Here is a 115343-nt window from a genome sequence, read left to right on the forward strand (position 1 = left end):
AGCCATCCATATGCACGGCAGCAGCAACACCGCCAGCGCAACGAGCCGCAACAGTCCTCGCACCGCGGCACCGGACGAGCGTCGCGCGAAACCCTGCAAGCGGGCGAGCGGCATCAACGCTCGCGCTTGACTGCCGATTTCCATATGTATCCCGAGACCAGCACCGCGCACGTGAGCAGCATCAATACCGAAGCCGCGCTGGCGGGTCCAACGTTGAAGAAGCGGAAACCCGTGTCGTAGATGTACGTTGACAGCGTCTGCGTGGCATTGCCCGGACCGCCGCCCGTCAACGCGTAGACCTTGTCGAACAGCTTGAAGGTATCGATCGAGCGCAGCAGCATCGCGAGTGCGACGTGCGGTGCAACGAGCGGCAGCGTGATGTAGCGCAGGCACTGCCATTCGTTCGCGCCGTCGGTGCGTGCCGCCTCGGCGATTTCAGGCGGAATCGACTGTAGCCCCGCGAGAATGATCAGGAATGCCATCGGCGTCCATTGCCAGACATCGACCAGCATCAGCGACCACAACGCGAGGTGCGGATCGGATAGCCAGGGCACCGCCGGTAGATCTATCGCCTTGAGCAACGCATTCAGAAAGCCTCGGTAGTTGAGCCAGTTGCGCCAGATCGCGGAGCACACGAGCGTCGAGAGCATCATCGGCAGCACGGCGAGCGGCAACGCGATGCGCCGGCCCGCAAACGCGCGGACGAATAGCAGCGCGAGCGCAAGTCCGAACAGCACTTCAGCGAGCGAGGCCACGATCATGAACTGGATCGTATTGACGAAGCTCGTGCCGAACTCGCCGTCGGCAATGACCGATCGATAGTTGACGAGCCCGATGAACGAGCGATGCCCCGACGCGTAATCCACCGAGAAAAACGAATCGATCAGCACGCGCGCGACCGGGTAGAGCGCCAGCGCGCCGAGCACGGCCGCGGCCGGGCTCATCAGGACGAGCAGCGGCAGATAAGGTCGCAAGCGGCTCATCGATCGGTTTCCACGCTTGCCTGCGCTGTCACTGCCGCTATCACTGCACTGCGGCGTTGGCCTGGGCGATCTTCTGTGCAGCCTGATGCAACGCTGCGTCGGGCGTGGCCTGCCCCGTCAGCGCAAGTTGCAACGCGTCGCCGAGAATCGCCTCGATCTGCTGCCAATCTTTCACGCGAGGCCGCGCACGGCCCGCTTCGAGCGCCTTCAGTTGGTCCGGATACCAGCGATATTGCTTGACGAGTGTCGGATTGACGAAGACGCTCTTGCGCGTCGGCGGAATGCCGAGTAAAGCCAGTTGTGTTTGCGTCGCCGACGAAGTCAGGTAGGCGAGAAAATCCGCCGCCACCTTCGCATGCGCGGCGTCTTTCGCAATGCCCATTTGCCAGATGCCTAGCATCGGCGCCGGTCCCTTGACCTGGCCGGGCGGCGGTTGCAGCGCGACCTGGCCGACGACGCGCGACTTCGCCGGATCGTCGAGCGCTGGCAGCCAGGCGGGCCACACTTCGATCGCTTGCGCGGCCGTGCCGCCTTGCAATGCGTCGCGCACTTCACCGGCGCCATACACGTCGACATCTTTCGGGGCCCACTTCTTCAGCGCGAGCAGCATCTTCAGCGCGGCCAGCGCTTCGGGTGAATCGATCGTGACCTTGCCGTTCGTGTCGACGACTTCTCCGCCATAGGCCCAAAGGATCGGCAGGAAACCGGTGACGACGGGGTTGCCCTTCACGCCGCGAAACACGACAGCCGAAACGTCCTTGTCGGCGGTCCCGATGGTCTGTGCGATCTTCAGCACGTCGTCCCAGCTGCGCGGCGGCTGCAGGCCGCGACTCGCGAGCAGATCCTTGCGATAGGCGAACATCTCGACATTGCCGACGATCGGCATCGCATACAAGGTTCCGGTCGACGCGCGTCCGAGGGAGATCGTCGAGGTCACCATGTCGGCATCCGCGAGCGTGGCGGGCAGCGGCTGAAGCCATCCGTTGGCGATGAATTCGGGGGACCAGGTGTCGTCCATCATCACCAGGTCATAAGCGCGCGTGTTTTCGCGTAACGACAGCTTCAGTTTCTGATACAGGTCGTTATTCGGCAGCTTCAGCAACTCGATATCGACGCCTGGGTGCTGCTTCTTGTAGCCGTCCACCGCCTGCGCGAGTCCGCGGCCGTAGATGTCGTCCCGTCCTGCGATCACGAGATCGGCGGCGTGCGCGCCAAGTGCGGCGATCGACAGGGAAGCCGCGACAGAAGCCGCGCGAAGACAGGCGAACAGGGTCGTTCGCTGGATCATTGAAGCCATGGCTCTTGAATTCCTCTCGGGGAAAGGCGTATGCGTACGATGAGTCCAGATCAACCCATCCCGCTTTTTTTATCGCGCGCGTAGCGTTGCGAAAAGAGATGCCAGATGCGGCAGCGGGAATTGCAGCAACCTATCATGACGTACATATGTCAGCAAGCAGGGTTGCCGCGTAATGTTCGGACCCGCACGGAGGCACGCTTGCAGAGTGTTCCGGTCCCGCGCCGCGGCCGCCTTCCAACCGACCATGGCGCGGGTTGATGCGCTGCGTCATGCAGCTACTTGAGCTTCCAGCTCACCTTGTGATCGATCTCGACCGCAAACGTGCCGGGTGCGGGCGGGCGCAGCGGACTGGCAGAAAACGTCGCGCTACCGGTGATGCCCTGGTACTTTCCGGTGCCCCCGATCAACGTGTGGGCGCCCGCCACGAACGTGGTGAATACCTTGTCGCCATCGGCATCCATCTCGGTGCAGGCGCCTTGTGCTGTCTCCTTGCCGCCACGTACCCCGTAGTAGAAGACGCAGTGCACCGACATGCCGTCGAAGGTTTTCTGCCCGCTCGTGTTACGCGTGATACCAAAGCCCTCGATCACCGAATCGGAGCCCTCGTCGCCCATGTCGATGTTCGCCAATAGATGGTTAAGGTAGTAGGTTACATACGTCGTATTGCCCTGATGAGGAGGGGTTTCGACCTTTTGCGCCAACGTTGCGTCGGCACAGATCGAAAACGAAACTCCCACAATCACCGCTTTGAAGATTGAGTTCATATTCAATACTCCGTTTCGTTATTCCATACGGACGGATCTCACTTGCATGGATTCGGTTTATCGCTGTCGCCATAAGAGTCCTCCTTGAAAGCAGGGAAGCCAGGTCGCGTGATCGGGACGAATCTGGGCCGGACGAAAAGTCGCCGTAAAACTGCGGGAGTGGGGCGCTGACGCGATTGCTTCGGCGGAGTTGGTGCGGGGTCAGTCAGATGCGCCCAGTTCGGTGTGGCCGGGGCGGGAAGCGAGAGAGATGTGACTCGCGGACCGTTGCTGCGATCAAATATAGGTCAGATGTTGGCAAATCGGCTGTCCTTCTAAGGCGCTTTAAGCCGGGTACGTTCGAGAGCGTTGCGAGGCGACGGCACGTTGGTCATTGAAGCGCACGAACCCACCAAAACGAGGCGAACACAATGCTTCGGATGACGAATGAGGGAGAAAGAATACCGCGAATCTTGCAGCCCATAGCCATCGATCCCACTAAGAAAAAACGGCATCCGGCGGTGCGAGCGGCAAGATTTTTCCGCTCTGCACCATGAAGTCCGTAGGGACCCGGTCATCGTTTGTACCGATTGAGCGCGGCAAAACGGGTGAATATTGTTGTGTGCGCATTCTTAAGTTGCTGCAATGTGGCGGGCAATTGTTGCTCAACGATCCATTCGAATCGGAGATGCATGATGTCCAGTAACAATGTGTGGCGAAACCTTCATTGCGTCGTCGCGACGGGGATGGTAGCGGCGGGGCTAGGTCTGGCGGCAGGCGCTCATGCGGCGGCCGAGCCGATCAAGATCGGCGTGATCAGCGAAGAATCCTCGGTGGCGGGCGCTTCGATCAGCAAGGCGGCGCAGCTCGCCGCGGACCAGATCAACGCGAGCGGCGGCGTCGATGGCCGGCCCATCCAGATCGTCGCATACGACGACCATTCATCGGCCTCCGACGGCGTGCGCGCCTTCCAGCGCGCGGCGACCCAGGATAAGGTGGTCGCTGTGATCGGCAGCTACATCAGCGAAGTGGCGCTCGCGATGGAACCGTGGTCGGGGCGCCTGAAGGTGCCCTTCATCACTCCCGGCGCGGCTAGCAACGACATCTCGAAGCACGTTCACGACGACTACGACCACTACAAGTACACGTTCCACGGCTGGATGACGTCCGCATTCATCGCGCAGTCTATCTGCGACTTCTCGCACGACGTTCTGGTTGGCCAGTTCAAGATGAAAACGACCGTCGTCATGAGCGAAGATGCGGCGTGGACCAAGCCGCTCGACGAACGCTACCTCGAATGCCTGCCCAAAGCGGGACTTCAGGTGCTCGATCACATCCGCTTCAATCCCGATACCTCCGACTTCACGCCGATCTTCAATCAGATCGAGGCGAAGCACCCCGATACGATCACCACCGGCATCAGCCACGTGGGCGTGCAGCCGACCGTGCAATGGCACGACCAGCAAGTGCCGATCCCGATGTCGGGGCAAAGCTCGCAGGCCACGACCACGAGCTTCTGGAAGGACACGAACGGCGCGACTGAAGGCGTGATCACGGCCTCGGCCGCCGCGCCGGGCGTGGCGATCACGCCGAAAACGGTGCCCTTCACGGATGAGTACCAGAAGAAGTTCGGCGTTTCTCCGGCGTATTGCGGCTTCACGAGCTACGACCTCGTCTACATCATCGCGGACGCGATCAAGCGCAACAAGGGCTCGACCGATCCGGACCAGATGGTCGACGCGCTCGAAAAAACCGACTACGTGGGCACGATCGGTCGCTGGCAGTTCTATGGCAAGAGCGATCAGTTCACGCACGCGCTGAAGTACGGGCCCGGCTATATCACGGGCATCAACCTGCAATGGCAGAACGGCAAGCAGGTCGCGATCTGGCCCAAGTCGATCGCCAACGGCGCGGTGAAATTCCCGACCTTCATCAAGGTGCAGCAGGCAAGCGCGAACTAGCCGCGCGATGATCGCGACTGTCCGGACCTGCGCATAGCGAAGGCCCGGACAGCGCACGAATCGACAACCTAACCAACATGAAAGGCCGGGCATGTTGCTACTGCAGATTCTCGTCGACGGCTTTGCAATCAGCTCCCTCTATGCGCTGGGCGCGATCGGTTTCACGTTGATCTTCGGCGTCTCCGGCATCCTGAATCTCGCGCACGGCGGCGTGATGCTGGTCGCGGCGCTGATGGGCTGGATGCTCGCGGGCGAGGCGGGGCTTGGCACCTATCTCGGCACGCTGCTCGGCGTGATCGCGGGTCTTGTGACGGCCTTCGTCACCTACCTGATGGTGGTGCGGCCCATTCAACGCTCCGCTGCGATTCCCGGCGAAGAGAAGGAAATCTTCGTGCTCACCGGCACGTTGCTGTGGGGCATCATGATCCAGCAGGGCATGGCGTGGCTCTTCACCGACAACCCGGTGACGATGCGCCCGCTGATCAGCGGCGTGGCGATGGTGGGCCGCGTGCGCGTGCCGTACAACGAAATCATGATCGCGGTGGTCTGCTGGGCCGTGATCGGCATGCTGTGGCTGTTCGTGAACCGCACGCGTGCAGGCAAGGCGCTGCTCGCGGCTTCGATGAATCCGCGCGGTCTCACGCTGCTCGGTTTCGAACTCTCCCGGATCTATCTTCTCGCGTGGAGCATCTACGGCGTGCTGGCCGGCATAGCGGGCGTGCTGCTCGCTTCGTTCCTTGGCGTGAGCACGAACAATGCGGGGCAGCTGACGGCCAGCGCGTTCTCGATCGTCGTGCTGGGCGGGCTCGGCAGTGTATCGGGCTCGTTGATGGCCGCGTACGTGGTGGGTTATCTGGAGACCGTCACGGCCTATCTGATCGCGCCGACGCTGCGCCCGCTGCCCGCGTTGCTGCTGCTGGTGCTGGTCGTGTACGTGCGGCCCCAGGGCTTCCTGGGACGCCGCTAACAGTGCGAATGGAGCGTACCCCTATGTCCGTTCTTCTCCGTTCGCGTGGCGCATGGATCGCCGTTGCGCTCGCCGTGATCGCCGCGACGTTGCCGTGGTGGCTTTCCGGCTACGTCCTCGGCGTGCTCACGGTGGCGTTCTACTTCGGCGTGTTCGCGATGTCGTGGGACCTGTTGTTCGGCTTTGCCGGCGAGGTCAACTTCGGGCCGACGTTCCTGATCGGACTCGGCGCCTATTCGGCTGCGATCCTCAACGCCAGATGGGGCCTGCCCATACCCGTTTGCGTGCTTTCGGGCGGCGGCGTCGCGCTGGTGGGCGGCTTGCTGCTGGCGGTGCCCGCGCTTCGGCTGCGCGGTCCTTACTTCGGGCTGGTTACGCTCGTGGCCGTGCTGCTGCTGCAGAACGCCATCGTGATCTTCGCGGGCATAACGGGCGGCGAGATCGGCATGATGGTGCCGGACGTGATGTCGGTCGATGCGAACCATAACTACTGGATCGCGCTCGCGTTCCTGATCGTTTGCGCGATCCTGCTGTTCGGCCTGTCGCGTTCGGCAGTCGGTCTGATCCTGCAGGCCAGCGGCCAGGACGCAACCGGCGCGCAGGCGCTGGGTTTCAATGTCACGCGGCACAAGCTCGTGGCCTTCTGCATCAGCGCCGTTTTCTCGGGCGTGGCAGGCGCGATGCTGGTGTTCTACCAGGGCACGGCTTCCGTGAGCACGGTGGTGGATCTCAGCGTGGGCGTGCAGATCATCATCGCGGCCGTGCTGGGCGGACGCCGCACGATACTCGGCGCGGTGCTCGGCTCGATCTTCCTGATCGTCGCCGGCGAGTTCCTGCGACCGCTCGGCCAGCTCAACACGTTCGTCGTCGCGGCGGTCGCGCTCGCTGCGCTGCTGTTCTTTCCAGACGGTCTGCTCGGCAATCTGCTACGCGCGAGGGAGCGCCAATGAACGACACGCCGCTGCTCTCCGTACGCGGACTGACCAAGCGCTTCGGCGGTCTCGTCGCCGTCAAGGATATCGGGTTCGACATCCGGCCCGGCGAGATCCTCGGTCTGATTGGACCGAACGGCTCGGGCAAGTCCACGGTCATGAAGCTGATCATGGGCATCGAGCGGCCCAATGCGGGGTCGGTCAAAGTGAACGGCGTGGAGATGGCCGGCTGGGCGCCGCACCGGATCGCGCGCGCGGGCGTGGGCATCGTGTTTCAGCATTCGCGGCCGCTGCATCGGCAAACGGTGCTGGAACACATCAAGCTCGCGCTGCTGCCTGATTCGCTCGTCAAACTCGCTGCCGAACCCCACGTGCACCAGCGCGCGCAGGAAATCGCCGAGCGGGTGGGCCTTGCCGGCGTCATGCATCGGCATCCCGCGACGCTGCCGTTTGCGGATCTGCGCCGCATGGAGATGGCCAAGGCGATTGCGCGCGACCCGCAGGTCGTGCTGGTGGACGAGCCGTTCGCGGGACTGACGGTGGCGGAATCGCACGCGTTTTCCGAGCTGATTTGCGGCTTTCGCGCCGAAGGGCGCGCGGTGCTGCTGGTCGATCACAACGTCAAAAGTCTGTCCGCGCTCGCCGACCGCGTGCTCGCGATGTACCTCGGCGAGCGTGTCGCCGAAGGCACCGCCGAACAGGTGATGCAGAACGAGACGGTGCGCCGCGTCTATCTGGGCGGCAAGCTGGAGTTGCGCCAGCGCACCGGCGCCGCGGGCAATGCGAAGCCCACGATCCTCGAGGTGAACGGTGTGCGCGTGCTCTACGACAAGGCTTGCGCACTCGACGACGTCAGTCTGCAAGTGCGCGAGGGCGAGTTCGTCTCGGTCGTTGGGCTCAACGGCGCGGGCAAGACGACGCTGTTCAACGCGCTCTCCGGCCTCGTGCCGTACAAGGGGACGATTCGCTTCGACGGGCGCGATCTGCGCGGAATCAGCGGTGCGGCGATCTCGCGCGCCGGCCTCGTGCAATGCCCGGAAACGCGCGAGCTATTCGGCGACATGACGGTACGCGAGAATCTCGAACTCGGAGGATATCATCTCGCCGACACGGCGCGCGCGAAACAGCTGTCGTGGCTGTTCGATCTGTTTCCGATCCTGAAGTCGCGCCAGGGACAAACCGCGCGTACGCTGTCCGGCGGCGAGCAGCAAATGCTCGCGATCGCGCGCGCATTAATGACCCAGCCGAAGCTGCTGATTCTCGACGAGCCGACTCTCGGCCTCGCGCCCGTGATTCTCGAGCAATTGTCGAAAGCGCTGGATTCGCTGCAGAAATCCACGCCTATCACCGTGTTGCTGGGCGAGCAGAACGTCAGGTTTGCGCTGCCGCATGCCGATCGCGTCTACGTTCTCGAACATGCGCGCATCATCTGGGAGGGCAGCGCTGCGCGCTTCGAGGCGGAGATGGGGCGCGGCTTTCTCGAGGCGGTGCCTGCCAATGACGCCGACACCACGGCCTCCGGCGTCTCGCGGACCTGAAGCGCGGAGCGGCACGCGAGCCTATAGCGTGGCATCAGGCCATGGAGGCAAAGCGGAAGCGGCCAGCCGCCTGCGTCAGCAGGCCAGTCTGCTCGGTTAGCGACGCGGCCGCGGCGGCTGCCTGCTCGACGAGCGCGGCATTTTGCTGCGACATCTGATCCATCTGCGTAATCGCGCGATTGACTTCCTCGATGCCATCGCTCTGTTCGGCCGAAGCCGTCGCGATGTCGCTCATGATCGACGTGACGCGACCGACGGCCGTCTGTACTTCGCCCATCGTCTCACCGGCCCGGCCGACGAGGCGCGAGCCGTCGGCGACGCGCGCGGTCGACGCGTCGATCAGCTCCTTGATTTCCTTCGCCGCGGTCGCCGAACGCTGGGCGAGATTGCGTACCTCGCCGGCGACGACCGCAAAGCCGCGTCCTTCCTCCCCGGCGCGAGCGGCCTCGACAGCCGCATTCAACGCGAGGATGTTGGTCTGAAAGGCGATGCCTTCGATCACGCCAATGATCTCGCCCATTCTCTTCGCGCCGTCGTGAATGTCGCTCATCGCGTCGATGACCTGACGGACGACGTCCGCGCCCGCGCCGGCCGTCGCCTTCGTCGCGTCGGCCAACTCGCGCGCCTCACGCGCGTGCGCCGCGTTCTCCGTGACGGCATTGGTCAGTTGTTCCATGCTCGCCGCCGTTTCCTCGATGGACGCCGCCTGCGCCTCGGTGCGCGCCGACAGGTCCGCGTTGCCGGCCGAAATTTGCTGGGTCGCGGACGCGATCGACTCGCTGCCGCGCGCGATCTGTTCGATCATCGTGCCGATGTCCTTCTGCATCTGCCCAACGCTTCGGATGAGGCGACCCATTTCGTCATTACTGTCGAAGCGCAATTGCTGCGACATGTCACCCTGAGCGAGTCGCTCGACATGGCGCACCGTCATGTCGATCGGGCGCGCGATTGCGCGCAGCAGCGTGAAGCCGCAGGTGACACAGGTCAGAAGACCGACGGCGATCGCAATCGCGGTAATGGTCACGAGGGTGTCGTAGCGGTCCTGCGCTGTCATGTAGCGGTTATTGCCTTGCGCGTTGCGAAACTTGTCCAGCTCCGCGGATTTCTGCGTTAGAGCCGCCGCAAACGGCGGCATAACGACCATCGCGATATGGTCGGCATCATCGTGATCGCCGCGGCTCATTGCGTCGATCATCGGCTCGAGTGCGCCACGCAGCATCGCTTCGCGGGCGTCGGCGACGGCCTTCGACAAGGCCGCCTCCGCGTCGGAAACGGGCAGTGCGCGGTACTCTTTCCAGGCCTTGTCGGAGACCGCAAGGTAGTTGCGCGCCTTATCGATGAGAGCGGCTCGATCCGCCGCCTCCGGGTGCAGCAGCACGCGATCGAGCGTGGTGCGCACTACGGTCAGGTTCAGGTTGGACTTGCCGAGCGCGGTTGCGGCGGCCACGTCGTTGGTGTACGCCTGCGCAACGGCATGGTTCGAACCACGCATGCCGGCGATACCCAGTACGCCAGTCACCGTCAGCAGGAACCCGAGCAAGGTGAGGGTGGCGAGAAGACGGAACTTGATGGTCAGTTTCATGCTGAATTCGGAAGAGTGAGATACCGCTGGGTTAACGGCACCCATTCCGAAAAGTTCAGTTCTATTGATGGTTCGGTGAGCCATCGAGGAGCGCCTCCGCTTCGGTCGGCGATGCCGAACTGACCGCGGGTTGCGCGGCAGGACCCGATGTTTGGACGTGAGCCGTGTTGTCGCGATTCAGCACCGCGCGCGCCAGCTTCCAATCGAGTTGCCTTTCCCAACGAGCGACGACGACAGTGGCAACGCCATTGCCGATCAGGTTCGTGACCGCACGCGCCTCGTTCAGAAAGCGGTCCACGCCGAGCAGCAGCACGAGGCCTTCGACGGGAATCTTGTGCATCGAGGCCAGCGTCGCGGCCAGTGCGACGAATCCGGCCCCGGCCACGCCCGCTGAGCCTTTCGATGTGAGCAGCAGCACGCCGAGCACGAGCAACTGGTCCCAGATACTGAGGTGGACGTTCATCGCCTGGGCGATGAACAGCGCCGCCATCGTCAGATAAATCGCCGTTCCGTCGGCATTGAACGTGTAGCCGGTGGGCAGGACCATGCCGACGACGGGGCGAGGGCAGCCCATCGCCTCCATCTTGATCAGCATTTGCGGCAACACCGCTTCTGTCGACGCCGTGCCGAGCGTAATCAGAATCTCGTCCCTGATGTAGCGGAGAAACTTCCATAGCGAGAGCCCGCACATCTTCATGACAAGGCCAAGTACGACGAACACGAAGAAGAACGAGGTCAGGTAGAGACAAAGCATCAGCTCGCCGAACGATGCCAACGTGCCGATGCCGTATTTGCCGATCGTGAAGGCCATGCCGCCGAATGCGCCGATCGGCGCCACGTACATGACGATCCGCACCACGCCGAACATGCCTTGAAGGAACATGTCGAGCATGTCGACGAATGGCGCGGTACGGGCTCCCAGCTTCGCCAGCGAGATAGCGAGCAGCACTGAAAAGAAAATGACCGGAAGCATCTCGCCCTTGGCGAATGCCCCGACGATGCTATTCGGAACGATGCTCATGAAGAAGTCGAGCATGCCGTGTTGCTGCGCCGCGTGCGTATAGGTCGAAATCGCGGCGGCATCGATTTGCGACGGATCGATGTTCATGCCGCTGCCGGGTCTGACGACATTGACGACCACCATCCCCGCAATCAGCGCGACCGTCGATGCCAGTTCGAAATAGAGAAGGGCTTTCACGCCTACCCGGCCCGCCTGATGGAGGTCGTTCATGCGCGCGATCCCGACCACGACCGACGCGAAGATGATCGGCGCAAGCAGCATCCGGATCAGCTTGATGAACAGGTCGCCCAGCGGCTTCATCTGCGACGCGAGATCGGGGTAGAAGTGACCCAGCAGGACACCGGCCACGATCCCGATGAGGACCTGAACGTACAGCTTGGAACGTGCTCTTCTTACTTTCGATACTGGCATTTCTGTCTCCTGTGCGTGGCGTCTTCAAAGGGAAAATGCGGCCCTGCCACGCGAAAAGCGTGGGAGGGCCGCATTGAGCCGGCTTCGTTCCGTCTTTTATGAACCATTCGAGCGGGAATGTTGGTCGATGCCGTTGCGAGCGCGCGTTATTCAGCCAGCTTGCGCATCTCGGCGATCAGGTCGGATTTGCCTTCGAAGCCGATGCCGGGCAGCTCCGGCATCGTGATATATCCGTTCTCGACGCGAACGCCGTCCGGGAAACCGCCGTATGGCTGAAACAGGTCCGGGTACGATTCGTTGCCGCCAAGTCCGAGGCCCGCCGCGATGTTCAGCGACATCTGGTGGCCGCCGTGCGGAATGCAACGGCTTCTCGACCAGCCATGCTGATGCAGCATGTCGAGCGTTCGCAGATATTCGACGAGACCGTAGCTCAGCGCGCAATCGAATTGCAGCCAGTCGCGATCGGGGCGCATTCCGCCGTAGCGGATCAGGTTGCGCGCATCCTGCATCGAGAACAGGTTTTCGCCGGTCGCCATCGGCTTGTCATAGTAGTTGCGCAGCGTGGCCTGCAACTCGAAGTCGAGCGGGTCGCCCGCCTCTTCGTACCAGAACAGGTCGTACTGGGACAGCGCCTTCGCATAGCTGATCGCGGTATCGAGATCGAAGCGGCCGTTGGCATCGACCGCGAGCTTCTGTCCGTCCTGCAGCACGCTGAGGATCGAGTCGATGCGTCGCAGGTCTTCGTCGAGCGACGCGCCGCCGATTTTCTTCTTCACGACCGTGTAGCCGCGGTCGATGTAGCTGCGCATCTCATCCTTGAGCTTTTCGTGGTCCTGGCCCGGATAGTAATAGCCGCCCGCCGCATAGACGAAGATCTTGCGGTTGGCCTCGCCGTTGCCGTACCGCTCGGCGAGCAACTGGAACAGCGGTTTGCCGGCGATTTTCGCCACCGCGTCCCAGACCGCCATATCGATCGTGCCGATCGCGACGGAGCGCTCACCGTGGCCACCGGGCTTCTCGTTGATGAACATCGTCGCCCAGATCTTGTGGGGATCGAGGTTGTCGCCGGAGTCGTCGACGAGCGAGGCCGGGTCGGCCTCGAGCAGGCGCGGGATGAAGCGCTCGCGCATCAGCTTGCCCTGGCCATAGCGGCCGTTCGAGTTGAAGCCGTAGCCGATCACCGGCTTGCCGTCGCGGATCACGTCGGTGACGACCGCGACGAGACTCAAGGTCATTTTGCTGAAGTCGATGTAGGCGTTCCGGATCGGGGAACTGATCGGAACGGTCTTTTCGCGGATTTCAACGATTCTCACGCCACTGTCTCCAGAGATTTGAACAGTTATTGAGCCGCACGGGCTGCAATGTGGTGCGTAGCTTAGCCGCGAAAGAGCTTGCTAAAATTCACTTGCGTTCACTACATATTTCACCAAAAGTGAGTACTGCACCCGCATCCGACTTCGAGTTCTTCATTCTCCTTGCGAAACTCAGGAGCATGTCCGGCGCCGCCCGCGCGCTCGATCTCAGTCCGCCGGCGGCGACCAAGCGGCTGGGGATCATCGAGCAGCGGCTCGGCGCGCGTCTGGTCAACCGGACCACGCGCAGCGTCAGCCTGACGCCCGAGGGAGAGACCTATCTGCGCTACGCGTCCCAGATCGTCGGGCAGGTCCGCGAGATGGAGGAGGCCATCTCCGGTGCCCGGCGCGATCCGCATGGGCCGTTGCGCATCAACGCGACGCTAGGTTTCGGCAGGACGACCATCGCACCGCTCGTCTCCGACTTCGCCAAACGTTTTCCGAACGTCGAAGTGCAGTTCGAGGTGACGGACCGGCCGGTCGATCTCGTCGAAGGCGCGTTCGACATGGCGATACGGTTCGGCGAGCTGCAGGACAGTCGGCTGAGCGCAAGGCGCATCATGAGCAATCGCCGTTTTCTTTGCGCGTCGCCAAAGTATCTGGAGCGTTTTGGAACGCCCGAGCGCGTGGAGGATCTGCATCAGCATCGCTGCATCATCCACCGGCAGAACGATGATGCTTATGGCGTGTGGCGCTACATCGTGAACGACCACATCGAGGCGATCAAGGTCAAAGGCGTGCTATCGAGCAATGACGGCGACATTGCGCTTCGGTGGGCGCTCGACGGTCACGGGATTCTGATTCGCTCCGAATGGGATCTGGCCAAGTACGTACAGAGCGGGCGCCTCAAGCTGGTGCTGCCGAATACCGTGCTGCCGTCGGCGGACCTGTTCGTCTATTACCCGAGGCAGCGCAATCAGACAGCGCGAGCGCGAGCCTTCATCGATTTCCTCGTCGATCATTTTCAGGCACCGTTCACGCCGGTCGACCCCACCGTCGAAGCTCCGGAAAGGAAGAAGAGGGGCTCGCGCAAGTGACGTTCATGTCGCCTGGCGTCGCCGCCACAGGTTCATAGCACTTGGTGGGGCGATGCTTTCGATTACCCGACTAAGCTAGTCAGATAACCCTCAATATTTTGAGGGTATTGCCGTTAGAACGTCCATTGACCGACATTCCGGCGCCTTCAGCAGAGCGCGGTGCCTCGCTAACGACTTTCATGCGCAATAACCAGCCTGTAACACAACGCGAATTCGATTTTCCCGCCTCGGAAATGCTTGTCTCGGCAACCGACCTGAAAGGAAGGATTCAGTACTGCAACCCCGCGTTCATTGCGATCTCAGGCTTCACGCGAGAAGAGTTGCTCGGCGCGCCACATAACATCGTCCGGCATCCCGACATGCCGCGCGAGGCCTACGCCGACATGTGGGAGACGATCCGCGCGGGTCAGCCGTGGACGGCGCTGGTGAAAAACCGCCGCAAGAATGGCGACCATTACTGGGTATGCGCGAACGTCACGCCAGTGATCGAGAGCGGTCAGATCGTCGGCTATCTGAGCGTTCGTACCAAGCCATCCCGCAACGAAGTGAGGCTTGCCGAGTCAACCTATGCGCGGATGCGCGAAGGCACGTTGCGTTCGCACAAGTTGCGCCGCGGGAAGCTCGTGCGTACCGGGATAGCCGGCAAGCTTCAGGCACTGACACGCATGTCGGTCGTGGCGCGCATCGGGATCGGCTACGCGATCGCGCCGCTGGTCTTTCCGCTCGTCGGCGCGGTGCAGTACGGCGGGCTGCCGCCGTTGCCGTACTGGACTGCGACGGCCGTCTCCGCAGTGCTGGCCGGCCTCGCCTGGTTCGCGCTGAGTAAGCAGTTGGGTGCGCCGCTCGCGGGGCTCTCCAGTTTCGCCACCCGTATGGCTGCCGGTGACCTGACTGCCGAAATGAGGATCTCGAGGAACGGCGATTTCGGCGACGTACTGAGCGCGCTGAACCAACTGAAGGCGAACCTCGGCGCGATCGTGCTGGACGTGCGTGGCCAGATCGGCGGTGTGGTCGACTCCGCTCGGGAAATGTCGAGCGGTAATGAGGATCTCGCGCGCCGCACTGAATCGCAAGCGGCGTCGCTCGAGGAAACGGCTGCGACCATGGAGCAATTCACCACCAGCGTGAAGGCCAATGCAGACGCCGCCGCATCCGCGCTCGGACTTGCCCGGGAAGCGCAGGATGCCGCGGCGCTTGGCGGCGAGATCGTCGGTCACGTTGAGCGCACCATGTCCGGCATTACGTCGGCGTCGCAGCGTATCGCCGATATCACAGGCGTGATCGATGGGATCGCCTTTCAGACCAACATCATTGCACTGAACGCGGCGGTCGAAGCCGCCCGTGCCGGCGACGCCGGCCGATCGTTCGCGGTCGTCGCCACCGAAGTGCGCATGCTGGCGCAACGTTGCGCGGAGTCTGCAAGGCAAATCAAGTCCGTGGTGGATCTGACCGTCGCGGAAGTCTCGCAAGGAACGGAACTGATCGACCGCACCGCGTCGCAGATGAAAGTGATCGACGAGACGGTCAGACGCGTACTGACCATCATCGACGATGTGTCAAACGCAAGCGACGAGCAGGCCAAAGGCATCATGCAGGTGAATCAGGCAATCACGCACCTCGACAGCGCGACCCAGCAAAATGCCGCGCTGGTGGAGCAAGCGACGGCCACCGCGCAACGGCTGATCGACTCCGCTCAAGTGCTGGATGAGACCGTGCGCCTTTTCACCATTTCCGGTCAGCGTGAGCCGTCGCTGACGGCCGCTCGATGATCGTTCCGTTGCATTGCCGTCAACCCAGTTCGAACGTACTCACCCCGAACACGCGTTGCACCGGAATGGCCGGCGCGGCGCGCGTGTACATGCGCGCCGTTTCGAACGCGCTCACCATGCCGTAGCGTTGCGCGAGCGCGACGGCAGCCGCGTTGACTTCCGGGACATCGAGCGCGATGACTTCGCCCGCGACGCTCGCGACCAGGCCGTCGAATAGCTCGCTGGCAATCCGTGCGTCGTCGGCAAAGAGCGGCCCGATCTTGTAGCCGCTCCTGCAACGGCGCAGCACGCCGTACCCTCTGATCTGGGCGTTGCGCACATTTGCCAGGGCCACCGCCTGTGGTTGCGCGATCCAGTCCGCGAGGAAGCGGGAACGGGCGGTCGAAAAACAGGCGCTGTCGTAGGCAAGCAGTTGCGCGAACGGTACCTCCCGCGCGTTCGTCAGCTTGGGCGTCGACGCGGCTCGCACGACGCCCTGAAAGCGGATGTTGCGATACGCGAGCTGGAAGCCGGATTTCCTATAGTTCTGCTGCTGGGCAACGACACCATCGAGGCCGATCGTACGATCTCCCAGATAGCGCATCGCGTGCTGCCAGGTGCGCAGACCGAAACCCCTGGCGCGAAATGCCGGCTTGACGATGTAGAGGCCAATGAAACCGAAACGCTCGTCGTAGGCGACTGCCGAGATGCATGCCACCGGCTCGCCGCGCCAGATACCAACGAAAAAGCCGTTGGGGTCTGCATTCCAGAAGCATCGCGCGTCGTCGAGGCCCGGATTCCATCCCTCTGCCGCAGCCCATTCGATCGCGAGATCGACCTCGCTGGACGACATGTTGCGCACGACGAAATCGCTATGATCATCCATGCTCAAAGGCGGCAACGTGATTGGCTACGACGTCTACGCGGGCGTGAAGACGACAGCGCCATGCCCGGCAACTTGCGCGAAGGTCCGGGCGAAGCGGTAGGCCTGTCCTTCGATGACCAACTGGTTGAACCCTGACCGGGTGGTCTCCAGAAGCGCGTGGACGACCGTGTTCGGAATGGCCGCGCAGCTTGTCCAGTCCGCGTCTGGCTCGCCGGGGTCCCCAAGATAGACTTCGCTATTTTCGCCGTGAGAGAGCACGAAAATCAGGCTCTGTCCTTTGTCTAGCGACAGCTCCAGGTACTCCGAAAGCGTGGATGCCGCCTCGGTCGCTGCATCGAGCGGGGCGCGTGAGGAAGAATTCATAAGTGGCCTTTGGTCGGTCGGGCGTGGCATCCACGGGTAACAAGACACCGCACACCAGCAAGATGATCAGTCCGGCAACTGCCCGGGCGCACCATCCAGAATGCGAAGCTTGTCGTCGATATCGGGAAGCTGATGGCCGGCCGCGCGAAGCTCGTTGACGAGCCGATGCGCAGTTGCACGACACTGCGCCAGCGTCTCATGCAGTCGCGGTTCGCCCCGCAGACCCGTCACCACCTTTTCCAGCTCGGAGGGGGGCTCGCTCAGCAGCGCGGGCACCACCTCTTCTGGCGGAATCAGCGACCCGTGGCTCAAAAGCTGAGCCGTCCAGTCGCATCCATACAGCAGCGCGCGCCGCTCGGTCCGTTTCGCTTCGTCCTGCTCCAGGGTCGCGAGACTGTGCCGGTTCTTGTGAATCGAAGCGCGCCAGGTTGCAAGTATGTCCGCGCGCAACTCCGCAATTGCATTGCCGACGGACGTGCTCTGTCCGCCAACCACGAGCCGGCGTTCATCGAGCCTGTCGACATGGTCCCGGTATCGTTCGAGGAAGGGCTGCCAGTTCAACGGCAATTCGGTCGTCCCGGAGAACGACCGGCTGATCTCGTTGAGCTCGCTCCTGACCTCCTCGATGGCCCGGGCATCGGCAAGCCGTGCCTCATAGACTTCGTGAGCGGTCACCATCTGGCGATGAAGCGCGAACAGCGGATTCTTGTGGCGGCGTTGCAGGTGTCGCTCGGCCGCGCCGGGATGAGCGCTCCATTTCCAGTCGGGCAGCGATTTCGCGTCGAACTCGACCGCGTCTACCATGGGCCGGAATACCGCCAGCCCCTCTTCGGTCGCATGGCGAAAACAGTCGGCCAGCTTGAAGTCATTGCCTTGCAGGTGGATACCTTCGGTCCCCGCATACGGAGAATCCGGCGCGAGCCGCAGGAATGCGGTAGCGAGGAAAAACTCCATCGGCAGCTCGACGGACATACCCTCCAGACGGAAGCTGCGCTGTTGGGCGGAAAGGTCTTCGACAGAATGCGCGAGGCGGTTTTCGAGGTCGAGCAGCGTGTCGATCCTGTCGCCGGCAGACGGTTGCATCGCGTCGGCGAGCAGGCAAAAAGATTCGCGCACCATTTTTGCCGCGATGGTGCCGTGCTTCTCGGCGAAAAGCCACAGCCAAAGGGCAAGCTGATAACCCCGCACCCCGTTTCGGGCGAGCGTTTCGACTTCGGGCGTGAAGGTGATCCCGGGCGCGGCCCAGTTCGCAAACGGTGGCGCGTCGCTGACCAGGTACATGTCCAGAAGCTGCTTCAACGACTCATGGGTCCCGCTCGGCCAGCTTCGCGTCTCGTCGTTCTGCTTCTCGGTCTTCCAAAGTTTCCAGGCCATCGTGGACCTCGCAAGAGTGTGCGGGATGCGGCTTGGTGAAGATACTTGCACACTCGGTCGGGGGCGTAAACCGGCGCTTGACCTTGTTGACTCGGACGGGCTGTTGCGGCGCGATGGGGTATAAAGCGGGTCAAAACGCTCTGACGGAGCCCTCCGTAGCACGATGCCGCGATCACTTGGTTCTAGACGCAAACGTCGTTTCCGGGTAGGCCCGCAACGTCGCTCGCCAGACGCCCGGATTTCGTACTAGGCTAGAAGCCGGATCGACGAAGACAGGCTGACGCGCGAACCATCCGCAGTCGGGTTGGCCGGCGTTCGACGTGTTTTCATCGGCGTATTGCCGCAATGCAGCGAGGTCCACCATGCAATTGTCCGCCGTCAAGGTCGTCAAGCCCGAAGCGACCAACTTCATCCTCGGGCAAAGCCACTTCATCAAATCCGTCGAGGATATTCACGAAGCGATGGTCGGCACGGTGCCCGGCATCAAGTTCGGCCTCGCGTTTTGCGAGGCCTCCGGCAAGCGCCTCGTGCGGCGCTCCGGCACCGACGACAGCCTCGTCGAGATCGCATGCCAGAACGCGACCAACGTCGGCGCGGGCCATAGCTTCTTCGTGTTTCTGGGCGACGGCTTTTTCCCCGTCAACGTGCTGAACACGATCAAGGCCGTGCCCGAGGTCTGCCGCATCTTCTGCGCAACGGCGAATCCCGTCGAAGTGCTGATCGCTGAAACGGATCAGGGGCGCGGGATCGTCGGCGTGATCGATGGCTTTCCGCCCGTCGGCACCGAAAGCGCGGAAGACGTTCAATGGCGCAAGGATCTTTTGCGCACGATAGGCTACAAGCTGTAGCGGCTGCGCTTTCACTTGCTTCACACGCACCGCCATACCTGCCGACATGCTATGGAACGACAACGACGCCTGATTCCGGGCACGTTGTGGCCCGCCATTCTGCGACAGACCGACCATGCGCTCGGTTGCGGCGCGCTGCGGCCGATCGGCACCCAACAGTGCATGATCGACAGTGGCGGCATCCGTTTTCTCGTGCGTCAGGTGTCGAGCCTGACGCACAAGGAACAACAGCGCGAGCAAGCGCACAAACTGCAGACCGCAAGGCGCCCCGAAGCGAACCCGTTTCTTCCGCCCGACCCGGATCTGTTCGTCGCCGATATCTCGGATACGCATCTCGCGTTGCTCAACAAATTCAACGTGATCGATCATCACCTGCTGATCGTCACGCGCGCATTCGAACCGCAGGAAGCGCTGCTCGATCTTGCCGATTTCGAAGCGCTGCTCGCGTGCATGGCCGAGTTCGATGGCATCGGCTTTTACAACGCCGGCACGGAGTCGGGCGCGAGCCAGCCCCACAAGCATCTGCAGATCGTGCCGCTGCCGCTCGGGGACACCGGTCCGGCGGTGCCTATCGAGCCCTTGCTGGGTGCGCAGGACCGCTTGCCGGAGCTGCCGTTCTGGCATGCGTTCGCGCACTACGACGCGGATGATCTGACGCGCGCGGATGCGCCGAAGCTGGCGCTGTCCCGCTATCGCACGCTGCTCGAAGCGGCGGGTGTCGGCGCGCTCGAAATCGATCGCGTGTGGTGTCATGCGGCACCCTACAACCTGCTGGTCACACGGCGCTGGATGCTGCTCGTGCCGAGATCACAAGAGCGTGTCGAAGGCGTGTCGATCAACGCGCTCGGGTTTGCGGGTTCGCTGTTCGTGCGTGACGCGGCTCAACTGGACGTGATCGAAAGGCTCGGCCCGATGACGGTATTGGAACGCGCCGCGCTGCCTGCGAATACATAGCGACCGTCAACGAGCTCACGCACCGTCCGACTGCAAGTACCTGTGCGCGAAAGCAATCGCCATGCTGCCTTCGCCGACGGCCGAAGCGACGCGCTTCACGGGGCTCAGCCTCACATCCCCGCACGCAAACACGCCAGGCACACTCGATTCGAGCAGATAAGGATCGCGGTGATGATGCGGCCAGCGTGCGGCCTTGACGACGTCGTCGCCGGTCAGAACATAGCCGCGTGCGTCGCGCGCGATTTCGGACGGTAGCCACTCCGTCTGCGCATCCGCTCCGATGAAGACGAACAGGCCGCCGCAATCGTGCCGGCTTACTGCGTCCGTCGTCGAATCGCGAATGTCGATGGCCGTCAGATGCGTATCGCCATGCGCGCCGACGACTTCCGAGCGCAAGCGCACCGCGACATTCGATTTGCCCGCAAGCTGTTCGACCAGATAGCGCGACATGCCCTTTTCGAGCGAATCGCCGCGCACGACGAGCGTCACGCTGCGCGCATGATTGGCGAAGAACAACGCCGCCTGGCCGGCCGAATTGCCGCCGCCGATCAGATGGACGTCGAGCCCGTGGGTCGCGCCCGCCTCGCTGCGCGCCGCGCCGTAGTAGATCCCCTTGCCGATGAAGCGGTCGAAGCCGTCGATCGCAAGCCGCCGCCACGTGACGCCCGTCGCGAGAATGATGGTCCGCGCGTGCACGGCGTCGCCGCCATCGAGATGAATCCGCCGCGTCTTTACATCGATGCGCTCGACCGAGCGCGTCACGAGGATTTCCGCGCCGAGCCGCCGTGCCTGTTGCAGCGCGCGGCTCGCGAGTTCGTCGCCGGAAACGCCATTGGGAAAGCCGAGATAGTTCTCGATGCGCGAGGACGTGCCCGCCTGTCCGCCCGGCGCCTCGCGCTCCAGCACCAGCGTGCGCAGACCTTCGGACGCGCCGTACACCGCGGCAGCCAGCCCCGCGGGGCCGCCGCCGATGATCGCCGTGTCGTATCCGTCCAGACGCGGCTGCGTCTGAAGGCCGAGCAGTCCCGCCAGTTCGCGGGTCGCGGGCCGGCTCAGCACCGTGCCGTCGGCGAGGCGCAACGCGGGGCACTCGCTTTCCGTTGGACAGGTGCCGGGCCAACGCGCGGCCAGTTCGGGCGCATCCGGCGAAAGCCAGTCGGCGCTGATCTGATTGCGCGCGAGAAACTGGCGCAGCAGCGTGCACGCATCGTCCCAGCGGTTGCCGACGATCGTCACACGCGCTTTCGGCGGCTCGGCGGAAAGGCTTTGCAGCCCGCCGATGCGTTCGCGCGCGAGCGCGCCCATCTTGAACGCCACCTCCGGCGACGCCGCCGCGAGCGCATAGTATTGCGGCGCGTCGACGCGCATCACGCGCGAAGGCTCGGCGGCTCGATAGGCGCCCGGAAACGGCGAACTCAGCGCAAGCGGCACTTCGCCGAAGATCGTGCCGGGCAGACGCCAGCCCAAGGTCCGCTCGATACCGTCGAACGTCTTGATGACTTCCATCTTGCCCGACAGCACCGCGTATAACGCGCGCTCGCCGCCTTCATGAACCGCGAACTCGCCCGCGCACAGATGCAGGTCGGCGGCCGCGTGCGCGAGGTTTTCCAGTTCGCTGTCGGGGAGGGTCGAGAACAGCGGCACGGCGCGAATGTCGTCGATCGTCAGCATGGCTTTGTTTTCCGTTTGTCGGACTCGCGCCAAGGCATACGCGGACAACGCGCGTAGCCACCAACCGCATCGACCCAGTATAGGATTTTCGGATCGCGATGCAGACGATCGAAAGTCCTAAGATGGGTAAAGAGCCTGGATGTGAGTGCCGTAATTCGTCGTTGCCATGCGGCCAGTACCAGGCGATCAGCGCGGAGGTGCGCAATGATGTTTCGATGGCTGCGAATGGTCTGTCTGGCGACGTATGTGTGTGCCAGTGCGGAAGGATGTCTGGCGGCGGATGCATCGGCAGCGCTTGCGGCGCCTGTCGCGCCGGCGGTCGTCTATGTCGCCGATTTCGATCTCGATGCCGCGAATATCGCCCCTGACAGCGGGCCGGGTCACCGCGCGCGAGGCATCGTGGGCAATCTGGTGCCTGCGGGTCCGCTGCGCCAGCAGCAGGACCCGCAGGCGCGGGCGCGCGAGATCGTTGCGCTGATGGCGCAATCCTTGACGGACGATCTGAAGAAGGCCGGAGTCGACGCGCGCCGCGTCGCGCCGGGGGAGACGCTGCCGCACGACGGCTGGCAGGTGCGCGGCGTTTTTCTCAGCGTCGATGAGGGCAACCGGCTGCGTCGCGCGATGGTGGGCATGGGGGCGGGCCAAAGCCAGTTTCAGGTCGCGGTTTCCTGCGATAACCTGGCTGCGCCGGAGTTGCCGCCGCTTTATGAAAGTGTTGAAGAGGGGAAGAGCAGGGATATGCCGGGCGCGGTGATCAAGCTCAATCCGTACGTGATCGCGGCGAAGGTGGTTCTGTCCGGCCGCGATGAAAAGACGGCGGTCAGGAACAGCGCGGCGCAGATAGCCGACCAGATCGCGCAACGGCTTCAGACGGGCGCCAGGTAGAAGACTCGACTTGGTTCAGACGACTTTGGAACTGCGCGGGCGGGGCGCAAGCGCAGCCCTCGCCCGATATGCGGCCGAAGCCGCCCGATCAGCAGCCCGTCTGCTTGACCCGTTCTACCGGCAGGCCGAACAGCGGACGCAGCTTCGTGCCGACCACGTTGCCGAAAAATGCCGCGACGAGCCACAGCCAGCCGTGCAGGCTGCCCGACACGATGCCGCTGAAGTACGCGCCGATGTTGCAGCCGTACGCGAGACGCGCGCCGTAGCCGAGAATCAGACCGCCGACGATCGCCGCGATCAGCGAGCGCAGCGGCAGACGCCACACCGGCGCATAGCGGCCGGCCAGCGAAGCGGCGAGCATCGCGCCGATCACGATGCCGATGTCCATCACCGACTTCATGTCGTGGCTGATCGGCGCGGCGAGGGCGGCCGCGTTCGGACCGGTGCTCCACACCGGCCAGCTCGCGACGTCGACGCCCAATGCGGAAAACGCCTTGGCGCCCCACAGCGCGAACGCCGACGTGATGCCCCACGGACGACCCGACAGCGCGAGCGTCACGAAGTTGAGGATCGCGAGCACGACGCCGCCGGCGAGCAGCGGCCACGGGCCATGCAGCCACGGCGATGCGTTCGGTGCGCGCTCCACTTCGCTGACGAGGCGGCCGTGACGGCGCTTCTCGATCAGCACGGTCAGCGCGGCGATCGCCGCGAACACCACGAGGTTCAGCGCGATCCCCGGGACCACGCCGAGCGTCTGCACCAGCGAGATCGGCGGCAGATGCGGCATCGCGGACCAGAACGGCATATGCGCAGTGCCGATCACCGAGCCGATGATGAACGCGATCAGCGTGACCACCATCCGCGTGCTGCCGCCGCCGACCGTGTACAGCGTGCCGGACGCGCAGCCGCCGCCGAGCTGCATGCCGATGCCGAACATGAACGCGCCGACCACTACCGAGGTGCCGACGGGCGACACTTCGCCCACCACCGGATGACCGAACAGCGTGCCGGCGGAAAGCGCCGGGAAGAACAGCAGCACGCCGACCGCGAGCATCAGCATCTGTGCGCGCAGGCCGGCGCCGCGGCCGTCGGCGATGAACACGCGCCACGCGGACGTGAAGCCGAACGCGGCGTGATAGAGCGTGATGCCGAGCAGCGCGCCGAGGACGTACAGCGCGGCCTGCTTCACGCTGACGGTCTGCGCGAGATAGATCGCGCCGAGCACGACCAGCGCGAGCGCGACGGCGAGCGGCTTCGGATTGATGTTGACGGCACGGCGAGGCGCGCCGAATGGCGTGGAGAGATCGGACATGATGAATGGGGCGGACGCGCTTGTCGCGCGAGGGCGGCGCGCCGGTCGAACGGCGGTCGCTGCGCGGGAGGGCCGCGAATAATCGTTTCGGGAAAACGCGGGAGTATACCGAAATGTCCGGTCGCGGCCGCTGCCTGTCGGGGGGCGCACTGCGCGATCGCGAGTCCGGGCGCGGACGGTGCCGCGACCCCGCAATGCCCGCCGCATGGGCCTTTGCGGAAATCGACGGTGGGTGGAGGTCCGTCGTTTAATAACCCCTCGTAATAACGGTATTTCAAACTTGCATTGAAATTGTCATCAACGTGGAAGGCGATGGTAATAACCAGCGTCGCGTCCCGGTCGCGCAACAGCATTTCGGGCCGAAATATCGACCAAACTAGCCACGACATTCGAACCAGGCGGCCATCTTGCGGCGAGAGTGGTATGAAAGCCCGACAGTACGGCGCAAATCGTTGAGATTGCCGCAAGTCGCGACGAGGCGAACTGCTAGTCTTCATACGGAGCGCAGCCGTTTCGCGCAAGCCTGGAAGGGGGATGCATGAAAACTCAAAGACCACCTCTGCTGCGGCGACGTGCATCGCCACGTCGTCATTCAAGCGGGCGTATTTCATTCGCCATCGTCGTTTCGCTGACCGGACTTCTCGCGACGCACGTCGCGTGCGCGGCGGGCACTCTGCCTCAGGGCGGCCATTTCGTCGCCGGCTCGGGAAACATCGCTCAGAACGATGCCGGCATCAGCATCACGCAGGCGGGCTCGCGCGGCATCATCGAATGGAACAGTTTTTCAATCGGGTCGCGCCGCACGGTATCGATCGACAACGGCACGGGCGCGACACTCAATCGCGTGACGGGTAACGATGTGTCGGCGATCTATGGCACGCTGAAGGGCACCGGCAGCGTCTACCTGATCAATCCGCATGGCGTGCTCATCGGGCCTGGCGGCGTGGTGTCGACGGGCGGGCGCTTCGTCGCCTCGACCCTCGACGTCCCCAACGATGTCTTTCTCAACCCGCCCGTGATCGGCGGGTCGGCTTACACAGGCAGTTCCACGGCGGATGTCGTCAATCTCGGCAAGATCAGTTCGTCGGGCGGAGACGTGTTCCTGATATCGGCCAACAAGGTCACGAACGCAGGGACGATCGACGCGCCGAACGGCAATGCCGAATTCGCCACGGGCCGTCAGGTGCATCTATACGACGGCAACTACCAACAAGTCTTCGTGGACGTGGGAAGCGGCGGCACGGTGACGAACTCGGGCAAGGTGCGGGCGGCGATCGTCAACGTGCAGGCGGCCGACGGCAACATCTTCGCGCTCGCGGGTCGTTCGGGCGCGCTGCGCGCCACCGGCACTGCGACCCGCGACGGCCACGTATGGCTCGTCGCCAACACGACCACCAACGGGGTCCTCGTCAACTCCGGCAACGTCGATGCGCGCGGCGCGCGAATCAGCGCGCGCAATGCCGACGGCAGCGGCGGCACGGTCGACATGTCAGGCAAAGACGTCAAGGTCGGCGGCGCGGATGTGCGGGCGAAAGCATGGAACATCACCACTGGAGACTTCATCGCGGACGGCCCCACTGCCCACACGCTCGGCGCAAGCCTGAGCAACGGCGCGTCGATCTCCGTGATCGCGAACGGCGGGGACGGCAAGCTCGGTGCGACCGGTGAAGGAGACATCGCGATCGACGCCAGCGTGCGCTGGCACGGAGCCTCCTCGCTGACGCTCGATGCGGCGCACTCGCTGACGATCGCACCGCAGACGACCATCGCCAATGCGGGCAAAGGTTCGCTCACGCTGTCCGCCGATACCAATGGTTTCGACAACGGCGGCAGCCTGACCAATCTGGGCACGATCGACTGGTCGCGCAGCATGGGCATCGTCAGTGGGCTGTACGACATGAACGGCAGCTACACGCCCGGCACGGTGAACACCAACGCATCGTGGCGCCCTGCGCCGTTCAGTGGGCTCGTCACGCAGTTCACGGCCTATCAGCTCGTCAACTCGATGGCGGATCTGAGCGCGGTGAATAACAACCTGTCCGGCAACTATGCGCTCGGCAGCAGGGGGCTCGAATTCGCGGGTGCGCCGGACTTCGGCGGCATCGGCACCGCCGCGAATCCGTTCACCGGGCAGTTCGACGGCATGGGGCATCTGCCCGCGGACCTGCATCTGTCGACCGCGGCCGATACCGGACTCTTCGGCGTGATCGGCAAGAGCGGCGTCGTGCGCAATTTCACACTGGCGGACGGCGCCGCGACCTCATCGGGAGGAACGGCCGGCTTGCTGGCCGGCGTCAACTACGGGCACATGGTAAACGTCGGCGCAACGGGCACCATCGATGCGACGGGCAACACGAGTACGGTGGCCGGCGGCCTGGTTGGCGAGAACTTTGGACGTATCGAGCGCTCGTGGGCGGGCGTGGCCATCACCGGCGCGGATCAGGTCGGTGGGCTCGTCGGACTTAACGATGGCCGCATCGGTCAGTCTTTCGCGATCGGCCGGGCAACAGCCGGTGCGCAAAGCACAGTCGGCGGACTCGTCGGCACCAACCATGGCGCGATCGCCCAATCGTATGCAGACGAATTCCTGAGCGGCTGCGCGACTGTCGGAGGGCTTGTCGGCAGCAATACGGGCTCCATCGGCGAGTCGTATGCCGCGTCGAGGCTCACGCCGGGCGCGAACGCGACGACAGGCGGTATCGCGGGCACGAACAGCGGCCGCATCGCCGCGAACGTGTTCTGGAACCGCGAATCGTCAGGGGCGGCGGCGGGCGTCGGCGCGGGCACGGCGGTGGCCGACTCGAGCGGACTCACCGATCAACAGTTGCTCGAGCCGGCGAGCTTCGGTCCGACCTGGGATTTCGGCGCGAACGGCACGTGGGTCGCGGGCTATCCGGGGCCGCAATTGCGCTGGCTGGCAGGGCCCTGACATCGAGCGCATCGCCTACCATATAGCCATGGTCGCAACCTGAAAGGAGGCTGCCATGACTCAGTCAATGATGGGCCTGGTAGTGGCGTTGGCGGCCCTGCTGGTCATCGCGTTCGTGTTCGCGCGGCGATACAGGCACGCGCATCCGCAAGAGACTATGACCCAGTGGCTCGACGCCCATCACATGGGCTGGCTACATCACAGGCACTGACTCTGGAGCTTGGCGGGTAGGGTCGCACATGACATTCCGGCGATCGAACTCATCCCGATCGGTATCCGGTCGTGCCTGTCACAGACGCGCCGCGCTGCTCTGCGCAGCGGTATTCGCGCTCGGGGCCTGCGCGCAGCCGTGGGAAGCGTTCCATGCGGGCGAACCGGAATCGGCCGTGGTCGCCAGAATGGGGCAGCCGCGCGAGGTCTACAACCTGCCCGACGGTTCCAGGCGGCTAATGTGGCCGACGCAGCCCATGGGGGAAGTCACCGTCGCCGCGGACATCGACCCGACCGGCAAAGTGATCCGCGTCCGGCAAGTGCTGCAGCCGAACGAGTTTTACCGCGCGGAGCCTGACCAGTGGACGAAGAATGACGTTCTGATCAACTTCGGCCGCCCGGAGGAAACGACATACTTTCCAATGTTGAAACGCGAGGTCTGGAGCTATCGCTATCTGGAAGACAACCTGTGGTACCTGCTGTTTAACTTCTATTTCGACGACACCGGCGTGTTGCGCTCAACCCAGAAGAGTCCGGACCCGCTCCACTTGCAGGGTGGCGACAACAAGCCGATGTGACGGCTGCCGGCTCGATGACATCACTCGTGGCGATTTCAGCTTCGCTAGCGGTCCGGCGACTGCTCGCGCAGGAAGGCCTGCGCCTCCGCCTCCGTCTCATAGACATAAGGTGACAGCCCGCGCCGCGTCAGTGCGTCACCCAGTTTGGCGCGCATGAAAGCGCTGGTGGTAAAGCGCGTCACGCCGAGATAGTAGCGCTGCACCATATCCTCGACCATTTCGACATACGCGTCTTCCAGCGCGGGGTCCAGCACGAAACCCTCGTAGTTCACCACCGCATAAACCTTGTGGTCCAGGGGTTCGCAGATCCGGCATACCTGAGTTCGGATCGCGGCGATGTCGTCGGGACGCTTCACCTCGAGACGCGAGAAATTGAGGAACATGATGTTCTTGTCGTCGTCGTAGATGAAGCGCGCTTCCAGCGGCAGCCGCAAAACATTCGAGCGCAGGCCCATCGGTTCCGGCAGGAAGATCCGCTCGTCCATCTGCTTCGGCGAACGCAGGATCGGTGCGAAGTCCATCCTGGCCAGAATATCGCGCTCCAGATCGACACCAGGTGCGATCTCGATGAGTTCCATACCCTCGGCGCACAGTTCGAACACGCAACGCTCGGTGATGTAGAGGACCGGTTGCCCCGCCGCCGCCGCATACGGGCCAGAAAACGTGCGGTGCTCGACTTCGTCGATGAACTTCCTGGCCGTGCCGTCACGGTGAATATGCAGCTTGCCGTCGACGACTGAAATCTGGCTTTGGCCCGCCATGAACGTGCCGACAAACACGACTTTCCTGGCATTCTGGCTGATGTTGATGAAGCCTCCGGCACCGGCCAGGCGCGGCCCGAATCTCGACACGTTGAGGTTTCCCATCCGATCGGCCTGCGCGAGGCCGAGAAACGCGACGTCGAGCCCGCCGCCGTCATAGAAATCGAACTGTGCGGGCTGATCGATGATCGCCTGCGGATTGGTCGCCGCGCCGAAGTTCAAGCCTCCCGCCGGAATGCCGCCGATCACGCCGGGCTCGGTGGTCAGCGTCAGCAGGTCGAGAATTCTTTCCTCGTTGGCGACGCTGGCGATGCCCTCGGGCATGCCGATTCCGAGATTCACCACGCTGTTCGGCTGGAGTTCCATTGCCGCGCGCCGCGCGATCACCTTGCGCTCGCTCATCGACATCGGCGCCATGCTGCTCGTGGGCACCCGGATCTCGCCGGCGAACGCCGCGCTGTACGGTGTGGCAAAAGTCTGCTGATGATTCTCAGGCGGCGCCAGCACGACGCAATCGACCAGCACGCCGGGTATCTTGACCTGTCGCGGATTGAGCGAGCCGCTTTCGGCGATGCGCTCCACCTGGACGATCACCAGACCGTGGCAGTTGTGCGCGGCCATGGCGATCGCCAGCGCCTCCAGGGTCAGCGCTTCGCGCTCCATCGTCACATTGCCGTCGGGATCGGCGGTGGTGCCGCGCACGATCGCGACGTTGATCGGGAAGGACTTGTAGAACAGATATTCGTCGTTGCCGATCTGCATCAACTCGACCAGGTTTTCGGTGGTGCGTTCGTTCAGCTTGCCGCCACCGAAGCGCGGATCGACGAAGGTGCCGAGGCCGACACGTGACAGATGGCCGGGTTTTCCGGCCGCAATATCGCGAAACAGGTGACTGATCACGCCCTGCGGCAGGTTATAGGCTTCGATCTGATTATTTACCGCAAGCCGCTGCAGCTTCGGCACGAGACCCCAGTGTCCGCCGATGACGCGCTTGACGAGCCCCGGCGTCGCCAGGTGGTTCAGTCCTCGGTCCTTGCCGTCTCCTTGACCGGCAGCATAGACCAGCGTCAGGTCGCGTGGCTTTGGGAGGGTGATTAACGCATCCTCGTCACGCGTCGTACAGAGTTCCTCGATGGCAATAGCGATGTCTTCGGCGAAGCCGATGCCGACGAAGCCACCTGTGGCGACCGTATCGCCGGCGCGGATCAGGCGCACGGCATCGCGTGCGGACGCCACTTTGCCGGACGAGCGGGACAGGATGGCCGGTGCAGGCGTCCCCGCGGTTGATTGCGTGCTCACGTTTCACCTCGTCTGATTCGAGCGCGACTGTCTAATAGGCGCCGCCGGTATCGATGGTCAGATGGAGCATGTCGTCCTCGAGAACACGGATGAAATGCTCGTCCTCCTGCAGGAGTTCCTCCAGCACGTCACTGTCGGAAAGCACGCCGATGACGCGCCCGGATTCGATAACAGGCAGGTGCCGGATCCGCTTCGTGTGCATCGATGCGAGGCATTGATCGCAGGTATGTTCGGGCGTCACATAAAACACCTGAGTGGTCATGATGTCGCCAACGCGGGTGTTGGCGGCGTTGCGGCCGAGCACGTCGACTTTGCGCGCGTAGTCCCGCTGGGACAGCACGCCGACCAGATTGCTGCCCTGCAGCACCAGCACCGTCGTCACATCCTTGTCGGCCATCAGCTGGAGCGCGCTGAGCACCGTGTCGTCGGGGCCGACCGAAACCAACTCCCGCGGGTTCCCGGACAGAATTTGCCGTGCTGTCTTCCTCTCCTTTTTCATGAGCGCCTCCACAGAAAGGGGAGCATGTACGGACTCCGCCTGATCAAAGCGAAATCGGAACACGATCGTTCGGGTCCAGCCAGATCTGGCGATCTTTTTTGTCTTCGTTGAATTGCAGTGTAGGTCGCTTGATCTGTGTCGAACGAACATTTTCTGTTCCGGCTTATGTGGAAGAGTGCGGTTGACAAGAACGAGCGGTGCTGCGTGCCACACGCGAGCCTGCGGCGCAGCGGATTGCGCTCGGGCGTCCATGACGATCGGCTGAATTGAGCCGGTGCCCTCTTGCATGGCTCGTGGCGTCTAACCGAAGTCTTATCCCGGCTGATTTATCGCCTTGTAGTAGTTTTCACCGCTGCTATAACGACGTCATGCAATGCAAATCTTATTGGCGTTGCATGACTCATGAAGTCACCACGAGCAGACTTCCGTGCAAAACTTCTGCACGCATCTGCCACCACTCAGCTCATTGCGTTGGCTCAGTGACCAGGTAGTCCTCCCTATATGTTGGTTCCGGTCGCCGATGATTTGCGTCACAGCAAATACGTGACTCCGCGCGATCAACGTGCGCCCATTTTTCACATTCGCCCGCTCAGGTGAATGTCGATGCGACCTCTATTGCCTTTCGGTTTATGCGAATGATCGACCGCAAATAGCTTCGCAGACTTTCGCTCGATATTGCGATTAGAGAAGTTGTCTTTCGTGGCTGATCAGGTTTGCAAATCCGAGTGGCTTTTCAACGTTGCCATCGACCGAGTCGATGGTTCCCAGTTAAGAAGCACAAATACGGTTGGAGAGCGTCATGAATGATCTACCTGCCGGCTCACATAAGATTCACTACGGCGGCACGTTTCATTTGCCGGCGGGTGTGGCCGGGCCGGACCCGGTGGACATGCCGCAAGACGTCACGCTGCTCATAACGGTCGGCTCCGCCCGATGATAGTCCGACCAATTCGGTCGTCACCGCTGTGACACGGATTCGCCCCGATCCGTCCGCCGCCTGCTACCGCGAACGGTCGGCCGTGAGCCCACCTCGTGGTCCGCGCGCGGTTCGTCAAATACAGTGGCGACGGCCCGCAGCCCCTGCCGGACCCGGTCGATAACGTTGCCTTCCTGGCGTCTCGCGTACACCACGTAGGCGGACCATGAGAATTCCGGCGCGCCCGTGACGAGGCGCAGACGGCCGTCCCGCAAGAACGGCTCGGCGGTGCCGATGCGAAAGTAGCCCGATCCGCCAACTGACAGCAGATAAGTCAGCGCCAACGGTCCGAGCGAAATGGACACAGGTGGACTACCGAGTTCAGGGAAGGCCGCCTGATGGTTTGCCTGAAAGCTCGGCCCCCAGTCGACATAGACATACTGGGCGGGGTCCATCGCGCCATCTGGCGCGCTCGTCACCATCACCAGCTTTTCTTCGACGAGCAGTTCCGAAACCAGGTCGGGACGTTGCGGAGGGTTGTAAAGAACGGCAATGTCGAGCGAGCCTTCATGCACGCGGTCGAGCAAGCGCATCGGGCTGTCCACCTCCGCGCGCAGTGCGATCTGCGGGCATTCGCGATGCATCCAGATGAGCCAGTCGGCGAGCAGCGGATGCCACAGGCTGAGTTCGCCGCCCAGACTGACACCCTCTTCGCGTCCGGGCGGGAGCGCCACATGCTGACGAGCTTGTTCCCACACCTGCACGAGGGTCGTTGCATGCCGGACGAAGCGTTCCCCCTGCCGTCGTCAGACGGGCGCCAGCCTTGTTGCGCACGAACAGGCGGCGTCCCAGCTGTTCCTCCAGGGTGCGGATGCGCGCGCTCACCGCCGTCTGCGTCAGGTGCAAACGCTCCGCGGCCGATATGAAGCTGCCACTTGCCGAGACTTCGAGAAAGGTGCGGGCCAGTGTGATATCCATCGTTTCATATCAAAATTTTTGCATTCAATTGCAATGATAATCCATTTGCGTGCGGATAACCGGTGGCGGAAAATGACTGTTGGTTCATCACCAAGCTGACCTGTCGAGGTCCGCGCGACACGCTCACGCGGACACCCGGGGGCAGCGTACGTCTGGAGTCGATAGAGAGATGGCTGTTGCGGAATTTCGGGACCCGGGGCTGACCGAGGTCCAGTGGGAACACATCAAGGCCCTCACGACCTCGCTCGACTCCCGGCAACTCGTCTGGGTCAGCGGATATCTCGCGGGGTTCGACCAAGCCAACACACTCCGAGCCGAAGCGAGTGCACCGGCTGCTGAAGCCCGCCTCGGCGGCACTTCGGCACGCCGGCTCACCGTGCTCTACGGCAGCGAAACCGGCAACAGCGCGGCGCTCGCCCGCACGCTCGCGGAGCAGGCGGCGCAACGCGGTCTCGTCGCGTCGCTGCATGACATGGCGAGCTACAAGGTTCGTCAGTTGAAGGACGAGCAGGATGTCCTCGTCGTCGCGAGCACTTATGGCGAGGGCGATCCGCCGCAATCGGCCACCGACTTCTTCGAGTTCGTCGAAGGACGCAAGGCGCCGAAGCTGAACGGCGTGCGTTTTGCCGTGCTTGCGTTGGGCGACTCGACGTATGAACACTATTGCGAGGCGGGCAAGCGGCTCGACCGCCGTTTCGAGGACCTCGGCGCCGAGCGCCTCGCGCAGAGAGTCGATTGTGACGTCGATTACGAACAACCGGCGAACGCCTGGATCGAGCAGACCCTTGCGCTTCTGGGCAGTAATTTATCCGCAGGCGGTCATCCGCTCAGCGCCGAACCGCGCGCGCCCGCAGGCGCTGTGGCGCAACGGCGGGCGGCCATCGACAGGCAACATCCGTTTCACGCCCGCGTCATTGAAAACATCGCGCTGACGGGGCGTGGATCATCGAAGGAAACCCGGCATATCGAACTGTCGCTCGAAGGCTCGGGGCTCAGCTTCGAACCGGGCGACGCATTGGGCGTGGTGCCGACGAATGATCCTTCCGTGGTACGCGCGGTACTGCAGGAACTCGATCTCGATGCCTCGCAAGCGGTCGATGTGAAGGGCAACGACACCACACTCGGCGATGCGCTCGGCGCGGGCTTCGAAGTCACTGCACTCACGCCGCGCTTTCTCGAGCATTGGGCACGGCTTTCCGGCGCGGCAGAACTCGAACGTCTCGTCGACAACGCGCATGCTGGCGAGCGAACCGCGTACATGCGCGGCCACCACATCATCGACGTGTTACGGCGGTTTCCCGTCAAGGGTATCGACGCGCAGCACTTCCTCGCCGCGCTAAGACCGTTGCAGCCGCGGCTCTATTCGATTGCATCGAGCCTCGCCGCGGCACCCGATGAAGTGCACCTGACCGTTTCGGCGCTGCGCTACGAACTGCACGGCGAACCGCGCGCAGGCGTAGCGTCGGGTCAATTGTCCGAGCGCATCGAGCTCGATGCTCAATTGCCTGTGTACGTACACCGGAATTCGAACTTCCGGCTGCCCGGAGGCGACGTGCCGATCATCATGATCGGCGCCGGCACCGGCATTGCGCCGTTTCGCGCCTTCATGCAGGAACGCGAAGCTCGCGGGGCCCACGGACGGTCGTGGCTTTTCTTCGGCGAACGCAATTTCCGCACCGACTTTCTCTACCAGACAGAGTGGCAACGGCTGCTGAAAGACAACGCGCTGACCCGGATGGACGTTGCCTTCTCGCGCGACCGGCGCATCAACGGCGAAGGGAAGACCTACGTGCAGCACCGGATGCAGGCGCAGGGCCACGACCTCTTCGCGTGGCTGGAAGAAGGCGCGCACCTATACGTCTGCGGCGATGCAAGCCGCCTCGCGCCCGATGTCCATCACACGCTTATCGAGATCATCGGCAGCGAGGGCGCGCTCGATACCGAATGCGCGCAAGCGTACCTTCAACAGCTTCAACGCGACGGGCGCTACCAGCGCGACGTCTACTGAGCGAGATGATGACCACCCCACATACCGAACCGGATCGCAGCCGCGACCTGTCACAGCCCGTCGAACGCTTGAGCGCGGACGAACGTCTGAAGGCCGCGAGCGACCAGTTGCGCGGCACGATCGGCGCAAGCCTGGCCGATCCGTTGACGGGCGCCGTAGCCGATACCGACACGAAGCTGATGAAATTCCACGGCATTTATCAGCAGGACGACCGCGATCTGCGCGACGAGCGCCGGCGGCAAAAGCTGGAACCGGCGTTTCAGTTCATGATTCGCGTGCGAATGCCAGGCGGCGTCTGCACGCCTGCGCAATGGCTCAAACTCGACCAACTCGCGCGCGAGAACGGCGGCGAAACACTGCGGCTGACGACGCGGCAAACGGTCCAATTCCATTGGGTGCTCAAAGACGACCTGCGACCTCTCATTCAGGGCCTGCGCGAAGTGCAGCTCGATACGATCTCTGCCTGCGGCGACGACGCCCGCGGTGTGATGTGCTCGATCAATCCGCATCTGTCGTCACTCCATGCCGCTGTCTATGATCTCGCACGCCGCGCCAGCGACCAGGCGATTCCACGCATGCGCGCTTATCACGAGACCTGGTATGGCGAGACACGCATCGAGGGCCCGGAGCCCGAGGAGCCGTTCTACGGCAAGACCTATATGCCGCGCAAGTTCAAGATTGGCTTCGCGGTTCCACCGGTCAACGACATCGATGTCTACACACAGGACCTCGGTTTTGTCGCCATTGCCGAGCACGGCGAACTGAAGGGATTCAACGTGGCGATCGGCGGCGGAATGGGACGCAGCGATCAATCGGCGGCGACCTATCCGCGGCTCGCCGACGTGATCGGCTTCGTCGCGCCGGATCAGGTGCTTGCCACCTGCGAAGCCGTGATGAGCGTTCAGCGCGATTACGGCGACCGCAAGGAACGCGCGCACGCGCGCTTCAAGTACACGATCGACGATCTCGGTCTCGACTGGGTCAAAGCCGAGATCGAACGGCGGCTGGGCTTCGCACTCGGAGAAGCGCACCAGTTTGCCTTTACGACGAACGGCGACGCACTCGGCTGGCAGACGGGCGACGACGGCGCGCATCACCTGACGCTGTTCATCGAGAACGGCCGCCTGAGCAACAGGCCGGACCATGCGCTGCTCGACGGTTTGCGTGCAATCGCGCGCGTGCACGTCGGCACGTTTCGCCTGACGCCTAATCAGAACATCGTGATTGCTCAGGTGCCCGACGCGAACCGCGAGCAAATCGAGCGGCTCGCCGAAGAACACGGCCTGCTCGCTCACGTTCGTGACAGCGCGTTGCGCCTGAACTCGATGGCCTGCGTCGCGATGCCGACATGTGGTCTGGCGATGGCCGAAAGCGAGCGCTACCTGCCGTCTCTCGTGACGAAGATCGAAGCCTTGCTCGAAAAGCACGGGCTGGCGGATGTGCCGATCACGATGCGCATGAGCGGCTGCCCGAACGGTTGCTCGCGGCCCTATATCGCAGAGATCGGACTGTCGGGACGCGCGCCCGGCAAGTACAACCTTTATCTGGGTGGCGGCTTTCACGGGGAAAGACTCAATCGCCTGTATCGCGAGAACGTCGGCGAACAGACGATCCTCGAGTCGCTCGACACGACGCTCGGCCATTTCGCCAGCGAACGCGTCGAGCATGAGCACTTCGGTGACTTCGTCATTCGCGCGGGTTATGTCGATGCCGTGACCTCGGGCCGCGATTTCAACCGTTGATCCAGCGTATTGCACGGTCTGCTTCGACGATGTCGCTTTACTTGCGGTCCATGAAGGAGAATTGGATGTTTTGGGAAAGAAAGCTGGCCTCGTGGGCGGCCGATCTTCGCGAGCACAGGAATTTGCCAGCACGCGTTTCGCTCTGGAATGGCCAGTCGCATGATCTTGGCGTATTCAGGCAGCCAGCCGTCACGCTGCACGCGAAAACCGCGGCAGTCACGCGACTGCTGCTGTCGCCGCGGCTGGACACGCTGGGAGAAGCCTACGTCCAGGGAAAGATCGATCTCGAAGGGGACCTGACCGACATCGTCGATATCGGCTATGCGCTCGCGATGGCTTCGCCGGAGGCGCAGGGCCGGTTGCACCGCCTCGCGCGACATCTGACTCATTCGAACGCGTCCGACCTGCGCGCGATCCACCACCACTACGATGTGTCGAACGATTTCTACCGGCTGTGGCTGGACCGCCGCATGGTCTACTCGTGTGCGTACTTCGAGAATGGCGACGAGGACCTGGCCACCGCCCAGCAAAAGAAGATCGACCACATCCTCGCGAAAATCCAGCTGAAGCCCGGGCAGACATTGCTCGACATCGGCTGCGGATGGGGTGCGCTCGTGATTCGCGCCGCGCGTAAATTCGGCGCGCGGTGTGTCGGCATCACGCTGTCGAAAAACCACTTCGAGTGGGCAACTGAACTCGTGAAAGCACGAGGTCTGACGGATCGCATCGAAATCCGCTTGCAGGACTACCGCGATGTATCCGGACGCTTCGATCGGATCACCAGCGTCGGCGTGTTCGAACATGTGGGGCGCCAGAATCTTGCCGAATACTTCGCGCACGTGGAAGGACTTCTCGCCGAAGACGGCGTGTTGATGAATCACGGCATCACGTCGACCGATGCGGAAAGCGGCGAGACGCCGTACGGCGGCGTCTTTATCGATAAGTACGTGTTTCCCGATGGCGAGTTGCCTCATCTGAGCCTCACGTTGAAGTCGATGCAGGAGGGCGGTCTCGAAGCGTTCGACGTAGAGAACCTTCGCAAGCACTATGCGCAAACCCTGCGGCTGTGGAGCGCGAATTACGAGGCGAACGCAGCGAAGCTGCGCGAACTGGTCGACGAAAAGACATTCCGGATCTGGCGTCTCTATCTCGCGGGCTGCGCTCACGCATTCGAGAACGACGAAGTGGCCATTTACCAGATCGTCGCGCGCAAGGCGGGCATCCGTGCCAGCAAGCTTCCGTGGTCACGCCGCTATATCTACGCGCCGAACTGATTCATTCCGCGACTCCACGAATTCTCCGTGGGGCGATCTAACCTGAGAGGTCAACATCATGAGTAGTCTTCGTCTGGGCGATACCGCGCCTGACTTCGAGCAGGACACGTCAATTGGGCGGATCCGCTTCCACGAGTGGGCCGGCGATGCATGGGTCGTTCTGTTTTCCCATCCCGCGGACTTCACACCCGTGTGCACGACGGAACTCGGTCTGACGGGGAAATTGCAGCCCGAGTTCGAGAAGCGCAACGTCAAGGCGATCGCCCTTTCAGTCGATGACGTCACATCGCACAAGGCATGGACGAAAGATATCGAGGAGACGCAGAAAACCGTGGTCGGATTTCCGATCATCGCCGACAAGGACAAAAAGGTCGCCGCGCTATACGGCATGATCCATCCGAACCAGTCGGGAACGGCTACGGTGCGCGCGGTCTTCATCATCGATCCGAAGAAGACCCTGCGGCTGACGCTGACCTATCCGCTCAGCATCGGCCGTAACTTCGACGAGATTCTGCGGGTCATCGACGCGTTGCAGCTAAGCGATGCACATCAGGTGGCCACCCCTGGCAACTGGAAGAGCGGCGACGAGGTGATCATTCCGCTCACGTTTCAGGACGAAGCCGTTATCAAAGAGAAATTTCCCAAGGGCTATCGTGCGGAGCGTCCGTATCTGCGCTATACGCCGCAACCCGGCGAATAACGGATGAGACGCTCGAGCCGGCTCAGGAACGACGAATGCTGCGATCCTATGGGTTCAACCACTGGAGAGCACAATCATGTCCCATCGACCGAAAACAGGTGATCGCGTCACGTGGAATACCCCGCAAGGCGTGACGACAGGTACGGTCGTCCGCAGGATCATCAGGGATACGGAACTGGAGGGTCAGGTTATCAGTGCGTCGAAGGATGACCCCCGATACGAGGTCGAAAGCGAGAAAAGCGGTCAGCATGCGGTGCATCGCGCGGACAGTCTGGAGAAGGTGCACAAGCACTGATCTGCGCGGGATCGAGAACGGCGCCATTGCACCCTTCAGCGTCGTTGCAAGGTAGGCAATCAGGACTCGCACGGCATGATTGGGCCGGCCGGGCACCGGCCCGCCATGCCTACTAGGCGATCTTCTTCGTTTCGTCGCGCCAGTAGTGTTGCTGTTTCCACCCAACAAGGCGCTTGAGCTTCTCATTGCTGAGCAGAGTCTCGAACTCGCCGAGTTGCTTTCTGACCGGCACGCCCGGGTAGTAGCGCCGGAGCAGTTCCGCGGTGGGCACGTCGGACGATACGTCGTCGGCCGCCACGTTCATGACCTGAAAGCCGAGACCGTCCTTTTCGATGGCGAGCCGGCACGCGCTCGCGAGATCGCGGCCGTCGATATAGCTCCACGCGATCCTCTTGCGCAGTGCCGGATCTTTGAGCCACTCCGGAAACTTCGCGTAGTCGCTGGGTTCGAGCACATTGCCGATACGGAAGCAGTAAATGTCGGAGCCGGTGCGCGCGTGAAACGCCTTCGCCGTCACTTCGTTGATCACCTTCGACGTCGCGTAGCTGTCCATCGGGTCCACCGGATATTCCTCGTCGAGCGGGAAGTATTCCGGACTGCGGTCGCGGTGCGCGAACACGATGCCGTAGGTGGTTTCGCTCGATGCCACGATAACCTTGCGAATGCCAAGCTTCGACGCTGCGTCGAGGATGTTGTACGTGCCCATCACGTTGATCCGGTACACCTCGTTGTCGGGCGTGATCATGATGCGAGGGATCGCCGCGAAATGCACGATCGCGTCGATCGGCTTGGGTTCGAGGTCGTTGGCGAATTCGCCCGGGGCCGTGCTCGATGCCAGCGCATTGAATACCTGGCCCGCATCGGTGATGTCCGTAATCAACGTGCGTGCGGTGCGCGTTGCCATCGGCACGCGATCGACATTCATCACCTCGTAGCCGTGCTCGACCAGGTCCTGGACGACCCATTTTCCGGCCAGGCCGCTGCCGCCGGTCACAATCACTCGCTTCGTCATGTGCTCCTCTTCTCCTGTTGTGCTTCTTGTGTGGATGGCACTGCATGTCGCTGATGCGGCAGTACCGGTCTCTGCTCAATGCGTCCGGCTGAAGACGACGTTCAGGCGTTGATCCAGGCCCGCGCCTGTTCCAGCTCGTTGACGCGAAACGCCTTGATTTCGGCCTTTGTAAAGAACCGCGCCAAATGCATCGACGCGTGAATCCAGCCCGCGTCGGCTACCACGGCGGCGCGCTTGACCTTGCGGGCGACGGAGACGCCGAGCGTCAGGTCGGTCCACAGTGCCTTCGGTTCGATGCCGCTGAAATGCTCGATACGTTCGAGCACGCGGGTCTTACCGTTCAGTTCAAGATCGCCGCGCATGCGCTCGATGGCTTCGCGCAGTTCGTGGTCGGTGATTTTGCCTTCGACGGATATTTCGATCACCGGTGAATCGGCTACGGTGTGATACACGATCATGGCGGGACCCCTGGCGACGGAGACGTTACACGCTCAGGCACAGATGAACCTGGCGTCCGATGGTGTTTTCATGGTACCGCTTTCCACACGCCCGGTCAGGTTGCGAGCGTATTGCAGAACGGCAGAGGGCGGCCCCGATAAGCGCACCATCCGACGCATGATCGCCGCTCTATAACGCCATCCAGAAACACGCCGCGCAGAGTGCGATCATGAGCCAGCTCGCGCGGTCCTTCGCCGCAAACAGCACTGGATCGTCGTGCATCTGTCCGCGATGGGCGATCAGCCACATGCGGCTGACCCAGTACAGCAGGATAGCGCACACCGGCCAGATCATCGGCGGGTGACGATAAAGCAGCGCGGTGTTGCGGTCCTGGATATAGAGCGCGAGGACCAGCACCGCGAGATAGCCGGATGCGGCGCCGAGCGATGAAATCAGCGCCAGGTCGTCGGACTGGTAGCCGCGCCCGCGTGTTTTCGTCAGCCCGCGCGCCTGCAATGCATGCAGTTCCGCATAACGCTTGACCAGCGCGAGGCTCAGGAACATGACCATCGAGAACGCGAGCAGCCAGAAGCTCAGATGTGCCCCGATCGCGGCTGCACCCGCCACGATGCGCGCGGTGTAAAGCGCGGCAAGCACCACCACGTCGACCATCACCAGCCGCTTCAGGTAAAGCGAGTACGCGAGCGTGAGCGCGTAGTAGGCGAGCAGTGCGAGCCCGAAGCGCAGCGGCAGGCAGCCGAATGCGAGTAGCGCGCCGCCGGCCAGCAATACCGGACACAACGCAACCCCCCTGCGTAGCGGTAACGCGCCGGATGCGAGCGGCCGATTGCGCTTGGAAGGATGATGGCGGTCGTCCTCGAGATCGATCAGATCGTTGAGCAGGTAGACGCTCGACGCACACAGCCCGAAGGCGACGAATGCGAGCCCCGCGGCGAGCGTTGTCGCCGGCTGTCCGAATTGGTGCGCGGTGAGCAGCGGCACGAAAATCAACAGATTCTTGAGCCACTGGTGCAGGCGCAGCGCTCTGCCCAGCACCTTCAGGCGCCCCGGCCGGGTCTCGATCACGCGATCGACATTGCCCTGCGCGAGCGCCACGCGCTCGACGCCGCGCTCCGGGTTCACGACCCACGCGCGCGCGGCGCTGGCCAAGACCGGCACGTCGTCGCGCGAATTGCCCGCGTAGTCGAAGCCGCGCTCCCCGAAGGCGGCGATCAGACGGTCACGCTTGCGTCTCGCGGACAGGTTGACCTTACCGTCGGTCGCATGGACCTCGTCGAAGCAGCCCAGATGATCCGCGATGGCCTGCGCGTAGCGCTGGTGGGTGGCGGTCGCAAGCACGAGCGCACGGCCGGATGCACGCTCCGCCGCCAACTGCGCGAGCAGGGACGCGTCATACGGCAGCCCGGTGACATCGAGATCCGTGGCGGCCGCGAGCCGCGCCTTCAGGCCCGCTTTGCCGCCACGCAGCAGCCAGACCAGCAGTTGCCAGCAGCGCAGCGGCGAAGTCTTCAGAAACGCCCGCGCGCACTCGATCAGAACGTCGGAGCGCAACAGCGTGCCGTCGAGATCGACGACGAGCGGCCGGCCGCGGTCCGGCGTGATCGGCGCATGGCTCACGACTGCGGCACGATCACGAACAGCTGGTAGGGACGCGCGGGCAACTCCCGTCCCCATGCGGTCTTGCCCACCTCGAGCGCAACCGGCGCGGCATGGCTTAGCGACGATCCGGTCGCGATGCAGTCCGAGTCGTCGCCACGGCACACGATCAGCGCGCCTTGGCGCGTGAAATCGGCGGGTGCAACCCAAGGCGTTGCTGCCGGCCAGTCGAGATCCCAGAAGCGGGCGCGGCCGCCGTCATAGAACACCATCGAAGCGGCCTCATGCGTCGAGCCCGCCACGATCGACAGCGGCCGGCTGGTGTGTTCGTGCCACACCGCCTGCGCGGCTGCCGCGAGTTCCGCGCGCGGCTCGGCCGCGTCGTCGGTATTGCGCTGCGCCCCCGTGTAGCCGACCACGGCGGACACCGCGAGCACCAGCGCCCAGTACACCGCCATCGCGCGTATCGCACGCTGCGGCGCGAACGCGACGCGGGCTTGCGCGAGCACGGCAAGCCAGAGCGGCACGATCGCGAACCACTGCGCCATGCCCCAGACCGAGGCCATCTGCGTCTTGCCGATCACGGACAGCACGCCCACGGCGAACAGCGGCCCCAGCGCGAGCCACCAGAGATCCGGGTGCGACGCGGGCCGAACGACGCTCAGCGCCATCAGCCGCGCCGCCCCGCGCGTGCGCACCATCAACAGCACGAAAACGAAACTGAGCGCGAGGTAGCCGATCTGCGCGAGCGTGTAGATGCCAAAGCGCCCGACCGCGGCGAGAAGCGTGCCGCCGGTGCGTTGCGCGGCATACTCGAGCGTCGGGAAATGATTGACCATCATCCAGTGCACGTGCGGGGCCAGCACGGCGACGCCCGCCGCCACCGCGAGCAGCGAATCGACGCTGACGAGGCGCGCCCGCCATGCGGGGCGTGCGAGCAACGCCAGCAACAGCCCGAGCAGCAGCACGATCGTGAAGTACTTGCCCAGCACCGCAAGCGCCGCGCAGGCCCCGAGACCGAGCGCCGCGCCGCCGCGCGCGACGCGGCTGCCCGCCTGCACGTAGCGGACGAAAAAGTAGGCGGTCCACGGCCAGACCGACAACAGGATCGAGTTGGGATTGAATTTGATGGCGAGATTCGAGTAAAGCGGCGATACCGCCATCGCAAGCCCGGCGAAGATCGCGATCTGGCGCGGCACGAAGCGCCCGGCGAGCGCGACGATCCCGGCGAGGCCGACCAGCACGTTCACCGCCGAAAGCGCGAAATAGGCGAGATCGGTATGTGGGAACACGCTGAACCAGGCCGCGGCGACCCACGACGAAAGCGGCGGGTGCTTGGCGTAACCGGCCTGCCACTCGATGCCCCAGACGTAGGTCTCGACCATGTCGCCCTGGATGTCCAGATTGCCGCGCGCGAGCCAGGCGGCGAGCGTCCAGACGACTGCGTGGAAGGGGAGCAGCCAGCCGAGTGATGCGATGCCTGCGGCGGCAGGTTGGTCGGAGGCCGAGGCGAGCGACGGAGGATTCGAAAGCTGGGTCGACATTGAGCGTTTTGGTCTGTGTGCCACCGTACCGGGCGGCGTTTTTAGCCCGGCATTGTAATATGAGCTTATGGAAGAGGTGGGCGAACCTGACAGACCACCCGGCAACCGATGGCGCCGATCGAGTAAAAAAGGCTTGATGGAGGAAGGACGCTCGCGGCGAAATTGACCCGTGAACGGGTCGCGTCCAGCGACTAACAGAGCTGAGTGCCGCTAATGGGCCTGGCAGTCGCAGTCGGCCGCCAGGCTGATGGAGAGGAACGCCGTCACGACCACACTGCAGACACCCTCACGACAGAAGACGTCCCCATTCATAATCGACCCGATCGGGCAACATGGGACTTACGCCAGCCCCCGGCGTGAAAGTGAGTTCGCCGAAGAACACCCGGTCAGATGGTGCGTACAGGTCGACGCGAACATAATCGAAACCCTCGGACAGAAGCGCCGCCGTATCGAGCAACAGCTCCAGATTGTTCGGTCGCGGTGCCGGCCGCGTGCTGCGAAGGTAGGGAGCAAACTCGAGGTCGATACGGTTCCATTGTGCGTCGTATGTGTCGCCGCGCGTGTTGCTTCCGAAACGGTCTGAGATGACGAAGATATACATCACGGGTCGTCCCGATCCGTTCGCAAAGCAGTGAACCTTGTAGTCGGCTGGAATCATGCCGTGCTCGTCGAGCAGCAGACTCTCGAAGTAAATGCGTGGCTGAATTCCTCGGTAGTGCCGTTCCCGCGCATTTCTGTAGAAATTGGTGGAGAGCCATTGGCTGGCGAGGCACTGGAGATGTTCGAAACTCTGCTGCGACTTGTCCCGGACGATTTCCACAAAATTGTTTCCATGGTTCGCCTTCATGACAAAGGAATTCGGCAACATGTCGAACGTCTTTTGCGTAAAGTCCGAGGGCGCGGAGATGATGGGGATGAGGTATTTCTCACCGATCTTTTCTCTGACGTAATCGCGCACGGTCAGTTTGTCGGTCAAAGCGCTGTATCGCGAGTCCGGCCGCAAGCAACGTAGCAGGATTTTCTCGTTGTAGGTTGTGGGGTGAAAAAGTTTGGGGAAGCGCCCGATGCGCTTGCGATGTAGCAAGCTGAGGAAAACCGCATCGGGAAGAAGCTGTTTCGCGTTGTCTTTCGTCCATTGAACAATGGATTGGGACGGGTAGGTCATTGCACGTCTCCCAACAATGACTACGCACGGGTATCAATATTTCTGAAGCTGCGACTGACAGAAGTTCGATGCAGGCTCAGAGGTTATGATCATTCGGCAAGAAGCCAACGTCAAGAGCGGTGACGCGACAAATATCGCATCACGTGGAGTAGATATTGATATTCACAAAGCGAGGCCGGCTGATACGGTGATCGCTTGCATACTGCCGCGAATGCGCTCGGTGCCAATGATCAGAAGTAATGGGCCGCTGACCTTGTTCCTGATGTATTCGCAATGAGCGTCATGAGCGCTCGAAGTGGAAGGTACCGTACGCACGTGTATCGTCGCGTTGATCACGACTACATGTCGAGCATGCGCGCGTAGTCGTTGAGGTCGCTGTGTTCGCGCAGTATCTGCTTGAATAAGCCCTGAAAACCGAGCCAGGCGACGTAGTCTGACGCCAGATGCCGGCGCGTCGCGCGTGCCTCTTCCGCGCTGAGCGGCTCGAGCGGGCCGGCCGCCTCTGCCAGCAACTGCACCTGCGCGCACCGCTCCATGGCGATGAAGCGATACACGGCCGAATCCACGTTCGATCCCACCGTCAGCAGGCCGTGATTCAATAGGATTGCGGCCTTGCACTCGCCCATGGTCTGCGCTATACGCGCGCCCTCGTCGGTGGCGAGCACGACGATGTCTCCGCGAAATACCACATGGTTTTCGAAGAACAGACACGCTTCCTGATTGATCGGCGCCAGCAGCCGTTCGCGCGCGGCGAACGCGCGGCCATAGGTCGTATGCGTGTGCACGGCGGCCGCCGCCGCATGATTCTGGCGATGCAGCCCGCAATGAATCGCGACCGCCGCCGCATTGACCGGCCCACTGCCGTGGTGCACCGCGCCCTTGTCGTCGATGCACATGAGATCGTCGGGATGGATGGTCGAAAAGTGCTGCGCATATTGATTGACCCAGTAGCGGTCGTGATGCTCGGGATCGCGCATCGTCACATGACCGGCGATGCCCTCGGTCAGCCCGAAGCGCGCCAGCAGCCGGAACGCCGCCGCGAGCTTGAGCTTGCGATGCCGCCGCTCGGTCTCGTGGTCTTTATGGACACGCGGAACCGGCAACGCTCCGCCGATGGGAGTGGGAATCTGATAATCGTCGGAGTCGACCGAGCACATGCGGCACCCTCGATGAAAGAGACGGGACATTGTTATTCTGGTGCGCCAGAAGTGCCGCCGTCCATGGCGGTTTGCGCAATGTCGTGTGAGATTTCGGCACCACTCGCCACGAAGGCCCGTCGCGCATGGCTTTGCACGAGGTTATGCCGAAGCGTCACAGGACAGATACTTTTCGTGGATTGTCATGGAAATTCGGCTAGTGCTAAATGAAGCCACGAAAGGACTCGTGCCCGGACAACACCCATGCAGACTCTCGATACCCAAAGCGCGTTGCCGCCCGATCTGATGAAACGCATCGTGTGGCGGCTCGCGCCGCTGATGGTGCTGATGTACGTCGCCAACCAGCTCGATCGCGCCAATGTCGGCTACGCGGCATTGACGATGAACGCCGAACTCGGCATGAGCGCCGCGCAATACGGGCTGTCCGCGAGTCTGTTCTTTCTGGGCTACATCCTGTGCGAAGTGCCCAGCAATCTGTGCATGCATCGCTTCGGCGCGCGGCGCTGGATGACACGCATACTGGTCTCCTGGGGCCTGCTGTCGTCGCTCACGAGCTTCGTGCCGAACGCGCAATGGCTGTATATCGCGCGGTTCACGCTCGGCGTGTTCGAGGCGGGGCTGTATCCCGGCATGGTCTACTACCTGACGCTGTGGATGCCCGCACGCAATCGCGTCTGGATGATGTCGCTCTTCACGATGTCGATCCCGCTCACCGGCATGATCGGCGCGCCGGTGTCGACGTGGATCATGGAGCATGCGAACGTGTTCGGCATCACCGGCTGGCGCGCGATGATCCTGCTCGAAGGTCTGCCCGCTATCGTGCTCGGCGTGGTCGCGTGGTTCTATTTGCCGGACGGTCCTCACGCATGGCGCGGCCTGAGCGAGAAAGACCGTCAGACGATCCGCGCGGCGCTCATCGGCGAGGAGCAGGCCGCGTCCGCCGCCGTGCAGCCCGGCAACGCGCGCCACGCGCTCACCAACCTGAAGGTCTGGGGCCTCGGCCTGGTTTATTTCGGCATCAACTCGGGCATCATCGGACTGCTGTATTTCCTTCCGCAGGTCGTGAAGACCTTCAAGGGTAGCGCGCAGTACTCGCTCACGCAGATCGGCCTGATCACGTCCGCGCCGTTCGCGGCCGCGGTGGTCAGCGTGATCGTGTGGGGACGTATCGTGAGTCGCAAGCGCATTCATGCGCGCTACGTCGCCGGACCGATGTTGCTGTCGGCAATCGCGCTCGCAAGCGCACTCTATCTGTCGTCGCCGCTCGCGACCATCGCGGTGCTGGCGGTCGGCACGTCCGCGTGCTTCTGCAGCATCAGCACGTTCTGGCAGTTGCCGCGAAACATCCTCACCGATCGCGCGGCGGCGGCGGGGATCGCGCTCATTACGAGCATCGGTGTATCGTCGGGCTTTCTGATGCCGTATCTCATCGGCTGGGTGCGCGATACGACCGGCACGTTTCAGCTCGCATTCATCGGCATTGCGGTGGCGATGACCGCCGGTGCAGTGCTTGGGATCGTGCTCGACACCGAACGTCGGCGCGAGCCCGCCGCAAGCATGGCGCTAAAATGAGCGAACTTCCTATGGAGACCCGCTCGTGTCATTGCGTAGAGGAATTCCGAGCCTGACGGCGTTGCAGGCCTTCGAGGCGTCGGCGCGTCATCAAAGCTTCTCGAAGGCCGCCACTGAACTGCAGCAGACACACGGCGCCATCTGCAAGAAGGTCAACGAACTCGAATCCAGCCTCGGCGTCGAGTTATTCCGGCGCGTCAGCCAGCGTCTGGTGCTGACCGATGCGGGCGCCGATTACGCGCATCGCATCCGCGTGAATCTCGAGCAGATTCGCCAGGACACGCAGCAACTCGTAGCCAATCGCGAACGCTCGACGCTGCGCGTCGCGGTAGGCGTCACCTTCGGCGCGCAATGGCTGGTGCCTCGGCTGCCGGCTTTTCATCGTGCGCAGCCGAACATCCAGGTACGGCTGATTGGCCGTGATCAACCAACGTACTTCCACGACCTGAACTTCGACGCCGCGATTCACTTCGAGCAGTCGCCGCTGCCGGGACTCGCGAGCAAGGTGCTGATGGCGGACGACGAAGTGTGGATGGTCGCCTCGCCATCAATGGCCGATGAACTCGCCGCGCAGGACATCGTCGAGATGCCGTGGATTCATACGCGCGATCTGCCCGCCGCCTGGATGACGTGGAGCGAAGCCGCCGCGCACGAAGCCATCGAACACACGCCGCGCAACGGCAGCGACCACTCGTTCGACTTCTTCATCATGGCGATTCGAGCAGCGGTCGCGGGCCTGGGCCTCGCGCTATTGCCGCGCGTGCTGATCGAGCAGGAGCTGGCGTTGGGCCAGTTGGTGCGCATCGGCGGATATGCGGCGATCAATGCGCAGAAGACTTATCTGATGTTTCCGGAGCAGCGGCGCGAGTGGGCGCCATTCGTCGCTTTCGCCACATGGCTGGACGAGGAGATGACACGTTATCGCGCGCAACGTCGAGCATTGCCGGAAGAAGCGCCGCAATGCTGACGTGTCGAGCAACGCTATTGGGGTGAATGGCAACGGCGTGCTTTACCGTGGAAGCTTTCGAAAGTCTGGGTGGCTCGCACAAGACCGAATACGACTTCGAACCCTCGCTACTGGCATGCTCAATCCTGCGATTGATAGGAAAACTTGGGCATGCGATCTGACGCGACTGCGCGTGCGAGATTTTTGCGAGGGAACCAGTTTCGGAGTCGACCGCATGGGTCGGCGCATATCGCTAATTCATATTCCAGGTGATCTTGTTATTCACCTCGACCGCATGCGTGCCCACGGCGGGTGGGTGCAATAGCTGTCCCGAGAATGTCCCCGAACCGCTTATTCCTTTGTACTTGCCGGTACCTCCGGTCAAAGTTTGAGTGTCCGTTTCAAAGGTGAGGTTGATCTTGTCACCGTCCACATCAGTTTCGGTGCAAGCACCCTTTACTTCATATTTGCCGCTTCTAGCGCTTTCATAGAAAAGGCATTGAACCGACATACGATCGAAAGGTTTTTCGCCGACCGAATTGCGCGTGATCCCGAACCCCTCAATCAGCAAACTGGACCCTTGATCGCCCATGTCGATGGTGGCCAGTTCGTGGTTGATAGCGTAATTCGTGTAGGTCGTGCTACCGTGCCGAGGCATATCGAACATCTGGGCCAATGTCGCGCCGGCGGAAACAGTCATGGATGCGGCCAATGCCAATTTTCTTAACGTTGATTTCATTTTCCCTGCTCCGTTGACTACTTCGAAACTCGTACTACATTGCGGGCTCCACAGAACTGTTATAGATACTTGGTTTGAATAGAGATAGTGTGGGTAATGCTTGCAGAAAGGGTGCGATGCACCCTTGCTGCAAGCAAAACACTCCTGCGACGGCGCCGGCCAGTGACTTCGGTCAGCCGTTGCATGATCGGACAGTCGCCTTATTGACCGCTCTTCGCTGTATTTAGGGCATCGTTCGGCGGCATCGAGTGCGTATCGGACTCGTTCTTGCCGAAATCATTTTTGCCCGGTATCGCATCCAACGGGCTCGACACAGGGTCTCCGTTACGTGTCATGCCGGAAGTTGCCGCGCCATGCGCGCTACCTCCGCCGCTTCCACCATTGCCATTTCCGCCCCCCTGAGCAAACGCGACGCCTGCCACCATAGTAACGGCTGTGCAAGCCAAGGCCACCTTCAGTGCATACTTCATGATGCGTCTCCTACAAGTTCGACGAGATTGATTCGCGTCGGGACTGATGTGCCGCTCACGACGACAAACCGTTTGCGTGGCGGCAGTGCGCAAGCGGTTGAATTCGGCTCGAATACGCTGGATGCGCGTGAGCGAGGGCCCGTGATGAGGATTAGTCGCGCGCCGCCGCCATTAATGACGCAGCGGTCGCCGCATCCATGCTCGATTCGTTGCAATATGCGAGTTCGCTGGCAAGAGCAGCGTAGGCACGGCGGGGTCGGGTCGCACGAAGGGATGCCGAATCAACGCCGAAATTGCGCCGAAAGATGTGACCACGACGACGGCGTATTGAAGGCAATCGGTTCGATTGGTGGAAGATGACTTGTGCTTCAGGCGGGCGCGGGCAGCCGCGGTTTCCGGTGCAATGAGTCCAAATCCGCCGCGTCGCTTTTCGTTCTATCGAGCCGGAAATGCCATTGCTGTGACTTGCTCGACATCGAGCCGCGCGCCTTCGCTGGCAAATCGATCACGTTCTTCGGGCGTGAATGACGAGCGGACAATGTCTCGCGCATGCTCGTAGCTGGACACCGCATGCGGAGGTATCCAATCGCGGTAACCAAGGTCTGCCTGCAGAAGGCGCCTGTCAATCCAGGCAATTGTCCTCGCGGCGTCGGCGAGACGGCCCTGCCGCACCAGCAAATGCGCTACGTAGCAGTAGGGACAGGTCATCGGACCATCCGCATGCATCGACAGCGTGCAAGCGCTGCGCAATTCAAGCTCAGCCGTTTCGATGTCGTCGAGATAAACGAGCGCCGCGCCGCGTACAACCAGGATTTGCGACCGCAGGTGGACACTTCCGGTCACGCTGGCGCTGTCGAGAATATCGTTACATCGCCGCAATGCGGAAGCGAAGTCGCCCGCCATCAAGTCGCAGGCGGCCAGCAAAAATTGGCAGCGGTCTCCGAAGAAGCTGTCGCCACGGCGATGCGCCTGCAATGCAGCATTGGCTAGTCTTCGCGCTTCCTCGGGAGTGCCATCGATATAGTACGTGCAAGCCGCTCTGCACCAATCGGTGTACGTTTGCAACCACGACGGCCATGCGTCGTCGAACAGGGCTTCTGCCTCGGCCAGTGCTGCCTTCGCCGCGTCGCGATCGGTCAGCATGGCAAACTGGAGCGCTGCAACCATCAAGGAGCTGAAGACTCCGAAGCGGTCGTTCAGGCTTTGAAAGAGTCGAGCCGCCTTCAGTGCCGAAGCGGCCTGGCGCTTCGTCTCCGTACGCATGCGCAGGTCCGCGACGGCAAACCAGAAGCGCGCTGCCAGTCGAGGCGGCATTGACTCGTCCACCCAGGGCTCGATCGTGCGGTACAGCCGCGCGCCTTCGTCGTTGAAGCCGCGTGCATCCCATAGCGTGTCCGTGGCGGCGGCAAGCTCGACCGCGATCCGGCGATCGCCCGTTGGTCCAAGTGCCCACGCCACGGCTGCGCGCACATTGTCCAGGTCTGGCGCGATGCGACGCATCCGCGCCAGAGGCTCCTCGAAGGGATCGTCTCCGCTCAGGTTCTCCGCTAGCGCTTCGGCGTGGCGCCGGCGCGTCGCATCCAGCGCACCAGCGACGGCGAGCCGCTCCAAGGCAAAGGACCGGCTGCTTTCGAGCAGCCGGTAGCGCGGCATTCCGCCGCCTTCAATCATCACGAGCGATTTGTCCACCAGCGAGGCCAGGTGATCAATGACTGCCCAGCTATCGATTGTCTGGTCGCTCGCTGCGCGCTGTGCGGCTTCGAGCGAGAAACTGCCCATGAACACGCCGAGCCGGTCGAACACGGTCTGCTCGGGCGCCGTGAGCAGCCCATAACTCCACTGCAGCGCCCGCCGCAAAGTCTGATGGCGAGGCAGCGCGGTTCGAGTTCCGCCCGCTAGCAGCCTCAACCGCTCGTCGAGCCGCAGCCTCAGCCCATGCAGTCCGAGGAGCGCCCCCCGCGCCGCGGCGAACTCGATCGCCAGCGGAATCCCATCGAGCCGCCGACAGATCTCGACCACATCGCCCACGTTGCCGCTGCCGACCGTGAACTTCGGATCGGCGGCCTGGGCGCGGGCGACGAACAGCTGAACCGCGCCAAAGCCCAGCGCGACGGTCGCGTCGGCGCTCGCGGGCACGGCCAGCGCGTCGAGCCGGAAGATCTGCTCCTGATCGATATGCAACGGTTCCTGACTGGTGACCAGCACCCGCACGCCCGGTGCGGCGGCCACGATCCGCGCGACCAGGTCCGCGGCAGGTTCGAGCAGGTGTTCGCAGTTGTCCAGCAACAGCAGCAGTCGCTGATCCCTGATCAGTTGCACCAGCGACGTGAGTCCACCTGCTTCGAGCGCGATCTGGTGCCCCAGCACGCGCGCCACGGTCGGCACGAGAAGTTGAGCGTCCGCCAGCGAGGCCAGTTCGACGAGCCAGGCGCCGTCTGCATAGTCGTTGCGCAGCCGGTGCGCCACGGCCTGCGCCACCCGTGTCTTGCCGATGCCCCCGGGGCCCACCACGCTGACGAGCTGGCAGATTTCCAGCAAACGCGCGAGCGTGGCGATGTCGTCCGCACGCCCATAGAGCGGTGGCATCTGGGCCGGCAGATTACCGGCCGCGCGTGCTGACCTCGTCAGGGAAGTGCGGCCTTCTCCGGCCAACCCATCGAACGTCCGCGGCTGTGAATAGGTCGTCTGGTCCAGACCTTCGCGAGAAATCGACCCGATTGGCTGGACGTCAAAGATATAGCCCCGCCGCGGCACTGTTCGAATCAGCTGCTGGCGTCGATCGCCCAGCGCCGCGCGCAATTCACCGATGCACTGCACCAGCGAATCGTCAGTGACGATAACGTCGCGCCACACGGCCTCGATGAGCTCGATTCTGCCGAACAGGCGGCCGGGGGTGCTGCGCCAGATGCAGCAATAGCGCAAAGGTCTTGGGTCTGAGGGCAACAGGGCGTCCCTCGACGCGCAGTTCGCCGCGCCGTATATCGATGTCGAATCCACGATAGTGCAGTACAGATACGCCGGTCTCGCTGACGGAGCCCAGCGTCGTGATGAATTTCGCGGATTTTCCGTCGTTCATTCGGCCGATCGTCGTGTGAGTCGACGCCTCCCTGACTGCCCTTGTCCGTGCCAACGACCCCGCCGGGTCTAACCGCGTTGGAATGGACGCCGCCACTCCGTTCGGGGGCGCACGCGGAGTTCGCATCTACCGTGCCACTTTCGTTCTATCGTCCCGGAAATGCCATTGCAGTGACTTGCTCGACGCTTAGCCTTGCGCCGTCGCTGGCAAGTCGATCGCGTTCCTCACGCGTGAATGATGAGTCGACAATGGCTCGCGCTTCCTTGTAGCTCGCCGCCGCAATTGGCGGTATCCAATCGCGGTTACCGAGGTCTTCCTGCCGCTGACGCTTGTCAATCCAGGCAATTGTCCTCGCGGCGTCGGCAAGGCGGCCCTGCCGCGCGAGTAAATGCGCCACATAACAGTAGGGATGGGTCATCAGACCGCTTGCATGCATCGACAGCGTGCACGCGCTCTGCAATGCAAGTTCAGCCGCCTTGAAGTCGCCGAGATAGACGAGCGCCGCGCCGCGCGTAAGGAGGATGTGCAACTGCAGGTGGACAGTCTCTGTCACCGTCAATCGGTCGAGAATATCGTTACATCGCCGCAACGCAGAAGCAAAGTCGCCTTCCATCAAGTCGCAAGCGGGAAGCATAGTTTCACAGCGGTCTCCGTAGAAACTGTCGCCACAACGATGGCCTTGCAACGCCGCTTGGGCAATTCTTCTTGCCTGATCCGGCTTGCGGTCGATGTGATAGGCGAAAACCGCTCTGCAATACGCGACGGACGTTCGCAGCCACGATGGCCACGCATCGTCAAACAGGGCTTCCGCCTCGGTCAGCGCTGCCTTCGCCGCGTCGCGATCGGCCAGGAAGGCAAACTGATGCGCGGCCACCGTCAGGGACCTGAAGGCTCCGAACCGGTCGTTCAGGCTTTGAAAGAGTCGGGCCGCCTTGAGCGCCGAAGCGACCTCGCGCTTTAGCTCCGTGCGCATGCGCAGATCCGCGACGGCAAACCAGAAGCGCGCCGCCAGTCGAGGCGGCATCGACTCGTCCACCCAGGGCTCGATCGTGCGGTACAGGCGCGCGCCTTCGTCGTTGAAGCCTCGCGCATCCCATAGCCTGTCCGTGGCAGCGGCAAGTTCGACCGCGATCTGCCGATCGCCCGTTGGCCCCAGTGCCCACGTCACGGCCGCACGCACATTGTCCAGGTCTGACGCGATGCGACGCATCCGCGCCAGAGGCTCCTCGAAGGGATCGTCTCCGGTCAGGTTCTCCGCTAGCGCTTCGGCGTGGCGCCGGCGCGTCGCATCGAGCGCACCGGCGACGGCGAGCCGCTCCAAGGCAAAGGACCGGCTGCTTTCGAGCAGCCGGTAGCGCGGCATTCCGCCGCCTTCAATCATCACGAGCGATTTGTCCACCAGCGAGGCCAGGTGATCAATGACTGCCCAGCTATCGATTGTCTGGTCACTCGCTGCGCGCTGTGCAGCTTCGAGCGAGAAACTGCCCATGAACACGCCGAGCCGGTCGAACACGGTCTGCTCGGGCGCCGTGAGCAGCCCATAACTCCACTGCAGCGCCCGCCGCAAAGTCTGATGGCGGGGCAGTGCGGTTCGATTCCCGCCCGCCAGCAGCCTCAACTGCTCGTCGAGCCGCACCCTCAGCCCATGCACGCCGAGGAGCGCCCCCCGCGCCGCGGCGAACTCGATCGCCAGCGGAATCCCATCGAGCCGCCGACAGATCTCGACCACATCGCCCACGTTGCCGCTGTCGACCGTGAACTTCGGATCGGCGGCCTGGGCGCGGGCAACGAACAGCTGAACCGCGCCAAAGCCCAGCGCGACGGTCGCGTCGGCGCTCGCGGGCACGGCCAGCGCGTCGAGCCGGAAGATCTGCTCCTGATCGATATGCAACGGTTCCTGACTGGTGACCAGCACCCGCACGCCCGGTGCGGCGGCCACGATCCGCGCGACCAGGTCCGCGGCAGGTTCGAGCAGGTGTTCGCAGTTGTCCAGCAATAGCAGCAGTCGCTGCTCCCTGATCAGTTGCACCAGCGACGTGAGTCCCCCTGCTTCGAGTGCGATCTGGTGTCCCAGCACGCGCGCCACGGTCGGCACGAGAAGTTGAGCGTCCGCCAGCGAGGCCAGTTCGACGAGCCAGGCGCCGTCTGCATAGTCGTTGCGCAGCCGGTGCGCCACGGCCTGGGCCACCCGTGTCTTGCCGATGCCCCCGGGGCCCACCACGCTGACGAGCTGGCAGATCTCCAGCAAACGCGCGAGCGTGACGATGTCGTCCGCACGCCCATAGAGCGGTGGCATCTGGGCCGGCAGATTGCCGCCCGCCCTTACGGACCTCGTCAGGGAAGCGCGCTCTTCCCCAGCGGACTCTCTGTTCGAAGGGACTGCTCTTCTGACAGCCGTATCGACGAAATCAGAAGAAGACCGCTTCAGCGCCGCTTCCCGAACCGATTGCGGCACGCCGATGTCCCCATTGAGCGCCAGCGATGACGAAGGTGCCGTCAGGTCCGGGCCTTCGGCGGAAAATGACCCGACTGGCCGGACGTCGAAAATATAGCCCCGGCGCGGCACCGTCCGAATTAACTGCTGACTTCGATCGCCCAGAGCCGCGCGCAATTCACCGATGCACTGCACCAGCGAATCGTCAGTGACAATAACGTCGCGCCATACGGCGTCGATGAGTTCGATCCTGCCTAGCAGGCGGCCGGGGTGCTGCGCCAGATGCAGCAATAGCGCAAAGGTCTTGGGTCTGAGGGCAACAGGGCGTCCCTCGACGCGCAGTTCGCCGCGCCCTTTATCGATGTCGAATCCGGGGTAGTGCAGTACAGATACGATGGCGTCGCTGACGGAGTCCGGCGTCGTGATGAATTTCGCGGAATTTTCGGCGTTCATTCGGCCAATCGTCGTGTGAGTCGACGCCTCCCTGACTATCCTTGTCCGAGTCATCCATTGATGGAGCATATGACTCTAGGGACCTCGCCGCCAGTGTTTGATGCCTTTTCGGACGCAAGCGTGCATTCGCGCGCTATCCGATAAGGTCCGTTCTGCGCAAGATCATCTTTTAGTGGAAGACATGATTCAAATTGGCGATCGAGACGAAGAGTGATGGAGCAATCCGGTCTCGAAGCATTTGACCGGATTGGCGGATTTCGACTTCCAAACCGCACTCGTTTGCCAAACTCATCAACTATCATGCTTAGAACGCTTAAGGCTTTTGTCGATGCTGTTGGCAAGACAAAAAAGGTCGTCGACTTGCGTCCTGACGATCCTGGAACCTTACGATTAACCGACTCATTCCAGTCGCCACGCTTTATCTATAGAGTGACGTTCGGCTAATACAGGATAAAACGCCGTCACTGAATGGAGGAGGCTATGACGTTCGACGCTTCATCCGCACGATGACCGGTTGAAGATCGGTCACTGGTGACATGATCAGTCTCTACACAATGCAGGCCTTGCACGGCCTGGTCTATGGGATGCTGCTCTTTCTGGTTGCGTCCGGACTGACTCTTATCTTCGGGTTGCTGCGGGTTTTAAATATCGCTCATGCGGCCTTCTATATGTTGGGCGCTTATCTCGCCTATGCGATCGTCGCGATCACAGAGAACTTTTGGCTTTCTCTGCTCATCGCTCCTATTGCGGTGGGATTACTCGGTGCGGCAGTTGAATACGGGCTATTGCGGCGCATCCGCGGGCATGGACACGAGCGCGAGTTGCTTTTGACTCTCGGTCTGTTTTACATGATCTCCGAAGCAACGCGGTGGATCTGGGGCAGCTATACGTTGGAGGTTCCAACGCCCTCGTTGCTGGCCGGATCGATTCCCCTGTTGGGCGGACGATATCCGACATATCGCCTGTTCATTCTCGCATTCTCAGGTCTGATTTGCGTGCTTCTGGGGATTGTCCTCAACCGGACGCGGCTTGGCATCGTCATTCTTTCCTGCGTTTCGGATCGAGAAATGGTGAGTGCGCTGGGTGTCAACACGGGTCTGGTGATGACCACGGTTTTTGGCCTGGGTTCTGCCCTCGCTGCTATCGCTGGAGTCGTTGCGGCTCCTTTCCTGCAGGTCGAACCATCGATGGGACAGGCAATTCTCGTCGATACTTTTGTCGTTGTCGTAATCGGCGGATTCGGATCGCTTTCTGGAGCGTTGATATCCTCCATTCTGATCGGTGAGATACAGTCATTCGGGATACTTTTCGTTCCACAGTTTGCACTCGTTTTTCAATTCCTTCTGATGGCGGCAGTGCTGATAGTCAGGCCACAAGGCCTATTGGGGAAGACGCGGTGATCCTGCTCGCCGGATGGATTTCAGCGCTCATCGCGCTCTACCTTCTACCTCTGATTCTGGACATCGCTTCGCTGCGACTTGTCATAGAGATACTTTACTTTGGCCTTTTTGCCGCCTCGTTCAATCTTCTGTTCGGGTATGGCGGAATGCTTTCTTTCGGTCATGCAGCCGCGTTCGGAATAGGTGGTTACGCAGCCGGTCTGACATGGAAATTCCTCGGTGCCGTGCCAGTTCCACTGACTTTGATTGGTTGCGCGCTCTCTGGCGCATCTTTGGGGATCGTCGTGGGAGTCCTTTGTGTTCGTTCTCGAGGCACGTCTTTTTCGATGCTCACGCTGGCCTTCAGTCAATTTCTCTTTGCAGTCGCACTGAAATGGCGGACCGTGACGAGGGGCGACGACGGCCTGAGCGTTCGTCCGCCGGATTTGCGCTTGCCAGGCGGGCTTCTGTTGCACATGAACGAGCCACGGCACTTTTACTGGCTTGAACTGACGGTGGTGATGCTGTGCATTGCTGCGATATGGCACATCACCCGCACACCATTGGGAAACGCCTCAGTGACAGTGCGCGAAAACGACGAGCGGGCTGCATCGCTTGGCTACAATGTTTTCGCCACAAGGTTGAGCGTGTTCTGTATTGCATCTTCTTTTGCGGCGGTCGCGGGTGGACTCTTTGCGAGCTTTCAGGAACTTGTGTCGCCTGAAGCACTGGATTTCAACACCAGTGCCGAGGTGGTGTTGATCGCGCTTCTCGGCGGTACCGGAACACTTGTCGGGCCTCTATTAGGTGCAGCAGCTTATATTCTGTTACAAGACGGGCTGTCGAGTATCAGCGAACACTGGCCGTTCGTGGTCGGTCTGCTGTTCGTCCTGCTAATACTGTTCATGCGTACCGGTTTGGCTGGCATCGTCGGGCCTGCGGGTCCAATCCAATTTCTGATCGGAATGTGGCGTTCACCCACGCGAGAACAGCCATGAACCCCATGCTCGAACTCCGCGAAATTCATCACGATTTTTGCGGGTTTCGTGTGTTGGCGGGAATCGACCTGAAGATCTTTCCGGGTGAGCGGCACGCGATCATCGGACCGAATGGCGCAGGCAAGACGACGTTGTTCAATATCATCAGCGGGCGCTTGCATCCAAGGCAAGGGGGAATTTTCTATAAACAAAAGGACATCACGCGGATGTCTCCCTATCGTATCGCCCGCCTAGGTGTTGCTCGTTCCTTCCAAAGTATCAACACCTTTCCGCGCCTGACTGTCTTCGAGTCCGTGCGAAGTGCTGTTTTATCCCGCCGCGGCAGCCGACTCGATTTCTGGCACGTCGTCGATCATCAGGAATCCGCAGCCCGGGAGGCAAATTATGTTCTCGGATTGCTGGAGCTACTCGAGCGACGCGACACGCCGGCATGCGCGCTTTCATACGGCGAACAGCGACAGCTGGAGATTGCGCTCACCATCGCGACGTCTCCTCAATTGATCCTGCTCGATGAACCGACCGCAGGTCTCGACGTCGACGAATCACAGAAGGTCGTCGAGTTGATTCGTCAGATAAGCAAGAACAAGACGCTCGTGATGATTGAGCATGACATGGACGTCGTTTTCGCAGTGGCCGACCGCATTAGCGTACTTCACTATGGTACGTTGCTCGCGTGCGGGACACCGGATGAAATACGCCATAGCAAGGATGTCCAGTCGGCGTATCTCGGATCGGACTCTCGCGCGGGAAAAAGATCATGATGAAAGCCACGGAGTTGCACGCCTACTATGAAAAATCGCACGTTCTTCAAGGTGCGTCTTTGATGATCGACGATGGTGAGGTTGTTTGTCTTTTGGGCCGAAATGGTGTCGGCAAGTCGACGACACTGAAGTCCATGATGGGACTCGTCAAGCTGGCGTCAGGCTCAGTGGTCTTTAATGGCAGAAACATAACCAATTTTCCGGCTCACTCCATTGCGAGGCTGGGTTTTGGATATGTGCCCGAGGAGCGCCGTATCTTTCCGACTATCACCGTGAAGGAAAATCTTCTGATCGGAATGAAAGAGGCACCGCCGTCAGCCAGCGCCACGAACGGCAACCGCTGGACCTTGGACCGCGTCTATGAGTTCTTTCCGAGGCTGCGAGAGCGGAATGCCCAGCGTGCCGGTACCTTGTCCGGCGGCGAGCAGAAAATGCTCTGCACCGGTCGCGCGCTAATGGGCAACCCAAGCTTGCTATTGGTAGACGAGCCAACCGAGGGACTCGCTCCCGCAATCATCACGCAAGTCGAGAGAATACTCAGCGCGGCTCATCACGATGGCACGGCCATCCTGCTTGTCGATCAGACGATGGGGCTCGCGCTGTCGCTCGGAAGCCGCTTCTATGTGATGTCGAAGGGACGCATCGTGTTTGACGGCAGCTCGGTGGATTTGATTGCGGACGAGCAAGTCAGAAAGCGATATCTGGAGTTATGAAAATGCGCACTTAGGGTGCGTGACCGCTTCTTCAGAGAGGCTAATCATGAACGTTCGAACCGGTCGGCGCACGTTTGTCAAAGGCGTCGCTGCGGCTGGCGCCGTTGCTGTCGGACCATGGATTGTCGCGCGCCCTGCCTGGAGTCAGAGTAGTTCCATCAAGATTGGTGTAATTGAACCACTGTCGGGGCCGGTAGCCTATGTTGGAGGGGCTTTCGTCGCGGCCGCCAGATTCGGCGCTTACAAGCTCAATCGGACCGGCGGGGTGCTCGGACGGCAGGTGGAGATCGTACCCGCGGATAGTGAACTCAAACCCGACGTCGCAACTCGCCGCGCGAATGATCTGCTCTACCGTGAGAAGGTAGACGTTCTTGCGGTTGGGCCCGGATCGGCTGTTGCGAAGGCGGTTTCTCAGGTTGCCAACCTGAATCGAAAGCTATTCGTCACATACGCTTCTGAAGCCGCTGAACTTACGGGTGAAGAGTTCCTGGACACGACCTTTCGGTGCTGCCTGAATACCGATATGCACTCGAGAATACTCGCTTTCTACTTCACCAGAATGGCGAAGCACAAGCCCGCAAGATTCTATCTTCTGAACCAGGACTACAATTTCGGACACGCTTGCGCGGATGGCTTCAAAAAGGCATTCGACAAGATGAAGGCGCCCAATCAGAGCATTGTCGGGGATGAATACCACCCGCTCCAGAAGGTCCAGGATTTTGGTCCGTACGTCACCAAGATCATGGCTTCCGATGCTGACGTCGTCATCACCGGGGACTGGGGCCAGGATCTGCGCCTGCTGCTCCAACAGGGGAAGTCCTTGGGCTGGAAGGTGAAGACGGGCGGATACTTTCTCAGCGATCCCACAGTATTGCAAGCGGTGAAGGACGCGGCGGTCGGTCATATCACCGCGAACGTTTATCACACAACGCTCGATACTCCGGAAAACATAGCGGATATCCGGGAATGGCGCGATTACTATCCTGACGCCCCGATCAGTTACAAATATCCGGACCTCATCGTGGTAAGTGCGATTTTGTGGATCGGTGACGTGATAAAGCGAGCAGGCACGCTGGATACTGCCAGGTTGATTTCGACGTGGGAGGGAGCCAGATTTGCAGCAGTTTGGGGCGACGTGGAAATGCGAGCATGCGATCATCAGATGCAGACTCCCGCGTTTGTATCGGAGATACTCGAGCCGGAACAAATACCCGTCGAGATTCGCTACTACGGCAATGCTTTCCCCTTCATTGGCAGACCGACCCGAATTCCGAAAGATGAACTGACGGTAATCCCAAAGGACACAGGCAATCCGCGCTGCGCTTGAATTGTCCAACCTGTGGCAGGACGACGCACGATTCGATGCCGACTTGCCGACCGCCTTCACTTTCATTCGCTACGAAGAGCGTTTATATCTTCGTCCAGACGATTGCAGGCTTGGACATCGTTCATTTGGCGAGCAGGCGGACAGACGATTGTCTGGTGACGACGCGAAGAGTTACGCCGGTTCGCTTGCCCTCAGAAGTTCAATCGCCCATTCGACGAATACGCGCACCTTGGAGGCGAGATGCCGATTAGCCGGATAGGCAATGTGCACAGCGACGTCATCGCCGCGCCAATCGGGAAAGAGGCGCACGAGCGCGCCGGAGCGAAGGTGCGGGGTGACGAGGAACGCATAGGTGGTGAGTACGCCGAGCCCTGCAAGTCCAGCCGCTAGCGCGGCGCTCGAGTCGTTGACACTTAACCGATGACTGCCGTGGATTTCGAAGAGCTGTTTCTCCCGATGGAGTTGAAAGACGAAGTCTCGCCCCGAGCGCGGCGAATTCATGCGGACGATCGTATGGCCTTGCATGAGATCCGCGGGCTCGCGGGGCAGGCCATGGCGCTGAATGTAGGCGGGCGACGCGCACGTCACGAGCGGCAGCGTGCCGGCAGAGCGCGCGATCAGCGAGTCGCTGAGCAATGGCCCGAGACGCAGAACACAGTCAAGGTTCTCCGCGATGAGATCAACCGACCGGTTACCGACGCTCAGCTCGACCTGGACATCGGGATAGCGCGCAAAGAAGTCCGGCATGGCCGGGACGAACAATTGATACGCCAACGAGCCGGGCAGTTCCACTCTGATTTTTCCCTTCGGCGAACGGGTTGCGCTCAGGACACTGCCATCCAGCGAGCCAACCTCGTCGAGCACGCGAATCGAGCCCTCGTAATAGATCTGGCCTTCCTGCGTCAGCGTGAGTTGACGACTTGTACGGTGCAGCAGCCGCACCCCCAGTTCTTTTTCGAGTTCCTGTATGAGGCGGGTGACGGACGATTTGGGCACATTCATGAGGTCTGCAGCACGCGTAAAAGTGCCTGAGTCGACGACACGAACGAAGGTCTGCATTGCGGCCAGCTTATCCATGCATCAGTCCTGTCAGATTGGGATGCATGCCGGTCGCGCGGCGATACGGATGTTTGCGTCGTGCGAGGATGCATGCGATGTGCTGCGGCATTCTCGCACGGCGCCGGTGCCGAAAGCGTGTCGTAAGCGTCGGTCGCCGGTGCGCTTGCGCCGCCATCAAGCCTCGCTCAGGAAGCTGACCAATGCCTGATATGCGTGCCCCCGGTTCTTTTCGAGCATGAGCATGTGGGTCGCTTCGCCCAGTTCGAGCCAACGCTTGTCCGGCGATCCGCTCAGATGCGCAAAGTAATCCTGCGCAAGCGCGAGCGGCACGTCGACATCCCATTCGCCATGAATCAGCAGGACCGGCACTTCGATGTGGCCCGGGTCATAAAATGCCTTACCTGCTCCCCAGTACTCGCGAATGTCCTGAATCGGCCCGTTCGCGACACGGATCGACTGGTTCTCGCGCAACGCCTCGTCGGGCTCGGTGCGAACCGTGTTGTCGAGCCATGCTTCGAAGCCACCATCCGGTATCAGTGTGCTGCGCTTCCACTCGGGGGCGGCACTGACCCAGCGCTCGCGCGCATCGGCCGCGCGCACCACCCGGTAACCACCCAGCGGGCCACCTGGGTCCAGTGGGATTGGCTTGTCGCTGACCCACTGCGGTGCAACGAGCCCGAGCCTGCGAACCTTGTGACCGTTGCGGGCGGTGAACGCGCCAGTCACGCTGCCGCCCCAGGACATGCCGATCACATTGGTACGCGCGATGCCTGAAGTGCGCAGCACGAAGTTCACGGCGCTCGTGAAGTCGCGCAAGCCGGATTCGGTACGCCCCAGCGGCTCGCTCTGCGCCGCGGCGACACGCATTTGCGGTGGTCGTGTCGACTCACCATAGCCGCGTGCATCCACGGCGTAAGCATCGAAGCCAGCGCGAGCGAGGTAGTCCATAAACGAATATCCGCCGATCTGCGTGTCGTAGAGGCTGCCGGATCCGTAGGTCGCGCCGTGCATCAACATCACGGTGCGTGCTTCGCCAAAGTCGGTGCGGCCTGCCGGCCGCTTGTTGCGGATGTGAAGCTCGATCTCGGGCGTATCGCTCGGGATCATGAAGTCGCGGGATTCGATCTGTGCTTGCGTTGCCATGATGTTTGCTCTCTTGGTGGAGAGGTTCAGCGGGGCAGCCAGGCGAAGCCGCCGGACCGCCTTTCGACCACGCCCACGGACGTTCCGGGGAAATGACTGCTGAAGAACAGCGCGTGGCGGTCTGCTGCGTGGTTCAGCGCCCAGAGCCGCGAGCGTGCGGCATCGTCGGGAAACTCGCAGAAAGTCGAGTTCCACTCGGGCTTGGCTATCTGAATCGGGTGATGCATGACGTCACCTGAAAACAGCGCATGCTGCTCTTCAGACGTGAAACCGATCGACAGATGGTCGAAGCTGTGGCCTTTGGTTCGATAGAACGTGAAGCCCTCCAGGCCTTCGAGCGTGGGCTGGCTATGTGCGTCGATCAACAGGGCCTGGCCCGCATCGATAATCGGCTGCACACTGTCCTCGAATACGCCGGCGCTCGGTGTCTGCACGTGCGCTTCGTCGGCATAGAAACGGTACTCGGCATCCGAGAACACGTAGGTCGCATTGGCGAATGTCGGGCGCCACGCGTCACCTTTGCGCACCGTGTTCCAGCCGACGTGATCGACGTGCAGGTGCGTGATCAGCACGAAGTCGACGTCGGCCGGCTGAACGCCGGCTGCCGCAAGGCGCTGCAGGTACGGCGTATCGAGTTGATCGAACACGGGGTTCAGCGGTCGATGCTTGCCGTTGCCGGCACCCGTGTCGATCAGGACGGTTTTGCCCTCCGTCTGCACGACCCAGGTATGCACGCTCAACGCGAGGGTCTCACCGTCTTGCGACACGTTCTCGCGGCCGATCCGTGGCGGCGGATTGTTGGCAAGGATCGTGCGATCCCGGTCGGGAAACAGGTAGGCCGAAGGAATCTCGGGAAGCACGAGCTCGGCGACCCGTGTTACGGTCGCACTGCCGATCCGATATCGATGAACGGTGTCCACTTTGATTGCTGATCCTTTTGGAAGAGGCCGCGACGATGTGCCGAGGCGTGGACGTATAGTCGTGCTTCCCGCCGTCTGGAAGAAGCGGGGCCGGGCGAAAGCATGGTTGCGGAAAAACGAACGGTGTGACCCCGGGACTGGACTGGATCGCCGCTGAGGGTGCAATGGCGCTGACTGACCGACTGCGGCAACAGCTTTTTCCGGGTTTCCGGGCACGGCGGCCGGGTTGTCATGAATGACGCGGACCGAACTCGGGAAGGCGGCATAACCCCCGGCGGTCTCGGCCTAGAATTCTCCGAGGAGGTGCCAATCATGTCAGCTACCAGGCGCAACGATCCAGGCCATCGGGCCTATCAAGCCGCACTGAACAGAACGACCCGCTACCCTTCGGAGCACGTCACGTTGACAGCTAGTTCGAGGAAAAAGCTGCGCCAAAGTGCGCCGCATCGCAAGATCGGGCGCGGCAAGGTCGGTGTCGGCGGCAAGAACAGCGAAAGGTAGGATGGCTCCTGGTGACCTCAACGAGACACCACACCGGACGATCGATTGTTAGCGCCGCGTCGGACCGCGCCTCGCCCGGTTGCGCGGGCGGCCTTCGGCCCCCGCAGGCGCCGCCGCAATCACCTCGCGCCGCAGCCATGCCCGAAACGCATCGATCGCGGCGAGTCTCTTGCTGTCGGCTCGCCACACGATGTAATTACCGTGTACGTCGACGATGCTGCGCCGCCACAGCCGCATCAGCCGGCCATCCGCCAGTTCCGCCTCGACCAGCGAGCGTCGCGCCAGCGCGATGCCGGCGCCGCCCACGGCCGCGTTCAGCATGCTGCTCACGTCATCGAATGAAGGGGCGTCGGCCGGTACTTCCAGTGCGAGGGCCACTGCCTGGAACCACGGCTCCCAAGGCTGAGTCGCCTGCACGAGCAACGTGCATTGCGCGAGGTCCGCGAGTCGGCGCGGCAGCCGGCCGTTGCGATAAGCAGGGCTTGCAACCGGGAAGACCTCTTCGTCCATCAGCTTCTCGCTGGCAAGGCCCGGCCAATGGCCAGGGCCGTAGCGCAACGCGACATCGATTCCATCGCGCTCGTCCAGGCGTGCAAGCTGCACGCTGGCGCGCACGTCGATCGTGATCCCTGGATGCTCGGCATGAAAGCGTGGCAGTCGCGGTGCGAGCCAGCGCGCGGCAAACGACGGCAACGCGCTGACCGTTAGCGTGGTGTTGCCCTTCGATGCGTTCGCGCGCCGAACCGCTCTTGCCGAAGACAGACCGAACGCGCGCTCGAGTACCTTGAGCCCTTGACGGACCTGCAACGCGAGTGCGAATGCCGCATGGGTTGGCTCGACACCCGTGCGGCCACGTGAAAACAGCGCGACGTCGAGCTGCGATTCGAGCGCCCGCACGTGCTGGCTGACAGCGCCTTGCGTGAGGGCGAGTTCGTCAGCCGCACGTGTAAAGCTACGCAGCCGTACGGCAGCTTCGAAAGCACGCAACGTCTGAAGGGGTGGGAGGCGGGCGGTCGTCATCAGGCATTAGTATCACTAATGCCGAAAGATCACAATATATCGTTTGAGCGCGGGTGGGCGTCTCTTTAGACTTTGTGCATGAATGCTTATCGACTCTATTTTTCGCCCGGTGCATGCTCGCTGGCCGCGCATATCGTGCTTGAAGAAACGGGGGCGCCGTTCGAGCTGATCTCAGTGCCCGTCGCTGAGGGAGCCAATCTGCAACCCGGCTATCTCGCGGTCAACCCGAAGGGCCGGGTGCCGGCGCTCGCGATTCCCGGCGAACCACGCGTACTGACGGAACTCCCAGCAATCGTGACGCTTATCGCGCGGCGCCATTACCAAACCCTGGCCATGCTGCCGACAGCCCCCGTCGATGAAGCCCGCTGCCATGAGTGGTTCGCATGGCTCGCGGGCTGGGTGCACGGCGTCGGCTTCGGTGGCCTGTGGCGACCCGCACGTTTCGTCGCAGAGGTGTCGTTGCATGCCGCGGTGTCCGCACACGCTCGACAGACTATTGAGGCCGCGTTTGCGCAGATCGAGAGCACGCTCACCGACGGATGTTCGTACGCGTTGCCATGCGGCTACACGATCGTCGATCCGTTTCTACTTGTTCTCTATCGGTGGGGCATGCGCATCGGCCTACCGATGGGTGACAGGTATCAGGCTTGGACTGCATCGGCGAGGCGCGTCGTTGAACGGCCGGCGGTACAGCGCGCGCTCCATAGTGAAGGCATTTCGCTCGAGATTTGACGTCCGCGCCCGCGCCCGCTTTGGAACGCCTGCCTGCGCCCGCCCACAACGCCGTCCGAACGAAAGACCTCCGCGCAGTCTTATCGGCAGAACTGCAAGGTGGCATCGGCGACCTCCCGAGGCGCTTCGCGCTGCGGAAAGTGGCCGACACCATCGAGAACTTTCCGTTCATATCGCCCAAGGAAGAAGGACTCCCGTCCGCTCGAACTATCGGGATGATTGCAGGTGTCCGCACCGCCGTGCAGCACCAGCGTTGCAACCGATAGCGCCGGTGCCGGATTCAGACGCGCTTCATCGTCGGCATAGGCGGGGTCTCCGTCGACAAAGCCCCAACGATGTCGGTAGGAATGGAGCACGATGTCGGCCCAGTCGTCGCCCACGAATGACTGCGCCGCTTCGTCGAAGTCGGCCGGCTTGTACCAGTCGGCCGGCGCCCAGCTATCCCACATCTGCCGGGCGAAGGCCTCACGTTCGTCCCGTAGCACGCGTGCGCCTCGCGGTGTAGCCATAAACCAGTGATACCAATAATTGCGTACCTGCTGCAGGGTCAGTATCTGGTCCGGAGCATTGGTGCCGTATCCCACCGATAGCATCACCAGATGTGAAGCCACGCGATCTCGCAGACCGCACGCATTGGCGACCGCGCGTGCGCCCCAATCATGTCCGACCAGGACCGGCCGCTCGACTTCCATCACGTCGACGAAATCCAGAAGATCGCGCCCCAGCGCGGACAACTGGCCGCTGCGATGCGTGGTCGTATCGAGAAACCGGGTGGGCGCGAAGCCGCGCAGAGCAGGCGCGAGCACGCGGTAACCCGAATCGGCCAGAATACGCGCGACGCTCTTCCAGCACTGCGGGCTGTCCGGCCAGCCATGCAGCAGCACCGCAGTTTGCGCTCCCTGCGGGTTCCATTCGAGATAGGCAATGTCGAGCCGCTGGGTAGCGGCGTGGCGGTAGGTGTTCATGGTTTTCCTCGTGCAATCGGGGTAGTGCCACGATAGCTCGACGTCTCATTGCGATTGGTGAATAATCACGACTCATTGGTGATTATTCGCGTTGAATCATTCGATGGACATTCTGCCCACCGCCGACGGTGTTCCGCTCGATACCGTATTGCTCCGCACTTTTCTCGAAGTCGTGGACAGCGGCAGCTTTGCCACGGCCGCCGAGCGTCTGGCGCTGACGCCTTCGGCCGTGAGCGGCCATATCAAGCGCCTGGAACAAATGGTCGGCGTTGATCTGCTGACACGCACGACTCGCCACCTGGCGTTGACGCAGGGCGGCGACACCTTGTATGCGTACGGCCGCAACATTCTCGATCTGGAACGCGAGGCCCGCGCGAAACTGCGCGGCGCGCCGCTGCGTGGGTTACTGCGGGTCGGTGCATCGGAAGATTTTGCCGGCACCTGGCTGCCCCAGGTGCTACAGCGTTTTCGTCAGCGACATCCCGAGGCGACGATCGACCTCAAAGTCGGCATCACAGCCGATCTGTTGCGCCAGCAGGAGCGCGGTCGTCTCGAACTCGTGTTCGGCAAGCAATGCAGCCGTATCGCAAAAGGCGGTGAGCTGCTGTGGGAAGAGCCGCTAGTCTGGGCCTACGCGCAACATGAACCTCTGGATCTCGACCAGCCGCTGCCGCTGGCCGTTTTTCCCGATCCGTGCATCTATCGAGAGTCGGCGATCACGGCACTCAACAAGGCGGGGCGCGCATGGCGCCTCGTGTTCGAGAGCAGCAGCATGGCGGGCTGCCTGTCGGCGGCGAGTTCGGGTTTTGCTGTTACCGTCATCGCCGATAGCCAGCGAGCCGAAGGCTTGCGCCTGCTGGGTCGCAAAGAAGGATTGCCCGCGTTGCCGGTTGTACGTTTCTACGCGTTTCCTCGCTCCGACTCGCCCGCCTGCGCGGATTTGATAGCTGCCGCACGTCGGGCAGGCCAGCAAGGTCGCTTCAGTCCACGCGCACTTCGCGGGTGACCGGTCTGTCATTTGCATGGGATGGCGCCGGCGCAGACGGCGCAGCGGTATCGAGCGCAATGCAGCGAGATATCCGACGTCTCATGAGAAAATTTCATCCGCGCACGCTCCGCCTTGAACACGTGGGTCCGTTGCCGTTACGCTATTTGCTGCTTTGGCCCGAGACAGGTGCTCCATGCGCGCCAACCATTCTTTGCCTACGCAAACTGGCATGCCCGTGTTCCAGACGACGGGCCATTTCTGCTCATTCGGCAACGACGCGATTGCATTGCGCTGGACGCACGAGAACGAACGTCTCGCGGGTGTCTCGCTGATCGATTGCGAGCGAAAACGCACGCTGCTGATCGCCACGCCGTTCACGCTCACGCTCGCTGACGGAACCACCGTGGGCCTGGACGAGGTGAAGGTCGTGGCACCGGCGAGCGACGCTGCGCTCGAACCCAACCCACACGCGTCCCGCCTGGGCGAACGAATCGCAGGGCGGCGCGCAAGCGTCTCCCTGATCGATAATCATGGACGCCTAAAGCTGCAATGGAGCGTCGAGCAACGCGAAGGATCACGATATCTGCGCGTCCAACTGGCAATTACGGCGCTTCTTCAGGATGAAGCGATCACTGCCGTCTCATTGCTGCAGACGCGTGCCCCTGGCGCCAAGGCCAGTCCTGAGCGCAAGGGCACGCCAGCCACTACGGGCAACTTGTATCTGGGCTTCGAGCATCCGTTGGCGACCAGTCAGGTAGATGGCGACACTCTGAGCTTTACGCTGCATCGCGCGTTGCCGCTACAGAAAAACAGGACGTTGGTCTACGCCGCAGTGGCAGGTGTAGCCAGTGACGGCCAGCTTCGGCGCGATTTCGGCATCTATCTGGAGCGGGAACGTGCTCGCCCGTATCGTCCGTTTCTGCACTACAACAGCTGGGGCGACATCGGCTACCTGACGCCGTATACGCAGAAACAGGCGCTCGAACGCATCGAGACGATCGGCCACGAGTTGCATACAGCGCGCGGGGTGCAAATCGATTCTTTTCTGTTCGACGATGGTTGGGACGATCTTGGCGGCGGCTGGCAATTCAGCAATGCCTTTCCAGATGGCTTCGTTCCGCTGCGCGACGCTGCCGCGCGAGTCGGCGCCGCTCCCGGCATATGGCTTTCGCCGTGGGGCGGCTACGGTACGCCAAAACAGGAACGCGTAGCGCGAGGACGTGCCGCTGGTTATGAGGTCATCGACAACGGTCTCGCGTTGTCGGGTCCGACGTATTACCGGCGCTTTCATGAAGTCGTGAGGGACTTGCTCGACAAGGGCGGCATCAATCAATTCAAGTTCGACGGCACAGGCAATGCCGACAGGGTGTTTCCTGGCAGCCTGTTCGATAGCGATTGGGACGCGGCGATTCAACTGATCGAGGACATCCGCGCGGCCAAGCCCGAAACCTTCATCAATCTCACTACAGGTACGCATCCGTCGCCGTTCTGGCTGCGCCATGTCGACTCCATCTGGCGCGGCGGCAGCGACGATGGCCTCGCAGGCAGCGGCACGAACCGCGAGCGCTGGATCACCTACCGCGACACGCAGACGTATCACAACGTCGTGGAGCGCAGTCCGCTCTTTCCGCTCAATTCGCTGATGCTGCACGGCATCCTGTACGCGCAGTGCAATCCACGCCTCAATACCTCGACGGGAAACGCATTTTCCAACGAGGTGTGGTCGTACTTCGGGACCGGCACGCAATTGCAGGAGCTCTACATCACGCCGGGGCTGCTGGGCGAGCACGACTGGGATGTGCTTGCGCGCGCCGCGAAATGGGCGCGCGAAAACCGCGACATCCTGCGCGACAGTCATTGGATTGGCGGCGCGCCGGACGAACGGGCGGCTTACGGTTGGGCAGCCTGGGCGCCGCACAAGGCTATCGTGACGCTGCGCAATCCTCACAGTCGCACGCAACGCTTCACGCTCGACCTGCGGCGCCAACTGGAGTTGCCGGATGGAGAGGCGGGACGATTCGAGGCGCGCAGCGTGTGGCGTGCAACGGCTTCCGGCATTACCGCTCAACTTGACGCTGATCTGCCGCAAGCCGTGCAACTCGCGCCGTTCGAAGTGCTCACGCTCGAACTGCTGCCGGTTGCCGCCGCGAAACGGTGAAGGGGAAAGGGCGTGCGCGCTAGTACAAGCGATCGGCGAGTGGAATCGGCTTCGCGTCGATCTGATGGAGGTCGAAGACCAGCACCTCGTTGTTACCTTGCACGAGCCACGGCGCCGGGCAATACAAGCGCCTTTGCGGGCCGATGTTCCAGTAGCGTCCCAGGTTGTGACCATTGACCCAGACGAGACCCTTGGTCCAATTGCTCATGTCGAGCCACGTGTCGCCGACTTCAGTCAGCAGCACATTCGCCTTGAAAAAGAGACCGGGGTTTGCTCGGGTTCGTGCACGCTTCGTTGAGGTTAGCGATGAACGTGTCATCCATCGGCAACAGGTGGACGTCCCATTCCTCGATCAACGAGACTGAGCCGTCTACGTGTTGCATCGTGACCGGTTCGAGCAGACCTTTGCGGTCGACGAGCGCGGGTCCGAAGTTGACGCGCCCCATGGCCTCGACGAGTATCTCCAGCGGTACGGGACCGTCCGGGATCGCCTCTTGATTTTGCCGCACCGAAGGCAGCGCAAGCGGCGCGCGGTGCATCATGTGAAGCGACCGCGCGTACCTGCGCGGCAGTTGCGCTCTCGATACGCCGCCCGCGTACTGTTCTCCAACGAAAACGGTTGCATAGTCGTGGACGCCGCTGATATCAAGCACGCCGCTCGCGTGCTTCGGCAAAAGCTTGCGATACAGCACGAAGCCAAACGCCTGACCGTAATGTTCAAACGACTGCGGATCGAGGCCTTGCTCGCGCGGCAGCGCCGCGGGCAGGTTATCCCAGATCGACGCGTAGAGCGTCGGCATCAAGACCCCAATGCCTGCGCAGCCAAGCGTGGCGACGGCGTCGGGTATGGCTGGCAACGGTTCGGGCAGATAGCTGGAGATCAGGTCTCGATACTTGAAGTACTTCGGCGTCGCCATGCCTTGCTCGTTGATCGGCGCGCAGTAGTCGTAGCTCGTGATGTCGGGCTGATAGTTGCCTGCATCGTCCACGTTAGCGCCGGCAAAAAAGCCGAAGCTCGTGCCGCCGTGAATCACATACAGGTTGAACGACAGTCGCGCCTGCATGAACGTGGCCAGGATGCTGGACAGGTCGTAGTCCACGCCCGCGAAGCCCGCTTCGCCCCAATGGGTAAGCCACCCCGGATACACCTCGCCGGCCATCGCGGGCACCAAGGGGAACTTGCGGCGCAACGTTGCGATTTGCGCTGCATTGCCGTTGCTCAGCGCGATCGCGCCGCCGGTCACCGTGGTGTGATTGCGTTCCAGTTGCGCGAGACCGTCTTCGGTGTAGAACGGCCCGGTTATGCCTCCTTTGAGCCAAAGCTGCCTGAGCTCTTCGAGGTAAGCCGGGTTACTCGCATACGAACCGAATTCGTTTTCGATCTGGATCATCAGGATCGGACCTCCGTGCTCGCACATCAATGGCTTGATACGCGGAACCAGTTCGTCGATATAGCGAGCCACCGCCGCCATGTAGCGAGGATCGGTGGCCGAGTCGGTCCGCAACTGGATGTCCGGATCGCGCAACAGCCAGGAAGGGAGGCCGCCCAGGTCCCACTCTGCGCAAACGTAAGGCCCGGGACGCAACAGCACCCACATCTGCTCGGATTGGCATAGGCGGATGAAGGCCTCGATATCGCGGTTACCGCTATGGAAGTCGAACACGCCGCTGTGCGTCTCGTGGTAATTCCACATGATGTACAACGCGATGCAGTTCATCCCCATCGCCCTTGCCATGCGGATCCGGTGTCGCCAGTATTCGCGTGGGATACGGGCTGGATGCATCTCGCCGCTGCGAATCTGGAACGGCAGGCCGTCGAGCAGGAAGTGTTCGCCGTCGGGGCTAAACGAGAAGGTGTGGCCACGTTCGAGTTTCACGATGGACGTTATCAAGTTGGCGAATGTAGGCTAACTGTATTCGATAGAATGAATACACGCGACGGCATTTCGGCATTCCGGGCGAATGCGATGCGCCGCGCAACGCTGTAGCGGTAATTCTGTAGGCCTGACCGCAAATGAGTACGGGCAAGATTTTGTCCGGCATCGCGATGGCCGCGCTGCCCACCGCATGCGCCGCTGCGGGGGCGTCCGGTGCGTGTGTGCCGTCGTTCTCCGAGGTCGCCGTCAAGGATGGACTCGCAGTGCGGACCCGCTGCGCTGTCTCCGCGCCCGCGCTCTCACGCGTCACCGAACGCCTGAACCGCGCGGTGAAGCACGACGGGCTTTCCGCCGAGCAACGTGCCGCGCTGGCGAGCGCGGCCAACACGATGCTGCACGCGATCTTCTCGCAGACTGATCACGACGAAGCCACCAACGAAGCCGCGCTCGCCAACTTCGAACCGATCCTCGAAAGCCTCGCATCGCAGATCAGGACGCGCTCCGACATCGACCTCGCAGCCGAGGCTTCGGAATGGAACGCACGTTATGAAGGGCTGCTGCGCAGGTTATCGATTACGCACAGCACGGCCCCCACCGAATTGCAGGCCGCCGCCGCCGTGAGGCGCCTCGATCTGGATCACGCATCTGCGTTGCTCACGCGGCTCCTGGCAGATGCAGCCGGCAACGTACAGCTAAGCGCCGCGCGCAACTACGAAGCGGCGAACATCGAACTGCTTCGCTTCATGCCATGGAACGCGCTGCCGTACCTGGAGCATGCCCATACGCTGCAACCCGACGATACGAACATCGCCGCGGCATTCGCCGACACGCTGCTCGCGCAGCACGAGCCCGAGCGTGCCGAGCCGGTGTATCGGGCGCTGCTGGTTCAGTATCGGACGCTTGCGCAACAGAGGCCTACCGCGTGGCAGCCGTCCGTCGCGCGCACGCTCAGCAAGCTCGGCAGTCTGTATGTGATGCTGCGGCAGCAGAAGGAAGCCGAAGCCGCATGGCTGCACGCGCTCGAAGTCTACTGGGCGCTCGCGCGCGTGGACCCTTCGGCCTACGGTCCCGCAGTCGCAAACACCTTCGATAGCCTCGCAACGTTGTACCGCGACACGCAGCGTCTGCAGGATGCGGCCGACGCGTGGCGCGAAGCTCTGGCCCTCGACCGTGCGCTGGCCCGGCAGGACCCGGCAAAGTACCGGCCCGCGGTCGCGATGACGCTCAACGACCTCGGTATCCTCTACAGTGCGACCCAGCGCACCCATGACGCGGAACTCGCCTACCTCGAAGCGCTCAGCATCCAGCGCGCACTCGAACATGACAATCCCGCCGCGTGGCGTCCGGCGCTTGCGCGCACGCTGAATAACCTCGGGAACTTCTACAGCGCAAGCGGGCGGCTGTCGGAAGCGGAGCACGCTTACCGGCAAGCTCTGAAGATCCGTCAACAGCTCGCCCGGGAAAATCCCGCGATTTACGAGCCAGACCTCGCGCATACGCTGGGCAATCTGGGCGTGCTGTACCGCCTCGAACGGCAGCCGGCCAAGGCGCTGCAGACCTACCAGGACGCGCTGCGCATCGTCCACGCGCTGTCGCGCGATACGCCGGTCGCGTACCAGCCTGACGAGGCACGGATACTGAACAATCTGGGCGTGCTCTACAGCCGCACGGGCAGGCCGCGCGAAGCGGAAGACGCATGGCGCCGGGCGCTGGATGTGTACCGCAAACTCGCCCACGACGATCCGTTGACCTGGCGGCAGGATGAAGCACGCACGTTGCGAAATTTGGGCACCCTGCTCAGCCACACGCAACGTTCGGCGGAAGGCGACGCATTGGAACGCGAGGCCGACGAGCTCATCGATTCAACGCGGGCGCCATAGATCCGAGGCAAGCGACAGCGTCGCCACAGAGTCAGAGCAGTGGGGGAAACCGTCGCCTGTCGGCGCTCAGCCGAATACGCCCCGGATCACGTCTTTCTCGAACTCGACTGTCCACGCCGTGCCGTGTCCGGTCTGGTACTCCCGTTCCCGCAGTGACGACGTGCGAACGACGGTGACACTGCCCCTCAGCGGGTAGACCTCGTCGACGATATCGGTCGCTCCGGTCTCCTGAAGCACAAAGTCGGATTCGGCGAGATGGTGCCGACGCAGGACGGCGAGAAAATCAGCCCTTTCGTCGGGTGCGATCACTGACATTGGGCGCCTCCTTTGGGCTGAGTCTCACCGAAAAAACCGTGATCGATCGAGACATAGACGGCCCCTTATAAGGTACAAACCGTGCTTTCATTCTAGGCCTTTGCACCGCTTGTCACGCGAAGTTGCGGCGCCGCTCACCGATGCACGCTGCACTTGCGTCGTACTGATCCGCCGCTCATTTCCGCGCATTCAGCCGGCGTGCGGATTGCCGGTGCGTGAACTATTCTGAAAAGATCGCAAGTGTTCATTCCTTTTCAGATATTCGACAGGAGGTGTGCCATGGCGATGTCGCCAACCTTGCAGGAGTGCCTGCGCAGCAAGGGTTCCCGCTACGAAGTCGTGCGTCATCCGTACAGCCACTCGAGTGTCGAAACGGCTGCCGCGGCGCACATTCCGGGTGACCGCCTTGCCAAGACCGTGCTGCTCGAAGACGAACACGGCTATGTGGCCGCCGTGCTGCCATCGACTTACGCCGTGCAGCTCTCCGAGTTCTGGAGCAAGACCGGGCGCCGGCTTGCTCTCGCCACGGAAGTCGAACTGCGTGAATTGTTCAAGGACTGCGATGCCGGAGCGGTGCCGCCGATTTGTATGGCGTATGGCATGAAAACCTACCTGGAATCGAGCCTGGCAGGTCAGCCGGACGTCTACTTCGAGGCGGGCGATCACGAAGAACTGATCCATATGGAAGCGGATCAGTTTCTCGCGCTGATGGGCGATGCGGAGCGCGCGCATTTCGCACGGCGGATGCGAGGGCTGGGCAGCGGCCGGGCCTGAGGCGGGGTCCGGGTGGTGCCGCCGTCAGTCGCAAAGCAGCCCAACCATCGGAATCGCGGGGATTCGTCCCGCGATCAGGTCGGCCGTGATTCGAGCCGATCCGTGTGACATCGTCCAGCCGATGTGCCCGTGACCGGTATTTAGATAAAGATTGCGGTACCTCTTGCGGCCAAAAAACGGCAGGTTGGTTGGCGTCATCGGCCTGAGACCGGCCCACATTTCGGCGCGATCGTAGTTCGCGCCGGCCGGGTAGAGTTCCTGCGTCACGCTCTTCATGAACGCAAAATCAGAAGGCTTGTGGCTCGTGTCGTAGCCGGCAAACTCGGCCGTCGCGGTGACCCGGATCCGGTCGCCGAAGCGCGAGATTGCGACCAGGTTGTGCTCGTCGACCGCTGCAACGGCGGGCGGCATGGGCCGGCCGTCGATGGGAATCGTCAGCGAGTATCCCTTGATCGGATAAATCGGAAGATCGATGCCGATCTGTCGGGCGAGAACCGGACTATAGGGGCCGAGGGCGAGCACATACGCGTCGCCTTTGACAAGGCCTCGGCTCGTTCTCGTGCCGACTATGTCCTGCCCGGCGGTTTCGAAGCCGTCGATAGTCGTCTCGCTCAGAAGCGTGCCGCCACGCGCGACGATCTTTTCCGCAAGCGCGCGGGTGAATTTCGCAGGGTCTCCGGTCTCATCGGTTGGGCAGTGAATGGCGCCCGCTATCCGGTCTTTTGCCGAAGCCAGCGACGGGTCGAGCGCGACCACCTCATCGGGGTTGAGGACCCTGATGACCTGCCCATCGGATTCCAGCAGCTTCATGTGTTCGATTCCGCGGTCCTGCGCCTCCTGAGTCCGATGGAGATACAGAATTCCGCGCGCATTTCGATCGTATTCGATGGCCTCCTCGGCGATTACATCCTGTAGTACTCGCTGCGAATACGCGGCAAGCCGATGCTTGAGCAGGGTATTGCGGCGTGCCTTCTCCGATGTGCATTCCATCAGGAAACGCCACGACCAGCTGTAAAGCCTCGGGTCCGCCGAGAACTTGAAGCGCAACGCCTGATCTTTCAGCACCAGCGATTTGAGCAGAATCATTGGCGCTTTCGGCGAGGACCAGACGAAGGAATGCCCGGGCGCGATCATGCCCGCGTTACCCCAACTGGTTTCCGCGGCGACTAAAGGCTGCCGCTCGACGATCACGACCTCATGGCCGTCTTTCTGCAACTGGTACGCGGTCGTCACACCGACCACCCCGCCACCGAGCACGATAATTTTCATAATGTCCTGAGATACAGGGGGCTGCGGCGCTCTCACTTCCATTGCGGCTGATTCAGCACCATGCCGTGCTGCCCCTTGTAGGCAGCCACAGCCGGCGGCGTCCAGCCGTCCAGCATTTGCGGCGCGAGTTGCCAGACCTCGATGCCGAGCGGCCGGCACACTTCCAGCGGATCGCGCGCGTCGGGTCCCCACATCGGCACCGACAGATCGCCGCCCGGACAGGTCGACAGTGCGCACAGCAAGTCGATCTCCGCGAAGAATTCGAGGTAGTCGCCTTTCTTTGCCGGACACGCCTTCATGAAGTATTTGTCGTCGAGATTCAGGCCGGTGCACTGGAACACGTTGAGCACGTCGTGGACGTCGTATTCGGTCAAGCCATACGGGGCGATGGCGCGCGTCAGGTTCGAGTGGCAGTGGAAATGAAAATCCTCGCCGGTCAGCATGCGGTTCACGTAGGGATCGCAGCGCGTGCCGAGCAGATCGTGGACGCGGCCGCCGTGCTCGTCGACGCCGTAGCCGGCGAGACTGTCATCGGTGATGGTCACCATCGGACGCAGGAATGGCAGCGTCGACCACAGACGGTCGAACGTGCTCACGTGCGCCTGCTGCAACTGGCGCGTGCGCGATGCCCACATGCGCTCGCGCGGGTTGTGCCGGTTCCACATGTTCAGGTCGGCAACCTGCGGGCCTTCGATCGTGACGATGCGAAACACGTGGCCGGCCGGCACGGTCCACGCTCGCCCCGAGCGGATCGGCACGACGATCGATTCGAGCAGCGTGCGGGTGTCGTGCTGTGAGGCGATGCGCTGATAGAACGTCTTGTCGACGTCGAGCGCCGAGCCTTTGGTGGACTGATAGGCAGCAGGGTAATTCAGCATCATGCGTTCTCCCTCGAACTCAGGCCTGAGCCTGTATTAGGATTTCCTCGCGCGGCTCGGTCGGCGGGTCACTCTGCCGACATGGCACTGCCTCCCAGATAGGCAGCGCGGACCCGGCTGTCCTGAGCCAGCTCGCGGGCGGATCCCGCGAGCGCAATGCGCCCACTTTCCAGCACGTAAGCCCGATGCGCGATTCGCAGCGCCTGGCGGGCGTTCTGCTCGACCAGCAGTATCGAAGTGCCTTCGCGGCAGATGTCGGCGACCATGCCGAAGATCGCGCGGACCAGCTTCGGCGCGAGTCCCATCGATGGTTCGTCCAGCACGACGATACGCGGGCGCAGCATCAGGGCTCGGGCAATCGCCAGCATCTGCTGTTCGCCGCCGCTGAGCGTGCCTGCCAGTTGGCTGCGGCGCTCGCCGAGCCGGGGGAAAGTCGCATACAGCTGATCCCTTCGCTGTTGCAATGCGGTACTGTCGCGCCGGATCAGATAGCCGCCCAGATGCAGGTTTTCCTCCACCGTCAGCGCCCCGAAAATGCGCCGCCCCTCCGGCACGTGACCCAAACCCAGCGCCACGATCTGGTGTGCGCGCAATCCCGTCAGGCGCTGGCCGTCCATCGCAATGTTGCCCGCGCGCGGCCGGATCAATCCGGAAATCGCCCGCAGTGTGGTCGTTTTTCCCGCGCCGTTGCTGCCTAGCAACGCGACGACCTCGCCCTGTGCGACGTCCAGCGAGATGCCGTGCAGCACTTCGACAGTCCCATAACTGACACGCAGATCGCGGATTTCTAGGAGTCCCACAGCGATTTCTCCCCGGCGGTATCGTCGCTCGCCTCGTCCTTTTCGGCTGTGCCGAGATAGGCATCGATCACGCGCGGGTCCGCCTGGATCGCGGCGGGCGGGCCCTCGGCGATGATGACGCCGTGATCCATCACGATGATCCGGTCCGACACGCCCATCACCAGCATCATGTCGTGCTCGATCAACAGCACCGTCACGCCATGATCCCGGATCCGCCGGATCAGTTCCATCAGCGCGCGTTTCTCTGTCGGGTTCATGCCCGCTGCCGGCTCGTCGAGCAGCAGCAGTCGCGGGCTGCTGGCGAGCGCACGGGCGATCTCCAGCCTGCGTTGGTCGCCGTAGGGCAGATCGGCGGCGCGCTCGCCCGACCTGCCGGCAAGACCGACGAAGGCGAGCCAGCGTAGGCCCTCGGTGGAATGGTCGGCCGCCTCGGCGCGCGCGGACGGCAACGCCAGAAGCTCGGCGGCGAGCGGTGTCCGAAGCCGATGATCCATGCCGGTCAGCACGTTTTCGAAGGCCGTCATGTGGCCGAACAGGCGGATGCCCTGGAAGGTGCGCGCCATCCCTTGATGGACGATGCGATGAGGCGCGCCGCCGGCAAGCCGTTCTCCGCACCAGACGATCTGACCGCCGGTCGGGCGGATCACGCCGGTCAGGCAGTTGAACACGGTCGTCTTGCCGGCGCCGTTCGGACCGATCAGGCTCACGATCTCGCCGCTCTTCACCGCGAAGCTGACACCGCCGACCGCCAGCACGCCGCCGAAGCGGCGCTGCATGTCGCGTACCTCCAGCAAGGTCTCGTCGGTGACCGCGTGGCTGGGCACCGGAGCCCGATCGGCGTCAGCGCCCTTGCGCGCCGGCGCGACGCGGCGCAACGGCGCTGGCCACAAGCCCTGCGGCCTTAGCAGCATCAGGATCACGAGCCCGATCGCGAAAGCGAAAATGCGCCAGAGGTTGAGAAAACGCAGTATCTCCGGCAAGCCGGCGACGATGATGGCGCCGAGGATCACGCCGGGAATGCTGCCGCGCCCGCCGAGCACGACGACGATCAGGATCGTGACCGATTGCAGATACGTGAAGCCGGTCGGATCGATGGTGCCGAAGCGGGCGGCGAACAGACTGCCGCCGAGCCCGCCGATCAGCGCGCCCATCACATAGGCGAGCAGCTTGACGCGCAGCGTCGGCACGCCGACGGCCTCGGCAGCCGCCTCGTCCTCGCGGATGCTGGTCCAGGCGCGGCCCAGCCGCGACCGGCCGAGCCGGATCGCGAACACGAGCACCACCACGAGGAACGCCATGCCCAGTTCGTAGAGCGCTTGCGGCGAACTGATCTCGAAGCCGAACAGGCTCGGGCTCGCGATGCCGAAGATGCCGTTCGGGCCACCCGTGATGTCGAGATTGGTGGCGACGATACGCGTGATTTCGCCGAACCCCAGCGTGACGATCGCCAGATAGTCGCTGCGCAGGCGCAGGGTGGGGTAGCCGATCACGATGCCCGATACCGCGGTGAACGCCAGACTGAACGGCAGCGTTTCCCAGAACGAGAAGTGCAGCAGGGTTTCCAGCAACGCCGTCGTGTACGCGCCGATCGCGAAGAAGGCCGCGTAGCCCAGATCGAGCAATCCGGCGTAACCGACCACGATGTTCAGCCCAAGACCCAGGATCGAATAGGTGACGATGGTCAGGCCGACATCGACCACATAGTTGCTGGCGACCGCGGGCAGCGCCACGGCGGCGGCCAAAAGCGCAGCGCCGACAGGCCTGGCCCAGCGCGCGGAAGCCTGACGGGCGCTCATAAACTACATTCTCTCGACGACGCGTTCGCCGAACAGCCCGGTCGGCTTGATCACGAGCACGGCGATCAGCACGCCGAACACGAACACGTCGGTCCATTGGGAAGAGACATAGCCCGCGCCGAAGGCTTCGAGCAGGCCGATCAGGATGCCGCCCGCCATCGCGCCCGGGATGTTGCCGATACCGCCGAGGACGGCGGCGGTGAACGCGCGCAGGCCTAGCACGAAACCCATGAAGAAATTGATCTGCGTGTAGTAAAGCCCTTCCATGACGCCCGCCACGGCGGCCAGCACCGATCCCAGCAGAAAGGTGAGCTGGATCAGGCGTTCGACGTCGATGCCCATCAGACGCGCGGCGTCCTGGTCGATGGCCAGCGCGCGCATCGCGGTCCCAAGGAACGTGTGATGAACGAAGAAATACAGCGCGAGCATCAGCGCCAGGCTTGCGACGATAATGCCGATCTGCGCGAACGTGATCTGCACGCCGTGGAGTTCGAACCCCGCCTGGCTCAGCACATGCGGATAGGTGCGAAAGCCCGCGCCGTAGATCAGCAGCACGCCATTTTGCAACGCCAGCGAGACGCCCAGCGCGGTGATCAGAATCGACAGCCGCGGCGCGCGCAGCAACGGCTGATACGCGAGCCGCTCGATCAGCAGGCCGAGCGCGCCCGTGACCGTCATGGCGGCCACCAGAGCGATCAGCAGGGCGAGCGCGAGCGGCAGATGCGCGGACGCCAGCACCATCAGGCCGGTCCAGCCGATGAACGCGCCGACCATGAACAGGTCGCCATGAGCGAAGTTGATCAGCCGGATGATTCCGTAGACCATCGTGTACCCGAGGGCGACGAGCGCGTAGAACGAGCCGGTCGTCAGCCCTTCGATCACGAACTGGAAGAAGTCGCTCATGACGGCGCGCGGTGCGCAATCGCACTTACTTCATCGCCACCCAATGTCCGTTCGCATCCTGCCTCTGGTAGGGCTCGAATTTGTCGTCGTGCACGACGATGGTGATGTACACGGCTTTGCTGCGGTCTCCCTTCGGATTGAAGGCAATCGTTCCGGTCGCGCCCGGGTAGTTCTGGATCTTGTGCAGGGCAGCGGTGATCGCGGCAGGCTGGGTGGACTTCGCGTCCGCGATGGCTTTCGCCGTGACCCCGACCGCATCGTATTCATAGACCGAGTACGGTCCCGGCCCTTGCCCGTAAGCCTTCGTATAGTCATCGACGTAGGCGTGCGCGCCGCTCAGGAACTGCGCGAGTGGGGCGGTCGTGATGATCATGCCGTCGGCGGCGGGACCGGCCGTCTTCATCAGGGTCGGGTCGTTGGTGGCGTCGCCGCCCATGAAGGTCATTTTCAGACCCAGTTGCCGCGCCTCCTTGACGATCAGGCCGGCTTCGGAGAAGTAGCCTGTGTAGTAGATCACGTCGGGCTTGAGTGAGGAGACTCGCGTGAGCGTCGGTGAGTAGTCCATCTGACCGGGCGTGATCGAATTGGCGTAGACGACATCGACGCCGTCCTTCTTCAGCGCTTGCACGGTGTTCTGCGCGAGGCCTTTGGAATAGGTCGTGTTGTCGTCGATCACCGCCACGTGCTTCGCGTGCAGCACGTCCTTCATGAAGCTCGCCGCGAACGGGCCCTGCTGGTCGTCACGGCCGATCGTGCGGAACACGTTGTCGTACCCCATCTCGGTCAGTTGCGGATTGGTCGACGCATCCAGCACATATGGAATCCCGGCGCGATGAAAGGTCGTCGATTCCGGCAACGCCGCGCTGGAACAATAGCCGCCCGCTACCGCGACAACGCCAGCATCGACGAGTTTCTGCGCCGCCTGCACCGCGGTCTGCGCATCACAGGCGTCGTCTTCGGGCACCAGCTCGATCTGCTTGCCGAGCACGCCGCCGGCCGCGTTGATTTTGGCGGCGGCGAGCTTCGCACCATTGACGATATCCGTGCCGGCATTGGCACTGCTGCCCGACAGCGGAACCGGCACACCGATCTTGATGGTGGCACCCTGGCTCTGCGCCGAACCCGGAACCAAGCCCGCAAGCAAGGCCACGGCGGCCGCCATGCCCGCGACAGTCGTTCGCCGCGAGCCGCGCTCTGCACCGGACCAGCCAATCGTCTGAGCAAACATGTTAGCGACTCCTTTTTGTGAGAGGGATCGGACGATCCGCCACACGGGCATACCGGTGACATCGGAAAGCGGACGGAAATGGGGCGATTGCGAGTGATTCATACCCACCAGGTCAACAGCGTGACGGCTGGCTTGCACCGGAGCGCTGACACAAAAGCGCTGCTTTCATGATAGGAGCCGGGTTCGAAGGGACGGTATAGGGTATTTGCGTATAAACCGTTACACAAAGGCGCCTTCGATCCTCTACCTTTAAGAGGCAGTGATGGCAGCGACTCGCGAAGCCGAACGCGACAAGACAGGAAGACTCCGAAATGAGTGCGATCGCACAGCATGACGATGTGTACACGAAGCTCGATTTCACGCTGGACGACGGCATCTGCCGCCGCGCCGCGATTGGGCTCGTGGTGCTCGCCACCGATCATACGATTGAGCATGAGTGGCGGGGCTTGATGACGCAGGAGGGCGTGGCGTTCTACGAAAGCCGTGTATATAACTCGGCGGACATCACGCCTGAACGGCTAGCGGAAATGGAGGACCGTATCGCACCGGCGGTCGCGTTGATCCGTCCGGCCGAGCGTATCGACGTGGTGGCGTTTGGCTGCACGTCCGCGTCGATGGTGATCGGGGAAGACAAGGTGTTCGCGCGGATTCGCGAAGCGCGCGCGGACGCCGCGTGCACAACGCCGATCACCGCGGCGCTGGCGGCGCTTCGTGCGCTAGGCGTCCAACGTACGGCCTTGCTCACACCCTATGTGCGTTCGATCAACGAATACATGCGCGACTATATCGAGTCGCGTGGTCACCGGATTACGCGCATGGCGTCGTTCGAGCATGCGAACGATAACGAAGTGGCGCGGATCGATGCGCTGTCGTTGCGAACTGGCGTCGAGCGACTTGCGCGCAATCGCGACGTGGACGCGATTTTCGTGTCGTGCACGAGCTTGCGCATCGCTGCGTTGATTCCGGAGCTGGAAGCGGCGATCGGCAAGCCGGTGATCTCGAGCAACTACGCGATGGCGTGGCACGCGTTGCGGCTCGCCGGCGTGGGGGATAGCGAGCCTCATCTTGGGCGGCTGTTCGCGCTGTGACGTTGCACCTTGAAACGCGACGCAGCGGCACCCGGCGGGCGCGTTCCACAGGACAGGAGGATTTCCATGCCCGCTCATTTGCCCGCTTTGAACGATCGTGTCGCCCTTGTGACCGGCGGATCACGAGGAATCGGCCGCGCCGTTTCCCTCTCGCTTGCATCGGCTGGCGCAGCGGTGGCGGTCAACTATCGGCAACGCGGGAATGAGGCCGCTCGGATCGTCGAGCAGATCGAAAGTGCGGGAGGCCGTGCGATTGCGGTGCAAGCCGACGTATCGGTTGCGTCCGACGTCAAGGCAATGATCGATGAGGTGGGAAACCGCCTTGGCGTCGTCGGTATTCTCGTCAACAACGCGGGCACCGGGACGATTGTCGATATCGATAGGCTCACGGAAGCCGAATTCGATCGAACGCTTGCGGTCAATCTGAAATCGGCGTTTCTGTGCACGCAGGCGGTGCTGCCCGGAATGCGCGCACAGCGCTGGGGCCGCATCGTCAACCTGTCGTCGGCCGCTGCCCGTGGCGCTGGGTTGGTTGGGGTGCACTACAACGCCTCGAAAGCCGGCCTCGAAGGGTTGACACGCGGTTATGCGGCGCGGCTGGCCCGCGAAGGCATCACCGTGAACGCCGTGGCCCCGGGACCGATCGACACAGAAATGGCCGCGCCGCTGAAGGCCGCGAACGTCGCGGAACGGCTTCCCGTTGGACGCCTCGGTGAAGTCGACGAGGTCGCCCAGGTCGTGCTGATGGTGGTCGGCAACGGCTTTGTTACCGGCCAGACGATTCCCGTCAATGGCGGCGTGAGCTTCATCTGAGCCTCACGACACTCCACGCGGTTCGCTCGCGCTATTTACGCCCGAGCTCCTCGGCTCACCACTTCGCGGAACCGTCGCGTGCAGTGATGTTCACCGCCCCGTCATCATCCGGAGGATTTTCTGCACGATGCGCTCATGCTGCTCCAGCGCCTCAGCGAGCGTACGTGCTCCGTAGCTCTTGTTGTCTTGCGTCTGCATTCCGGCGACGCGAGTTACGAACAGCAGAACCTCCGCGGTTTTCGGATTGGACACACCACGGAAGCGGGTCGTGACCGTCACACCGTAGTCGTCCAGCAGTGTGCGGCGGAAGATCAGTTCGTTTTCCGTCATCCAGCGCGACCACGCGTCGTGGTCGAACACCTCGACGGGCCGGTTCTTCGCATCGAGAACATAGATGCGTGCCGAGCTGGACGGGACCGGTGGCGTCTTCATATCTCAATGCGAAGGCGTGAGCAGGAAGTCCATCGCCTCCCGCCACCAGGTTTGGTTGACGTGGCCAATCCAGTCGTTATGGTCAGCCGCCTTCACCACCGTGAGCTTTCTCGGTGCGGACAGCGAGTTGTAAAGCGCCTCGCCGAAGCGCGCAGGGACGATGCTGTCGCGTTCGGCAACCATGACGAGAATCGGGCGGTCGAACGACGCCAGGTGGGTCACGCTGTCGTATCGGTCGCGCAGCAGCCACCTCACGGGCAGCCACGGAAAGTGATGAGCGGCGACGTGCTCGAGCCGATCCCATGGCGTGATCAGCATCATGCCTGCGATCCTGTCGCGTTCACGCGAGCCGGCCGCAGCCGCCACGCCGGCCCCGAGCGATTCGCCGATGAGCAGCAGCGGCGCTCCATAGAGGCGATATGCGAGCGCGATGGTTTGTTGCGCATCGTCGACCAGACTGGCTTCGCCTAACGCACCGGTGCGCGGTCCGTAGCCTGGATATTCGGCGAGAATCACGCGAATCCCGAGCCGGGTGAGCGCTGCGGCATAGAACGAGCGGTGGCCGGCATGCCCGGCATTGCCATGAAAGACGATGACCGTGGCGCGCGCGGAACCGTCCGGCTCCGCGACGAGGCCCCGGTACGCCTCAGGTGTCGGCCAGGCGCGCAGTCCGCCGGAGGTGACCTCCTCGATCGTGGCCTTCTGAGGGAAGTAGAGAAAACGATCCTGCAAGATGGCGACTCCGGCTAACACGATCAGGTACGTGACGGCGAGGCCGACCATCATTCGGGTGAATTTCATCGTCTTGCGCTCGACTCACCGAACTTTTCGATAGCACGCACCCAGTTTAGCGCGCAGTCGCCCCGGCAACGGATCAGGGTTGGCGTTTGCCTCGGCCACCAGCGGGCTTGCCAGCCGGCTTACGTGAACCCGCAGCGGGCTTGCCGAAGGGTTTGCTGCGTGGCTTTGGCGCGCTCAAGGAGCTACCGCTGGACGAGCGTGCGCCTTTGCCAACGGCCGCGGCGCGCTGCGCCGCAGGCTTGCGTTTGTTTTCGCCATTTTGCGGGCGCGGTTTTTTGCCGAGCGGCTGAATCGCGCCCGGTGCGGCTTGCGGCACCTTCGGTGCCTTGGGCTTTTTGGGCTTCTTGATGATCTGGCCCGTCGCGCTGGTTTGCGGCACGCGGTGTTCGGCTTCAAAACCCGGCTCTTCTTTCCGGGGCAGCGTTTGCCGGATCAGCGCTTCAATCGCTGCCAGTTGCGGCGCTTCATCGGCACACACGAGAGACACCGCCACACCGCTCGCGCCCGCGCGGCCAGTCCGGCCAATACGGTGCACGTAGTCTTGCGCCACGATCGGCAGATCAACGTTGATCACCAGCGGCAGGTCGTCGATATCCAGCCCGCGAGCGGCCACGTCGGTGGCTACCAGCATTTGTACTTCGCCTGCCTTGAAGCGCTCCAGCGCACGCAGGCGCGCGGGTTGGGGTTTGTCGCCGTGGATGGTGTCGACCGCATAGCCGGCTTCATCCAGTACGGCCGCCAGGTAATCGACGCCATTGCGGGTTTTGACGAACACCAGCGCGTGCTGCCAACGGTTCTCAGCCACGAGGTGCATGAAGAGGTCGGGCTTGTTCTTTTTATCCACCGGCACCACCCACTGCTTGATCCTGCTGGCGGTGGCATTGGGCGGGCTGACGCTGATATTGACCGGGCCGTGCAGAATCTTCGCCGCCATCGCGCGGATATCGTCGGTAAACGTGGCGGAGAACAGCAGAGTCTGGCGCTGAGCGGGCAAGGCGGCAAACACGGCGTTGAGTTCGCGCGCAAAGCCCAGATCCAGCATGCGATCGGCTTCATCCAGCACCAGCGTTTGTACCTGATCGAACTGCACTGCGTTCTGGCGATTGAGATCCAGCAGACGGCCCGGCGTGGCGACGAGCACATCCACGCCTTTGCGCAATTTCATCATCTGCGGATTGATACTCACACCGCCGTAGGCGGCCAGAAATCGCAGGTCGAGGCCTTTGCCGTAAGCGATAAAGCTTTGCAGCAGCTGTTCGGCCAGTTCACGCGTGGGCACCAGCACCAGCACACGCGCGCGATTGCTGGACACCGCCGGGCCGTGCTGCACCAGCCGTTGCAACAGCGGCAACGCAAAGCCCGCGGTTTTGCCAGTGCCGGTCTGGGCCGCAGCCATCACGTCCTTGCCACCGAGCACAGCGGGAATCGCCTTGGCCTGCACCGGCGTAGGAGTCTGGTAATTGAGGCCCTGCACGTTACGCAGCAGGGGATCGATCAGGCCAAGCGAGGCAAAAGACATTGACGTATTCCGGGCTAAAACCGCAATTCTAGCGGCTGCCCGACGGCGTCAAAGGTATGCCGTCAAAGGTGCGGCAAATCGTCGATGCATTTTTCGACATGATCGCCGGGGACATCCGTGTCGATCCCGGCGGGTCCGTCGGTGTGAGAGACAGATACGATTTTTGGCCCGAGATACCGTGTGCCGCCGAGTGTAAAAAGGGACCAAACGACATCTCCCCGGCGGATCGCGGCGACGACTTCGACCACCTCCACAACCGCAGGGGGGGACAGCCATTCCCGCGTCGACGGATCGACGGGAGCCCAACGTACGTGGGTGAACCTGTCGTTCGCAGGGTTGATGCGAACGGCGTCGATAGCAAAGGTTGTCACATTCACCTCCATCGTCCTGACAAAGGGATGTTTGCATTATGCGCCGCTTATTTTGCCGGGGATGAGCGGAACCCAGGAACAGCGTAGAGCTTGATGGCGAATGAAGCCTAGGCGGAGTGCTCGTTGCACCACTGAATCGCCCAACGCTGCGCCGCCTCCATCGCATCCACGTCGGACGGGTAATCGCCGAGGTCGCCCGAATACTTTACCTCGACGGCATCGCCGCTCGCCGACGCGCGCCGGTAGATCTTTGCGCGAGCGTAATAGCGGCCGCCTTCATCCAGAGGTGACGCGTCGATGTGGAACTGTTGGTAGTCGAAATGCATGGCCGTCTCCAAACGATTGCCTTGATCGTCGTCGCGTAGGACGAGCCCGACCTCGTTATCGCCGCCAAGGTCGCTCTGTCATTCTGCGAAGACGACATGTACATCGTAGGCAGCAAAAGCAAAGCTCGCTGAACGGCGAGAGCAGGCCCTTTTTGACGACGATGCGCTGAGCGGAGCCTGCACTGCGCGGGTAAAATCAGGGCGAAAATCTTTGCGACCGGCGCGCCCTAGCACCGACCACGCGCACCGGCCAACTACAACCAACCATGAACCCCGGCATCGTCTACGCCTTTTCCGCCTTCGTCATCTGGGGGCTCTTTCCCGTCTACTTCAAGACGCTCCACCAGATTCCCGCGCTCGAGATGCTCGCCCACCGGATGGCGTGGTCGCTCGTGTTCATCCTCGCCGTGCTCGTCGCGCGACACCACTGGGCGTGGCTGCGGCCCGCGCTGCGCGACAGGCGCCTGGTCGGCCGCTTCTCCGCGAGCGCCGCGCTACTTTCGGCCAACTGGGGCATCTACATCTGGGCCGTGAACGCAGGCCATATCGTCGAGGCGAGCCTCGGCTACTTCATCAATCCACTGATCAACGTGTTGTTCGGCTTCGTTTTCCTGCATGAGCGGATGCGCTCGCTGCAATGGTGCGCGGTGGCGCTTGCGTCGCTCGGCGTGGCCTGGCTCACCTGGCAAAACGGCGCGCCGCCGTGGATCAGCCTCGCGCTCGCGCTGACGTTCGGCGGCTATGGCCTGTTGCGCAAGACTGCAAAGCTCGGCGCGCTCGAAGGCCTCGCGCTCGAAACGGTGCTGCTCTTTCCCGTGGCGATCGTCTATCTGATGATGATCGGCATGGCCGGCGCGAGCCATTTCACGCATGCGTCGCTCGGATTGCAACTGCTGCTGGCCGCCGCCGGGCCTATCACGGCCGTGCCGCTGCTGCTCTTCGCGGCTGCGGCGCGACGCATCCCGCTCTCGATGCTCGGCTTGATCCAGTACGTGACCCCCACGCTTCAGCTCCTCACTGGCGTGCTGATCTACGGCGAGCCGTTCGGGTCCGTGCGAGCGATCGGCTACGGCGCAATCTGGGCAGCACTCGCGCTCTACTCGTTCGAAGGGTTGCGTGGCACGCTGGCCGCGGCGCGGCAGGCGCGTAGGGTGGCTTGAAAAGCCTGAAGGGTGGAGCGCCGCCACCAGGGGCTGGCAGGAAGCGCTCATGACGGTGAGATGAGGGGAGGCGGGTAGCGGCCGAGCCGTGTCACAACGCGGGCGATCCTCTTCGATCTTCGGCACTTGCACCGGTCAACCCGCGACCACGGCTTTCATCGGCAGCCAGGTCGCGCGAACGGCCGGCAGGGCCGCGCAGTCAACAGACAAGGCGCGGGAAACTAGATTTTCGAGAAGTCGTAGTCTCGCTCAACAAGGCAAATGCGGGTTTTGTAGGATTCGTACCATTTTTCCCGCCCGGCCTGTTGTGCTACCAGATGCATTGAATCCCGTTTCCAGGCGGCGATGGATTCGAGGCTATCCCAATAGGAAACCGTAATTCCGAGTTCCTCCCGCGCAGACTCGACACCCAGGAATCCGGGCTGTTTAGCGGCCGCTTCGGCCATTGCATCGGCCATGTCTCCATACCCGTTGTCCCCGGGGGTTCGGATGGACGTGAAGATCACCGCGTAATAGGGAGTGGCTCTGGTCTTCGCTATAGACATTGTTACCTTCCTTTGGTCATTTGCTATTGATGGCTTTGCAGTGCGCATTGTCGGCGATCTGTGTCACGTCGTCGAGCCACGTGTCTGGAACCGGGTCAACGAGCTATCTTCCGTGCAATATACTTCTGTATTGCCAGGGGAATCACCGTCGAAGCTGGGGCGGATAGCGGTCTCCGGATAACGAAGTTGCTGATAGGGGCACTTAAATGCGAAACTGGCTCCTGATTCCGACGAAAGAACAATGGGATAAATGGTCTTTACCCAGCAAGCTCACTTTTGTTGGGACTTTCGTCGGAGTTCTGAGTCTTCTTTTGGCAGTTCTGTTCTTTCTTTGGCCGCTGATCTTTACGTCCGATCCGACAGAAAAACGATTGGACGGTGCGTTGCTTGCCGCAATCGAAGATGCCAAATCCATCAGGAACCAGCTCTCGTCACTCAAACAAATCGGGGAATTGAAGTTGGAGGGTAACGATATTGCCGTGCCTTCATCGAAAGACGGGCCAGTGATAGTCGAGTCCTCCGCAATGAAGCAACTGATGGATGACGGCGATTATTATCAACGACTGTCACCGCTTCTTCGCGAAAGACTGCCGAAGTTCATCCAAATAAGAAATGCTTTGCTGAATGGGCTCGGCCGCGCGCAACCAGATATTACGCAGCTCGGCACGCTCCGTCTTTTGGATATTGAGCTCGAAACCGAAACTGATTGTCTCATTCTCGAACGTCAGCTTCGTTCAGGCGAAATGACGAAGGATCGGCATGACGAGTTATTTAATGCGGCGCTTGAACTTCAGGTGTTAAGAATGCGTTCTCGAGCGCCAAGCGACCGCGGTAACCTGTCTGGCCATACGCCTAACCTACCGGCAGAGAGCCAGATAAAAGAGCCGCCGGGGCAGTAAATCATGTTGCTTTAACCGCCGGCTTAATAGTTACTACCGCTTTGCGTCGCAAGTTCGCGTTGGCAACGGCGAGACGCGACTACCCGTGATTTCCCAGCATGGTTCGACGACATGTAGGTGCACCGCAATGACACGCGTACTGGGCGCGAATGTCGTCGGTGACCGCACCGTCCACCGACAGACCGTAGTTGATGAAAAGCTCTTCCCCGGGTGCGATGGTGGCGAGCGCATGAATGAACACCCGGTCGCCCGTTTCGATGGCCTCGCAGTTGGGGGCGCACGCATGGTTCAGAAAGCGCGCGCTGTTGCCGCCGCGGCTGCCGTCGATCACGCGTCCATCGGACAGACCGAACACGAACGTGTGGCCCGCATCGGCTCGCTGACGGGCGGCGGCGCGCCGCCAGCTGGTCACTTCCCCCTTGTACTCGATGACCCGTTCGCCTGCGGCGATCGGCTGCAGCGCGAACAGTCCCATGCCATGCACGGGTGAGCGTCGTGCGGTGATGCGTCGCAATCGCATGTTGTCGTTTCCTTCCCGACCCTCGGTCGTTGCATGTGGTTTAGCGGCGATGCGAAGCATATCGTCACGCACTCACGCGCTCAATATTTTTCTTTATAAATCTGCAACTAACTGTCAAGGACCGCCGCGCCAGCAGTTCCGGCTTCGCCGCACAGCGGTTAGCAACGCTCCACGGTCAGAGCGAGGCCATCCAGTCGCATCTTCACGTCATCATACTGGCGCAACAGTCGGCTCACGCAAATGAGCGGCTGGCTGCCGCCGCGCGCTTGCGCAGCCAGTTCATGCAGGCGAACAGGGCGATCGCGAATGCCATCAGCAGTGTGGCCACGGCGAGGATCGACGGGTCGATCTGGTCGCGGATGCCGCTCCACATCTGCCGCGGCACGGTACGCTGCTCGGGGCCGCCAATGAACAGAATGACGATCACCTCGTCGAACGACGTCGCGAATGCGAACACGCTGCCCGTCGCGACGGCCGGCGTGATCAGCGGCAGCGTGACGCGACGAAACGCGACCCACGGCTGCGCGCCCAAACCCGACGCGGCGCGAAGCAGGCTCTGATCGAACGACAGCAGCGAAGCCGTCACGGTGATCACCACGAAGGGCGTACCGAGCGCCGCATGCGCAAGCACGACGCCAGTGTACGAATTGACCAGCCCGAGCGGCGAAAAGACCAGATAAAACCCCGCCGCGACGACGACGATCGGCACGATCATCGGCGACACGATGATCGGCATGATGATCGAACGGTACGGAAACTGCGCGCGGCTCAAGCCGAGCGCGGCCAGCGTGCCGAGCACCGTCGCGATCAGCGTCGACGCCGCGCCAATGCCGATGCTGTTGGCAAACGCGCGTTGCCAGTCCGGCGAACTCAGCGCCTGCGCGTACCAGCGCAGCGAGAAGCCCTGCATCGGGTACGAGAAGAACGAGCCGGAGTTGAACGACAGCGGCACGATCGCGAGGATCGGCGCGACGAGGAAAAAGAAAATCAGCGCGCAATGCACGCGCAGTCCGGCGCCAGCGATGCGTTCCGAGAGTAGCCGGGTTCGTCCGTCTTTCATCTGAGTCTGCCTGTTGATCAACTATCCGAATGAGCGACAACTACTTGGCGGCGCTTGCGCGGCGCGTCAGCCGAAGCGCAAGCGGTCGATACCGACCAGCCGGTTGAAGATGAAATAGAACACCGCTGTAAATGCGATCAGATAGCACGACAGCGCACCCGCGAGTCCCCAGTTGAGCTGATCGTTGGTCTGCGACGCGATCAGCTGGCTGATCATTTCGTCGCCGGCGCCGCCTAGCAGGGCGGGGGTGATGTAATAGCCGAGCGCGAGCACGAACACGAGAAAACATCCCGCGCCGACACCCGGCAGCGTCTGCGGGATATACACACGCGCGAAGGCCACGGCCGGATGCGCGCCGAGCGATTTCGCCGCGCGCATGTACACGGGCGGCACGCCTTTCATGACCGAGAAGATCGCGAGGATCATGTAGGGCAGCAGGATATGCGTCATGCCGATCAACACACCCGTGCGATTGAAAATCAGCGGCAGCGGATGGTTGATGATGCCGAAGCGGAGCAACGCGCTATTGATCACGCCACCGGGTTGCAGCAGCACATACCACGCGGTGGTGCGCACCAGCAGCGAGGTCCAGAACGGCACGATCACGAACAGAATCAGCCGGTTGCTCTGGTTCTCCGGCAGCGTCGCGAGCAGATACGCGACCGGGTAGCCCAGCACCAGGCACAGCAGCGTGACCGTCGCACTGATCGTGACCGTGCGCCCGAACGCCGCGCGGAAGATGGCGCTGTCCGCCGCGACGGACGTCACCGAACCGTCAGGCGCGACTTGCGCGTCGACGGCGTTCAGCAAATAGTCGGGTGTGGGCGAGATCGACGCACGCTTGAGCAGACGCCAGGTTTCCGGCGTGTTCCAGCGTTCGTCCAGATCGATCAGGACGGGTTTCCATTGCGCGGGTGTTTCCGAACGTGTGGCACGCGCCGTCTTGAACAGCAGGCTGCGGAACTCCGGCTGATAGAAGTTCATGCGCCGCGCGATATTGCCGAGCTGGCCGGATTCGCTGGCGCCCTTCAGGTCGTGCGCGAGTGCGGCGAACGCCGGTTCGCCGGGCACGCCCGCGCCGTCCCATCCGGCCAGCGCGGCGCTCAACTGCGGCATGCCGGTGCGCACTTCAGGATTTCGCACGCTGCGCGCGAGCAGGCTGGCGATCGGTGCGACGAACGTCACCAGCAGAAAGATCAGCAACGGCAAAGCCAGCAGCAATGCGCGCATCGCGGCCTTGCGGCGCGCAGCCCGGAACGACTCGCGGTTCGCGGCCTGCGGGCCGCGGCCGAAAGGGGCGGTGGATGGCAGCGGCGTATTCATCGTGCTCGATCTCTCGGGTGACGTTCGTTCGATCCGGCGTTACTGCGTCAGCCAGTTCTGGAACCGCTTGTTGATCGCATCCGCGTTGTCGGCCCAGAACGTCGCGTTAATCTGCAGCGGACGCTTGAAGTTGTCCGGTGCCGTCGGCAGATCGTTCAGACGCGCCTTGTCGATCAGCGGAATGGCGTCCTTGCGCGGCGGCGCGTACGCGATGTACTTCGACAGATCCGCATAGGCTTGCGGCGTCGAGGACGCGATGATGAACTTCTGCGCCGCGTCGGCATGCTTCGCACCGTTGACCACCGCCCACCATTCGTAGTCGTACACCTGCGCATCCCAGACGATCTTGAACGGCTTCTTGTCCTTGTGCACGGCGTCGTCGATACGGCCGTTGTACGCCTGCGTCATCACGACCGCGCCGTCGGCGAGCAGCTGCGGCGCCTGCGCACCCGCTTCCCACCAGACGATGCTCGGCTTGATCGTGTCGAGCTTCTTGAACGCGCGGTCGACGCCGGCAGGCGTGGAGAGCGTCTTGTAGACGTCCTTGGGCGCCACGCCATCGGCGATCAGCGCCCATTCCATCGCGACCTTCGGCGACTTGCGCATGCCGCGCTTGCCGGGGTACTTGTTCAGGTCGAAGAAATCGTTGATGGTGGTCGGCGCGGTTTTCAGCTTGCTGCTGTCGTACGCATAGACGGTGGACCACACCATCGCGCTGACGGCGCAATCACTGATCGAGCCCGGCAGGAAGTCGCTGGTGTTGCCGAGGGCCTTCCTGTCGAACTTGGCGATCAGGCCTTCGTCGCAGGCGGTGATCGCGTCGTTGGTTTCGAGGTCGATCAGATCCCAGGTCGGGTTCTTCGACTGCTCCATTGCCTGCAGCTTGGCGAGGCCGCCATCGTAGGACTCGGTGGAGAACTGGTTGCCGGTTTTCGCGGTGAACGGTTCGAACCATGCTTTTTTCGCGGCCGCTTCATACGCACCGCCGAAGGTGACGACGGAAATCGTATCGGCCGCGTGAACCGTGGCTGTGGCAAACATCCCGAGCGCGCATGCCCCGAGGGTGGTCCGGAATGACGAGAACGTGGTCTTCATTTCTAGTTGGCTCCTGCGATAAGTGGCGAGGCGGACGAGGGAACGGCAACAGTGGAATAGTCGGCGCCGCCGGACGCGGCGGAGGATTTCGGCGCGGCCGCCATCGCGGGCAGCACCTTGCAGTCGTCGCGTCGCCAGGTCACGGCGGTCTGGCGGCCGAGTGCGGGCAGATCATGATGCTGTGTATTCGGCACCTTGACGACCATGCTTTCGCCATGGCCGAGCTTCAGATGCACGCGATGATGATCGCCGCAGTAGACGAGCTCCTCGACCAGCGCGTGCACCACGTTCATGTTCTGCCGGGTCGCTTCCTGCACGGCTTCGGGCGTTGCGGCGATGTGCGCGCGCTCGGGTCGCAGCGCCAGCACCGCCGCGTCGCCTGACGCGAGCCCGGCGCCTGGGCGTCCGCGCACCGTGCTGCCGTCGGCCAGTTGCATCGCGGCCCATTCGCCGCCGTCGGAATTGACGCGGCCAGTGAGTCCGTTGTTCTCGCCGACGAAATTGGCAACGAATGCATTCGCCGCGTTTTCGTAGAGTTCGGTCGGCGTGGCGGCCTGCTGGATGCGTCCATCGGAAAACACGGCGACGCGGTTCGACATCGTCAGCGCTTCGTTCTGGTCGTGGGTCACGTAGACGATCGTCAGCGACAGTTCGCGATGCAGCCGCATGATTTCGTATTGCATGGTTTCGCGCAGGCGCTTGTCGAGCGCGCCGAGCGGCTCGTCCATCAGCACCACGCTCGGCTCGAAAACCAGCGCGCGGGCCAGCGCGACACGCTGCTGCTGGCCACCCGAGAGTTGCGACGGACGCCGCCCCGCCAGATGCGACAACTCCACCATGTCGAGCACGCGCGTCACGCGCGTTTTCTGTTCGCTGCGGCTGACCTTGCGCACGGACAGCGGAAACGCGACGTTCTCGGCAATCGTCATGTGCGGGAACAGCGCATAGTTCTGAAACACCATGCCGATATCGCGCCGATGCGGCGGCTTGTCGTCCAGGCGCTTGCCGGCGAGGCGGATTTCGCCGCGGGTCGGCGATTCGAATCCCGCCAGCATCATCAGTGTCGTGGTCTTGCCGGAACCGGACGGACCGAGCAGCGAAACGAATTCACCGTGCCCGACGTCGAGATCGAGTCCCTCGACGACGCTATGCACGCCGTCGTATGACTTGCTGACGCCGTCGAACGAGATAAATGGTTGGCTTGACATGGGCATCTCGGCAGAGTGTTGGCGGTCTACGTGGGGCGGCGGATCACGTCGCGCCCACGCGTCCCGCCAGATAGCGGGCGAAGTCGTAATTCGGCCGTTCGAGTGGGCTCAGATGACCGGGCTTCGCGAGTGGCGCGTGCACGCCGCGAAACACCGCCTCGACGCCGCGCCGGTCCTCGGCATTGACTTCGTCGAGCAGGGTCTTGAGCGTAGACATGTAATCGGCGGCGCGCGTATCGTCGACGAATTCCGGCGCGAGGCCGCCGCCGAAGCGGATATGCACGCGGCCAACGCCCCGCGGCTGCAGGATCAGATACCAGAAGTAGCCGGGCGTCAGCGTGATCAGGTGGGTCGGGTAGATCGCCAGCAGCGCGGTGGTGCGGCGCCAGTGCCCTTGCAAACGCGTGTTGGCGGGATGCGCATTGCCGATCGGCAGCGATGCTTCCTTGGTGATCCAGTGATAGTTGAACGCAGGCAAACCCGGCGGACATTCCATTTCTTCGAGCTTCGAGTGCGGTCCGACCGTTGCGCGATGCAGCATCGGCAGGTGGTAGCTCTCCATGAAATTTTCCGCGAGGATCTTCCAGTTGGTGTCCCACACGTGTTCCTCGTGGAAGGTCTCGACGTAGTCGCCCATGCCGTACGGCGCGATCAGCTTCGTCAGCTCGGACAGATGCGATTCGACCGAAGGCGCGTGCGCGTTGAGCGTGACGTAAATCCAGCCTTGCCACGTCTCGCAGCGCACGGCAGGCAGCCTGTATTGGTCTTTGCAGAAGCCCGGTTGCTGATCCATCAACGGCGCGCCCGCGAGCGAGCCATCGAGCGTGTAGTTCCATGCGTGATACGGACAGACGATCCGGCGCACGTTGCCGCGCCCTTCGAGCAAGACCGACATCCGGTGCAGGCAAACATTAGAGAATGCGCGCAACGCGCCGCTCGCATCGCGCAGCACGAACAGCGGCTGGTCGTCGATCTGCGCGGTCAGATAGTCGCCGGTCTCTGCCAGCGCGCTCGCGCGGCCCACGCACAACCACTCGTTGCGAAACACGTCGCGCTGCTCGAGCGCGAGAAACGCCTCCGACGTGTAGACGGCCGGCGGCATCGCGTGTGCATCCTCGAACGGACGCTCGCAGTTCTCGCGCAGCGCGTGAACGATGTCGAGCTCAGTGTCCGTCGACTGAAGAATGGCTGACATAGGGGCCCCCCATCAGTGTTTGCATCCGATGAGCACCAATCTAACAATCCAAATTACTAGGTAAAATATTGTTTTTGCATGCAGCGCATAGCACATGGCTATGCAGTGACACTTGCGGGCTCCTGTTAGCTGATGCGCAGTCGCCGGATATACGTTTCACAGAATGCCGAAAAGCGTTTCACAACCTCGCGCGGCTTGACGGCGCCCGATAGCGCAATGCCAAGCGTCGTCGCATTGACACTCTCCCTGAAATGTTTAATCAGGAAGTCTTCGCCGTCCACAGTCCGGGTCGACTTCAGCGGGAAGTTGAGTATGCTGTAACCCAAGCCGTTGGCGACCATGCCACGCACCACTTCAGGCTGTGACGAGCGGAACGCCGCGGTAGGGCGGCTGCCGACCGCGTCGAACAGCGCGGAGAAGTACTCGCGGCTATGCGGAAGATCCAGCATCACATAGGGCTCGGGCAGCAGATCGGCCAGCGACACCTGGCGCGCCCGTGCAAGCCTGTGTGTTTTGGGCAGGATGACATACGGGGGCAGCGAAAGCAGCGGGGTAAACGCGATTCCATCGGTGATATCGAGGCTGTAGGTCAGCGCGATATCGAGCGAGCCGTCGTGCAGGCCGCTCAAAAGCGTGTCCTGATGCGCTTCCGTGGTACGGAAGGTGATCGCCGAATAATCCTGCACGAAGCGGCTGATGATGCCGGGCATCAGCGGCGGCGCCAGCGACACCATGCAGCCGAGCGAAATGGAGCCCGACATGCCGCCGTCGATTTCGGTTGCGGTCAGCTGTAATTCTTCGGCGTTCTGAAGCAGATTGCGAGCGTGGCCGAGCAGATCGCGGCCCGGTTGCGTGAGCGACAACCCGCTCGCGTGATGGCGGATGAACAGCTGGACGCCGAACGATTCCTCCAGATCCGCGAGCGACGTCGAGATAGACGGCTGCGAGATGTGCAGCCGCTTTGCCGCGGCGGTGAACGAAAGCGTTTCGGCCGTGACGACAAAATACCTGAGCTGACGCAACGAGTAGCGGATCGAGGTGCCGTCCATCAATTGCTCCGTGTTCGGTCGAACCGATTGTCGCTCGACAATTTTCGATTGCATAGCGAAAAACGATGCAGAGCATTTTTAAAATATAGTTTTTGTTGGCCGCCGCGCGGCGTACATTCTGTCCGACCGAGAGACCCGAATCCAGAGCGTATTTCAGAAGGAGAAGGCCATGGCGGCTGAAAAATTGTCGATCGACACGCTGGTCATAGGCGCGGGTCAGGCTGGCGTGGCGATGAGCGAACATCTGAGCAAACTCGGCGTGCCCCATCTCGTGCTGGAGCGCGACCGCATCGCGGAACGCTGGCGCACCTGCCGCTGGGACTCGTTGGTCGCGAATGGTCCCGCCTGGCACGACCGCTTCCCTAATATGGAGTTCGAAGGACTCGATCCCGATGGCTTCGCCGGCAAGGATCAGGTCGCCGAGTACTTCGAAGCCTATGCGCGCATGTTCAATGCGCCGATCCGCACCGGCGTCGAAGTCACGAGCGTCGAGCGTCTGAAGGGCCGGGCAGGATTTGCGGTCGCAACGTCCGACGGCACGATCGAAGCTCGTCGCGTCGTCGTTGCGACCGGGCCGTTCCAGCGTCCCGTCATTCCCCCCATCGCGCCGCAGGACCTCGAACTCACGCAGCTTCATTCGGCCCACTATCGGAACCCTGAGCAACTGCCCGAGGGCGCGGTGCTCATGGTGGGCGCGGGGTCGTCCGGCGTGCAGATCGCCGACGAACTGCAACGCGCGGGCCGCAAGGTTTATCTGTCCGTCGGCGCGCATGACCGTCCGCCGCGCGCCTATCGCGGCCGCGATTTCTGCTGGTGGCTGGGTGTGCTCGGCGAATGGGACAAGGAAGTTGCGGTGCCGGGACGCGAGCATGTGACGATCGCCGTCAGCGGCGCATACGGCGGCCAGACCATCGATTTTCGCAGGCTCGCGCAGCGCGGCATGACGCTCGTCGGCACCACGAAATCGTTCGCGAATCGCGTTGTGACCTTCGAACCCGACCTCGCCGTCAATCTGAAGCGTGGCGACGAATACCTGATGTCGCTGCTCGACACCGCCGACGCCTACATCGAGCGCAACGGCGTCGACCTTCCGGAAGACCCCGACGCACGGCTGATTCCACCGGACCCGGAGTGCGTGACGCATCCGCTGCCGGAACTGGATCTGAGGAACGCGGGGGTTAGCACGATCATCTGGGCCACCGGCTATGCGGTCGATTTCAGCTGGCTGCACGTGAACGCGTTCGACGATAAGGGCAAGCCGCAGCATCAACGCGGCGTATCGAAGGAGCCTGGCGTGTATTTCCTCGGCTTGCCGTGGTTGTCGCGGCGCGCGTCGTCGTTTATCTGGGGCGTCTGGCACGACGCCAGGCACATCGCCGATCACATCGTCACGCAGCGCAAATACCTCGCCTATCGCGACGCGTCGCAGCGTCAGCAGGACGCGCGCGGCGCGCATGCCGCGAATGCACCCGATACCGCGTGTGACGCATCGCACGAGCCGAAGACCAAAGAAGTGGGAGTGAACTGATGCCTACCCATACCCGCATCCGTATGTTCAATACGAAGGACACGTACCCGAACCAGTCGCTCGATAACGATCTTTGCCAGGCGGTTCGCGCGGGCAACACGGTCTACGTGCGCGGCCAGGTCGGTACGGATTTCGACGGCAACCTGATCGGTCTCGGCGATCCGCGCGCGCAGGCCGAGCAGGCGATGAAGAACGTCAAGCAGCTTCTGGAGGAAGCGGGCAGCGACCTGTCGCATATCGTCAAGACGACGACCTACATCACCGATCCTCGTTATCGCGAGCCGGTGTATCAGGAAGTCGGCAAGTGGCTGAAGGGCGTGTATCCGATTTCGACGGGGCTTTGCGTCAGCGCGCTCGGCCAGCCGCAGTGGCTGATGGAAATCGACGTGATCGCCGTGATTCCGGACAACTGGACGCCGACGCAGGCTTAAAAGGATTCCCATGACATTCTCGATCGTCGGACGTTGTGAGAAGACGGGCCAGCTCGGTATCGCGATCAGTTCGTCGAGCATTGCGGTGGGTGCGCGGTGTCCGTGGGTGCGCGCGGGCGTCGGTGCGGTGGCGACGCAGAACGTGACGCTGCCCGCGCTCGGCCCGCAGATTCTCGATCTGCTCGAAAGCGAGCGTATCGCGCCGGATGCGGCGCTCGAACGGGCGCTGGGCGCGAGCGAATGGAGCGAGTACCGGCAGGTGACGGTGGTCGACAGCGAAGGTCGAACCGCGCTGTTCACCGGCAAGGAAGCCCTCGGCGTGCATCACGCGGTCGCGGGAAATCAGTGTGTGGCAGCGGGTAATCTGCTCGCCGGCAAGCCGGTGATCGACGCGATGGTGAAAGCGTTCGAGAGCGCACAAGGCGCGCTCGCCGATCGTCTGCTGCACGCGATGCATGCTGCCGTCGAAGCAGGCGGAGAAGCCGGACCCGTGCATTCGGCGGCTCTGAAGATCGTCGATACACACGTCTGGCCGGTCGTCGATCTGCGTGTCGATTGGGCGGATGACGATCCGATCGGAAAACTCGACGCGCTATGGCAAGCGTATCGGCCGCAGATGCGGGACTACATCGCGCGTGCGTTGAATCCGACCGCGGCGCCGAGCTACGGAGTGCCCGGCGATGAGTGAGCTGTCGAGCCGTGCGCTGCTCGAACGGCTGATCGGTTTTGCGACCGTCAGCCGCGACTCCAATCTGGAGCTGATCGGCTTCGTCCAGCAATACCTCGCGGATCTAGGTGTGGAAAGCGAGCTGTTCCATAACGACGATCGCACCAAGGCAAATCTGTTCGCCACCATCGGGCCGCGAGACCGTGGTGGCATCGTGCTCTCCGGGCATACCGATGTGGTGCCCGTCGACGGTCAGGCATGGACCGTGGACCCGTTTCGTCTCACCGAGAAAGACGGGCGTCTGTACGGACGCGGCACGGCGGATATGAAAGGCTACATCGCGTGCGTGCTGGCGGCAGTGCCCGCATTCCTGAGGCTGAAGCTCGAAGTGCCGGTGCATCTCGCGTTTTCATACGATGAGGAAGTGGGCTGTCTCGGCGTGCGGCCGATGCTGGCCGAACTCGAAAAGCGCGCGCATAGGCCGCGCATGTGTCTGATTGGTGAGCCGACCGAATTGAAACTGGTGCTCGGCCACAAGAGCAAGCTCGCGATGCGCTGCCACGTGAAGGGCGCGGCATGTCATTCCGCGTACGCGCCGCAGGGCGTCAACGCGATTCAATACGCGGCGCGGCTGATCAACCGGCTCGAGCAGATTGGCGACGAACTCGCGCAGCCGGAACACCATGACGCGCGTTTCGATCCGCCGTTCTCGACGGTGCAGACCGGTGTCATCAAGGGCGGACGCGCGCTGAATATCGTGCCCGCCGAATGCGAGTTCGATTTCGAAGTGCGGGGCGTGCCGGGCTTCGATCCCAACAGGGTGGTGGACCAACTGCAAACCTACGTGGCAAGCGAACTGCTGCCGAAGATGCGCGCGGTGCAGCCCGATACCGATGTCCGCGTGCAAATGCTGAATGCGTATCCTGGACTCGCGACTTCGCCCGATAGCGACGTGGCACGCCTGCTCGCGCTGTTGAGCGGATCGAAACAATACGAAACGGTCGCCTTTGGTACGGAAGGCGGACTGTTCACGCAGGCGGGCATTGCGACCGTGGTCTGTGGACCCGGCAGCATGGATCAGGGCCACAAGCCGGATGAGTTCATCACGGTCGAACAACTGAACCGGTGCGACGCGATGTTCGCGCGCCTCGCTGAACATCTACGAAGCGTGAAGTAGCCCGGGCTCATCGCGACACACGCTCTACCGCTTCGAGCACGAAATGCGCGACCACGACCACGCCGGTGGTCAGGGTCGCGAGCCAGCACAGCGCGCGTAAAGACCAATGCGCGACGAGTTCGCCGACCGCTTCGCGTTTCGCACTCAGCAGCACGAGAAGCACCAGCACGGGCGTAATCGTCATACCGTTGACGACGGCGCTCCAGTACAGCGCCTTGACAGGATCGACGCGCCACAGGCCGAGCGCGAGACCAAGCAGCGTCCCGAGCCCCGCGAGCGCGATGAGCAAAACGGCAATGCGCCGATCACGCTGTTTGCCGTGGGGCCAGTCGAACGAACTCGCGACCGCTTGCGCAGCCGAGCCGGCAAGCGGCGGTAGTGCGAGCAGCGCCGAGCCGACCAGCGCAAGCCCGAGCAGGGGGCCGGCATAGCCCTTCAGCAGCGGTTCGAGCGCTCGCGAAAGCTCCGTGGGCTCGCCGGGCTGCGTCTGTGCACCATGCAGCGTCGCCGCAGCCGCAATCATCATGCACGATGCGGCCACGCTCGATAACGCGGTGCGCATCAAGGTCTGGTTACGCAATCGGCGAAGCTGCTGCGACGAACGTCGATCGCCCCGCGCGGTGTGCTGTTGGTGCTGCCGATGTTCTTCCTGGGCTTCCTGCTCGGCCTGCGAAAAAAGCAGATACGGACTCATCGTCGTACCGAGCACGGCCATCAGCATGGTCACGAACTCTTCTTTCCACTCGACGTGTGGCACCAGAGAGCGCAGCACGACCGTGTGCCACGGCACATCGACTATCAGCAGCACGCCGACGTACGCGAACATCGGCAGCATCAACCATTTGAGCACCTGCGCATAGCGCGCATACGGAATGAACCACTGCAGTGCAATCGACGTGCAACCGCATGCGAGCGCGAGCAACCAGAGCGGCCCATGCGTGAAGCGTTGGAAAACTGCGGCCATCGCCATCACATTGACGGCGATGTTCAGCGTGTTCGCAATCACGAAGCGCGCCACAGCGAAATAGAAGAACACCGGCGAATAGTGGGTGCGCATGTTCGCCGTCAGGCCATGTCCGGTGACGGCGGCGACGCGCGCCGAGACCAGTTGCAGCGCAACCATCGACGGATACGACAGTATGCAGGTCCACAGCATGTCGTAGCCGTACCACGCGCCCGCGAGTGAGTAGGTGGCGATGCCGCTGGGGTCGTTATCGCAACCGAGGCTTGCCAGCCCCGGTCCGAGATCGGCGGCCCACGAGCGGGCAGGCTGCGACGATGAAGCGGGCGCACTACCTTGTGCGGCGCGGGACGCGGTGCGTCTGTCGGGGGGAGAGTCCATGCGGCTGATCGTCCGAAACCGGGGATGCTGTAGCGCCCGCACGAAACGTTCCTTCGTCGAATCGAACCGTTGGCTACGCCGACTACCACCCCATGCGCGAAGCCCCGATGGTCGCCACCACTGAAGCGCTAACCGGTGCTATATTTTTTGCGTCGTCATTTCTATGACTATTGCTACCGCGCGCCACATGCAGCAGACCATGCCGACGGTAAAACCGGACTTGTCGGAGATTCCGCCGTTAATGACACTCGAAGAGAGTGCGCATCGCATGCCCACTCGCGCCGCAACCTCAGGGGTCGTGCGCTAATGGAAACCAGCGACTACGACGGCTACACGTTGTGGGGGCATGCCATCCTTCAGCAGGAAGGCGAGGGCATCCTGCAACCGGAGCGCTATGCGGCGAGCGGAACCATCACCCGGGGCGGAAAGCTGGTCGAAGCGTCGGGCATTCTCGGACTATTCGATAGCGAGGAAGAAGCCCACCATGCAGGCCTCGATTGGGCGCGCGCGTGGGTGGATGCGCATGGATGAGCGCGAGCGTGGCCGTGGGCTACGTTTCCCGCTTGCTGCGTCCATACAGCAGAAGCATCGCCGCTATCACCACGCCGTAGATGATCTGACGTCCAGCCTCCGGCATCTGCGCGACCGAAAGGATCGACTGCAGCAGCGTGATCAGAATCGCGCCCGCTACCGTGCCGAGGTATGAACCTCGGCCACCCAGAATCGACGTGCCGCCGAGCACGACCGCCGCGATCGCCGGCAGCAGGTAGGCATCGCCCATCGACTGCGCTGCCTTCGATGCATAGCCGGCGAGCAAGACGCCGCCGAACGCCGCGAACCCGCTGCACACCGCAAATGCGGCCACGGTCACGAGCCGCGTATTGATGCCGGACAGATACGCGGCGCGCTCGGTATTGCCGATCGCGTACAGCGTGCGGCCGAAGGTCGTCCGCGACAGCAGGAACACCGTGACGCCGCCGATCACCACCCACAGCGCAACCGCATTCGGCACGCCCGGTACCAGCCAGCCTGCCGCGAGCCATCGCATCACCTGTGGCGCGGAATCCTGCGGCGACGATCCGCCCGTATAGACGATCATGATGCCCTGCGCGACCGCATTGGTCGCGAGCGTGGCGATCATCGACGGAATGCGCAGCAGCGCAACGAGGATGCCGTTGACGACGCCGATCAGCACGCCGCAACCGATCCCCACCGGAATCGCGAGGATCTGTCCGAGTTCGCCGTGTCCCGCTACCGCGCACGCCATCATTGCGCCGACGGTGATCGTCCATGGCAGCGACAGGTCGATGTGGCCGAGCAGGATCACCATCATCAGGCCGGTCGCGATGATGCCGAGGAACGCGCCGACCTTCAGTTGCAGCAGGATGTACTCAGGCGACGTGAAGCTGCGCGAAAACATCCCGCCGACGAGCAGCAGCGCGACGATGCACGCGAACGCGATCACGATCGGTTTGTCGATTCTGCGCGTGAGCTTCGACACGAAGGTGCTGCGGCCGGTTGTCGAGACGTGGCTCATTGAAACCACTCCAGACGGTTGCGTACCCTGAACAGCCCGCATGCGCCGATCGCGACAGCGAGCAGAAGAATCACACCCTGAAATAGCGGCTGCCACAGCGCATCGACGTTGAATACGAACAGCAGGTCGCCGATCGAGCGAAACGCGAATGCGCCGAAGATCGCGCCGATCGCGCTGCCCTTGCCGCCGAGCAGCGACACGCCGCCTATCACCACCGCCGCGATCGAAAACAGCGTGTACGAATTGGCGCTGCCGAGGCTCGCTTCGCCGGTGTCGGTGAAGAACGTCAGAAACAGGCCGCCGATCGCGGCGAGCAGGCCGGCCAGCGTATAGCTCGCGAACTTGGCGCGGCGGATCGGCATGGCGGACAGAAACGCGGCCGGTTCGGACGAACCGGTCGCGTACGCCGCGCGCCCGATTGCCGAGCGTTTGAAAGGAACCCAGACGAGCAGGGTGGCGGCGAGCAGAATCAGCAGGCTCGCCGGCAGCACGCCGGCGACCTTGCCGGTCAGTGCGTCGGCGAGGTTCTCGTTGATCGAGCCGCCGGGCACGGGGCGCAGCAGCAGCGCGAGGCCGTAGTAGACCGCGCTCGTCGCGATCGTCGTCACGATCGGCTGCAGCCGGCCGAAAATGATGATCACGGCGTTCAGCGCGCCGCACAGCGCGCCCGCCGCGAGCACGCCGACGATGCCGAGCGCGCTGTGCAGCGCGTCGCCGGTGACGATCCACGAGCCGATGCAATTCGTCAGCACCAGCGTCATGCCGATCGACAGGTCGATGCCGGCCGTCAGCACGACGAGCGCTTGTCCCATCGAGACGAGCGCGAGCAGCACCGCCTTATTCGCCGCGGTCTGAAACACGTTGGCCGACAATGCGGACGGATAGTTGAACAGATAGATCGCGAACATCAGCACGAACAGGCCGAACGCGAACACCGCCCCGCGATTCTCCGCATACCAGTAGCGCAGCCCGCTCATAGCGCGACTCCCGTGGAAGGCGAAACCTGTCCGACGGGCAGGTCCAGTGCGCTGGCGATCAGGTTCTGCTCGGTGATCGCCGAGCCGACGAGTTCCTTCTTGATCCGGCCTTCGTACAGCACCAGCACGCGGTCGCAGCAGCCGATCAGCTCGTCGTAGTCGGTCGAATAGAACACGATCGCCGCGCCCTCGTCGGCGAGGCGCCTGAGCAGCTGATAGAGCTCCTGCTTGGTGCCGACGTCGATACCGCGCGTCGGGTCGCTGAGCAGCAGTATTCGCGGCTGCCGGATCAGCCACTTCGCGATGACCACCTTCTGCTGGTTGCCGCCCGACAGCGAGCCCACCGGCGCATCGACGCTGAACGACTTGATCGCGAGCAGCTCCATCATCCGCTCGACCAGCGACTGCTGGCGGTCGCGATCGATTACGCCGCCGCTGGACATGCGATCGAGCGCGGCAAACGACAGGTTCTCGCGTACCGACATCGGCAGCATCAGGCCTTCGGTCTTGCGGTCCTCGGGGATCAGCGCCATGCCGATTCCGTTGGCGCGCGCGGCCCTCGGGCTGCCGATCGACACCGCTTTGCCGTCGACCTCGATCGTGCCCGCGCAACCGCGCAACACGCCGAACAGCGCGAGCAGCAGTTCGCGCTGGCCTTGTCCGTCGAGGCCGCCCAGGCCGAGGATTTCACCGGGCTTCAACGAAAAGCTGATGCCTTGCAGCGTGTCGTTCCACGCGAGATCACGACACGCGAGAACCGGGGCGGCTGCGCGGCCGTTGGCGGGTTTGGCCGGAAACACATGCTGGTACTTGCGGCCGATCATCATTTCGACGACTTCGTTGTCGGTGCGCGTGCCGGCCTCGAAGCTCATTACATGACGGCCGTTGCGGTAGACCGTGCATTCGTCCGCGAGCGCCTTCACCTCGTGCATCCGGTGCGAGATGAATAGCAGCGCAAGCCCTTCGTCGCGCAGGCGCTTGAGCACCTCGATCACGCGCGCGACGTCGGCCGCGGTCAGCGCCGATGTAGCTTCGTCGAGGATCAGGATGCGAGGCTCGTGCGCCAGACCCTTGGCAAGCTCGACCATCTGCTGGCGCGACAGCGGCAGGTCCCGGACTTTCGCAAGCGGATTGATGTCGGCGGCGCCCGCTCGGGCGAGCGCCTCCTCCGCCTGGCGGCGCTGGGCCCGGCGGTCGATCATGCCGAAACGTCGCGGCGGGTTCGAAGCGAAGATGTTGTCGGCTACGCTCAAGTCGGGGATCAGCGACAGCTCCTGATAAACGCAGACGATGCCGGCCGCGTTCGCCTCGGCCGGGGATGCGAACGAGACCTGCCTGCCATCGTAGTGCATCGTGCCCTCGTCGGGCTGCACGACGCCGGACATCACCTTCAGCAACGTAGACTTGCCCGCGCCGTTCTCGCCGAGGATCGCGTGAATGCGGCCCCTCTTCACCGCGAGCTCGGCGTGATCCAGCGCGACCGCGCCGCCGTAGCTTTTCGACACGCCAGACATCTGAAAGAACGGCTGCGCTGCATCCTGCGGCATGCTTCGTCTCCCGTCACATTCCGGCCATCATCCGATCACTGGTTGCCCTGGCTCTGCTTCATGATCTCCTGCGCGGAGAAATTGATGCCGCAAGTCGGAAACGAGTTGCCGACGAAAAAGTTGTCGGAGTCGTTCGGGAAATAGTTGACGCCCGACTTCAGCTTCGAATCGTCGGTGACGTCGAGCGGCAGCTTGATCGAGACCGGGATCGTCTGACCGTCCAGCGCGGCGAGCGCCGTCTTGATCGCTACTGCGACCTGCGCTGGACCGGTGCCGGCCGACGTGCACTTCAGGCCCTGGCCCCCGTACTGCGCGCAGAACTTGCGAAAGCCGTTTTCCGTCTCGCCGCCGAAGGGCACGAACGGATGCTTCGCATCGATCATCGCGCGCACGACGCCCGTGTCGCCGCCTTGCGCCGAGATTCCATCGAAATGACCCTGCACGGCGATCGCGTCGGCGGCGGCCTTTTGCGCGACCCCGTCGTCCCACTTGCCGTAGACCTGCACGACGTTCCACTTCTTGCCGGTGTCGTCCAAGGTTTTCATGAAACCATTGTGCCGGTCCGTGTCGACCGACGTGCCCGCCACTCCGCGAACCTCGAGCACCTTGCCGCCGTTCGACAGGTGGTTCGCGAGCCACTTCGCCCACAGCACGCCGAGCCCGTACTGGTCGACGTTGACGTTGATCGCGTCTTCGCTGTCGAGGATGTTGTCGAACGCGATCAGCACGACGCCGGCGTTCTTCGCGCGGCGGATCGCGGGGCCGAACGAGGTGGGATTCTGCGCGTCGACGATGATCGCGTCGTAGCCGGCATCGATGAAGTTGTTGACGGCCGAGATCTGCGCCGGCACGTCCTCGCCGGTCGAGACGACCTTGAACTCCTTGAGCTTCGCGGCGACGGCCGGCTGTGCCGCATAGGCTTTGGCCGTCTTGATCATCTGGATACGCCACGTGTTCGCGATATAGCCGTTCACGAGTGCGATCCGATAGGGCCCATTCTTCTTCGGATACTTGATGTACTTCGTGTCGCTCTTCCACGGGACCATGCATGTGGGATCGCTGGACGGCCCGGAAACGATCGTTGCCTGCGCGAAAGCCGCGCTTGCGCACAGCGTGAATGCCGCGGTCGCCGCCGCTCGTAGCACCTGGATTCCTGAAAGCATGTCGTCTCCTTTTTGTTGGATTGAACTTGCCGATTGCCGGCGAACATGGCGGTCATGAATCGCCGCCGAATTCTGTGCGTGAAGCAGGGAATCTTGCGGGATGTGCTGCGGCGGGGCTGAATTCGGACTCGCCGAAGCAGCGGAACGACGTATTCAAAGGCGTCGCCTCCGAAGCAAAACGAAGGGCCGTCCGAAATCAGTCACGTCTGACAGTACTGGCATACCAATCCGCGCGCGATAGTGGTTTACCACGGCGTTGCGGCGAAGCCGAACGGTCTGAAACCCCTGCTGACTCGGTCCGATGCCCAGGAAGGGTGGCGCCGGGCCCGTGGCGGGCTTATCCGTCAATTGGTGTACCATTTTGTCGAACTCGAACCGATCCTTTGGCCGCTTCGAAGCTTTCGGAAATCCTGAATGGACGAGCTTTCACACACGCCGAACGGCCGCGGTGCCGATGAGGACGCGACCGACCGTTCCTATGTCGGGCTCGCGAAACAGATCTACGATCTGATCGCCGCCGACGACGTCGGGCCGCGTGCGCGCCTGCCTTCCGAGCGCACGCTGGCCGAACGCTTTGGCGTGAGCCGCACACAAGTGAGGGAGGCGATCATCGCGCTGGAAGTGCAGGGCGTGGTCGAGGTTCGTGTCGGCTCCGGCATCTATGTGGCAGACGCGCCGGACCCGCGCTCCGCCATGTTCAAACTGCCGCGCGGGCTAGGGCCGATCGAGACGCTGCGCGCGCGGGTGGTGATCGAAAGCGGGATCGCAGCGTTGGCCGCTACCGAACGCAAGGATTCAGACCTGGACCGGCTGTTCGCCGCGTTGCGCGCGATGCGCGAAAACATGCACGACAAGTCGGCGAACGAGGCCGCCGACCGTGATTTCCATCTGGCGATTGCGCGGGCGACGGGAAACGAAATGCTCCGGCTCGTGGTGACTGCGATGTGGGACAACTCGCGCGCGGACCCGTTGTGGAAAAAGATCGAGGAGCACTTCCATACTCCCGCATTGCGGGCGGCGTCGCAGGACGAGCATCAGCGCATCTTCTCGGCGATCATGGCGCGAGACGCGACCGCTGCGCGCACGGCGATGCAGGCGCATCTGACGCGGGTCATCGGCGAATTCACCCAGGCGTGGCGTTAGCATCGCTCCAGTCTGTTCACCTTCTGCCTGGTCACGGTTCTGTTTCGTCGCCAGCGACGTTGTCGAGGAACCGCGCCAGTCGTTCGGTGTCGGCCTTCGTCCAGCCGTCGGGCGGCATCACGCTGGCCCAACCGTTGACGTAATCCTCCGAAGAGTAGTTGTGACCAAAACCCGGCGGCACGGCGAGCTGGTGAATCATGTCGCCCACCGCCTGCACGCCTGAGACGATCGGAAACCAATGCATCGCGCGAGGCATGTCGAAGCCGCGAGGCGGAGCCATCCATTCCGGCGGCCACCAGAACGCTCTGACGCTCCAGAAGACAGCCGGATCGGCCGGATGCTGAAGGTACACGATTCGCGGAGCCGACCAGTCGGCATTCAATGCCACCTGATGCGGATCGCGATTCAGGAACCGTACGACACGCCCCCCATTGAAGACCGGCTGCCAGAAGGGCGACCCGCGATCGCGCTCGCGAGTGAGTTGCGCATGGATGAGATTGCTTTGTTTGGCGCCGGCGATCAGCACGCCATCGGTCGCGGCCACCATATTGGCCACCGACGCGGATGCGTCCGCTCCCACGAAAGGCGCTTCCACTCCCGCGGCGCCGAGGCTCTTGCCGAACAGAATGAGCTTCGGCCGCTTTTGCGGTGGGAGCGTCGACCAGCGGGCGCGAACGGCGTTGAAGAGCGTGATACCCGCCACGTCCGCGAGCCCAGCGTCCACGAAGATCGCGTAGCGGCTAGGCAGGAAGGAGTATTGAATCGCCACGATCGCCGTGTCGCCACCGTGCAGTTGCTCCAGCGAGGCGGCGGCTTTGGGCACGATCCAGCCCGTGCCGGTGGGTATCCATACGACCAGTACTTTGCGGTCGAACCCGCCCGCGCGCTCGAGCTCGCGGACCGCAATCCGCGCACGCTGCTCGAGCGAATCCGCGGAACGCACCCCCACGTAGACCCTCACCGGATCTACCAGCCTCGCATCCGCTCCGTGGAACTTCGCCAGCTCCTGCCTGCTTGTCGCCGTTGCGACGAAGTCGCGCCCCATGCGTCCCAAGCTGTCCCATGCGACCAACGACATGCTGCTGCCGGACACCGTGGGCGACGTGGGGGACAGGGTTCCCTCGGTCGTGTTCTCGTTCTTCGGCTCGTGGACGAGATCGGAGCCCGTGGCGAGGGCGGGAAAAGCCACTGCGCGACCGAGCGCCACGCCAATCACGATGATGAGCAGCGCGGTTGCCGGCACGGAGACGATCGACGGCACGTGACCCTGGATCACCCGGTTGACTGCCGCGACACCACGGGCCGCCACTCGCCCGATGACCACCAGCAGCACCGCCGCCAACGGCGACACCACGCTCATCAGCACGCCATCCAACCAGCCGATGCTTGTCATCCCCATGAAACTACGTTGCTCGTTCTGCCAGCCGAGCCATAGCTTCGCGCCAACGAATAGTGCAATGAGCCACGCCGCCGCGAGAACGATCCCTATGCGCCGGCGGATCCCGATGCCGGGCACGCGCCCCCATCGCTCCAGCAGCCGATTCACCCCGCAGCCAGCCAAAGTGCCTACCCCGTAGCCGATGGCCAGACAAAACGCGCCGACGACGGTTTGCGTTACCCACGACCGCGGAATCAGCGTTGGCGTCAGTGACTGCCACCAGAACACGAGCGCGAGCAACGAGCCGCTGAGCGTCGGCGTCCGAAGTGCGCCTCGGGGCCCGGCGGCTATCGGCTCGTGGGAGTTCCGCATGCGTGCTCGCTCAGATTGGCGCAACTCGCACTTCGTCCTCGCGATCATCCGCAAAGGAGTCGAAGACACGAGCCGGCTTGATTGGGACGGTGCTTCGGGCCATGCATCGCATTGTATTTAGCTTTCTCCGGGTCGAACAACTCGCGGCCTGCCAGTGACTTATTAGGTCAGCGCGCACGCTGCTTGCTCGTCGTGCTGCGATCGGCTCCCACGACTGAATGCCCGCGACCTGGAAATGAAAGATCGATCCACAATCCTATGCGCACGCGACAGCAAACTGCTCCTGGTCGCTCGCTCGCGCTCGCGCTGGTCGCTGCCCGGCGGCACGATAAAGCGGCTCGAAACCCCGCTGGACGCAGCTCGACGCGAACTGGAGGAAGAAACGAACGTCGTCGAGGTCCACCTGACGTATCTGTTCCAGTTTGGCGGGCTGAACAAGCGGCATCATGTTTTCCTGGCCGAGTTCGCGCGCGACATATCACCTGAGCCCGGCAATGAGATCGTCCAATGCCGATGGTTTACTCCGATCAAGATCGCGACCTTGTCGGCCAGCATACCCACCCGGGAAATCGTCGGTCTGTTCGTTCGGCTCGATGATCGCGGCTATCGGCGCGCGGCCCGCTGAAGACAGGTGCGGCACGGTTTTAGCTACGCGGTTGTGGCAGATGGCCGTTGTAGCGAGGTGCACTGTGAAAAAGGCGTCCTCGAAGAAATTGCCGGCTCCTGACCAACGGGCGCCTCTTCTGGCGGAGCTTCGCCGGCACAAAATGGCTCGATCGGCGTACGACTACGTACGCGGAGGCGCCAGGCGCTTTTATGCGTGGCTCGACAGCCAGGCTCCCGGCGCGTTGCCCGATGGTCCGCCCGTGTGGATCTGTGGCGACTGTCATCTCGGGAATCTCGGCCCGGTCGCGGATGCAGCGGGTCACGTGGCAGTCCAGATCAGGGATCTGGATCAATGCGTGATCGGCAATCCTGTGCACGACCTGCTCAGGCTGGGACTGTCGCTCGCGACCGCCGCGCGCAGCGCGGACTTGCCGGGCGTCATCACCAGTTGCATGGCGGAAGCGCTCATCGACGGCTACCAGCAGGCCTTCGACGACACCCGCAGCAACGAGACGAAGCGGGCGCAACGGCCGGCGGTCGTGCAGGTCGCGATGAAGAGGGCGCTACACCGGTCGTGGCGCAAGCTGGACCGGCAAACGCAGCATGGTTGAATTGACCGTCGCAAACAAAGCGGAATATCTGGAGCACTGCCGGCGTTACGCTATTGACCGGCGGGGCGAACAGGTCAGATAGAGGAAGGCTCCCGCCGACGCGCCGGTGAGCGCAGGTGCACGTCATTGCCGCTTACGAACGCCGGCCAGCACCCTTGCGAGTTCGTCGATGGTGAACGGTTTGCTCAATGCGGTCCAGCGAAATTGCATCGCTGGCAATTGCGGGTTTGCGTATCCCGACGAAAACACCACATGCAGTGAAGGCGCTCGCGCGGTCGCCTGCTTCGCCAGTTCGATACCGTCGATATCCGGCATGCGCAGGTCCGTGATCAGCACGTCGAAGGGTTCTTTTGCCAGCCACTCGAGCGCCTCATGCGGCGACGTCGTGAATTTCCCCGAATGCCCGAGCAGGCCGATCAGTTCGTTGGTCGCTTGAGCCAGATTCACGTCGTCGTCGACCAGCAGGATACGCAATGGGGTGAGAGGGCCGCCGAGCGCCGCATCGCGCGAAGTCTTACTGCGTACCGGGTCGCCGGCATCGAGCACCTGGCGGATCTTATGCGCAAGCTGCTCGCGGCTGTACGGCTTGCTGAGCAGGTCGACGCCCGGGTCCAGCCTGCCGCCATGGACGATCGCGTTCTGCGTATACCCCGACGTGAAAAGGACCTTCAGATGCGGCAGCAGCCGCAGAGCTTGCGCGACCATGTCCGTGCTGCGAAGCGGACCCGGCATCACGACATCGGAGAAAACCAGATCGATGTGGACGCCGCTGCGCAATACAGCGAGCGCTTCCTCCGCGGCGTCGGCTTTCAGGACCCGGTAACCGAGGTCCGAGAGCGTGTCGAGGGCGGTCGACTGCACGTTCCTGTCGTCTTCCACGACGAGGATCGTTTCCGATCCTCCCTTGGGCGCCGGCGTGACGCGTGGCGGCAGTTCGACTGCCGGTCGGGTCGAGCGGGGCAGATACAGTTTGACCGTCGTGCCGTGCCCGACCTCGCTGTAAATCTTGATATGGCCGCCGCTCTGCTTGACGAAGCCGTAGGCCATGCTGAGCCCGAGACCCGTTCCTCTGCCCTCCGGTTTGGTCGTAAAGAAAGGATCGAAAGCGCGATCCACCACGTCGGGCGGCATGCCTGTGCCGGTGTCGGTGACGGCCAGCAGCACGTACTGGCCGGCCTGGATGTCCGGCACAGAAGCGACGTACTCGTCGTCCAGCATCGCATTGGAGAGTTCCATCGTCAGCTTGCCGCCCTCGGACATCGCGTCCCGTGCGTTGATCGCCAGATTGAGGATCACGTTTTCCAGCTGATGGATATCGACGAGCGTGTTCCACAAGCCGCCGGCGACGACCGTTTCCACGTCGATCGTCTCGTCGAGAGCCCGGCGCAGCAGATCGTCCATGCCGCGAAGAGCGGAGGCCAGGTTGATAACGACCGGCTGTAGCGGCTGCCGCCGTCCGAACGCGAGCAGTTGCGACGCGAGTTTCGAGCCGCGCTCGACCGCCGTTATCGCTTTTGCCACGCGCTCGCGAGTCCATTCATCGCGGTAATGCCGGCTGTCGAGCAATTCCAGATTGCCGCGCAGGATTTGCAGCACGTTGTTGAAATCGTGAGCAACGCCGCCCGTCAGTTTGCCGACTGCTTCCATCTTTTGCGACTGGAACAGCGCCTTGCGCGTGTCCTCCAGCATCCGGCTGGCTTCCATACGCTCGGTGATGTCGCGCGTGATTTTCGCAAAGCCGGCCAGCGTCCCCTCTTCGTCGCGGATCGCATCGATCACCACGTGCGCCCAGAAGCGCCGGCCGTCCTTGCGCACCCGCCACCCTTCGGCTTCGAACCGTCCCTCGCTGGCTGCGATCGACAGTCCCCGTTGCGGCAGGCCGGCCGCGGCATCCTCGGGCGTGTAGAAGCGCGACATGTGCGAGCCGATGATTTCGTCGGCGCTGTACCCGTGGATCCGGCGCGCGCCGGCGTTCCAGTTCGTGACGATGCCGGCGGGAGAAAGCATGAAGATCGCGTAGTCCGTCACTCCGTTCACGAGCATGCGAAAGCGCCGTTCGCTCTCGACGACGGCATCGTGCGCGGTCTTCTTGTCCGTCATGTCGCGCACGATCTTGCCGAAGCCGAGCACACGCCCCGTGTCGTCGATCAGAGCGGTGATCACGACATTGGCCCAGAAGCGTGACCCGTCCTTGCGGATGCGCCAGCCTTCGGACTCGGAGCGGCCGGTGCTTCGGGCGATATCGAGCAACGCAGCGGCGCTGCCTTTGTCGCGATCGTCCTGCGTGTGGAAAATGTCGAAACGCTGCCCGATGACTTCGTCAGCCAGAAAGCCATGAATTTTCTCGCCGCCGACATTCCAGGTACGGATGATGCCTTCCGGCGAAAGTCCGATGACCGCGTAGTCGATGACCGAGTCGATCCATCGCTGCGCCCAGTCCTCAGGCATGGATGGCTCGCCTTGCGCGCCGTCTGTTGCTCGGTAGTCGCCGGGTTTCGATTGATTCATGCTATGCGATCCTGGGGAATATGATCTCGTAGCACGTGTTATGCCACAGCTGGGCAGGATCGGGAAATCGGTTCAAGAACCGGGCCAGCCGCGTCGTGCTGGCGGGTTCGATCAGTTCGACGGCACCGGGTTTCAAGGCGCGGGAAGGAACTGGACATCGCCGTACCAGGCGCGCGTCGTGGTAGCGGTATTGTCGGTATCGGTCAGCAGCCCGTAGCCGGTTATTCTCCCTGGCGGTTCGTGAAAGACCCGCTCGTAGTCTTGCACGATATTGCGACGCAGACTTTGCCATTGACCCGCATCGCCGGGCTGACCGGAAACCACGATCATCTGTACGCGGTTCGTGCGAGGGTTCGCAATGACGGTGCCCGGCGCGGCGTTGGTCGACCAGACGTACATCAACGTCGCATAGGGCAGATCTTCGCCGCTCAGCTGTTTGGCCAGCCCCATCTTCGCCCGGTCGAACATCGACAGCTTGCTCTTGTCGCCGTCGAACATGAACATCAGCCGCGCTGGCGCGTCTTCCTTCGACGCGACGCGGTTATCGGCGCCCTCGGTCGGCCCCTCTGCTTTCCAGCGCCATGCCACGACGGGTGTGCGCGCGAGGTCGATATTCCCTTCGTGCATCAACGCAGAAGCGGAGCGGTTCGCGTCCGCCTGCAGCACCGTGGTGTGGTCGTCGTGAACCAGCGTGTATTGCGTGATGGGCTTGCCTCGCACCACCGGCAGGTTCTTCCAGCCGGCGGGCAGCGATGCGCCGGGCTCGCTCGTGGAAAAGGCGATACCGGGTTTTTCGTCCTGGGCAAGAACGGGGAGCGGCAACAGCACGAGCGCGACACATGCGGCGATCCAGGCTGGCAGTGCGGTTCGTTTTTGCGCTCGGCGGCTCGAAGGAAGGTGCATGGCGGTCGCATTCGTCTTTTGGATAGCAACCATTGTAATAGGCTGCGCGGGCGACATTTCAGCGGCCGCGTACGTCCGCGGCGGGTCGGGCCCAAGCGGCGCCGGAGCGTCTGAAAATCCTTCCCGACCGTCGCCGGCTCGTGCAACAGCAGGCGCACGGCCGACCCCGCAGTTGCGGGCTTCAGGATTTCCTGACCTCCGGATCAGGCTTTGCCGTAGTCATTTGCAGCCGCCGACGACTGCATGCAATCGCCCGTTCATCCATCATCGGTGGGGCTTGCGAAGATCGAAAGGCGATGTGCAAAATGATTGCGGACTTTCTGGACCGACGCAGGCGCTTGCAAGAGATCGACAAAATCTGCCAGCGCCTGTTCGAAACGTGGTGCGAGGCGCGCAGCCTGACACCGCTGACATACCTGCTGTTTTGCTGGCCGTTGCGCGACACTCGTCCTGTCGCGATACGACGTTTGCAGCAGACGTTGAAGGAACTGCGCCGCGATCATGCGGAAGGTTTCGATGCCGGCACGTTCGTGGCGCTCGATCAGCTCGTCGACCGTCTCGACGAATTGATCGATCGGGCAGAAATCCCGGTGACGCTTTCGCTGGTCACCTAGCCGGGCGGAACTTGCCCGCCGCGAATCCTGCGAGATGAACGGAGCAAGGCTTCACCAATCGGGCGCCTCACGCACGAGTTCGGATTCGGGACATGATCAAGATCCTCATCGCCGACGATCACGCGATCGTGCGCGGCGGCCTCAAGCAGATCATCGCAACTACCGCCGACATGATCGTGGTGGAGGAGGCTGGCCACGGCTCCGAGGTGATCGACAAACTTCGCAGCTGTGACATCGATCTGCTGTTGCTCGACATGACGATGCCCGGCATCAGCGGCGTCGATCTGATCCGACGCGTGCGCTCGGACCGGCCCGGGTTGCCGCTTCTCGTGCTCAGCATTCACAACGAGGCGCAGGTGGCGTCGCGCGCGCTG

101 protein-coding genes and 3 pseudogenes (2 of these 104 cut by a window edge) are annotated in these 115343 nt (G+C 62.6%); 44 read left to right on the forward strand and 60 right to left on the reverse strand.

Annotation, left to right across the window (positions count from 1 at the left end):
* From QFZ94_RS38605 to QFZ94_RS38620, 4 genes are all read right to left on the reverse strand, one after another.
* Nucleotides 1-114 carry the beginning of a carbohydrate ABC transporter permease gene (locus QFZ94_RS38605; protein WP_429463677.1) on the reverse strand. It extends 738 nt beyond the left edge of the window, so 114 of the gene's 852 nt are visible here — the first part of the coding sequence; the start codon lies at nt 112-114; its stop codon lies off the left edge, out of view.
* Nucleotides 114-983 carry a carbohydrate ABC transporter permease gene (locus QFZ94_RS38610; protein ID WP_429463137.1) on the reverse strand — a complete coding sequence of 290 codons (870 nt, stop codon included), beginning with the start codon at nt 981-983 and terminating at the stop codon, nt 114-116. The genes QFZ94_RS38605 and QFZ94_RS38610 overlap by 1 nt, the downstream gene beginning before the upstream one ends.
* Before the next feature lie 40 nt (nt 984-1023).
* On the reverse strand, nt 1024-2280 hold the full coding sequence (locus QFZ94_RS38615) for an ABC transporter substrate-binding protein (RefSeq protein ID WP_429463138.1): 1257 nt from the start codon (nt 2278-2280) through the stop codon (nt 1024-1026).
* Between the two features lie 275 nt (nt 2281-2555).
* Nucleotides 2556-3044 (reverse strand): hypothetical protein, encoded by a 489-nt coding sequence (locus tag QFZ94_RS38620; RefSeq protein WP_429463139.1) that lies wholly within the window; start codon nt 3042-3044, stop codon nt 2556-2558.
* 674 nt (nt 3045-3718) lie between these two features.
* On the opposite strand from QFZ94_RS38620, the gene QFZ94_RS38625 reads away from it, so the two are divergent.
* The 4 genes from QFZ94_RS38625 to QFZ94_RS38640 all read left to right on the forward strand — a co-directional run bounded on the left by QFZ94_RS38625 (nt 3719) and on the right by QFZ94_RS38640 (nt 8421).
* A complete protein-coding gene (locus QFZ94_RS38625) occupies nt 3719-4984 on the forward strand; it encodes an ABC transporter substrate-binding protein (RefSeq protein WP_368581290.1) in 1266 nt (421 codons plus the stop codon).
* A gap of 91 nt (nt 4985-5075) precedes the next feature.
* Nucleotides 5076-5951 (forward strand): branched-chain amino acid ABC transporter permease, encoded by an 876-nt coding sequence (locus QFZ94_RS38630; protein WP_410851261.1) that lies wholly within the window; start codon nt 5076-5078, stop codon nt 5949-5951.
* Nucleotides 5952-5974: 23 nt separating this feature from the next.
* Complete coding sequence (locus QFZ94_RS38635; protein ID WP_429463140.1) at nt 5975-6901, forward strand: branched-chain amino acid ABC transporter permease; 927 nt, start codon at nt 5975-5977, stop codon at nt 6899-6901.
* Nucleotides 6898-8421, forward strand: a complete 1524-nt coding sequence (locus QFZ94_RS38640; RefSeq protein ID WP_429463141.1) for an ATP-binding cassette domain-containing protein — start codon at nt 6898-6900, stop codon at nt 8419-8421. Before QFZ94_RS38635 ends, QFZ94_RS38640 begins: the two co-directional genes overlap by 4 nt.
* A 34-nt stretch (nt 8422-8455) precedes the next feature.
* Here QFZ94_RS38640 and QFZ94_RS38645 read toward each other — a convergent pair whose 3' ends face one another.
* From QFZ94_RS38645 to QFZ94_RS38655, 3 genes are all read right to left on the reverse strand, one after another.
* Nucleotides 8456-10003, reverse strand: coding sequence for a methyl-accepting chemotaxis protein (locus tag QFZ94_RS38645; RefSeq protein WP_368581294.1), 1548 nt, complete (start codon nt 10001-10003; stop codon nt 8456-8458).
* A 61-nt stretch (nt 10004-10064) separates the two neighbouring features.
* Complete coding sequence (gene dctA / locus QFZ94_RS38650) at nt 10065-11435, reverse strand: C4-dicarboxylate transporter DctA (protein ID WP_429463144.1); 1371 nt, start codon at nt 11433-11435, stop codon at nt 10065-10067.
* A gap of 146 nt (nt 11436-11581) precedes the next feature.
* Nucleotides 11582-12748 carry a mandelate racemase/muconate lactonizing enzyme family protein gene (locus tag QFZ94_RS38655; RefSeq protein ID WP_176378267.1) on the reverse strand — a complete coding sequence of 389 codons (1167 nt, stop codon included), beginning with the start codon at nt 12746-12748 and terminating at the stop codon, nt 11582-11584.
* A gap of 179 nt (nt 12749-12927) precedes the next feature.
* Between QFZ94_RS38655 and QFZ94_RS38660 the strand changes: the two genes are divergently transcribed.
* Both QFZ94_RS38660 and QFZ94_RS38665 read left to right on the forward strand, forming a co-directional pair.
* The gene (locus tag QFZ94_RS38660; RefSeq protein ID WP_429463146.1) at nt 12928-13824 is read left to right on the forward strand and encodes a LysR substrate-binding domain-containing protein; all 897 of its coding nucleotides are present in this window, start codon (nt 12928-12930) and stop codon (nt 13822-13824) included.
* 179 nt (nt 13825-14003) lie between these two features.
* A complete protein-coding gene (locus QFZ94_RS38665; RefSeq protein ID WP_368581296.1) occupies nt 14004-15593 on the forward strand; it encodes a methyl-accepting chemotaxis protein in 1590 nt (529 codons plus the stop codon).
* A gap of 19 nt (nt 15594-15612) precedes the next feature.
* Here QFZ94_RS38665 and QFZ94_RS38670 read toward each other — a convergent pair whose 3' ends face one another.
* From QFZ94_RS38670 to QFZ94_RS38680, 3 genes are all read right to left on the reverse strand, one after another.
* On the reverse strand, nt 15613-16458 hold the full coding sequence (locus tag QFZ94_RS38670) for a GNAT family N-acetyltransferase (protein ID WP_429463148.1): 846 nt from the start codon (nt 16456-16458) through the stop codon (nt 15613-15615).
* A gap of 33 nt (nt 16459-16491) precedes the next feature.
* Entirely contained in the window at nt 16492-16821 is a 330-nt protein-coding gene (locus QFZ94_RS38675; RefSeq protein ID WP_429463150.1) for a hypothetical protein, read from the reverse strand.
* 66 nt (nt 16822-16887) lie between these two features.
* Complete coding sequence (locus QFZ94_RS38680; protein ID WP_429463152.1) at nt 16888-18387, reverse strand: tryptophan leader peptide; 1500 nt, start codon at nt 18385-18387, stop codon at nt 16888-16890.
* A gap of 170 nt (nt 18388-18557) precedes the next feature.
* Between QFZ94_RS38680 and QFZ94_RS38685 the strand changes: the two genes are divergently transcribed.
* Both QFZ94_RS38685 and QFZ94_RS38690 read left to right on the forward strand, forming a co-directional pair.
* Nucleotides 18558-19043 (forward strand): adenosine-specific kinase, encoded by a 486-nt coding sequence (locus QFZ94_RS38685; protein ID WP_176111261.1) that lies wholly within the window; start codon nt 18558-18560, stop codon nt 19041-19043.
* A gap of 51 nt (nt 19044-19094) precedes the next feature.
* On the forward strand, nt 19095-19997 hold the full coding sequence (locus QFZ94_RS38690) for an ATP adenylyltransferase family protein (RefSeq protein ID WP_429463154.1): 903 nt from the start codon (nt 19095-19097) through the stop codon (nt 19995-19997).
* A gap of 15 nt (nt 19998-20012) precedes the next feature.
* Here the strand turns inward: QFZ94_RS38690 and QFZ94_RS38695 are convergent, their stop codons facing one another.
* A complete protein-coding gene (locus QFZ94_RS38695; protein ID WP_429463156.1) occupies nt 20013-21668 on the reverse strand; it encodes an FAD-dependent oxidoreductase in 1656 nt (551 codons plus the stop codon).
* Between the two features lie 225 nt (nt 21669-21893).
* Between QFZ94_RS38695 and QFZ94_RS38700 the strand changes: the two genes are divergently transcribed.
* Entirely contained in the window at nt 21894-22553 is a 660-nt protein-coding gene (locus QFZ94_RS38700; RefSeq protein WP_429463679.1) for a DUF4410 domain-containing protein, read from the forward strand.
* Nucleotides 22554-22641: 88 nt separating this feature from the next.
* Here QFZ94_RS38700 and QFZ94_RS38705 read toward each other — a convergent pair whose 3' ends face one another.
* On the reverse strand, nt 22642-23865 hold the full coding sequence (locus QFZ94_RS38705) for a YeeE/YedE family protein (protein ID WP_368581304.1): 1224 nt from the start codon (nt 23863-23865) through the stop codon (nt 22642-22644).
* A gap of 538 nt (nt 23866-24403) precedes the next feature.
* Between QFZ94_RS38705 and QFZ94_RS38710 the strand changes: the two genes are divergently transcribed.
* Genes QFZ94_RS38710 through QFZ94_RS38720 form a run of 3 tightly spaced genes read left to right on the forward strand, consistent with a single transcriptional unit; the run spans nt 24404 to nt 27582 of the window.
* Nucleotides 24404-26794: a filamentous hemagglutinin N-terminal domain-containing protein gene (locus QFZ94_RS38710; protein ID WP_429463159.1), complete on the forward strand. Its 2391-nt coding sequence runs from the start codon at nt 24404-24406 to the stop codon at nt 26792-26794.
* Between the two features lie 55 nt (nt 26795-26849).
* Nucleotides 26850-27005: a hypothetical protein gene (locus tag QFZ94_RS38715; protein WP_368581306.1), complete on the forward strand. Its 156-nt coding sequence runs from the start codon at nt 26850-26852 to the stop codon at nt 27003-27005.
* Nucleotides 27006-27033: 28 nt separating this feature from the next.
* The gene (locus tag QFZ94_RS38720; RefSeq protein ID WP_429463161.1) at nt 27034-27582 is read left to right on the forward strand and encodes a hypothetical protein; all 549 of its coding nucleotides are present in this window, start codon (nt 27034-27036) and stop codon (nt 27580-27582) included.
* Nucleotides 27583-27626: 44 nt separating this feature from the next.
* Here QFZ94_RS38720 and QFZ94_RS38725 read toward each other — a convergent pair whose 3' ends face one another.
* Nucleotides 27627-29642: an acyl CoA:acetate/3-ketoacid CoA transferase gene (locus QFZ94_RS38725; protein ID WP_429463164.1), complete on the reverse strand. Its 2016-nt coding sequence runs from the start codon at nt 29640-29642 to the stop codon at nt 27627-27629.
* A 31-nt stretch (nt 29643-29673) separates the two neighbouring features.
* Nucleotides 29674-30141, reverse strand: coding sequence for a CBS domain-containing protein (locus tag QFZ94_RS38730; protein WP_368581309.1), 468 nt, complete (start codon nt 30139-30141; stop codon nt 29674-29676).
* Between the two features lie 799 nt (nt 30142-30940).
* Between QFZ94_RS38730 and QFZ94_RS38735 the strand changes: the two genes are divergently transcribed.
* Entirely contained in the window at nt 30941-31078 is a 138-nt protein-coding gene (locus tag QFZ94_RS38735) for a hypothetical protein (RefSeq protein ID WP_429463166.1), read from the forward strand.
* A gap of 20 nt (nt 31079-31098) precedes the next feature.
* On the opposite strand, the gene QFZ94_RS38740 is transcribed toward QFZ94_RS38735, so the two are convergent.
* Together QFZ94_RS38740 and QFZ94_RS38745 are read right to left on the reverse strand one after the other, a co-directional pair.
* On the reverse strand, nt 31099-31821 hold the full coding sequence (locus QFZ94_RS38740) for a LysR substrate-binding domain-containing protein (protein ID WP_429463169.1): 723 nt from the start codon (nt 31819-31821) through the stop codon (nt 31099-31101).
* Between the two features lie 91 nt (nt 31822-31912).
* A pseudogene (locus QFZ94_RS38745) lies at nt 31913-32035 on the reverse strand (LysR family transcriptional regulator); the annotation flags it as partial.
* A 169-nt stretch (nt 32036-32204) separates the two neighbouring features.
* Here QFZ94_RS38745 and QFZ94_RS38750 point away from each other — a divergent pair.
* From QFZ94_RS38750 to QFZ94_RS38770, 5 genes are all read left to right on the forward strand, one after another.
* Entirely contained in the window at nt 32205-34043 is a 1839-nt protein-coding gene (locus QFZ94_RS38750; RefSeq protein WP_429463171.1) for an assimilatory sulfite reductase (NADPH) flavoprotein subunit, read from the forward strand.
* Nucleotides 34044-34051: 8 nt separating this feature from the next.
* Nucleotides 34052-35785 (forward strand): NADPH-dependent assimilatory sulfite reductase hemoprotein subunit, encoded by a 1734-nt coding sequence (locus QFZ94_RS38755; RefSeq protein WP_429463173.1) that lies wholly within the window; start codon nt 34052-34054, stop codon nt 35783-35785.
* A gap of 65 nt (nt 35786-35850) precedes the next feature.
* Nucleotides 35851-37059, forward strand: a complete 1209-nt coding sequence (locus QFZ94_RS38760) for a class I SAM-dependent methyltransferase (RefSeq protein WP_429463175.1) — start codon at nt 35851-35853, stop codon at nt 37057-37059.
* 58 nt (nt 37060-37117) lie between these two features.
* Complete coding sequence (locus QFZ94_RS38765) at nt 37118-37759, forward strand: peroxiredoxin (protein ID WP_429463177.1); 642 nt, start codon at nt 37118-37120, stop codon at nt 37757-37759.
* A 76-nt stretch (nt 37760-37835) separates the two neighbouring features.
* Entirely contained in the window at nt 37836-38054 is a 219-nt protein-coding gene (locus tag QFZ94_RS38770) for a DUF2945 domain-containing protein (RefSeq protein WP_429463179.1), read from the forward strand.
* Nucleotides 38055-38166: 112 nt separating this feature from the next.
* Here the strand turns inward: QFZ94_RS38770 and QFZ94_RS38775 are convergent, their stop codons facing one another.
* The 6 genes from QFZ94_RS38775 to QFZ94_RS38800 all read right to left on the reverse strand — a co-directional run bounded on the left by QFZ94_RS38775 (nt 38167) and on the right by QFZ94_RS38800 (nt 44987).
* Entirely contained in the window at nt 38167-39066 is a 900-nt protein-coding gene (locus QFZ94_RS38775) for an NAD-dependent epimerase/dehydratase family protein (RefSeq protein WP_368581317.1), read from the reverse strand.
* 101 nt (nt 39067-39167) lie between these two features.
* On the reverse strand, nt 39168-39524 hold the full coding sequence (locus QFZ94_RS38780) for an STAS/SEC14 domain-containing protein (protein ID WP_368581318.1): 357 nt from the start codon (nt 39522-39524) through the stop codon (nt 39168-39170).
* A gap of 169 nt (nt 39525-39693) precedes the next feature.
* The gene (locus QFZ94_RS38785; protein WP_429463182.1) at nt 39694-41142 is read right to left on the reverse strand and encodes a UbiA family prenyltransferase; all 1449 of its coding nucleotides are present in this window, start codon (nt 41140-41142) and stop codon (nt 39694-39696) included.
* Nucleotides 41139-42665 (reverse strand): glycosyltransferase family 39 protein, encoded by a 1527-nt coding sequence (locus QFZ94_RS38790; protein ID WP_429463184.1) that lies wholly within the window; start codon nt 42663-42665, stop codon nt 41139-41141. Before QFZ94_RS38790 ends, QFZ94_RS38785 begins: the two co-directional genes overlap by 4 nt.
* 286 nt (nt 42666-42951) lie before the next feature.
* Nucleotides 42952-43830, reverse strand: a complete 879-nt coding sequence (locus QFZ94_RS38795) for an ATP-grasp fold amidoligase family protein (RefSeq protein ID WP_368581321.1) — start codon at nt 43828-43830, stop codon at nt 42952-42954.
* Nucleotides 43831-44168: 338 nt separating this feature from the next.
* Entirely contained in the window at nt 44169-44987 is an 819-nt protein-coding gene (locus QFZ94_RS38800; protein WP_429463186.1) for a class II aldolase/adducin family protein, read from the reverse strand.
* 243 nt (nt 44988-45230) lie between these two features.
* On the opposite strand from QFZ94_RS38800, the gene QFZ94_RS38805 reads away from it, so the two are divergent.
* Nucleotides 45231-46559 carry an MFS transporter gene (locus tag QFZ94_RS38805; RefSeq protein WP_429463188.1) on the forward strand — a complete coding sequence of 443 codons (1329 nt, stop codon included), beginning with the start codon at nt 45231-45233 and terminating at the stop codon, nt 46557-46559.
* A gap of 25 nt (nt 46560-46584) precedes the next feature.
* Nucleotides 46585-47526, forward strand: coding sequence for a LysR substrate-binding domain-containing protein (locus tag QFZ94_RS38810; protein WP_429463190.1), 942 nt, complete (start codon nt 46585-46587; stop codon nt 47524-47526).
* A gap of 232 nt (nt 47527-47758) precedes the next feature.
* Here QFZ94_RS38810 and QFZ94_RS38815 read toward each other — a convergent pair whose 3' ends face one another.
* From QFZ94_RS38815 to QFZ94_RS38830, 4 genes are all read right to left on the reverse strand, one after another.
* Nucleotides 47759-48244 carry a hypothetical protein gene (locus tag QFZ94_RS38815; protein WP_429463192.1) on the reverse strand — a complete coding sequence of 162 codons (486 nt, stop codon included), beginning with the start codon at nt 48242-48244 and terminating at the stop codon, nt 47759-47761.
* A 200-nt stretch (nt 48245-48444) separates the two neighbouring features.
* Nucleotides 48445-48714, reverse strand: a complete 270-nt coding sequence (locus QFZ94_RS38820) for a hypothetical protein (RefSeq protein ID WP_410851288.1) — start codon at nt 48712-48714, stop codon at nt 48445-48447.
* A 435-nt stretch (nt 48715-49149) separates the two neighbouring features.
* Nucleotides 49150-51636: an ATP-binding protein gene (locus tag QFZ94_RS38825; protein WP_429463195.1), complete on the reverse strand. Its 2487-nt coding sequence runs from the start codon at nt 51634-51636 to the stop codon at nt 49150-49152.
* A 299-nt stretch (nt 51637-51935) separates the two neighbouring features.
* Entirely contained in the window at nt 51936-54677 is a 2742-nt protein-coding gene (locus QFZ94_RS38830) for a winged helix-turn-helix domain-containing protein (protein ID WP_429463197.1), read from the reverse strand.
* A 536-nt stretch (nt 54678-55213) separates the two neighbouring features.
* Here QFZ94_RS38830 and QFZ94_RS38835 point away from each other — a divergent pair.
* The 5 genes from QFZ94_RS38835 to QFZ94_RS38855 are packed head-to-tail and all read left to right on the forward strand — an operon-like array spanning nt 55214 to nt 59855.
* Nucleotides 55214-56077: a branched-chain amino acid ABC transporter permease gene (locus QFZ94_RS38835; protein ID WP_368581328.1), complete on the forward strand. Its 864-nt coding sequence runs from the start codon at nt 55214-55216 to the stop codon at nt 56075-56077.
* On the forward strand, nt 56074-57054 hold the full coding sequence (locus QFZ94_RS38840; protein WP_429463200.1) for a branched-chain amino acid ABC transporter permease: 981 nt from the start codon (nt 56074-56076) through the stop codon (nt 57052-57054). The genes QFZ94_RS38835 and QFZ94_RS38840 overlap by 4 nt, the downstream gene beginning before the upstream one ends.
* Entirely contained in the window at nt 57051-57815 is a 765-nt protein-coding gene (locus tag QFZ94_RS38845; protein WP_429463202.1) for an ABC transporter ATP-binding protein, read from the forward strand. The genes QFZ94_RS38840 and QFZ94_RS38845 overlap by 4 nt, the downstream gene beginning before the upstream one ends.
* Nucleotides 57812-58528 carry an ABC transporter ATP-binding protein gene (locus QFZ94_RS38850; RefSeq protein WP_429463204.1) on the forward strand — a complete coding sequence of 239 codons (717 nt, stop codon included), beginning with the start codon at nt 57812-57814 and terminating at the stop codon, nt 58526-58528. Before QFZ94_RS38845 ends, QFZ94_RS38850 begins: the two co-directional genes overlap by 4 nt.
* A gap of 46 nt (nt 58529-58574) precedes the next feature.
* Entirely contained in the window at nt 58575-59855 is a 1281-nt protein-coding gene (locus tag QFZ94_RS38855) for an ABC transporter substrate-binding protein (RefSeq protein ID WP_368581332.1), read from the forward strand.
* A 171-nt stretch (nt 59856-60026) separates the two neighbouring features.
* Here the strand turns inward: QFZ94_RS38855 and QFZ94_RS38860 are convergent, their stop codons facing one another.
* The 4 genes from QFZ94_RS38860 to QFZ94_RS38875 all read right to left on the reverse strand — a co-directional run bounded on the left by QFZ94_RS38860 (nt 60027) and on the right by QFZ94_RS38875 (nt 64498).
* Nucleotides 60027-60932, reverse strand: a complete 906-nt coding sequence (locus tag QFZ94_RS38860; protein WP_429463207.1) for a LysR family transcriptional regulator — start codon at nt 60930-60932, stop codon at nt 60027-60029.
* Between the two features lie 156 nt (nt 60933-61088).
* Nucleotides 61089-62057 (reverse strand): alpha/beta hydrolase, encoded by a 969-nt coding sequence (locus tag QFZ94_RS38865; protein ID WP_429463209.1) that lies wholly within the window; start codon nt 62055-62057, stop codon nt 61089-61091.
* A 26-nt stretch (nt 62058-62083) separates the two neighbouring features.
* Entirely contained in the window at nt 62084-62977 is an 894-nt protein-coding gene (locus QFZ94_RS38870) for an MBL fold metallo-hydrolase (protein WP_429463211.1), read from the reverse strand.
* Between the two features lie 549 nt (nt 62978-63526).
* A complete protein-coding gene (locus tag QFZ94_RS38875) occupies nt 63527-64498 on the reverse strand; it encodes a LysR substrate-binding domain-containing protein (protein ID WP_429463213.1) in 972 nt (323 codons plus the stop codon).
* A 78-nt stretch (nt 64499-64576) separates the two neighbouring features.
* Between QFZ94_RS38875 and QFZ94_RS38880 the strand changes: the two genes are divergently transcribed.
* Nucleotides 64577-65230, forward strand: a complete 654-nt coding sequence (locus QFZ94_RS38880; protein WP_429463215.1) for a glutathione S-transferase family protein — start codon at nt 64577-64579, stop codon at nt 65228-65230.
* A gap of 80 nt (nt 65231-65310) precedes the next feature.
* Here QFZ94_RS38880 and QFZ94_RS38885 read toward each other — a convergent pair whose 3' ends face one another.
* Nucleotides 65311-66195 carry an alpha/beta fold hydrolase gene (locus tag QFZ94_RS38885; protein WP_429463217.1) on the reverse strand — a complete coding sequence of 295 codons (885 nt, stop codon included), beginning with the start codon at nt 66193-66195 and terminating at the stop codon, nt 65311-65313.
* Nucleotides 66196-66298: 103 nt separating this feature from the next.
* Here QFZ94_RS38885 and QFZ94_RS38890 point away from each other — a divergent pair, with 103 nt between their 5' ends.
* Nucleotides 66299-67201 carry a LysR substrate-binding domain-containing protein gene (locus QFZ94_RS38890; RefSeq protein ID WP_429463219.1) on the forward strand — a complete coding sequence of 301 codons (903 nt, stop codon included), beginning with the start codon at nt 66299-66301 and terminating at the stop codon, nt 67199-67201.
* 211 nt (nt 67202-67412) lie between these two features.
* Complete coding sequence (locus QFZ94_RS38895) at nt 67413-69341, forward strand: enterotoxin (protein ID WP_429463221.1); 1929 nt, start codon at nt 67413-67415, stop codon at nt 69339-69341.
* A 19-nt stretch (nt 69342-69360) separates the two neighbouring features.
* Here the strand turns inward: QFZ94_RS38895 and QFZ94_RS38900 are convergent.
* A pseudogene (locus QFZ94_RS38900) lies at nt 69361-71233 on the reverse strand (beta-galactosidase).
* 122 nt (nt 71234-71355) lie between these two features.
* On the opposite strand from QFZ94_RS38900, the gene QFZ94_RS38905 reads away from it, so the two are divergent.
* Complete coding sequence (locus QFZ94_RS38905; RefSeq protein WP_429463223.1) at nt 71356-73098, forward strand: tetratricopeptide repeat protein; 1743 nt, start codon at nt 71356-71358, stop codon at nt 73096-73098.
* 66 nt (nt 73099-73164) lie between these two features.
* Here the strand turns inward: QFZ94_RS38905 and QFZ94_RS38910 are convergent, their stop codons facing one another.
* Entirely contained in the window at nt 73165-73413 is a 249-nt protein-coding gene (locus tag QFZ94_RS38910; protein ID WP_018436237.1) for a hypothetical protein, read from the reverse strand.
* A 279-nt stretch (nt 73414-73692) separates the two neighbouring features.
* Between QFZ94_RS38910 and QFZ94_RS38915 the strand changes: the two genes are divergently transcribed.
* Nucleotides 73693-74187, forward strand: a complete 495-nt coding sequence (locus QFZ94_RS38915; RefSeq protein ID WP_368581338.1) for an aminoacyl-tRNA deacylase — start codon at nt 73693-73695, stop codon at nt 74185-74187.
* Between the two features lie 24 nt (nt 74188-74211).
* Here the strand turns inward: QFZ94_RS38915 and QFZ94_RS38920 are convergent, their stop codons facing one another.
* The 6 genes from QFZ94_RS38920 to QFZ94_RS38945 form a co-directional block, all read right to left on the reverse strand.
* The gene (locus tag QFZ94_RS38920; RefSeq protein ID WP_410850924.1) at nt 74212-75456 is read right to left on the reverse strand and encodes a D-amino acid dehydrogenase; all 1245 of its coding nucleotides are present in this window, start codon (nt 75454-75456) and stop codon (nt 74212-74214) included.
* Between the two features lie 32 nt (nt 75457-75488).
* Nucleotides 75489-76334 carry an urea carboxylase-associated family protein gene (locus QFZ94_RS38925; protein ID WP_429463225.1) on the reverse strand — a complete coding sequence of 282 codons (846 nt, stop codon included), beginning with the start codon at nt 76332-76334 and terminating at the stop codon, nt 75489-75491.
* 68 nt (nt 76335-76402) lie between these two features.
* Nucleotides 76403-77134: an ABC transporter ATP-binding protein gene (locus QFZ94_RS38930; protein WP_410850909.1), complete on the reverse strand. Its 732-nt coding sequence runs from the start codon at nt 77132-77134 to the stop codon at nt 76403-76405.
* Nucleotides 77122-78930, reverse strand: a complete 1809-nt coding sequence (locus QFZ94_RS38935) for an ABC transporter permease subunit (protein WP_429463228.1) — start codon at nt 78928-78930, stop codon at nt 77122-77124. The genes QFZ94_RS38930 and QFZ94_RS38935 overlap by 13 nt, the downstream gene beginning before the upstream one ends.
* 3 nt (nt 78931-78933) lie before the next feature.
* Nucleotides 78934-79833: a branched-chain amino acid ABC transporter permease gene (locus tag QFZ94_RS38940; protein WP_149669379.1), complete on the reverse strand. Its 900-nt coding sequence runs from the start codon at nt 79831-79833 to the stop codon at nt 78934-78936.
* Nucleotides 79834-79858: 25 nt separating this feature from the next.
* Nucleotides 79859-81061 (reverse strand): branched-chain amino acid ABC transporter substrate-binding protein, encoded by a 1203-nt coding sequence (locus tag QFZ94_RS38945; RefSeq protein WP_410850906.1) that lies wholly within the window; start codon nt 81059-81061, stop codon nt 79859-79861.
* Nucleotides 81062-81372: 311 nt separating this feature from the next.
* Between QFZ94_RS38945 and QFZ94_RS38950 the strand changes: the two genes are divergently transcribed.
* Both QFZ94_RS38950 and QFZ94_RS38955 read left to right on the forward strand, forming a co-directional pair.
* On the forward strand, nt 81373-82149 hold the full coding sequence (locus QFZ94_RS38950; protein WP_368581344.1) for a maleate cis-trans isomerase family protein: 777 nt from the start codon (nt 81373-81375) through the stop codon (nt 82147-82149).
* A 66-nt stretch (nt 82150-82215) separates the two neighbouring features.
* Nucleotides 82216-82962, forward strand: coding sequence for an SDR family NAD(P)-dependent oxidoreductase (locus QFZ94_RS38955; protein WP_368581345.1), 747 nt, complete (start codon nt 82216-82218; stop codon nt 82960-82962).
* 90 nt (nt 82963-83052) lie between these two features.
* Here QFZ94_RS38955 and QFZ94_RS38960 read toward each other — a convergent pair whose 3' ends face one another.
* The 5 genes from QFZ94_RS38960 to QFZ94_RS38980 form a co-directional block, all read right to left on the reverse strand.
* Nucleotides 83053-83394 carry a hypothetical protein gene (locus QFZ94_RS38960; RefSeq protein WP_368581346.1) on the reverse strand — a complete coding sequence of 114 codons (342 nt, stop codon included), beginning with the start codon at nt 83392-83394 and terminating at the stop codon, nt 83053-83055.
* Between the two features lie 3 nt (nt 83395-83397).
* Nucleotides 83398-84195, reverse strand: a complete 798-nt coding sequence (locus QFZ94_RS38965; protein ID WP_429463232.1) for an alpha/beta hydrolase — start codon at nt 84193-84195, stop codon at nt 83398-83400.
* Nucleotides 84196-84268: 73 nt separating this feature from the next.
* A complete protein-coding gene (locus tag QFZ94_RS38970; protein WP_429463234.1) occupies nt 84269-85714 on the reverse strand; it encodes a DEAD/DEAH box helicase in 1446 nt (481 codons plus the stop codon).
* Nucleotides 85715-85776: 62 nt separating this feature from the next.
* A complete protein-coding gene (locus QFZ94_RS38975; protein ID WP_368581349.1) occupies nt 85777-86085 on the reverse strand; it encodes a hypothetical protein in 309 nt (102 codons plus the stop codon).
* Between the two features lie 107 nt (nt 86086-86192).
* Nucleotides 86193-86411 carry a hypothetical protein gene (locus QFZ94_RS38980; protein WP_368581350.1) on the reverse strand — a complete coding sequence of 73 codons (219 nt, stop codon included), beginning with the start codon at nt 86409-86411 and terminating at the stop codon, nt 86193-86195.
* Between the two features lie 266 nt (nt 86412-86677).
* On the opposite strand from QFZ94_RS38980, the gene rarD reads away from it, so the two are divergent.
* Nucleotides 86678-87571, forward strand: a complete 894-nt coding sequence (rarD, locus tag QFZ94_RS38985) for an EamA family transporter RarD (RefSeq protein WP_429463237.1) — start codon at nt 86678-86680, stop codon at nt 87569-87571.
* Between the two features lie 221 nt (nt 87572-87792).
* Here rarD and QFZ94_RS38990 read toward each other — a convergent pair whose 3' ends face one another.
* Nucleotides 87793-88116: an antibiotic biosynthesis monooxygenase family protein gene (locus QFZ94_RS38990; protein WP_429463239.1), complete on the reverse strand. Its 324-nt coding sequence runs from the start codon at nt 88114-88116 to the stop codon at nt 87793-87795.
* Between the two features lie 206 nt (nt 88117-88322).
* On the opposite strand from QFZ94_RS38990, the gene QFZ94_RS38995 reads away from it, so the two are divergent.
* Complete coding sequence (locus QFZ94_RS38995; protein ID WP_429463241.1) at nt 88323-89015, forward strand: hypothetical protein; 693 nt, start codon at nt 88323-88325, stop codon at nt 89013-89015.
* Between the two features lie 79 nt (nt 89016-89094).
* On the opposite strand, the gene QFZ94_RS39000 is transcribed toward QFZ94_RS38995, so the two are convergent.
* The 7 genes from QFZ94_RS39000 to QFZ94_RS39030 form a co-directional block, all read right to left on the reverse strand.
* Nucleotides 89095-89535 (reverse strand): SET domain-containing protein, encoded by a 441-nt coding sequence (locus tag QFZ94_RS39000; protein WP_410850899.1) that lies wholly within the window; start codon nt 89533-89535, stop codon nt 89095-89097.
* A 232-nt stretch (nt 89536-89767) separates the two neighbouring features.
* On the reverse strand, nt 89768-90595 hold the full coding sequence (locus tag QFZ94_RS39005) for an ABC transporter permease (protein ID WP_368581355.1): 828 nt from the start codon (nt 90593-90595) through the stop codon (nt 89768-89770).
* A gap of 66 nt (nt 90596-90661) precedes the next feature.
* Nucleotides 90662-91918, reverse strand: coding sequence for an ABC transporter permease (locus QFZ94_RS39010; protein ID WP_429463244.1), 1257 nt, complete (start codon nt 91916-91918; stop codon nt 90662-90664).
* Between the two features lie 39 nt (nt 91919-91957).
* Nucleotides 91958-93013: an ABC transporter substrate-binding protein gene (locus QFZ94_RS39015; protein WP_368581357.1), complete on the reverse strand. Its 1056-nt coding sequence runs from the start codon at nt 93011-93013 to the stop codon at nt 91958-91960.
* Between the two features lie 2 nt (nt 93014-93015).
* Nucleotides 93016-94221: an ABC transporter ATP-binding protein gene (locus QFZ94_RS39020; protein ID WP_410850897.1), complete on the reverse strand. Its 1206-nt coding sequence runs from the start codon at nt 94219-94221 to the stop codon at nt 93016-93018.
* Nucleotides 94222-94264: 43 nt separating this feature from the next.
* Complete coding sequence (locus QFZ94_RS39025; RefSeq protein WP_429463246.1) at nt 94265-95416, reverse strand: SRPBCC family protein; 1152 nt, start codon at nt 95414-95416, stop codon at nt 94265-94267.
* Between the two features lie 125 nt (nt 95417-95541).
* Nucleotides 95542-96465: a LysR substrate-binding domain-containing protein gene (locus QFZ94_RS39030; protein ID WP_429463248.1), complete on the reverse strand. Its 924-nt coding sequence runs from the start codon at nt 96463-96465 to the stop codon at nt 95542-95544.
* A gap of 169 nt (nt 96466-96634) precedes the next feature.
* Between QFZ94_RS39030 and QFZ94_RS39035 the strand changes: the two genes are divergently transcribed.
* From QFZ94_RS39035 to argE, 4 genes are read left to right on the forward strand one after another with little or no spacing between them, the layout of a single operon-like run.
* Nucleotides 96635-97993: a flavin-containing monooxygenase gene (locus QFZ94_RS39035; RefSeq protein WP_429463250.1), complete on the forward strand. Its 1359-nt coding sequence runs from the start codon at nt 96635-96637 to the stop codon at nt 97991-97993.
* Nucleotides 97993-98424, forward strand: a complete 432-nt coding sequence (locus tag QFZ94_RS39040) for a RidA family protein (RefSeq protein WP_410850894.1) — start codon at nt 97993-97995, stop codon at nt 98422-98424. The genes QFZ94_RS39035 and QFZ94_RS39040 overlap by 1 nt, the downstream gene beginning before the upstream one ends.
* A 10-nt stretch (nt 98425-98434) precedes the next feature.
* Nucleotides 98435-99112, forward strand: a complete 678-nt coding sequence (locus tag QFZ94_RS39045; protein ID WP_368581363.1) for a DUF1028 domain-containing protein — start codon at nt 98435-98437, stop codon at nt 99110-99112.
* The gene (argE, locus tag QFZ94_RS39050) at nt 99105-100268 is read left to right on the forward strand and encodes an acetylornithine deacetylase (RefSeq protein WP_429463253.1); all 1164 of its coding nucleotides are present in this window, start codon (nt 99105-99107) and stop codon (nt 100266-100268) included. The genes QFZ94_RS39045 and argE overlap by 8 nt, the downstream gene beginning before the upstream one ends.
* A gap of 7 nt (nt 100269-100275) precedes the next feature.
* Here argE and QFZ94_RS39055 read toward each other — a convergent pair whose 3' ends face one another.
* Complete coding sequence (locus QFZ94_RS39055; RefSeq protein WP_429463255.1) at nt 100276-101610, reverse strand: NRAMP family divalent metal transporter; 1335 nt, start codon at nt 101608-101610, stop codon at nt 100276-100278.
* A gap of 306 nt (nt 101611-101916) precedes the next feature.
* Between QFZ94_RS39055 and QFZ94_RS39060 the strand changes: the two genes are divergently transcribed.
* A complete protein-coding gene (locus QFZ94_RS39060) occupies nt 101917-102141 on the forward strand; it encodes a hypothetical protein (protein WP_176111200.1) in 225 nt (74 codons plus the stop codon).
* 19 nt (nt 102142-102160) lie between these two features.
* Here QFZ94_RS39060 and QFZ94_RS39065 read toward each other — a convergent pair whose 3' ends face one another.
* Genes QFZ94_RS39065 through QFZ94_RS39080 form a run of 4 tightly spaced genes read right to left on the reverse strand, consistent with a single transcriptional unit; the run spans nt 102161 to nt 106834 of the window.
* Entirely contained in the window at nt 102161-103147 is a 987-nt protein-coding gene (locus tag QFZ94_RS39065; RefSeq protein WP_368581366.1) for an ABC transporter permease, read from the reverse strand.
* The gene (locus QFZ94_RS39070; protein ID WP_429463258.1) at nt 103144-104124 is read right to left on the reverse strand and encodes an ABC transporter permease; all 981 of its coding nucleotides are present in this window, start codon (nt 104122-104124) and stop codon (nt 103144-103146) included. The genes QFZ94_RS39065 and QFZ94_RS39070 overlap by 4 nt, the downstream gene beginning before the upstream one ends.
* Nucleotides 104121-105671: a sugar ABC transporter ATP-binding protein gene (locus tag QFZ94_RS39075; RefSeq protein ID WP_410850888.1), complete on the reverse strand. Its 1551-nt coding sequence runs from the start codon at nt 105669-105671 to the stop codon at nt 104121-104123. Before QFZ94_RS39075 ends, QFZ94_RS39070 begins: the two co-directional genes overlap by 4 nt.
* 35 nt (nt 105672-105706) lie before the next feature.
* Complete coding sequence (locus QFZ94_RS39080; RefSeq protein ID WP_368581369.1) at nt 105707-106834, reverse strand: sugar ABC transporter substrate-binding protein; 1128 nt, start codon at nt 106832-106834, stop codon at nt 105707-105709.
* 414 nt (nt 106835-107248) lie between these two features.
* On the opposite strand from QFZ94_RS39080, the gene QFZ94_RS39085 reads away from it, so the two are divergent.
* Nucleotides 107249-107977, forward strand: a complete 729-nt coding sequence (locus QFZ94_RS39085; RefSeq protein WP_368581370.1) for a FadR/GntR family transcriptional regulator — start codon at nt 107249-107251, stop codon at nt 107975-107977.
* A 31-nt stretch (nt 107978-108008) separates the two neighbouring features.
* On the opposite strand, the gene QFZ94_RS39090 is transcribed toward QFZ94_RS39085, so the two are convergent.
* On the reverse strand, nt 108009-109655 hold the full coding sequence (locus QFZ94_RS39090) for an alpha/beta-hydrolase family protein (RefSeq protein ID WP_429463261.1): 1647 nt from the start codon (nt 109653-109655) through the stop codon (nt 108009-108011).
* 307 nt (nt 109656-109962) lie between these two features.
* On the opposite strand from QFZ94_RS39090, the gene QFZ94_RS39095 reads away from it, so the two are divergent.
* Nucleotides 109963-110352, forward strand: a complete 390-nt coding sequence (locus QFZ94_RS39095; RefSeq protein ID WP_368581372.1) for an NUDIX hydrolase — start codon at nt 109963-109965, stop codon at nt 110350-110352.
* Between the two features lie 40 nt (nt 110353-110392).
* Nucleotides 110393-110932, forward strand: a pseudogene (locus QFZ94_RS39100) (DUF2252 family protein); the annotation flags it as partial.
* A 135-nt stretch (nt 110933-111067) separates the two neighbouring features.
* On the opposite strand, the gene QFZ94_RS39105 reads toward QFZ94_RS39100, so the two are convergent.
* Together QFZ94_RS39105 and QFZ94_RS39110 are read right to left on the reverse strand one after the other, a co-directional pair.
* Nucleotides 111068-113392: a hybrid sensor histidine kinase/response regulator gene (locus QFZ94_RS39105; protein ID WP_410850922.1), complete on the reverse strand. Its 2325-nt coding sequence runs from the start codon at nt 113390-113392 to the stop codon at nt 111068-111070.
* A 192-nt stretch (nt 113393-113584) separates the two neighbouring features.
* Nucleotides 113585-114355 carry a DUF3047 domain-containing protein gene (locus QFZ94_RS39110; RefSeq protein WP_429463263.1) on the reverse strand — a complete coding sequence of 257 codons (771 nt, stop codon included), beginning with the start codon at nt 114353-114355 and terminating at the stop codon, nt 113585-113587.
* Nucleotides 114356-114495: 140 nt separating this feature from the next.
* Between QFZ94_RS39110 and QFZ94_RS39115 the strand changes: the two genes are divergently transcribed.
* Both QFZ94_RS39115 and QFZ94_RS39120 read left to right on the forward strand, forming a co-directional pair.
* The gene (locus tag QFZ94_RS39115) at nt 114496-114969 is read left to right on the forward strand and encodes a hypothetical protein (protein WP_429463265.1); all 474 of its coding nucleotides are present in this window, start codon (nt 114496-114498) and stop codon (nt 114967-114969) included.
* Nucleotides 114970-115061: 92 nt separating this feature from the next.
* Nucleotides 115062-115343: the 5' portion of a response regulator gene (locus QFZ94_RS39120; protein ID WP_368581374.1), read on the forward strand. Its footprint extends 351 nt past the window's final position; 282 of the gene's 633 nt are visible here — the first part of the coding sequence; its start codon is at nt 115062-115064; the stop codon falls past the right edge of the window.

The sequence above is a fragment of the Paraburkholderia sp. JPY465 genome (genome assembly GCF_050436725.1).
GTDB lineage: Bacteria > Pseudomonadota > Gammaproteobacteria > Burkholderiales > Burkholderiaceae > Paraburkholderia > Paraburkholderia youngii.

Bases quoted from the DNA above. Each gene is read 5' to 3' on its own strand.
- QFZ94_RS38855 (WP_368581332.1), top strand. From the start codon at position 58,575: ATGAACGTTCGAACCGGTCGGCGCACGTTTGTCAAAGGCGTCGCTGCG.
- QFZ94_RS38700 (WP_429463679.1), top strand. From the start codon at position 21,894: ATGGTCTGTCTGGCGACGTATGTGTGTGCCAGTGCGGAAGGATGTCTG.
- QFZ94_RS39020 (WP_410850897.1), bottom strand. From the start codon at position 94,221: ATGTCAAGCCAACCATTTATCTCGTTCGACGGCGTCAGCAAGTCATAC.
- QFZ94_RS38760 (WP_429463175.1), top strand. From the start codon at position 35,851: ATGTTTTGGGAAAGAAAGCTGGCCTCGTGGGCGGCCGATCTTCGCGAG.
- QFZ94_RS38955 (WP_368581345.1), top strand. From the start codon at position 82,216: ATGCCCGCTCATTTGCCCGCTTTGAACGATCGTGTCGCCCTTGTGACC.
- QFZ94_RS39085 (WP_368581370.1), top strand. From the start codon at position 107,249: ATGGACGAGCTTTCACACACGCCGAACGGCCGCGGTGCCGATGAGGAC.
- QFZ94_RS39035 (WP_429463250.1), top strand. From the start codon at position 96,635: ATGGCGGCTGAAAAATTGTCGATCGACACGCTGGTCATAGGCGCGGGT.
- QFZ94_RS39055 (WP_429463255.1), bottom strand. From the start codon at position 101,610: ATGGACTCTCCCCCCGACAGACGCACCGCGTCCCGCGCCGCACAAGGT.
- QFZ94_RS38625 (WP_368581290.1), top strand. From the start codon at position 3,719: ATGTCCAGTAACAATGTGTGGCGAAACCTTCATTGCGTCGTCGCGACG.
- QFZ94_RS39110 (WP_429463263.1), bottom strand. From the start codon at position 114,355: ATGCACCTTCCTTCGAGCCGCCGAGCGCAAAAACGAACCGCACTGCCA.
- QFZ94_RS38895 (WP_429463221.1), top strand. From the start codon at position 67,413: ATGCCCGTGTTCCAGACGACGGGCCATTTCTGCTCATTCGGCAACGAC.
- QFZ94_RS38845 (WP_429463202.1), top strand. From the start codon at position 57,051: ATGAACCCCATGCTCGAACTCCGCGAAATTCATCACGATTTTTGCGGG.
- QFZ94_RS38995 (WP_429463241.1), top strand. From the start codon at position 88,323: ATGCGAAACTGGCTCCTGATTCCGACGAAAGAACAATGGGATAAATGG.
- QFZ94_RS38945 (WP_410850906.1), bottom strand. From the start codon at position 81,061: ATGTTTGCTCAGACGATTGGCTGGTCCGGTGCAGAGCGCGGCTCGCGG.
- QFZ94_RS38715 (WP_368581306.1), top strand. From the start codon at position 26,850: ATGACTCAGTCAATGATGGGCCTGGTAGTGGCGTTGGCGGCCCTGCTG.
- QFZ94_RS38640 (WP_429463141.1), top strand. From the start codon at position 6,898: ATGAACGACACGCCGCTGCTCTCCGTACGCGGACTGACCAAGCGCTTC.
- QFZ94_RS38875 (WP_429463213.1), bottom strand. From the start codon at position 64,498: ATGACGACCGCCCGCCTCCCACCCCTTCAGACGTTGCGTGCTTTCGAA.
- QFZ94_RS38860 (WP_429463207.1), bottom strand. From the start codon at position 60,932: ATGGATAAGCTGGCCGCAATGCAGACCTTCGTTCGTGTCGTCGACTCA.
- QFZ94_RS38885 (WP_429463217.1), bottom strand. From the start codon at position 66,195: ATGAACACCTACCGCCACGCCGCTACCCAGCGGCTCGACATTGCCTAT.
- QFZ94_RS38635 (WP_429463140.1), top strand. From the start codon at position 5,975: ATGTCCGTTCTTCTCCGTTCGCGTGGCGCATGGATCGCCGTTGCGCTC.
- QFZ94_RS38940 (WP_149669379.1), bottom strand. From the start codon at position 79,833: ATGAGCGACTTCTTCCAGTTCGTGATCGAAGGGCTGACGACCGGCTCG.
- QFZ94_RS38755 (WP_429463173.1), top strand. From the start codon at position 34,052: ATGACCACCCCACATACCGAACCGGATCGCAGCCGCGACCTGTCACAG.
- QFZ94_RS38980 (WP_368581350.1), bottom strand. From the start codon at position 86,411: ATGCATTTCGACTACCAACAGTTCCACATCGACGCGTCACCTCTGGAT.
- QFZ94_RS38830 (WP_429463197.1), bottom strand. From the start codon at position 54,677: ATGAACGCCGAAAATTCCGCGAAATTCATCACGACGCCGGACTCCGTC.
- QFZ94_RS38820 (WP_410851288.1), bottom strand. From the start codon at position 48,714: ATGAAGTATGCACTGAAGGTGGCCTTGGCTTGCACAGCCGTTACTATG.
- QFZ94_RS38805 (WP_429463188.1), top strand. From the start codon at position 45,231: ATGCAGACTCTCGATACCCAAAGCGCGTTGCCGCCCGATCTGATGAAA.
- QFZ94_RS38620 (WP_429463139.1), bottom strand. From the start codon at position 3,044: ATGAACTCAATCTTCAAAGCGGTGATTGTGGGAGTTTCGTTTTCGATC.
- QFZ94_RS39025 (WP_429463246.1), bottom strand. From the start codon at position 95,416: ATGTCAGCCATTCTTCAGTCGACGGACACTGAGCTCGACATCGTTCAC.
- QFZ94_RS38780 (WP_368581318.1), bottom strand. From the start codon at position 39,524: ATGATCGTGTATCACACCGTAGCCGATTCACCGGTGATCGAAATATCC.
- QFZ94_RS38800 (WP_429463186.1), bottom strand. From the start codon at position 44,987: ATGTGCTCGGTCGACTCCGACGATTATCAGATTCCCACTCCCATCGGC.
- QFZ94_RS38990 (WP_429463239.1), bottom strand. From the start codon at position 88,116: ATGTCTATAGCGAAGACCAGAGCCACTCCCTATTACGCGGTGATCTTC.
- QFZ94_RS38660 (WP_429463146.1), top strand. From the start codon at position 12,928: ATGTCCGGCGCCGCCCGCGCGCTCGATCTCAGTCCGCCGGCGGCGACC.
- QFZ94_RS38610 (WP_429463137.1), bottom strand. From the start codon at position 983: ATGAGCCGCTTGCGACCTTATCTGCCGCTGCTCGTCCTGATGAGCCCG.
- QFZ94_RS38735 (WP_429463166.1), top strand. From the start codon at position 30,941: ATGAATGATCTACCTGCCGGCTCACATAAGATTCACTACGGCGGCACG.
- QFZ94_RS38665 (WP_368581296.1), top strand. From the start codon at position 14,004: ATGCGCAATAACCAGCCTGTAACACAACGCGAATTCGATTTTCCCGCC.
- QFZ94_RS38630 (WP_410851261.1), top strand. From the start codon at position 5,076: ATGTTGCTACTGCAGATTCTCGTCGACGGCTTTGCAATCAGCTCCCTC.
- QFZ94_RS38710 (WP_429463159.1), top strand. From the start codon at position 24,404: ATGAAAACTCAAAGACCACCTCTGCTGCGGCGACGTGCATCGCCACGT.
- QFZ94_RS38720 (WP_429463161.1), top strand. From the start codon at position 27,034: ATGACATTCCGGCGATCGAACTCATCCCGATCGGTATCCGGTCGTGCC.
- QFZ94_RS39040 (WP_410850894.1), top strand. From the start codon at position 97,993: ATGCCTACCCATACCCGCATCCGTATGTTCAATACGAAGGACACGTAC.
- QFZ94_RS38880 (WP_429463215.1), top strand. From the start codon at position 64,577: ATGAATGCTTATCGACTCTATTTTTCGCCCGGTGCATGCTCGCTGGCC.
- QFZ94_RS38890 (WP_429463219.1), top strand. From the start codon at position 66,299: ATGGACATTCTGCCCACCGCCGACGGTGTTCCGCTCGATACCGTATTG.
- QFZ94_RS38935 (WP_429463228.1), bottom strand. From the start codon at position 78,930: ATGAGCGCCCGTCAGGCTTCCGCGCGCTGGGCCAGGCCTGTCGGCGCT.
- dctA (WP_429463144.1), bottom strand. From the start codon at position 11,435: ATGCCAGTATCGAAAGTAAGAAGAGCACGTTCCAAGCTGTACGTTCAG.
- QFZ94_RS39010 (WP_429463244.1), bottom strand. From the start codon at position 91,918: ATGAATACGCCGCTGCCATCCACCGCCCCTTTCGGCCGCGGCCCGCAG.
- QFZ94_RS38965 (WP_429463232.1), bottom strand. From the start codon at position 84,195: ATGAAATTCACCCGAATGATGGTCGGCCTCGCCGTCACGTACCTGATC.
- QFZ94_RS38730 (WP_368581309.1), bottom strand. From the start codon at position 30,141: ATGAAAAAGGAGAGGAAGACAGCACGGCAAATTCTGTCCGGGAACCCG.
- QFZ94_RS39045 (WP_368581363.1), top strand. From the start codon at position 98,435: ATGACATTCTCGATCGTCGGACGTTGTGAGAAGACGGGCCAGCTCGGT.
- QFZ94_RS39105 (WP_410850922.1), bottom strand. From the start codon at position 113,392: ATGCCTGAGGACTGGGCGCAGCGATGGATCGACTCGGTCATCGACTAC.
- argE (WP_429463253.1), top strand. From the start codon at position 99,105: ATGAGTGAGCTGTCGAGCCGTGCGCTGCTCGAACGGCTGATCGGTTTT.
- QFZ94_RS39095 (WP_368581372.1), top strand. From the start codon at position 109,963: ATGAAAGATCGATCCACAATCCTATGCGCACGCGACAGCAAACTGCTC.
- QFZ94_RS38865 (WP_429463209.1), bottom strand. From the start codon at position 62,057: ATGGCAACGCAAGCACAGATCGAATCCCGCGACTTCATGATCCCGAGC.
- QFZ94_RS38675 (WP_429463150.1), bottom strand. From the start codon at position 16,821: ATGAATTCTTCCTCACGCGCCCCGCTCGATGCAGCGACCGAGGCGGCA.
- QFZ94_RS38815 (WP_429463192.1), bottom strand. From the start codon at position 48,244: ATGAAATCAACGTTAAGAAAATTGGCATTGGCCGCATCCATGACTGTT.
- QFZ94_RS38850 (WP_429463204.1), top strand. From the start codon at position 57,812: ATGATGAAAGCCACGGAGTTGCACGCCTACTATGAAAAATCGCACGTT.
- QFZ94_RS38615 (WP_429463138.1), bottom strand. From the start codon at position 2,280: ATGGCTTCAATGATCCAGCGAACGACCCTGTTCGCCTGTCTTCGCGCG.
- QFZ94_RS38770 (WP_429463179.1), top strand. From the start codon at position 37,836: ATGTCCCATCGACCGAAAACAGGTGATCGCGTCACGTGGAATACCCCG.
- QFZ94_RS38705 (WP_368581304.1), bottom strand. From the start codon at position 23,865: ATGTCCGATCTCTCCACGCCATTCGGCGCGCCTCGCCGTGCCGTCAAC.
- QFZ94_RS38685 (WP_176111261.1), top strand. From the start codon at position 18,558: ATGCAATTGTCCGCCGTCAAGGTCGTCAAGCCCGAAGCGACCAACTTC.
- QFZ94_RS38915 (WP_368581338.1), top strand. From the start codon at position 73,693: ATGGCGATGTCGCCAACCTTGCAGGAGTGCCTGCGCAGCAAGGGTTCC.
- QFZ94_RS38690 (WP_429463154.1), top strand. From the start codon at position 19,095: ATGGAACGACAACGACGCCTGATTCCGGGCACGTTGTGGCCCGCCATT.
- QFZ94_RS39030 (WP_429463248.1), bottom strand. From the start codon at position 96,465: ATGGACGGCACCTCGATCCGCTACTCGTTGCGTCAGCTCAGGTATTTT.
- QFZ94_RS38795 (WP_368581321.1), bottom strand. From the start codon at position 43,830: ATGACCTACCCGTCCCAATCCATTGTTCAATGGACGAAAGACAACGCG.
- QFZ94_RS38920 (WP_410850924.1), bottom strand. From the start codon at position 75,456: ATGAAAATTATCGTGCTCGGTGGCGGGGTGGTCGGTGTGACGACCGCG.
- QFZ94_RS38960 (WP_368581346.1), bottom strand. From the start codon at position 83,394: ATGAAGACGCCACCGGTCCCGTCCAGCTCGGCACGCATCTATGTTCTC.
- QFZ94_RS38950 (WP_368581344.1), top strand. From the start codon at position 81,373: ATGAGTGCGATCGCACAGCATGACGATGTGTACACGAAGCTCGATTTC.
- QFZ94_RS39060 (WP_176111200.1), top strand. From the start codon at position 101,917: ATGGAAACCAGCGACTACGACGGCTACACGTTGTGGGGGCATGCCATC.
- QFZ94_RS38905 (WP_429463223.1), top strand. From the start codon at position 71,356: ATGAGTACGGGCAAGATTTTGTCCGGCATCGCGATGGCCGCGCTGCCC.
- QFZ94_RS38670 (WP_429463148.1), bottom strand. From the start codon at position 16,458: ATGGATGATCATAGCGATTTCGTCGTGCGCAACATGTCGTCCAGCGAG.
- QFZ94_RS39070 (WP_429463258.1), bottom strand. From the start codon at position 104,124: ATGAGCGGGCTGCGCTACTGGTATGCGGAGAATCGCGGGGCGGTGTTC.
- QFZ94_RS38790 (WP_429463184.1), bottom strand. From the start codon at position 42,665: ATGTCGACCCAGCTTTCGAATCCTCCGTCGCTCGCCTCGGCCTCCGAC.
- QFZ94_RS38695 (WP_429463156.1), bottom strand. From the start codon at position 21,668: ATGCTGACGATCGACGACATTCGCGCCGTGCCGCTGTTCTCGACCCTC.
- QFZ94_RS38750 (WP_429463171.1), top strand. From the start codon at position 32,205: ATGGCTGTTGCGGAATTTCGGGACCCGGGGCTGACCGAGGTCCAGTGG.
- QFZ94_RS39000 (WP_410850899.1), bottom strand. From the start codon at position 89,535: ATGCGATTGCGACGCATCACCGCACGACGCTCACCCGTGCATGGCATG.
- QFZ94_RS38910 (WP_018436237.1), bottom strand. From the start codon at position 73,413: ATGTCAGTGATCGCACCCGACGAAAGGGCTGATTTTCTCGCCGTCCTG.
- QFZ94_RS39080 (WP_368581369.1), bottom strand. From the start codon at position 106,834: ATGCTTTCAGGAATCCAGGTGCTACGAGCGGCGGCGACCGCGGCATTC.
- QFZ94_RS38775 (WP_368581317.1), bottom strand. From the start codon at position 39,066: ATGACGAAGCGAGTGATTGTGACCGGCGGCAGCGGCCTGGCCGGAAAA.
- QFZ94_RS39005 (WP_368581355.1), bottom strand. From the start codon at position 90,595: ATGAAAGACGGACGAACCCGGCTACTCTCGGAACGCATCGCTGGCGCC.
- QFZ94_RS38970 (WP_429463234.1), bottom strand. From the start codon at position 85,714: ATGTCTTTTGCCTCGCTTGGCCTGATCGATCCCCTGCTGCGTAACGTG.
- QFZ94_RS39075 (WP_410850888.1), bottom strand. From the start codon at position 105,671: ATGCCGCAGGATGCAGCGCAGCCGTTCTTTCAGATGTCTGGCGTGTCG.
- QFZ94_RS38645 (WP_368581294.1), bottom strand. From the start codon at position 10,003: ATGAAACTGACCATCAAGTTCCGTCTTCTCGCCACCCTCACCTTGCTC.
- QFZ94_RS39065 (WP_368581366.1), bottom strand. From the start codon at position 103,147: ATGAGCCACGTCTCGACAACCGGCCGCAGCACCTTCGTGTCGAAGCTC.
- QFZ94_RS38765 (WP_429463177.1), top strand. From the start codon at position 37,118: ATGAGTAGTCTTCGTCTGGGCGATACCGCGCCTGACTTCGAGCAGGAC.
- rarD (WP_429463237.1), top strand. From the start codon at position 86,678: ATGAACCCCGGCATCGTCTACGCCTTTTCCGCCTTCGTCATCTGGGGG.
- QFZ94_RS38925 (WP_429463225.1), bottom strand. From the start codon at position 76,334: ATGCTGAATTACCCTGCTGCCTATCAGTCCACCAAAGGCTCGGCGCTC.
- QFZ94_RS39015 (WP_368581357.1), bottom strand. From the start codon at position 93,013: ATGAAGACCACGTTCTCGTCATTCCGGACCACCCTCGGGGCATGCGCG.
- QFZ94_RS38835 (WP_368581328.1), top strand. From the start codon at position 55,214: ATGATCAGTCTCTACACAATGCAGGCCTTGCACGGCCTGGTCTATGGG.